This is a genomic window from Actinoplanes sp. NPDC089786 (assembly GCF_040684855.1).
In the GTDB taxonomy this organism is placed as follows: Bacteria; Actinomycetota; Actinomycetes; order Mycobacteriales; family Micromonosporaceae; genus Actinoplanes.
In genome coordinates, this window is the sequence record NZ_JBFBGU010000019.1 from 97,887 (window position 1) to 198,563 (window position 100,677).

General features: G+C 71.9%; 84 protein-coding genes and 1 pseudogene. 34 read left to right on the forward strand and 51 right to left on the reverse strand.

Features of this window, described 5'->3' with window-relative positions; all coding sequences use genetic code 11:
* The first annotated feature begins 197 nt into the window (after nt 1-197).
* The 9 genes from AB0O15_RS36500 to AB0O15_RS36540 all read left to right on the forward strand — a co-directional run bounded on the left by AB0O15_RS36500 (nt 198) and on the right by AB0O15_RS36540 (nt 9,592).
* Nucleotides 198-1,376, forward strand: coding sequence for an HlyD family efflux transporter periplasmic adaptor subunit (locus tag AB0O15_RS36500; protein WP_364328668.1), 1,179 nt, complete (start codon nt 198-200; stop codon nt 1,374-1,376).
* A 60-nt stretch (nt 1,377-1,436) separates the two neighbouring features.
* Nucleotides 1,437-2,210, forward strand: coding sequence for a response regulator transcription factor (locus AB0O15_RS36505; protein WP_364328670.1), 774 nt, complete (start codon nt 1,437-1,439; stop codon nt 2,208-2,210).
* 23 nt (nt 2,211-2,233) lie between these two features.
* Complete coding sequence (locus AB0O15_RS36510; protein ID WP_364328673.1) at nt 2,234-3,475, forward strand: efflux RND transporter periplasmic adaptor subunit; 1,242 nt, start codon at nt 2,234-2,236, stop codon at nt 3,473-3,475.
* Nucleotides 3,472-4,188, forward strand: coding sequence for an ABC transporter ATP-binding protein (locus AB0O15_RS36515; RefSeq protein WP_364328676.1), 717 nt, complete (start codon nt 3,472-3,474; stop codon nt 4,186-4,188). The genes AB0O15_RS36510 and AB0O15_RS36515 overlap by 4 nt, the downstream gene beginning before the upstream one ends.
* Complete coding sequence (locus AB0O15_RS36520) at nt 4,185-5,369, forward strand: ABC transporter permease (RefSeq protein WP_364328678.1); 1,185 nt, start codon at nt 4,185-4,187, stop codon at nt 5,367-5,369. Before AB0O15_RS36515 ends, AB0O15_RS36520 begins: the two co-directional genes overlap by 4 nt.
* A gap of 10 nt (nt 5,370-5,379) precedes the next feature.
* Nucleotides 5,380-5,970, forward strand: coding sequence for a hypothetical protein (locus AB0O15_RS36525; protein ID WP_364328681.1), 591 nt, complete (start codon nt 5,380-5,382; stop codon nt 5,968-5,970).
* Nucleotides 5,971-6,092: 122 nt separating this feature from the next.
* Nucleotides 6,093-6,644, forward strand: a complete 552-nt coding sequence (locus AB0O15_RS36530) for a helix-turn-helix domain-containing protein (protein ID WP_364328684.1) — start codon at nt 6,093-6,095, stop codon at nt 6,642-6,644.
* A gap of 1 nt (nt 6,645) precedes the next feature.
* A complete protein-coding gene (locus AB0O15_RS36535; RefSeq protein ID WP_364328687.1) occupies nt 6,646-8,829 on the forward strand; it encodes an MMPL family transporter in 2,184 nt (727 codons plus the stop codon).
* 178 nt (nt 8,830-9,007) lie between these two features.
* Nucleotides 9,008-9,592: a hypothetical protein gene (locus tag AB0O15_RS36540; RefSeq protein WP_364328690.1), complete on the forward strand. Its 585-nt coding sequence runs from the start codon at nt 9,008-9,010 to the stop codon at nt 9,590-9,592.
* On the opposite strand, the gene AB0O15_RS36545 is transcribed toward AB0O15_RS36540, so the two are convergent.
* Complete coding sequence (locus tag AB0O15_RS36545; RefSeq protein WP_364328693.1) at nt 9,581-10,636, reverse strand: serine hydrolase; 1,056 nt, start codon at nt 10,634-10,636, stop codon at nt 9,581-9,583. The genes AB0O15_RS36540 and AB0O15_RS36545 overlap by 12 nt on opposite strands.
* Nucleotides 10,637-10,678: 42 nt before the next feature.
* On the opposite strand from AB0O15_RS36545, the gene AB0O15_RS36550 reads away from it, so the two are divergent.
* Nucleotides 10,679-11,920, forward strand: coding sequence for an MFS transporter (locus AB0O15_RS36550; protein ID WP_364328696.1), 1,242 nt, complete (start codon nt 10,679-10,681; stop codon nt 11,918-11,920).
* On the opposite strand, the gene AB0O15_RS36555 is transcribed toward AB0O15_RS36550, so the two are convergent.
* Entirely contained in the window at nt 11,883-12,374 is a 492-nt protein-coding gene (locus tag AB0O15_RS36555; RefSeq protein ID WP_364328699.1) for a DinB family protein, read from the reverse strand. The genes AB0O15_RS36550 and AB0O15_RS36555 overlap by 38 nt on opposite strands.
* Complete coding sequence (locus AB0O15_RS36560; protein ID WP_364328702.1) at nt 12,371-13,165, reverse strand: SDR family oxidoreductase; 795 nt, start codon at nt 13,163-13,165, stop codon at nt 12,371-12,373. Before AB0O15_RS36560 ends, AB0O15_RS36555 begins: the two co-directional genes overlap by 4 nt.
* 23 nt (nt 13,166-13,188) lie before the next feature.
* Here AB0O15_RS36560 and AB0O15_RS36565 point away from each other — a divergent pair, with 23 nt between their 5' ends.
* Nucleotides 13,189-13,551: a YchJ family metal-binding protein gene (locus tag AB0O15_RS36565; RefSeq protein ID WP_364328705.1), complete on the forward strand. Its 363-nt coding sequence runs from the start codon at nt 13,189-13,191 to the stop codon at nt 13,549-13,551.
* A 261-nt stretch (nt 13,552-13,812) separates the two neighbouring features.
* On the opposite strand, the gene AB0O15_RS36570 is transcribed toward AB0O15_RS36565, so the two are convergent.
* Entirely contained in the window at nt 13,813-14,664 is an 852-nt protein-coding gene (locus tag AB0O15_RS36570) for a TIGR03560 family F420-dependent LLM class oxidoreductase (RefSeq protein ID WP_364328708.1), read from the reverse strand.
* A 58-nt stretch (nt 14,665-14,722) separates the two neighbouring features.
* Between AB0O15_RS36570 and AB0O15_RS36575 the strand changes: the two genes are divergently transcribed.
* The gene (locus AB0O15_RS36575; protein WP_364328711.1) at nt 14,723-15,328 is read left to right on the forward strand and encodes a TetR family transcriptional regulator; all 606 of its coding nucleotides are present in this window, start codon (nt 14,723-14,725) and stop codon (nt 15,326-15,328) included.
* Between the two features lie 4 nt (nt 15,329-15,332).
* Here AB0O15_RS36575 and AB0O15_RS36580 read toward each other — a convergent pair whose 3' ends face one another.
* From AB0O15_RS36580 to AB0O15_RS36620, 9 genes are all read right to left on the reverse strand, one after another.
* The gene (locus tag AB0O15_RS36580) at nt 15,333-16,244 is read right to left on the reverse strand and encodes a hypothetical protein (protein WP_364328714.1); all 912 of its coding nucleotides are present in this window, start codon (nt 16,242-16,244) and stop codon (nt 15,333-15,335) included.
* Nucleotides 16,234-16,605, reverse strand: coding sequence for a sigma factor-like helix-turn-helix DNA-binding protein (locus AB0O15_RS36585; protein WP_364328717.1), 372 nt, complete (start codon nt 16,603-16,605; stop codon nt 16,234-16,236). Before AB0O15_RS36585 ends, AB0O15_RS36580 begins: the two co-directional genes overlap by 11 nt.
* A 15-nt stretch (nt 16,606-16,620) precedes the next feature.
* The gene (locus AB0O15_RS36590; RefSeq protein WP_364328720.1) at nt 16,621-16,752 is read right to left on the reverse strand and encodes a hypothetical protein; all 132 of its coding nucleotides are present in this window, start codon (nt 16,750-16,752) and stop codon (nt 16,621-16,623) included.
* 417 nt (nt 16,753-17,169) lie between these two features.
* Entirely contained in the window at nt 17,170-17,292 is a 123-nt protein-coding gene (locus tag AB0O15_RS36595) for a hypothetical protein (protein WP_364328723.1), read from the reverse strand.
* A gap of 87 nt (nt 17,293-17,379) precedes the next feature.
* The gene (locus AB0O15_RS36600) at nt 17,380-18,678 is read right to left on the reverse strand and encodes a DUF4832 domain-containing protein (protein ID WP_364328726.1); all 1,299 of its coding nucleotides are present in this window, start codon (nt 18,676-18,678) and stop codon (nt 17,380-17,382) included.
* Nucleotides 18,679-18,682: 4 nt separating this feature from the next.
* Nucleotides 18,683-19,492 carry a carbohydrate ABC transporter permease gene (locus AB0O15_RS36605; protein ID WP_364328729.1) on the reverse strand — a complete coding sequence of 270 codons (810 nt, stop codon included), beginning with the start codon at nt 19,490-19,492 and terminating at the stop codon, nt 18,683-18,685.
* On the reverse strand, nt 19,485-20,387 hold the full coding sequence (locus tag AB0O15_RS36610; RefSeq protein WP_364328732.1) for a sugar ABC transporter permease: 903 nt from the start codon (nt 20,385-20,387) through the stop codon (nt 19,485-19,487). Before AB0O15_RS36610 ends, AB0O15_RS36605 begins: the two co-directional genes overlap by 8 nt.
* A gap of 2 nt (nt 20,388-20,389) precedes the next feature.
* Nucleotides 20,390-21,604 (reverse strand): sugar ABC transporter substrate-binding protein, encoded by a 1,215-nt coding sequence (locus AB0O15_RS36615; RefSeq protein ID WP_364328734.1) that lies wholly within the window; start codon nt 21,602-21,604, stop codon nt 20,390-20,392.
* Nucleotides 21,605-21,711: 107 nt separating this feature from the next.
* Nucleotides 21,712-22,818 (reverse strand): ROK family transcriptional regulator, encoded by a 1,107-nt coding sequence (locus AB0O15_RS36620; protein WP_364328737.1) that lies wholly within the window; start codon nt 22,816-22,818, stop codon nt 21,712-21,714.
* A 72-nt stretch (nt 22,819-22,890) separates the two neighbouring features.
* Here AB0O15_RS36620 and AB0O15_RS36625 point away from each other — a divergent pair, with 72 nt between their 5' ends.
* A complete protein-coding gene (locus tag AB0O15_RS36625) occupies nt 22,891-24,138 on the forward strand; it encodes a Gfo/Idh/MocA family oxidoreductase (RefSeq protein WP_364328740.1) in 1,248 nt (415 codons plus the stop codon).
* 69 nt (nt 24,139-24,207) lie between these two features.
* Here AB0O15_RS36625 and AB0O15_RS36630 read toward each other — a convergent pair whose 3' ends face one another.
* Nucleotides 24,208-25,017, reverse strand: a complete 810-nt coding sequence (locus tag AB0O15_RS36630) for an SAM-dependent methyltransferase (protein WP_364328743.1) — start codon at nt 25,015-25,017, stop codon at nt 24,208-24,210.
* A 206-nt stretch (nt 25,018-25,223) separates the two neighbouring features.
* Here AB0O15_RS36630 and AB0O15_RS36635 point away from each other — a divergent pair, with 206 nt between their 5' ends.
* The 13 genes from AB0O15_RS36635 (at nt 25,224) to AB0O15_RS36695 (ending at nt 39,701) form a co-directional block, all read left to right on the forward strand.
* Entirely contained in the window at nt 25,224-26,465 is a 1,242-nt protein-coding gene (locus AB0O15_RS36635) for an aspartate aminotransferase family protein (RefSeq protein WP_364328746.1), read from the forward strand.
* A complete protein-coding gene (locus AB0O15_RS36640; protein WP_364328749.1) occupies nt 26,462-27,388 on the forward strand; it encodes an inositol monophosphatase family protein in 927 nt (308 codons plus the stop codon). Before AB0O15_RS36635 ends, AB0O15_RS36640 begins: the two co-directional genes overlap by 4 nt.
* Before the next feature lie 62 nt (nt 27,389-27,450).
* Nucleotides 27,451-28,455, forward strand: a complete 1,005-nt coding sequence (locus AB0O15_RS36645) for an alcohol dehydrogenase catalytic domain-containing protein (protein WP_364328752.1) — start codon at nt 27,451-27,453, stop codon at nt 28,453-28,455.
* Complete coding sequence (locus tag AB0O15_RS36650) at nt 28,452-30,341, forward strand: beta-galactosidase (RefSeq protein WP_364328755.1); 1,890 nt, start codon at nt 28,452-28,454, stop codon at nt 30,339-30,341. Before AB0O15_RS36645 ends, AB0O15_RS36650 begins: the two co-directional genes overlap by 4 nt.
* Nucleotides 30,338-31,204, forward strand: a complete 867-nt coding sequence (locus AB0O15_RS36655) for a ScbA/BarX family gamma-butyrolactone biosynthesis protein (RefSeq protein WP_364328758.1) — start codon at nt 30,338-30,340, stop codon at nt 31,202-31,204. Before AB0O15_RS36650 ends, AB0O15_RS36655 begins: the two co-directional genes overlap by 4 nt.
* Nucleotides 31,201-32,556: an amidase gene (locus tag AB0O15_RS36660; protein ID WP_364328761.1), complete on the forward strand. Its 1,356-nt coding sequence runs from the start codon at nt 31,201-31,203 to the stop codon at nt 32,554-32,556. Before AB0O15_RS36655 ends, AB0O15_RS36660 begins: the two co-directional genes overlap by 4 nt.
* Nucleotides 32,557-32,651: 95 nt before the next feature.
* Nucleotides 32,652-33,797 carry a cytochrome P450 gene (locus AB0O15_RS36665; protein WP_364328764.1) on the forward strand — a complete coding sequence of 382 codons (1,146 nt, stop codon included), beginning with the start codon at nt 32,652-32,654 and terminating at the stop codon, nt 33,795-33,797.
* Nucleotides 33,798-33,827: 30 nt separating this feature from the next.
* Nucleotides 33,828-34,202 carry a nuclear transport factor 2 family protein gene (locus AB0O15_RS36670; RefSeq protein WP_364328767.1) on the forward strand — a complete coding sequence of 125 codons (375 nt, stop codon included), beginning with the start codon at nt 33,828-33,830 and terminating at the stop codon, nt 34,200-34,202.
* A 163-nt stretch (nt 34,203-34,365) separates the two neighbouring features.
* Nucleotides 34,366-35,139: a helix-turn-helix domain-containing protein gene (locus AB0O15_RS36675; RefSeq protein ID WP_364328770.1), complete on the forward strand. Its 774-nt coding sequence runs from the start codon at nt 34,366-34,368 to the stop codon at nt 35,137-35,139.
* Between the two features lie 11 nt (nt 35,140-35,150).
* Complete coding sequence (locus tag AB0O15_RS36680) at nt 35,151-36,461, forward strand: enterotoxin (protein ID WP_364328773.1); 1,311 nt, start codon at nt 35,151-35,153, stop codon at nt 36,459-36,461.
* Between the two features lie 124 nt (nt 36,462-36,585).
* The gene (locus AB0O15_RS36685) at nt 36,586-37,974 is read left to right on the forward strand and encodes a GGDEF domain-containing protein (protein ID WP_364328776.1); all 1,389 of its coding nucleotides are present in this window, start codon (nt 36,586-36,588) and stop codon (nt 37,972-37,974) included.
* A gap of 105 nt (nt 37,975-38,079) precedes the next feature.
* Nucleotides 38,080-38,889 (forward strand): helix-turn-helix transcriptional regulator, encoded by an 810-nt coding sequence (locus AB0O15_RS36690; RefSeq protein WP_364328779.1) that lies wholly within the window; start codon nt 38,080-38,082, stop codon nt 38,887-38,889.
* 41 nt (nt 38,890-38,930) lie between these two features.
* The gene (locus tag AB0O15_RS36695; protein ID WP_364328782.1) at nt 38,931-39,701 is read left to right on the forward strand and encodes an alpha/beta hydrolase; all 771 of its coding nucleotides are present in this window, start codon (nt 38,931-38,933) and stop codon (nt 39,699-39,701) included.
* On the opposite strand, the gene AB0O15_RS36700 is transcribed toward AB0O15_RS36695, so the two are convergent.
* The 5 genes from AB0O15_RS36700 to AB0O15_RS36720 all read right to left on the reverse strand — a co-directional run bounded on the left by AB0O15_RS36700 (nt 39,661) and on the right by AB0O15_RS36720 (nt 53,877).
* A complete protein-coding gene (locus AB0O15_RS36700) occupies nt 39,661-40,470 on the reverse strand; it encodes a hypothetical protein (RefSeq protein ID WP_364328785.1) in 810 nt (269 codons plus the stop codon). The genes AB0O15_RS36695 and AB0O15_RS36700 overlap by 41 nt on opposite strands.
* An 86-nt stretch (nt 40,471-40,556) precedes the next feature.
* A complete protein-coding gene (locus AB0O15_RS36705; protein ID WP_364328788.1) occupies nt 40,557-46,766 on the reverse strand; it encodes an RHS repeat-associated core domain-containing protein in 6,210 nt (2,069 codons plus the stop codon).
* 47 nt (nt 46,767-46,813) lie between these two features.
* On the reverse strand, nt 46,814-50,344 hold the full coding sequence (locus AB0O15_RS36710) for a LamG-like jellyroll fold domain-containing protein (protein WP_364328791.1): 3,531 nt from the start codon (nt 50,342-50,344) through the stop codon (nt 46,814-46,816).
* A gap of 41 nt (nt 50,345-50,385) precedes the next feature.
* The gene (locus tag AB0O15_RS36715; protein WP_364328793.1) at nt 50,386-53,493 is read right to left on the reverse strand and encodes a DNRLRE domain-containing protein; all 3,108 of its coding nucleotides are present in this window, start codon (nt 53,491-53,493) and stop codon (nt 50,386-50,388) included.
* 213 nt (nt 53,494-53,706) lie between these two features.
* Nucleotides 53,707-53,877: a hypothetical protein gene (locus AB0O15_RS36720; RefSeq protein ID WP_364328796.1), complete on the reverse strand. Its 171-nt coding sequence runs from the start codon at nt 53,875-53,877 to the stop codon at nt 53,707-53,709.
* Nucleotides 53,878-54,144: 267 nt separating this feature from the next.
* Between AB0O15_RS36720 and AB0O15_RS36725 the strand changes: the two genes are divergently transcribed.
* The gene (locus AB0O15_RS36725; RefSeq protein ID WP_364328799.1) at nt 54,145-57,012 is read left to right on the forward strand and encodes a winged helix-turn-helix domain-containing protein; all 2,868 of its coding nucleotides are present in this window, start codon (nt 54,145-54,147) and stop codon (nt 57,010-57,012) included.
* Here AB0O15_RS36725 and AB0O15_RS36730 read toward each other — a convergent pair.
* From AB0O15_RS36730 to AB0O15_RS36815, 18 genes are all read right to left on the reverse strand, one after another.
* Nucleotides 57,009-58,166 (reverse strand): zinc ribbon domain-containing protein, encoded by a 1,158-nt coding sequence (locus tag AB0O15_RS36730; protein ID WP_364328802.1) that lies wholly within the window; start codon nt 58,164-58,166, stop codon nt 57,009-57,011. The two genes, AB0O15_RS36725 and AB0O15_RS36730, sit on opposite strands and share 4 nt — an antisense overlap.
* A 24-nt stretch (nt 58,167-58,190) precedes the next feature.
* A complete protein-coding gene (locus AB0O15_RS36735) occupies nt 58,191-58,730 on the reverse strand; it encodes a phage tail protein (protein WP_364328805.1) in 540 nt (179 codons plus the stop codon).
* A complete protein-coding gene (locus AB0O15_RS36740; protein ID WP_364328808.1) occupies nt 58,730-60,676 on the reverse strand; it encodes a putative baseplate assembly protein in 1,947 nt (648 codons plus the stop codon). Before AB0O15_RS36740 ends, AB0O15_RS36735 begins: the two co-directional genes overlap by 1 nt.
* The gene (locus tag AB0O15_RS36745; protein ID WP_364328811.1) at nt 60,676-61,143 is read right to left on the reverse strand and encodes a GPW/gp25 family protein; all 468 of its coding nucleotides are present in this window, start codon (nt 61,141-61,143) and stop codon (nt 60,676-60,678) included. The genes AB0O15_RS36740 and AB0O15_RS36745 overlap by 1 nt, the downstream gene beginning before the upstream one ends.
* Nucleotides 61,144-61,156: 13 nt before the next feature.
* On the reverse strand, nt 61,157-61,438 hold the full coding sequence (locus tag AB0O15_RS36750; protein WP_364328814.1) for a PAAR domain-containing protein: 282 nt from the start codon (nt 61,436-61,438) through the stop codon (nt 61,157-61,159).
* A 13-nt stretch (nt 61,439-61,451) separates the two neighbouring features.
* Nucleotides 61,452-63,212: a VgrG-related protein gene (locus AB0O15_RS36755; protein WP_364328817.1), complete on the reverse strand. Its 1,761-nt coding sequence runs from the start codon at nt 63,210-63,212 to the stop codon at nt 61,452-61,454.
* Entirely contained in the window at nt 63,202-63,999 is a 798-nt protein-coding gene (locus AB0O15_RS36760; RefSeq protein ID WP_364328820.1) for a LysM peptidoglycan-binding domain-containing protein, read from the reverse strand. Before AB0O15_RS36760 ends, AB0O15_RS36755 begins: the two co-directional genes overlap by 11 nt.
* A complete protein-coding gene (locus AB0O15_RS36765; RefSeq protein ID WP_364328823.1) occupies nt 63,996-64,454 on the reverse strand; it encodes a phage tail protein in 459 nt (152 codons plus the stop codon). Before AB0O15_RS36765 ends, AB0O15_RS36760 begins: the two co-directional genes overlap by 4 nt.
* Nucleotides 64,455-64,487: 33 nt before the next feature.
* Nucleotides 64,488-67,127 carry a hypothetical protein gene (locus tag AB0O15_RS36770; RefSeq protein ID WP_364328826.1) on the reverse strand — a complete coding sequence of 880 codons (2,640 nt, stop codon included), beginning with the start codon at nt 67,125-67,127 and terminating at the stop codon, nt 64,488-64,490.
* 6 nt (nt 67,128-67,133) lie between these two features.
* Nucleotides 67,134-67,292 carry a DUF6760 family protein gene (locus tag AB0O15_RS36775; RefSeq protein WP_364328829.1) on the reverse strand — a complete coding sequence of 53 codons (159 nt, stop codon included), beginning with the start codon at nt 67,290-67,292 and terminating at the stop codon, nt 67,134-67,136.
* Nucleotides 67,289-67,732 (reverse strand): hypothetical protein, encoded by a 444-nt coding sequence (locus AB0O15_RS36780; RefSeq protein WP_364328832.1) that lies wholly within the window; start codon nt 67,730-67,732, stop codon nt 67,289-67,291. Before AB0O15_RS36780 ends, AB0O15_RS36775 begins: the two co-directional genes overlap by 4 nt.
* Before the next feature lie 4 nt (nt 67,733-67,736).
* Nucleotides 67,737-68,180: a phage tail protein gene (locus AB0O15_RS36785; RefSeq protein WP_364328835.1), complete on the reverse strand. Its 444-nt coding sequence runs from the start codon at nt 68,178-68,180 to the stop codon at nt 67,737-67,739.
* A 33-nt stretch (nt 68,181-68,213) separates the two neighbouring features.
* Nucleotides 68,214-69,746, reverse strand: coding sequence for a phage tail sheath family protein (locus AB0O15_RS36790; RefSeq protein ID WP_364328838.1), 1,533 nt, complete (start codon nt 69,744-69,746; stop codon nt 68,214-68,216).
* Between the two features lie 227 nt (nt 69,747-69,973).
* Nucleotides 69,974-70,774, reverse strand: coding sequence for a DUF4157 domain-containing protein (locus AB0O15_RS36795; protein ID WP_364328841.1), 801 nt, complete (start codon nt 70,772-70,774; stop codon nt 69,974-69,976).
* An 89-nt stretch (nt 70,775-70,863) separates the two neighbouring features.
* Nucleotides 70,864-72,858, reverse strand: coding sequence for an ATP-binding protein (locus AB0O15_RS36800; protein ID WP_364328844.1), 1,995 nt, complete (start codon nt 72,856-72,858; stop codon nt 70,864-70,866).
* Complete coding sequence (locus AB0O15_RS36805; protein WP_364328847.1) at nt 72,855-73,532, reverse strand: DUF4255 domain-containing protein; 678 nt, start codon at nt 73,530-73,532, stop codon at nt 72,855-72,857. Before AB0O15_RS36805 ends, AB0O15_RS36800 begins: the two co-directional genes overlap by 4 nt.
* A 4-nt stretch (nt 73,533-73,536) precedes the next feature.
* A complete protein-coding gene (locus AB0O15_RS36810) occupies nt 73,537-77,268 on the reverse strand; it encodes a VWA domain-containing protein (protein WP_364328850.1) in 3,732 nt (1,243 codons plus the stop codon).
* A gap of 138 nt (nt 77,269-77,406) precedes the next feature.
* A complete protein-coding gene (locus AB0O15_RS36815; protein WP_364328853.1) occupies nt 77,407-78,036 on the reverse strand; it encodes a response regulator transcription factor in 630 nt (209 codons plus the stop codon).
* 175 nt (nt 78,037-78,211) lie between these two features.
* Between AB0O15_RS36815 and AB0O15_RS36820 the strand changes: the two genes are divergently transcribed.
* The 3 genes from AB0O15_RS36820 to AB0O15_RS36830 all read left to right on the forward strand — a co-directional run bounded on the left by AB0O15_RS36820 (nt 78,212) and on the right by AB0O15_RS36830 (nt 83,614).
* Nucleotides 78,212-79,558, forward strand: a complete 1,347-nt coding sequence (locus tag AB0O15_RS36820; RefSeq protein WP_364328856.1) for a hypothetical protein — start codon at nt 78,212-78,214, stop codon at nt 79,556-79,558.
* A gap of 111 nt (nt 79,559-79,669) precedes the next feature.
* On the forward strand, nt 79,670-80,830 hold the full coding sequence (locus tag AB0O15_RS36825; protein ID WP_364328859.1) for a serine hydrolase domain-containing protein: 1,161 nt from the start codon (nt 79,670-79,672) through the stop codon (nt 80,828-80,830).
* 63 nt (nt 80,831-80,893) lie between these two features.
* Nucleotides 80,894-83,614 (forward strand): M36 family metallopeptidase, encoded by a 2,721-nt coding sequence (locus AB0O15_RS36830; protein ID WP_364328862.1) that lies wholly within the window; start codon nt 80,894-80,896, stop codon nt 83,612-83,614.
* A 1-nt stretch (nt 83,615) separates the two neighbouring features.
* Here AB0O15_RS36830 and AB0O15_RS36835 read toward each other — a convergent pair whose 3' ends face one another.
* The 9 genes from AB0O15_RS36835 to AB0O15_RS36875 form a co-directional block, all read right to left on the reverse strand.
* Nucleotides 83,616-84,356 (reverse strand): hypothetical protein, encoded by a 741-nt coding sequence (locus AB0O15_RS36835; protein WP_364328865.1) that lies wholly within the window; start codon nt 84,354-84,356, stop codon nt 83,616-83,618.
* A 4-nt stretch (nt 84,357-84,360) separates the two neighbouring features.
* Nucleotides 84,361-85,449 carry a VWA domain-containing protein gene (locus tag AB0O15_RS36840; RefSeq protein WP_364328868.1) on the reverse strand — a complete coding sequence of 363 codons (1,089 nt, stop codon included), beginning with the start codon at nt 85,447-85,449 and terminating at the stop codon, nt 84,361-84,363.
* On the reverse strand, nt 85,449-86,402 hold the full coding sequence (locus AB0O15_RS36845) for a VWA domain-containing protein (protein WP_364328870.1): 954 nt from the start codon (nt 86,400-86,402) through the stop codon (nt 85,449-85,451). The genes AB0O15_RS36840 and AB0O15_RS36845 overlap by 1 nt, the downstream gene beginning before the upstream one ends.
* Complete coding sequence (locus tag AB0O15_RS36850; protein ID WP_364328873.1) at nt 86,399-87,283, reverse strand: DUF58 domain-containing protein; 885 nt, start codon at nt 87,281-87,283, stop codon at nt 86,399-86,401. Before AB0O15_RS36850 ends, AB0O15_RS36845 begins: the two co-directional genes overlap by 4 nt.
* Before the next feature lie 91 nt (nt 87,284-87,374).
* Nucleotides 87,375-88,355: an AAA family ATPase gene (locus AB0O15_RS36855; RefSeq protein ID WP_364328911.1), complete on the reverse strand. Its 981-nt coding sequence runs from the start codon at nt 88,353-88,355 to the stop codon at nt 87,375-87,377.
* 16 nt (nt 88,356-88,371) lie between these two features.
* Nucleotides 88,372-89,217 carry a trypsin-like peptidase domain-containing protein gene (locus AB0O15_RS36860; protein WP_364328876.1) on the reverse strand — a complete coding sequence of 282 codons (846 nt, stop codon included), beginning with the start codon at nt 89,215-89,217 and terminating at the stop codon, nt 88,372-88,374.
* Nucleotides 89,218-89,347: 130 nt separating this feature from the next.
* Complete coding sequence (locus AB0O15_RS36865) at nt 89,348-89,974, reverse strand: hypothetical protein (RefSeq protein WP_364328879.1); 627 nt, start codon at nt 89,972-89,974, stop codon at nt 89,348-89,350.
* A gap of 86 nt (nt 89,975-90,060) precedes the next feature.
* Nucleotides 90,061-90,309 (reverse strand): hypothetical protein, encoded by a 249-nt coding sequence (locus AB0O15_RS36870; protein ID WP_364328882.1) that lies wholly within the window; start codon nt 90,307-90,309, stop codon nt 90,061-90,063.
* A gap of 78 nt (nt 90,310-90,387) precedes the next feature.
* A complete protein-coding gene (locus AB0O15_RS36875; protein ID WP_364328914.1) occupies nt 90,388-90,705 on the reverse strand; it encodes a MarR family winged helix-turn-helix transcriptional regulator in 318 nt (105 codons plus the stop codon).
* A 20-nt stretch (nt 90,706-90,725) separates the two neighbouring features.
* On the opposite strand from AB0O15_RS36875, the pseudogene AB0O15_RS36880 reads away from it, so the two are divergent.
* Together AB0O15_RS36880 and AB0O15_RS36885 are read left to right on the forward strand one after the other, a co-directional pair.
* Nucleotides 90,726-90,971 (forward strand): annotated as a pseudogene (locus AB0O15_RS36880) (amino acid permease); the annotation flags it as partial.
* Nucleotides 90,968-91,981 carry an acetamidase/formamidase family protein gene (locus AB0O15_RS36885; protein ID WP_364328884.1) on the forward strand — a complete coding sequence of 338 codons (1,014 nt, stop codon included), beginning with the start codon at nt 90,968-90,970 and terminating at the stop codon, nt 91,979-91,981. The pseudogene AB0O15_RS36880 and the gene AB0O15_RS36885, both read left to right, overlap by 4 nt.
* A 13-nt stretch (nt 91,982-91,994) precedes the next feature.
* Here AB0O15_RS36885 and AB0O15_RS36890 read toward each other — a convergent pair whose 3' ends face one another.
* From AB0O15_RS36890 to AB0O15_RS36905, 4 genes are all read right to left on the reverse strand, one after another.
* Nucleotides 91,995-93,026 (reverse strand): ThiF family adenylyltransferase, encoded by a 1,032-nt coding sequence (locus AB0O15_RS36890; protein ID WP_364328887.1) that lies wholly within the window; start codon nt 93,024-93,026, stop codon nt 91,995-91,997.
* Between the two features lie 83 nt (nt 93,027-93,109).
* Nucleotides 93,110-94,480, reverse strand: coding sequence for an FAD-binding oxidoreductase (locus AB0O15_RS36895; RefSeq protein WP_364328890.1), 1,371 nt, complete (start codon nt 94,478-94,480; stop codon nt 93,110-93,112).
* 49 nt (nt 94,481-94,529) lie between these two features.
* Nucleotides 94,530-95,570, reverse strand: a complete 1,041-nt coding sequence (locus AB0O15_RS36900; RefSeq protein ID WP_364328893.1) for a hypothetical protein — start codon at nt 95,568-95,570, stop codon at nt 94,530-94,532.
* Nucleotides 95,567-96,391, reverse strand: a complete 825-nt coding sequence (locus AB0O15_RS36905) for a type II CAAX endopeptidase family protein (protein ID WP_364328896.1) — start codon at nt 96,389-96,391, stop codon at nt 95,567-95,569. The genes AB0O15_RS36900 and AB0O15_RS36905 overlap by 4 nt, the downstream gene beginning before the upstream one ends.
* Before the next feature lie 62 nt (nt 96,392-96,453).
* Between AB0O15_RS36905 and AB0O15_RS36910 the strand changes: the two genes are divergently transcribed.
* Complete coding sequence (locus AB0O15_RS36910) at nt 96,454-96,972, forward strand: SigE family RNA polymerase sigma factor (protein ID WP_364328899.1); 519 nt, start codon at nt 96,454-96,456, stop codon at nt 96,970-96,972.
* On the forward strand, nt 96,969-98,144 hold the full coding sequence (locus tag AB0O15_RS36915; protein WP_364328902.1) for a hypothetical protein: 1,176 nt from the start codon (nt 96,969-96,971) through the stop codon (nt 98,142-98,144). Before AB0O15_RS36910 ends, AB0O15_RS36915 begins: the two co-directional genes overlap by 4 nt.
* On the opposite strand, the gene AB0O15_RS36920 is transcribed toward AB0O15_RS36915, so the two are convergent.
* The gene (locus AB0O15_RS36920; RefSeq protein WP_364328905.1) at nt 98,125-100,494 is read right to left on the reverse strand and encodes an excinuclease ABC subunit UvrA; all 2,370 of its coding nucleotides are present in this window, start codon (nt 100,492-100,494) and stop codon (nt 98,125-98,127) included. The two genes, AB0O15_RS36915 and AB0O15_RS36920, sit on opposite strands and share 20 nt — an antisense overlap.
* Nucleotides 100,495-100,677: the final 183 nt, after the last annotated feature.

Here is a 100,677-nt window from a genome sequence, read left to right on the forward strand (position 1 = left end):
AGATCGGGGGGTTGGGGTCTTACCCCCACACATCGAAGCTGTTGCCCCTCTTACCGCCACCACGGGGACTGAACCAGCGAAGACGACCGACCTCCGGGGAGCGTCGGATGATGCTGGGAGCCGCCTGAGAGGGCTCCGAGGTAGTTCCGAGGTGAGCACGAGGCGGCGGCGAGGACCGGCGGCCAGACTTGGCTCCCATGCGACTCGGCCGGTGGATCCCCTGGGCGGTGGCCGGCCTGGTGGTGCTGGCCGGCGCTGCTTTCGGCGTACGCGCGCTGCTCGCCGGCGACGCCGAGCCGGCGGCCGCCCCCGCCACCGCGACGGCCGACCGGGGTGCGGTCACGGCCCAGGTCGCCACCACCGGGACGGTCCAGCCCGCGCAGACCCGCAGCCTGTCGTTCACCGCCGCCGGCACCGTGGAGAGCGTCAAGGTCAGCGCCGGCACCGTGGTGACGGCCGGCCAGGTGCTCGCGTCGATCGGCGACGACTCCGCGGCCGAGGCCGTCGACACCGCCCGTGACAACGTCGACTCGGCCGAGGACGCGCTGACCGCGGCCCGTGCGGCGGCCACGAAGAGCGCCGCCACGACCGCTTGCGACGTCGCGGCCGCCGCCCCCGCGCCGACCTCCGCCTCGCCGTCGTCCTCGCCCCGCCCGTCCGCCTCCGCGAGCACGCGCCCCACCAGCGGCGGCGCGACGCAACAACCGCGGCCGTCCGCAACCACACCGGCCCCGACCTGCGGGACGCAGCGGACCAGCCAGGGCGGCGGGACCCAGGGTGGCGACCAGATCTTCAGCGCCCAGCAGCGCCTCCACCAGGCCGAGAAGACCCTGGCCGACGCCGAGGACGCGCTGGACGGGACCACGATCGCCGCCCCGATGGCCGGCCGCGTGCTGAGCGTTGCCGGCCGGGTCGGCAGCGGCGTGCGGGCCGGTTCCCCCTTCATCTCGCTGGCCGGGGCCACGATGGAGATCAGCGCCGACTTCCCCGAGGCCGACGCCGGCCGGCTCGCGGTGAAGCAGCGGGCCACGGTGACCCTGGCCGGGCCGTCCGAGGAGGCGGCGGCCACGGTGGTCCAGGTGGATCCGGTGGGTACGGACGACGGCACGATGGTCCGCTACGGCGTCGTGCTCGCCTTCGAGAAGGCGCCGGCCGACCTGCTCATCGGCCGGCGGGCGGCGCTGCGGGTGACCACCGGCTCGGCCGATGACGCGTTGCGGGTGCCCAGCACCGCGGTGCACGACGTGGCCGGCGACCGGGGGACCGTGCTGCGCGGCGGCGCCCGGGTCGCGGTCGGTGTCGGGCTGCGCGGTGACGCGTACACCGAGATCACCTCGGGTCTCACCGAGGGTGACGTGGTCAGCCGTTCCTGGTAATTCAGCGCGCTCCTACGACATTCATGGCGAATTCAAAGGAAGCGTTGATACTTCTTCCGGGTGCTTCCCGACAGCAGCGCCTCGACCGCCCTTCTCGCCGACCCGCCGCCGCGCGCCGGACGGGTCCTCGTCGTCGACGACGACGCCGCCGCGTCCGGCCTGCTCTCCGCCACGCTGCGGCTGGTCGCCTACGACGTCCGGGTGGTGACGTCCGGACAGGCCGCGCTCACCACCATCGACGAGTTCGAGCCCGACCTGATCGTGCTCGAGGTGGTGCTGCCGGACGGCGACGGGCTGGAGGTCGCGCGGCGGCTGCGGGCCGGCGGCCAGACCGTCCCGGTGCTGGTGCTGACCGCCCGGAACACGGTCGAGGACCGGGTGGCCGGGCTGGCCGCCGGCGCCGACGACTACGTCACCAAGCCGTTCAGCATCGAGGAGGTGGTGCTGCGGATCCGGGCCATCCTGCGACGGAGCCTGCCCGGCCCGGCCGCCCCGCCGACCGGGGCCACGTTGCGCTACGCCGACCTGGAGCTGGACGAGGACGCGCACGAGGTGCGCCGGGCCGGCCGCCTGGTCGACCTCTCCCCCACCGAGTTCAACCTGCTGCACTACCTGCTCTGCAACGCCGGCCGGGTGGTCAGCAAGGCGCAGATCCTGGACCGGGTGTGGAAGTACGACTTCGGTGGCGACGGGCGCATCGTCGAGTCGTACGTCTATTACCTGCGCCGCAAGATCGACACGGTCGGCCCGCCGCTGCTGCACACCGTCCGCGGCGTCGGGTACACGCTGCGCCGCCCGCGAGTCGACTCCGAGGCCACTCCGAGGTTCTCTTGAGCCGCGATCTCCACAGTGGGCGCGTGCCCTTCCTGTCGCGGCTCCGCCACCCCTCCGTGCTCGTCAACATCGCGCTGGTGCTGCTGCTGGCCGGTGGCGGCTACGCGATCTACCGGGTCCTGGCGGGACCGTCGACCGCGCAGGCCGCGGGCTCGTCCGTCCGGGCCGTGGCCGCGCAACAGGGAACCGTCACCAAGACCGTGACCGCCGACGGCTCGGTGGCCGCCGCGAGCACGGCGAACGCCACGTTCACCACCGGTGGCACGGTCACCGCGATCTCGGTGAAGGTCGGTGACCGGGTCACCAAGGGCCAGCGGCTGGCCAAGGTGGACCCGGCCGCCGCGGAACGGACGCTGAACACCGCGCGGGCCGACCTGGACGCGGCCGAGGACGCGCTGGACCGGGCGCAGGACGCCGACTCCGACACGTCCGGCGCCGAGAACGACGTCGAACAGGCCCGGCTCGCGGTCGACGAGGCCGAGGCCGGCGTCGACGGCACCGTGCTGACCGCGCCGATGGCCGGCACCGTGGTCGCGGTCAACGGCACGCTGGGCAGTGCGGCCACCGGCTCGTCGAACAGCCAGGGCGGCGCCCAGCAGCCGGCCTCGACGACCACCACCACCACCACCGACAGCACCGGCTTCATCGACATCGCCGACCTCACCAGGCTGTCGGTGACCGCCCAGTTCGCCGAGGCCGACGCGACCACGCTCAAGGCCAAGCAGGCGGCCACGGTCACCTGGAACGCCCTCGACGGCGTGCAGGAGGGCGCCAAGGTCGCCGCGATCGATCCCCAGGCCACCTCGTCGTCGTCGGGCAACTCGTCCGGCCAGAGTGAGGGCTCCTCGGTCACCTACGGCGTGACGCTCACCCTGGACAAGGTGCCGACCGGCGCCAAGCCCGGCCAGACGGTGTCGGTGGCGGTGGTGACCGGCGAGGTCGACGACGCGGTCTTCGTGGTCTCGCAGGCGGTCACCACGGCCGGGCGGCGACACACGGTGACGGTTCTCAACGGCGCCGCCCAGGAGGTCCGGCCGGTCGAGATCGGCCTGGAGGGCGACTCGGCCACCCAGATCACCTCGGGGCTCGCCGCCGGCGAGCGGGTGGTCCTGCGCGAGACCACCACGACGGGTACGCAGCAGAACGGCGGCCAGTTCCGGGGCGGCGGCGGGCTGGGCGGGCTGACCGGAGGCGGCGGCCCGGCGGGCGGCGCACCGGGCGGCGGCATCCCGGCCGGCGGCGGGCAGAACCGGGGTGGACGATGAGCCGGCCCGTCCTGAGCATCCGTGACCTGCGCAAGACCTACGGCGAGGGCCCGACCGCGGTGCACGCCCTGCGCGGCGTCACGCTGGTCGTGCCCCGGGGCGAATACCTCGCGATCATGGGCTCGTCCGGCTCCGGCAAGTCCACGCTGATGAACATCCTGGGCGCGCTCGACGTGCCCACCTCGGGCAGCTACCGGCTGGACGGGGTGGACGTCAGCCGGCTCGCCGACCGGCAGCTCGCGCTGGCCCGGAACCGGCTGATCGGCTTCGTGTTCCAGGCCTTCAACCTGATCCCGCGGACCACGGCGCTGGCCAATGTGGAGCTGCCGCTGGCGTACGCCGGGATGAAGGCCAGGACCCGCCGGCGCCGCGCCCTCGACGCGCTGGACCTGGTCGGCCTGGCCGACCGGGCCGGGCACGAGCCCAACCAGCTCTCCGGCGGCCAGCAGCAGCGGGTCGCGGTGGCCCGCGCGCTGGTCACCGAGCCGGCGCTGCTGCTCGCCGACGAGCCCACCGGCAACCTCGACAGCCGCTCCACCGAGGACATCCTCGACGTGTTCGACCAGCTCAGCGCGGCCGGGCGAACCATCGTGCTGATCACTCACGAGCGCGAGGTGGGCGACCGGGCGGGCCGCCTGATCCGCCTGGTCGACGGTCAGATCGTTTCCGACGTACGCCAAGAGCCTCATCTCACGGGCCGGCACAGCGCATGAGCGTCGCGGAGGTCATCCGGTTCGCGTTGCGCGGGCTGTCGGCCAACAAGCTGCGCTCGGCGCTCACCATGCTGGGCATCCTGATCGGCGTGGCGGCGGTGATCCTGCTGGTCGCGGTGGGCAACGGCTCGGCCCAGGCGGTCGCCTCCCGGATCGAGGCGCTCGGCACCAACACGGTGACCGTGCTCGGCGCCGGTCGCAGCGCCACGCTCACCCTGCCGGTGGCCGAGGCCCTCGACGACAGGACGCTGGCGCCCGACGTGGCCTCGGTGTCGCCGGTGGTCAGCGCGGCCGCGACGCTCACCTACGACGGCAGCGACCACGACGTGAACAGCTTCGTCGGCACCACGCCCGGCTGGTTCGCGGCGTCCAACACCCCGGTCGGCCGGGGCGCCGCCTTCACCGCCGACGACGAGGCGCAGGGCCGCCGGGTGGTCGTCATCGGGCAGACCGTGGCCGAGGAGCTGTTCCCCGGCGTCGACCCGATCGACCAGCAGGTCACCGTGGGCGGGGCGCTGTTCACCGTGGTCGGGGTGCTCGCCGGGAAGAGCTCGACCGGCTTCCAGGACAGCAACGACACCGCGGTCGCCCCGCTCTCGGCGGTGCGTCAGGTCCTCACCGGGTACGGCGCACTGAACTCGATCCTGGTCGAGGCGTCGTCGCCCGGCCGGGTCAGCGCGGTGCAGTCCCAGGTGTCGTCCATCCTCGACCAGCGCCTCGGTGTCACGGCCGGCGACACGGCCCCCTACCGCATCCAGAACGCCTCCCAGCTGCTCGAGACGCAGACCGAGACGGCCGACACGTTCACCGCGCTGCTCGGGGCGGTGGCCGCGATCAGCCTGCTCGTCGGCGGCATCGGGATCACCAACATCATGCTGGTCACGGTGACCGAGCGGACCCGCGAGATCGGCATCCGCAAGGCGCTCGGCGCGCCCCGGCGGACCGTGCTGACCCAGTTCCTGATCGAGGCCACGCTGTTGAGCGTGATCGGGGGCGCGCTGGGCGTGCTGGCCGCGCTGATCGGCAGCCGGTTCGAGATCGTCGGCGTACGCCCGGTGATCGTACCCAGCTCGGTCGCGCTGGCCCTGGGCGTCTCGATCGCCATCGGCCTGTTCTTCGGCGGCCTGCCCGCGGCCCGCGCCGCCCGCCTCCGCCCCATCGACGCCCTGCGCTACGAATGAGGACCCGCCCGTGACCGCCTCCCCTTCCCCCGAGGACACCGTGACCATCCCGGTGGCCGACGACGAGCCGCCGCAGGACGGGCTGGCCGCCGAGCTGGCCCAGGCCGCCCCGCGGCGCTGGCGCAACCGGGCGACCATCCCGCTGATCGCGCTGGCGCTGGTCGCGGGCGGCTTCCTGGGTGGCGTGCTGACCGAGCAGAAGACCGGATCGGGGCAGCGGGCCACGGCCGGTTTCCCCGGCGGCGGCAGCTTCCCGGCCGGCGGATTCGCGGCCGGTGGCTACGGCCAGCGGGGCGCCGGCGGAACCGGCACCCCACAAGGCGGCACCCCACAAGGCGGCAGCAACCCACAAGGCGCCGCCACCACCGCGCCGGCGGCCGGGAGGGCGACCACGGGCACGGTCAAGCTCGTGCAGGGCGCCACGATCTACGTCGAGACGGCGGACGGCACGGTGATCACCGTGAAGACCGGAACGGACACCTCCGTCCGTACCTCGGCCCCGGCCAAGCTCAGCGACATCAAAGCCGGCGCCAAGGTCTCCGTGCAGGGCACCGCCGCAGGCGAGGACGCCGTCACGGCCACCACCGTCACCACGCAGTAGTGGTCCCTATACGCGCTCAGAGCTGCTCTGAGCGCGTATAGGGACCACCCGGGCTGTTACCTGAGCCACTTTCCTGACCGATCGGTCAGAGACTGTCCGATCGGTCAGGCACCATAGGGCGCATGGTTCGCGTCAGCACGCGCGACGAGATCCTCCGGGTCGCGGGTGACCAGTTCGCCCGCGTCGGGTTCAAGGGGACGTCGCTGCAGGACATCGCCGTCGAGGTGGGCTGCTCCAAGGCCGCGCTGCTCTACCACTTCGCCGGCAAGGAGCAGATCCTGCTCGCCCTGGTCTCGACGGCCGAGACCGCGCTGGCCGACCTGCTCGCCGACCTCGACGACCGGGACGACGAGACCGCCCAGGCGCTGGCCATCGAGCGCTTCGTCGACCTCGTGCTGCACTACCGGCGCGAGGCCGCCCTGGTCTACGAGGTCGTGCCCCAGTTCCACAGTGAGCCGGCCTTCTACGGCGTCCTCCAGCACGCCGACAAGCTGTGCGCCGCGGTCACCGCCCGCTCCGGCGATCCCGCCGAGATCATCGCCGCCCAGACCGTGATGCACGGGATCGTCAACGTCGCCATCGACGACAAATGGGACGCCGCCGAGCTGCGTCCCGCACTCCTGCGCGTCGCACGGCGCGCGCTGATCACCACCCCTCACCACGACAAGGATTGAGATGGCAACCCTTCTCTACCGGCTCGGCCGGGCCTCGTTCCGCCATCGCACCGCGGTGGGCCTGCTGTGGCTCGTCGTTCTGGTCGCCCTGGGCGCCGGGGCGCTGACCCTGCGCGGCGAGACCGGCAACAACTTCACCATGCCGGGCACCGAGTCGCAGCGCGCGATCGACGCCCTCCAGCACGAGTTCCCCGAGGCCAGTGGGGCCACCGGCGTGATCGTGGTGCAGGCCCCGGCGGGCCAGACGCTCCAGCAGCCGACGGTCGCCAACGCGGTCATGGGCCTGGTCAAGGAGGCCAACGGGCTGCCCGGCGTGCTCGCCGCGGTCGACCCCTTCCAGGCCAAGGCGATCACCCCCGACGTCCGCACCGCGATGATCAACGTGCAGTTCAAGGAGCGCGCGGACACGATCACCCAGGAGCAGAAGGACGCGTACCTGGCCAGCGGTAAGGCCGCCGAGCAGGCCGGCCTGCGGGTCGAGCACGGCGGCGAGGTGCTCAGCGCCCCGCCCGAGGTCGGCGGCACCGAGGCCATCGGCGTGGTGATCGCGCTGATCGTCCTGCTGGTGACCCTCGGCTCGCTGGTCGCGGCCGGGATGACCATGCTGAACGCGCTGATCGGCGTGGGCGCGGGCATGGCCGGGCTGTTCGCCCTGAGCGACGTGATCGAGCTGACCAGCACCGCGCCGGTGCTGGCGCTGATGCTCGGCCTGGCCGTCGGCATCGACTACTCGCTGTTCATCACGTCCCGCCATCGGCAGAACCTGGTCGAGGGGCTGGACCCGGAGGAGGCCGCCGGGCGTGCGGTCGGCACCGCCGGGTCGGCCGTGCTGTTCGCCGGGGTCACGGTCATCATCGCGCTGGCCGGGCTGTCCGTGGTCAACATCCCGTTCCTCACGGTGATGGGTCTGGCCGCCGCCGGCACGGTCGCGGTGGCGGTGCTGGTGGCCCTCACCCTGCTGCCCGCCCTGCTCGGCTTCGCGGGGCTGCGCATCCTGCCCCGCAAGCTGCGGAGCGACCCGGCGTCGGCCCCGGTCACCGAGGGTTTCGGCTTCCGCTGGGCGCGGCTGGTCATCAAGCTCCGCGTACCCGTCATCCTGGTCGGCATCCTCGGCCTCGGCGCGCTGACGCTGCCCGCGCCGGACATGCGCCTCGCGCTGCCCGCGCCCGGGTCGAGCGCCGAGGGCTCGCCCGCGCGGCTGGCCGCCGACCTGGTCACCAGCACCTTCGGGCCGGGCTTCAACGGCCGGCTGGCGCTGGTCGTGTCGAGCGACTCGCCGGAGACCACCGCCGCGGCCGCCGGAGAGGTCAATGAGAAGCTCCAGGGCACGCCGAACCTGCTGTTCATCACGCCGCCCAACCCGAGCGGCGACAAGAAGACCATGGTCATCGGACTGATCCCCAAGGACGGCCCGACCTCGGTGAGCACCGAGGATCTGGTTCATGAGGTACGCGACCGCACGCACAACCTCGGCGGCGCGGACGTGTCGGTGACCGGCCAGACCGCGATCGGCATCGACGTGTCCGAGAAGCTGTCCGACGCGATGCCGATCTACCTGCTGCTCGTGGTCGGCCTGTCGGTGCTGCTGCTGATGCTGGTCTTCCGGTCGATCCTGGTGCCGATCAAGGCCGCGCTGGGCTTCCTGCTCACCGTCGGCGCCACCTTCGGCATCACGGTGTTCATCTTCCAGCAGGGCCACCTGGCCGGCCTGGTCGGCCTGGAGACCCCCGGCCCGCTGGTCAGCTTCCTGCCGATCCTGCTCATCGGCATCCTGTTCGGCCTGGCCATGGACTACGAGGTGTTCCTGGTGTCGCGGATGCGCGAGGACTTCGTGCACGGCGAGACCCCGTACCACGCGGTGGTCGGCGGCACCGGCCACGGCGCCCGGGTGGTGACCGCGGCGGCGCTGATCATGACCAGCGTCTTCGCCGGCTTCGTGCTGATCGAGGACCCGGTCATCAAGTCGATGGGCTTCGCCCTGGCCATCGGCGTGGCGATCGACGCCTTCGTCGTCCGCATGACCATCGTGCCGGCCGTGCTGTCCCTGCTGGGCCGCGGCGCCTGGTGGATCCCGGCCTGGCTGAACCGGATCCTGCCCGACGTCGACATCGAGGGCGAGAAGCTGCGCAAGCAGATCGACGCCCCGCCGACCGCCGACACGTCGCCGGAACCGGCCCGGGTCTGATCCACCGGATGGGGTGTGGCTCCCGGGCCGCACCCCATCCTGCTTTAATCTCCGCCGTGCCCCCTCCCGTCCTGTCATCCTCCTCAGTGGACTGCTGACCCTGGTCATCCTCGCCGCCGCCGGCGTCATCTGGTTCCTCCGGCCGGGCCCGGCCGCGACGGAGCCGACCCCGGTCACGGTGGCCGATCAGATCCGGGCGGTGTTCGACGCGCAGGCCGCCGCCTACCGCGACAAGAACGAGGCAGGCTGGCTCGCGCCGGTCGACGAGACGATCCTCATCCGCTACCGGGCGACCTTCCAGAACCTGCAGAAGCTCGGCGTGTCCGAGGTGGAGTTCGTGCCGAACCTGGGGGCGGTGGACGCGACCGCCGCCTCGGTCGCCTTCGACGTCGACCTGGCCTACTGCCCCGCGAAGCGGACCTGCCCGCCGGGCGCCGGCCGGCCCGTCGTCCACTACCGGATGGAGATGGTCCCGGGCGGGAACGGGCTCCGGGTGTCGAAGGTCGCCGAGAAGGACGGCCGCTTCGACACCCAGCCGGTGCCGTGGGACCGCGTACCCCTGGCCTTCGCCACCGGCGACCGGGTCGTGCTGGCCGGATCGCCCGGCGAGGCCGCGCACGTCAAGCAGATCCTGCCCGAGGCGGAGAAGGCCGCGCGGACCGCCGGTCGACCAGGCCGCGCAGGCCACCCTCGGCAGGTCTTTCGCCACCGCGGACAAGGCCTGCGTGACCCGCATCCGGACGATGGTCCGCTAACTCAATGAACGGGCCACCGCCGTCAGGGTGGTGATCGACTCCTGTTCCAGCGCCTCGTCCTCCTCGACCGGCCAGGCGCTCGTCTTCACGATCACCACCTCGGCCGCCGGGTCGACGAAGAGGTACTGGCCGTGCACGCCGATGCCGGTGAAGCGGCCGTCCTCCAGCGTCCACCACTGGTTCGAGTAGCCCGCAGCGGCCGAGGCCGGGGCGAGCAGGCCCGGTTCCTCGATCATCAGCTGCCCGACCCGGGCCAGGTCGCGGGCGGTCGCGTTGAGGCCGCCGGCGCTGATCGCGGTGCGCGGCTTCGAGCGCGAGAGACCGTAGTAGGCGTCCGACTCGGCGCCCATCGGCTGCCACAGCCGTCGTGACGCGTACGCCGCGATCGGCTCCTGTGTCGCCGCCTCCAGCACCCAGCCGAGCACCTGCGCGTCGAACGTCGAGTAGTTGAACCGCGCGCCGGGCACCGACAGCCGGGGCGCCGACCGCACGATCGCGGTCACGTCGCCACCGTTGAGCACGGCCCGTTCGAAGCGGCGGATCGCGGTGTCCGTACCCCAGATCTCCTCGTCACCGACGCCGCTGCGCATGTCGAGCAGGTCGGCGATCGTCACCCCGTCGTAGCCGGAGCCGTGGAAGTCGGGCCGGTAGTCGGTCACCGTGTCGCCGACGCTCCCGATCAGGCCGTCGGCCAGCGCCGCGCCGACCAGGATCGAGGTGATCGACTTCGAGAGCGAGAAGACCTGCATCCGGGTACGCCGCCCGGCGAACACGCCCGGGTAGCTCTCGTGCACGATCCGCCCTCGGTGCAGCACCACGAACGCGGTGGTGTGCGTACGCCGGTGGAAGCCGGCCAGGTCGAGCGGGCGCTTCTCGCAACGCAGCGGCCGGCAGACCGATCCGCGCGCCACGCGGGCGGTCGGCAGCAGCCAGTTCATGTGGGTGAAGGTCCACTCGTTGAGCGGTCGTCGCATGACGCGGTCGGTCTGCCGCTCCCACCACGACGGCGGGCTCTGGACAGTGGTGTACGGCGGAGCACTGGTGATGGTCATGTCGGTCCCCGGTTTCGTTCGGGGGCGCGCCCGATCTCTGCTGTGGAATACGCGTGGTCCCGGCCGTCCGGTTCGCGCAAGATGGTCGGGGTGTGGGAGGCCTTGCGCGTACGCGATTTCCGGCTGCTCTGGCCGGCCCGGCTGATCAGCCAGCTCGGCACGTGGTTGCTGGTGGTCGCCGCGCCGGCCTACGTCTTCGAGCTGACCGGCTCGGTGGCCGCGACCGGGCTCACCCTGGCCGCCGAGTTCCTCCCGCCGCTGCTGCTCGGCCCGATCGCCGGCGTCCTCGCCGACCGCTGGGACCGCCGCCGCGTCATGATCGCCGCCGACCTGCTCCGCGCCGCCGCCGTGGCCATGCTGCTCCTGGTCGACTCCCCCGGAACCGTCTGGCTGGTGTACGCCGCCCTCATCGTCGAGAACGTCGGCGCGGTCCTCTTCAACCCCGCGGCCCAGGCCCACACCCCCGCCGTGGTCGGCACCGGCAGCGCCCTGAGCAGCGCCAACGCCTTGAACGGGGTGACCGACGGCGCGGTCCGCCTGATCGCGGCGCCGCTGGGTGGCGCGCTGTTCGCCGTGGCCGGCTTCGCGCCCCTGGTCATCGTCGACGCGGGCACCTACGTGGTGTCGGCGATCCTGATCCTGTGCACGTCGCGGCGGGCCGCGGTCCCGTCGGCGACCAGGCCGAGGATCCGTGCCGGCCTGGCGTTCATCCGTCGCTCGCCCGTCGTCCGGGCGCTGCTGCTGGTCAGCACGGTGTTCCTGGCCGCCAACGCGTGCTTGTCGGCGCTGCTCATCCCGTACGGCATGACCGTGCTCGGCGGAAGCGCCCAGATCGGCCTGGTGATCTCGGCCCTGGGCGTGGGTTTCCTGATCGGCGCGCCGGTCATGCGGGCGCTGGTCGACCGCCTGCGCCCCGGCCACCTGCTGGGCGCATCGCTCGCCGCGACCGGCCTGGGTTTCGTGGCCCTGTTCTCGTCCCGCTCGCTGCCGCCGGCCCTGGTGGCGGCGGTCGCGATCGGACTGACCGGGTCGATCACGCTGGGCGCGACCCAGACGACCATGCAGCGTGTGACGCCGGCCGAGGTGCTGGGCCGCACCAGCGCCGCGATGTTCACGGCCGAGGCCGCGGCGACGCTGTTCGGCGCCCTGGCCGGTCCCGCCCTGGCCGCGGCGACGTCGATCGCCTGGACGGCCCGGGCGTCCGGCGTGACCGCGGCCCTGTGCGGGGTGCTCGCGGCCGTGCTGCTCAGCGGCCGACCGTACCGTCCGCCTGCTCGCGAATGATGTCGGCGTGCCCCGCGTGCCGCGCCGTCTCCTCGATCATGTGGATCAGCACCCAGCGCATCGTCGGCGGCCGTACGCCCTCCTCCAGCACCCGCGACCCCACCGCGTCGAGGTCGGCCGCCTCGACGATCGCGTTCGTCTCGGCCGTCTTGGCCCGGTAGGCGGCGACCAGCCCTTCGAGGGTGTCCGCGTCCTCGACAGCGTCCGCCTCCGGTCCACGCCACACCTCCGAGCTGGCGTAGTACCAGACGAACCACCGGTGTTCCGCCCGGGCCAGATGCCGGAGCAGCCACAGCAGGCTGGTGCCCGACCCCACGGCCGGCCGCCGCGCCACCTCGTCGGAGACCCCGGCCGTCTTGGCGATCACCGCCTCGCGCACGTAGTCGAGAAACGCGACCAGCGTGGCCTTCTCACCGGTGTCCACCGCGGGCGGCCGCTGATCTCCCCTGGTCATCGCCTGATCCCGTACCGGCGTTGGATCATGCGCTCGGCCGCACGCCGGGTGATCAGTCTTCGCAGCGCGAACACCAGCGGCGCCCCGCTCCCGACCGCGTAGAACGGCCGCGGCCGCTCCGCCTCGACGGCGGCGATGATCGTACGCACGACCCGGCCGACCGGCGTACCCCCGCGCTCGTTGCTGTTGAGGGCGGACAACACGGTCGCGAAGTCCTTGGCGTGCACCGAGTCCTCGGCCACGTAGGTGGTGCGGCGTTCGCTGATGCCGGTCCGGATCGAGCCCGGCTCGACCGTGGTCAGCCACACCCCGAACGGCGTCAGCTCGTACCGCGCGGCCGTGGCGAACCCGCGGATGGCGGCCTTCGACGCGACATAGGACGACCGGTAGGCGATCGGGAACGAGGCCACCATCGACCCGACCATGACGACCCGCCCGTACCCCCGCGCCCGCATCCCCGGCAGCGCGAGCTGGGTGAGCCGCACCGCCCCGAACACGTTCGTCTGGAACAGCCGCCGCACCGCGTCCCCCGGCAGATCCTCCAGCGGCCCCGACTGGCTCTCGCCCGCGTTGTTGATCAGCACGTCGACGCCGGCGAGGGTGGGCCCGAGCCGATCGATCGACGCGTCGTCGTTGAGGTCGAGGGCCACGAACTCGACCCCGTCGACCGCCGGCGCCGCCTCCGGGTCACGGCTGGTGCCGAGCACCCGGTACCCCCGCGCCACCAGCGCCGCCGCGGTCGCCCGCCCGATCCCCGACGATGCTCCGGTCACCAACGCCGTTCGACTCATCCCGGCAGCATAGGGTGATTGCCATGACGTGTCCCTGCGGCCTGGGCCTCCCCTACGCCGAATGCTGCGGCCCTGCCCACAACGGCACCGCCCCGCCCACAGCCGAATCCCTGATGCGCTCCCGCTACACAGCGTTCGCCATGAACCGCCCCGACTACCTGCTCAGCACCTGGCATCCGGACACCCGCCCGGCCACCATCGAGCCCGACCCCGGCACGCAATGGACGGGTTTGACGGTGCTCGCGGCCCGCGGCGGCCTGCTCGACACCGAGGGCGAGGTCGAGTTCGTGGCCCGCTACCTCACCGCCGGCCGCCGCGCCCGCGTCCAGGAACGCAGCCGCTTCCTCCGCCACGACTCCAAGTGGGTCTATTGGGGGGCCCTCTAGATCAAAGTCAACGTCCGGCCAGATCAAAGTCAACTTCATGCTCAGGTACGAGCGACCAACACCCCAACCGCAACACCGATCCGACGTGGCACCCCGCGGCCGGCCGGCCTGGCACGGCCGTGAACGCGCCTTTCGCGTGACCGGTCACTCCAGCCAGCCACCCGCCGCGGCCCCGGCGACCGAGCCGTCGGGCAACGCGCATGGCGCCGCGGTCAGACGACCCGCGTGACGGCGCTGTCGGCGACGCGGGTGGTGGCGAGGTCAGGCGACGCGGGTGGTGGCCTTGATCAAGGTGTTGAGGGTCGTGCGCTGCCAGGGGCCGGAAGTGATGACCACGGCGTGGTCCAGGCCCAGGTCGGTGAGGCGGGTGAGCTGGGCGGTGATGTCGTCGATGGTGGCGGTGGGAAGGACCCGGGTGCTGATGGTCTTGTCGATCTCGGCCGGGTCGCGGTTCTCGGTGTCGCAGTGGCGGGCCAGGACGTCGAGCTTGTGGCGCACCGTGCGGCCGCCGTCGGGGATGTCGAAGATGTTGCAGGCCTGGGCGTAGCGGGCCACCAGGCGCAGGGTCTTCTGTTCGCCGGCGCCGCCGATCAGGATGGGCGGATGGGGGCGGGTCGCCGGCAACGGGCGGCCGATCGGATTCTGGGCGCTGACGTGCGTACCCGTGAAGGGTTGGTCGTTGCCGGACCACATCTGGAGGGCGAGCCGGACGGTCTCCTCGACCTGCTCGAAACGCTCCGCCGTGGCCGGCAACGGCAGGCCCATCATGGTCGCCTCGCCCTGGTGGTAGCCCGCGCCCAGCCCCAGCCAGGCCCGGCCGCCGGAGAGCACGTCGATGGTCGTGACCGCCTTCACCAACAGTGCCGGCGGGCGGAATGACACCGCGGTGACCATCGCGCCCAGGCGGATCCGCTCGGTGATCGCGGTGAGGTGACCGAGCGTCGCATACGCCTCGAGCATCGGGTCGGTCGGCTCGGTGCCGGGTTCGGCCTGCACCAGGTGGTCGGCGACCCAGAGCGTGTCGAGACCGCCCTCGTCCGCCTGCCGCGCGATCGCGTCCAGCTCGTTGACGGCCGGCCAGGTGAAATTGGTGACGCCCAGGCTCACTCGCATGCCCCGCTCCAATCCTAGAGTCACCCTAACTTTAGAGCGACCCTGCTAAGATTGGCCAGTGGGATTGCGGGAGCTGAAGAAGGAGCGCACCCGACAGCTGATCAGCGAGTCGGCGAACCGGCTGTTCGCCGAGCGCGGCTTCGACGCCGTCCGGGTGGCCGAGGTGGCCCGCGCCGCGGAGGTGTCCGAGGCGACGGTGTTCAACTACTTCCCGGCCAAGGAAGACCTGTTCTTCGCCGGGCTCGACGACTTCGGCGACCGTCTGGTGGCGGCCGTCCATGATCGACCGCCCGGCGAGCCGGTCCTCACCGCGTGCCGCCGCGAGCTGCTCCACGGCAACCGCTGGCTCGAGGCGATCGACGCCGGCGACACGACCGCGCGCGACCGGGCCCGGACGATCGGCCGGGTGATCGCCGGCAGCCCCACCCTGCGGGCCCGGGAGCGCCTCGCCCTCGACCGCATCGCCGCCGCGCTGACCGCCGAGCTGGGCGGCACCTTCGAGGCCCAGGTGATGGCCGGCGCGATCGCGGCCCTGCACGCGGCCCAGATCCGGCTGACCCGCGAGCTGGCCGCCGACGGCGAACCGGGCAACCTGGCCGCGACCGCCCACGAGCAGGCCGCCCGAGCCTTCGACCTGCTGTCCACCGGTTTCGGCGCGCGCTGACGCTCTACTTGCGCCAGTTCTCGAGGCGGATGGCGGCGCGGGCGGCCAGGTGTTCGGTGTCGGCGCGGTCGGCCGAGCCCGATTCCCAGCCGGTGTCGCTGACCACGGCGACGGCGTCGCCGACCCGGATGGCGCTGAAGTAGACGCGGTGCAGCGAGCCGTCGCCCGCCGGGACGCCCTCGTCGGTCATGGCCGGGTGGTTCCGTTCGATCAGCAGCGACTCGTCGCCCGCGCCGAGCGGGCCACGCGACACGTTCTTGTCGTTCTTCGGGGACGGGCAGTCGCGGACGGCCGCGCGGAGGTCGTCCATGAACTGCTCGGCGCCGTCCCCGCGGAAGACCATGATGTCCTCGAAGACGGCCGACTTCGGGGTCGAGTCGGGCGGCGCGTCGGCGGATCGGTAGTACATCAGCTGGGTGGCCCGGATGCCGAGGTCGCCTCGCTGCTCGTACCCGTTCCCGCAGAATTCCGGCAGGTCGTGATCGCCGGCGCCCTGGCGCTCGGGGGTGCCGCCCTCGCCGGGAGCGTCCGACGCCTGGAGGAAGGCGCGCGCGGGGATCGACGACGGGATCTCGGGCGTCTCGGGCGTTTCCGGTGGCGGCGATGACTTCGACGTGGTCGACGGGGTCGATCTCGCCGGCGCCACGGCGGACGGGGAGGGCGACGGTGATGGCGACGTCAGGGTCGGGCTGGCCGCGGGCACCGGTGGTGGTTCGTCCCGGTCGGGGCCGGCGAGCACCATCCGGGCGCCGACGGTCACGCCGGTGACCAGCACGATCACGGCGGCCGCGCCGGCCACGGCCCGGGACAGGGTCTGCCGGTCGCCGCGGCGGCGGACGGCCCGCGCCGGCGCGAGCTGGGCCCGGTCGGCGTCCGCGGACAGGGAGGCGAAGGCGCGCTCCAGATCATTCGACATCGTGCGCCTCCAGAAGCGTCTTCTCGTGCGCCGGGCCCGGCGCCAGGATCGCGGCGAGCTCCAGCCGCCCGCGGCGCAGCCACGAGGTGACGGTGCCGACCGCCACCCCGGTCTCGGCGGCGATGTCGTTCACCGGCATGTCGTACAGGTAGAAGAGGACCACGGCCTGCCGCAGGTTCATCGGGAGCTTGCGCAGGGCAGAGCCGAGGAGTACGGACGTTTCGCCCGGTGGGGCCGCGGGTTCAGGCGGTCCGGTACGGATCAGAGCCGCCCGCCACCCACTCAGCCTGCGCCACCGATCGGTGGCCAGCCGGTTGACCGTCAGCCGCACCCAGGCCTCGGGCGCCGGATGATCGGCCACCGTCCGCCAGTGCCGTCAGGCCCGGGTGTACGCCTCCTGCACCACGTCCTGCGCATCGCCGAGATCCCCGACCATCGCGTACCCGTACCGCACCATGCGCGCGGAGGTGTCCCGGTAGAACTCGTCGAAGGCCTCGCTGTCCCGCATCCCCGCTCCCCCCGCTCGCCTCTTCAGCTAACGGGCCACCCCGGCGGTTTGCTGCACCTTTTCACGAACCACCTATTCGGGCGTCCGCGCCTCCGGCGTTCGCCGAGTACGCCCACCCGCCTCACCGCGATCCCGAGTTCCACGGTCACCGGGGCCGCCGAGGACTGCCCTCAATCGCGTTGAACAGCGGAAACGCCGCCACTGAGAGACCCGTCGGCCACGACGAGCCCATCGGCTCGCCGATTTTGGGCTTGCGCGCACGGACCCGGAAGGGCTCGGGCCATCTCCGATGGGCCCCAACCCGTAGCCCGCGGGAGCATACGATCCGTACCCCGACGAACGCGGGAAACAAAGCCCTTTGAACTTGATCTTGGCCTTGAAGGCGCCAATCGCGAAGATCGCGGCCGGAAGCGGCAGCTACGACAGGATCAGGCGCAGCGAGCGCTGGACGTGCACGGTCCAGACGGTCACCAGCTCGCGGGCCACGGACAGGCGGGTCGGCGCCGGGTCCGATGCGCGCCACGTGCTGATCACGGTCATGGCGGAAATTCTGGCCGCGCCGGGGCAGCGAACGGGTCGCGGCCCCGGCGCAGGTGGGTTGCATCACCCGGCGTCACCAGAAGAGTGTTACCGGATGGTGACCGTGGCGTTCAGGTTGTTCAGGCCGGTGCTCGCGTCCCAGGTGCCCTGGTTGGCGAGGCGGATCGAGTACTCCGGCCGGGTGGCCAGCAGCGGGTCGGGCAGTTCCAGGTACAGCTGGTACTGACCGGTCGGCAGGGACGAGGGAACGGCCACCGACTGGTTGATCGACGCCGTGGCGCCGGCCGCCCAGGTTCGCGGGTCCGAGGAGAGGGCCAGCCGCGTCAGCGCCCCACTGGACGCGTTGCGCAGCACCAGTTTCACGTTGCGCGGGTTGTACGGCGCGGCGTAGCCCTCGTTGCGGACGCCGATGGTGACCGGCAAGGCGCCGCCGCGGGTGGCCGAGGCGGGGTAGGTGCCCGAGGTCAGCGCCAGGCGGTAGCCGAGTTTCCGGGTGACATCGGTGATGCAGGAGGTCCAGGTGTTGAGGACGTCCCGGTTGTAGTCGGTGTTCAGGTACGACCAGTGGAAGCCGGCCAGCTCGGCCGTCGCCGTCGGGCACTGGGAGCGCGGCGGGTTGACCACGCAGGTCTCGCCGCCCATCGGCACCCGGAGCGTGTCCTGCTGGAGGTACGGGTATTCGACCGACGGGTTCTCGTACGTGCCGAAGTCGTCGGGGCTGGCCAGGAAGCAGTCGTTGTGGTGGCCGATCCGCGGCACCGTGGTCGAGGTTCCGTACATCGTGCGCTTGAACTTGGGGGTGCGCAGCTGGATGGCCCTCGACGAGGGGACCACGCTCAGCAGCTTGTCGGTGACCGCCTTCCGGTCCCGCCAGTTCTGCTCGTTGATCACGCCCTCGTCGCCGAAGTTCCGGGTGTCCCACCACTCGCCCCAGGTGCCGATCATGCCGGCCTGCACGACCGAGATCACGTCGGCGTTGTTCCGCAGGTAGGGCGCGAGCTGGTCGAGGTGCGACGACACCTGCGCGGGGGTCGCGTCGGCGTCGTCCGAGTCGGTGTACGCGAACCGGAGGACGACCTTCAGGCCGGCCCGGCGAACGGTGTCCAGCTGCGACTGGAGGTGCGCCAGGGCCGCCGGCGCGATCGGTGAGGTGCGGTAGGAACGCAGGTAGAAGATGCACATCACCAGGGAGATGGACTGGGACGTCCGGTAGGACCGCAGCGTCGCCTCGTCGAAGGTGGACGAGTCGCAGTCACCGGTGTGGTGGTAGAAGCCCCGCTCGGGATTGGCGAAGACCTCGGTCGACGGTGGGTAGGAGACGTTGGAGCATAACGACGATCCGGTGAGCAGAGACGCGAGTAGAGCGACAGTGGCGATGATCTTCATTGCCTCACCCCTTTATTCCGGTCTGTGCGATGCCCTGGATGAACTGCCGTTGCAGGAACACGAAAACGACGATGACCGGCAGCGACGCGAGCAGCGAGCCGGCCATCAGCACGGGGTAGTCGGTCTGGTACTGGCCCTGGAGTGACGCGAGCCCGGCCGACAGCGTCATCGTCGACGGATCGCTGTTCACCACCAGCGGCCAGAAAAGGTCGTTCCAGGACCAGAGAAGCGTGAGTACGGCCAGCGCGACCAGCCCCGGCCGCGCCAGCGGGAGGACGATCGACCAGTAGATGCGCAACGGCCCGGCGCCGTCGATGCGGGCCGCCTCCTCCAGCTCGACCGGCAGGCTGAGGAAGAACTGCCGCAGCAGGAACACGCCGAACGCGCTGAACAGGCCGGGCACGATCAGCGCCTGGAGACTGTTGAGCCAGCCGAGATCGGACATGATCTGGTACTGCGGGATGATGAACAGCTGCGGCGGCACCATCAGCACGCTGAGGATGACCGCGAACAGCACGCGCTTGCCGGGGAAACGCAGCCGCGCGAAGGCGTAGGCCGCCATCGAACAGAACAGAACCTGTCCGAGGGTACGCGCCAGCGCCATGATCACCGTGTTGAGGAACTGGGTCCCGAACGGCAACAGGTCGAAGACCCGCCCGTAGTTGGCCCAGTGTCCCTCCGGCAGCAGCGAGGGTGGCACGGCCGTGGCGGCGGACAGCGTCTTGAGCGACGTGATGATCTGCCAGACGAACGGCACGACCATGGCCAGCGACGCCGCGATCAGCACGGTGTGCAGCAGGGCGCGCCTAGGCATAGTGCACCCACCGGCGCTGGAGGCGGAACTGCACCGCGGTCAGGATCACGATGATCAGCAGGAGCAGCATCACGATCGCGGCCGCGTACCCCCGGTCGTTGGTCACGAAGGCCCGGTCGTAGAAGAGCTGGACCACCGTCTGCAGGCGGGGGAAGGCCGGGTTGGCCCGCGCCGACGCGCCCGAGCCGGCGATGACGAAGACCAGGTCGAAGAGCTGCAGCGACCCGATCACCGAGATCACCGAGACGAAGAACGCGGTCGGCGACAGCAGCGGCAGGGTGATCCGGAAGAACTGCCGGACCGGGCCGGCGCCGTCCAGCGAGGCGGCCTCGTAGTAGTCGGCCGGGATGGACTGCATGCCGGCCAGCAGGATGATCATGTTGTAGCCGATGCTGCTCCAGACCCCGATCACGACCAGCGCGTAGAGGGCGGTGTCAGGGTCGGCGATCCAGTTCGGCCCATCCACGCCGACCAGCGACAACCCGTAGTTGATCAGGCCGTAGTCGCCGTTGTAGAGCCAGCGCCAGACCATCGCCACGGCCACCGGCATGGTCACGTACGGCAGGAAGAACAGGGTGCGGTAGACGCCGACCCCCCACATCTTCCGGTTGAGCAGCGCCGCGAACACCATCGCGAGCGGGATCGAGAGCAGACCCAGGGCGGTGTACGTGAAGGTGTTGACCAGCGCCCGGCCCAGTTCCGGGTCGCCGGCCAGCCGCACGTAGTTGTCGAGCCCGGACCACTCGTGGCCGCCGAACGCGCCCCACTCGGTGAACGAGAAGTAGGCGGTCTGCAGCACCGGCCACAGGTAGAAGACCCCGAGCCCGAGGGCCGTGGGCGCGATCAACGCGTACGCCCACAGCGCCTCGGACACCCGGTCCTTGCGACGTGCCACCCTCACTCCTTGGCGAGCAGGTCGTTCATCGCCTTGGCCAGTTCGACCGACGCCTGGTCGACCGGCTGCTGCCCGTTCCAGGCCTTGGTGAGGTAGGTCAGCTCGGCCTCGTTCCAGGCGGCGGTGTTCTTGGAGACCGGGAACGGCACCGCGTAGCTCACCGAGTCGAGGAAGGTCTGGAGCTTCAGGTTCGGGTACTTGGCCACCCAGGCCTGCTGGGTGCCGTTGTACGCGGGGATCGGCCCGGTCTTGCCGAGGATCTCCGCCGCCTCCTTGGAGCCGAGGTACTTGACGAACTCCCACGCCTGGTCGGGGTGCTCGCTCTTGGCGCCGACCACGTTCGACACGCCGTGGATGATGGTCGCCTGCTTCTCACCCTTGGGCAGCGGCGCCACGTCGACCTTGTCCTTGGCGTAGTCGTTCCCGGTGAACTCGGAGACGTTCCACGACCCGCCCCAGTACATGGCCACCTTGCCCGACTCGAAGAGCTGGAGCGGCACCGTGTCGGTCATCGTCTTGAGGTCGGGCGACTGCTTCTTGTCGAGCAGGTCGGTCCAGAACTTCAGGCCGGCGATGGTCTTCGGGTCGTCGTACCCGGACTTCTTGCCGTCCGGCGAGATCACGTAGCCGCCGGCCTGGGCGATGGTGTTGTACTGGTATTCCTGGAAGCTGGTCAGCTCGGCCGCGGTGCCGTAGACGCCGGCCTTGGCGTCGGTCAGCTTCGCCGCCGCGTCCTGGAAGTCGGCCCAGGTCCAGCCGTCCTTCGGGTACGCCACCTTCTTCGCGTCGAAGAGCTTCTTGTTGTACCAGACGCCGATGGTGTCCATGTCCTTCGGCAGCCCGTACTGCTTGCCGTCGAAGGTGTAGAGGTCGACCAGCGCCTTGGGGTAGACCGACGCGTCGACCTGCTCCGGGTTGGGCGCGATGACCTTGTTGGAGGCGTACAGCTGGAAGTTGGGGCCGTTCATCCAGAACACGTCGGGGGCGGCGCCCCCGGTGACCGCGGCCTTCAGCTTGGTCCAGTAGCCCTCCCAGGGCGTGAGCTGGACATTGACGGTGACGTTGGGGTGCGTCTTGGTGAACGCCGTGGCCAGCTCCTGCATGGCCGGCTGCTGGTTCACGTCCCAGACGCCGTAGGTCAGGGTGACCTTCTCGTTGGGGTCGGCCGCTTTGTCGTCCCCGCCGGAGCAGGCGCCGGCGGTCAAGGTGAGTCCCACGGCCAGCAGGGCCGTGCCACAAAGTTTCAAATTCAGAAATATCCTGGAGCCCATGGAAATTATTTAGTGCACTGCGACGCCGATCACAAGGCACTCGGGGCAAACGGTCATCCTCGAATGAGCGAGAAGCGGTCCTCGGCCGAGTCCAGGGCGAGCTTGGCGGCGCCCAGCGCCACCCCCTCGTCGGCCAGGGTCGAGACCCGGATCTCCGGCGTACGCAGGACCCAGCGGTCCAGTTCCTGACGCAGCGGCCCGATCAGCACGTCGGCCGACCGGGAGAACCCGCCGCCGATCACCACCAGCTCCGGGTCGAGCGTCAGGACCAGCGCGGACACGCCCAGCGCGAGGTCTTTCACGTAGCGCCGGACGGCGGCCAGCGCGGCCCGGTCACCGGCTCGCGCCGCAGCGAAGATGTCGCTCCCGCTCGGCCACGCGGCCAGGTGGTCGGGCGCCCGCTTCCAGCCCACCACGGGCAGCGCGCCGAGCTCGCCGGCGCCCTGGGCGAACCCGCGGTGCAGCCGGCCGCCGATGATCAGGCCGGCCCCGGTGCGCCAGCCGGACAGGATGAAGACCAGGTCGGAGACATACCGGGCGACCCCCCGCCAGGTCTCGGCCAGGGCCGCCAGCTTGCTGTCGTTCTCGACCAGCACCCGGCCCGGCACCAGCCGGGACACGTGCGCGGCGAGGTCGATCCCGGTCCACTCGGGCAGCGCGTCGGACAGCAGCACCCGGCCCGAGCCGTCGACCCAGCCGGTGGTCGCCACCCCGGTCGCCCACAACCGGTCGGCGATCGGCCCGGCCTCGCGCAGCACCCCGGTGACGGCCCGGTCGACCGCGGCCAGCCGTTCCCGCCGGCCCAGGTCGGTGGTCACCTCGACCCGCCGGCTGTGCAGCACCGTGCCGTCCAGGTCGGTGACCAGGGCCAGCACCTTGTGGCCGCCGACGTCGACGCCGAGCAGGTGGCCGGCGCCGGCGTTGAAGCGGTACCGCCGGGCCGGGCGGCCCACCCCGCCCGCCGCCGGTTCGACCTCGGTCACCCAGCCCAGATCGAGCAGCTCACGCACCACGTCCTCGGTCGAGGCGCGGGACAGGCCGATCCGTTTGGACAGTTCCGTCAGGGTCAGGGACGGCTCGTCCCGCAGCGTCCGGATCGCGCTGTGCGCGTTGAGCTGACGGAGGCGGGAGAGATCCCCGCCGGCGAGATGCGCGGTCAACGTGTCCCCTTGGCGTACGGCCGTCTCGGTGCTTTTAATGGAGTCCTTGTTAATTAAACGCGAAGGGACGCCATGTCTGCGGTGACTCTAGCTCTCGTCGGGGCCGGCCTTCGGGGTCAGGCGTACGCACGGCACGCCGTCTCGACCGGTGACGCGCGTGTCGTCGCCGTCGCCGAGCCCGACCCCGGCCGCCGCACGGCCGCCGCCGCCGAATTCGGCATCGCGCCCGAGTTCGTCTTCGACTCCTGGTCCGGCCTGGTCGCCGAGCCCCGGCTGGCCGACGCGGCGATCGTCGCGACCCAGGACCGGATGCACCGCGACCCCGCGGTCCGGCTCGCCGACCTCGGCTACCACCTGCTCATCGAGAAGCCGCTGGCGCCGACCGAGGAGGACGCGGCGGCCATCGTCGAGGCGGCGGTGCGCAACAAGGTGATCGCCGCGGTCTGTCACGTGATGCGCTACACGCCCTACACCCGGCTGGTCAAGGGCCTGCTGGACACCGGGCGGATCGGGAAACTGGTCAGCGTGCAACACCTGGAGCCGGTCGGCTGGTGGCACTTCGCGCACTCGTTCGTGCGCGGCAACTGGCGCAACACCGAGGAGTCCGGTCCGCTGCTGCTGACCAAGTGCTGCCACGACATCGACTGGCTGGTGCACCTGTTCGGGCAGCTGCCCGAGCGGGTGTCGTCGTTCGGCAGCCTCAGCCACTTCCGGCCGTCCGAGCGCCCGGCCGGCGCGGCCGATCGGTGCCTCGACTGCTCGGTCGAGTCGACCTGCCCGTACTCGGCCAAGCGGCGCTACGAGCAGGCCCTGGCCGACCCGGACGACCACTTCTGGCCGCTGGGCGCGGTCACCCCGATCGCCACCGAGGAGTCGCTGCGGACGGCGCTGCGCGAGGGCCCGTACGGCCGCTGCGTCTACGCCTGCGACAACGACGTGGTCGACCACCAGGTGGTGAACCTGGCCTTCCCGGACGGCGCGACCTGCTCGTTCACGGTCAGCGCGTTCACCCCGATGGAACACCGCCGCACCCGGCTGCAGGGCACCCGCGGCTACCTCGACGGCGATGGCCGGCACGTGACGCTGCTCGACTTCGTCACCGGCGAGACCGAGGTGTTCGACTCCGAGGAGGCGGGCGGCTCGTCGGCGGCCGACGGGCACGGTGGCGGCGACGAGGGCCTGACCGAGGCCTTCATCGCGGCCGTGGCCGGCGGCGACCCGGCCCTGCTCCCCTCCGACCCGGTGGAGAGCCTGGCCACCCACCGCGTCGTCTGGGCCGCCGAGCAGGCCCGCCTCCGCGACGAGGTGATCCGCCTCTGAGTCTGGTGGTGGCCCAGGGCGGCATCCGGACCGCGGATACCGTCCTGGGCCACCACTACGGCTTGCGCCCTACGGCTTGCGGCCGACCGCGCCGTACTCGTCGGTCGGGCGCAGGTCTTCCGGCGGGGCGTCGGGCGACGGGCGCCAGGACGCGCACGGGACCAGGCCCGGCTCGAGCACCTCGAGGCCGGTCAGGAAGCGGGTCAGCTCGTCGGGGTGCCGCAGGTGGTACGAGAGCGGCGCGTTCGCGTTCCACACCCCGATGGCCTGCTCGAACGCCGGGCCGTCGATGACGTTGGTGCCGTCCGCGGTGACCAGGTAGCTGCCCGGGGGCAGGGCGGCCATCAGCGTGTGGGCGATCTCGTCGGCCCGGTCGAGGTCGGGGACGTGACCGAGGATGTTCATCAGGATCAGCGCGACCGGCTGGGACAGGTCGAGGGTGGTCTCGCCGGCCTTGGCGATGATGTCGGCCGGGTCGTGCAGGTCGGCGTCGAGGTACTCGGTGGCGCCCTCGTCGGTGCCGGTCAGCAGCGCCCGCGCGTGCACCAGGACCAGCGGGTCGTTGTCGACGTAGACGATCCGCGCGTCGGGCGCGACGGCCTGGGCCACCTGGTGGGTGTTCTCGGCCGTCGGCATGCCGGTGCCGATGTCGAGGAACTGGCGGATGCCCTGCTCGGCGGCGAGATGGGTGACCGCGCGCTTGAGGAACGCGCGCGACGACCGGGCGACCACCGCGATGTCCGGGTACAGCTGGGCGAACTGATCGCCGACCTGGCGGTCGACCTCGAAGTTGTCCTTGCCACCGAGCCAGTAGTTCCAGACCCGGGCGGAGTGCGGGATGGACGTGTCCAGCTTGTCGCTGACGTCGCGGTCGGTCATGACTCATGAGCGTACATGCTCCAAAAGGGATGGTGACGCACCGTGGCGCATTTCCACGACGTGGAACGTGATCCACGATTTTTCGGCGTCACGGGAAGCACTCTTTCCAATCACGACAAACGTTGACCGGCGTTCGGATCTCACCAAACATCAGACGCATCAGACCCACTCGACAAGAGGTGCTGATGAAACCGTCTGTCAGGGACATGATCTATTACGAGGTCAGCGACCACAGAATGGTGAGGGGCGAGGGTGTCTATCTCTACGACGACGCGGGCGAGGCCTATCTGGACTGTGCGTCGGCGACGTTCAACCTGAGCCTCGGCTATTCCCATCCGGCCGTCGTCGGCGCCGTTCAGAAACAGGCCGAGCTGGCCATTCATCTGACCTCGACCTTCCGCAGCGACCCGGTCGACGACCTGGTCGGCAAGCTGGTCGCCTGCTCCCCGGAGAGCCTGACCAGGGTGCATCTCAAGGTGGCGGGCGGCTCGGAGGCCAACGAGGGCGCCATCAAGATGGCCCAGGCGGCCACCGGGCGGCGCGAGGTCATCACGCTGTTCCGCAGTCATCTCGGCCAGACCATGATGATGACGTCGATGTCCGGGAACGCGTTTCGGAAGGCGCCGTTCCCGCTGCTCTATCCGGGCTCGGTGCAGGTTCCCGATCCGTACTGCTATCGCTGTTTCTATGGGCAGGACCGAAACACCTGCGGGCTGATGTGCGTGGACCGGCTCGACGATTTCCTGGAGTACGCGAGCGGTGGCCAGGTCGCCGCGATCGTGCTCGAGCCGATCTCCGGCAACGGCGGGAACATCGTTTCCCCGGACGGCTATCTGCCGGCGTTGCGACAGTTCTGCGACCGGCACGGTATCGCGCTGATCCTGGACGAGATCCAGACCGGGATCGGGCGTACCGGGAAAATGTTCGCAGCTCAGCACTTCGGGGTGGAACCGGACGCGATAACCGTCGGAAAAGGACTCGGCGGCAGCGGCGCCCAGGTGGCCGCGATCCTCACCGGCGAACGGCTGACCGGGCTGCCCGGGCACCACCACTCGTTCACCTACGGCGCGAACCTGCTGGCCGCCGCGGCCGCGAGCGTGACCCTGGACATCGTCGGCAAGCCGGAGTTCCTGGCCAACGTCACCGCCACCGGCGAGCGGATCATGGCCCGGCTGACCGACCTGCAGCGCCGCTTCCCGTGCATCGGGGACGTGCGCGGAGTGGGTCTGATGATCGGCGCCGAGATGATCAAGCCGGACCGGGAACCGGACGTGGCGCTGACCAACGAACTGGCCGCGCGCGCCATGGAACACGGGCTGATCCTGCGGACGTCCCGCTACGGGCACGGCAACGTGATCAAGATCCGGCCGCCGCTGATCCTCACCATGGCCCAGGCGGACGAGATCGGCGACCGCTTCGAGGCGCTGCTGCGTGCGGTGACCCGATGAGCGCTCACCTGCGTACCCTGCTTCTCGGCACCGCCCAGGCCGTGCGGACCGCCGTGCTGGACCACGCCCGGGCCGGCCTGCCCCGGCACGTCCAGGGCGACTCCCCCGGCGGCGACGCCCAGTTCGACATCGACGCCGTGGCCGAGGACGCGGTCTGGAAGCACCTGACCGAGCACGCCCCCGAGCCGGTGGCCGTCTACACCGAGGACAACATCCTGCGGACGACCGGGCCCGACCCGCGGCACGTGCTGCTCATCGACCCGATCGACGGCACCCGGCCGGCGTCCGCGGGCCTGGAGATGGCCACCGTGTCGATCGCCGCGGCGCCCCTGACCGACGATCCGACCCTCGCCGACGTCTGCGCCGCCCACCTGCTCGAACTGAAGAGCGGGAAGCGGCTCTACGCCGACGACACGCTGGCGGCGCCGCTGGAGTGGCACGGCTACGACTGGACGCTGCCCCGGCTCAGCCGGACCACCTCGATCGACCGGATGTTCTGGTCGCTGGAGTTCAACGGCCACCCGATGCGGCTGATGACCGACGCGTACGCGCACCTGGTCGACGCCAGCGCCAACACCGGCGGCATCTTCCTGTTCAACAGCGCCACGTTCTCGATCAGCCGGATCATCACCGGCCAGCTCGACGCGTACGTCGACATCGGCAACCGGGTCCTGCGCGACCACCCGGCGACCGAGAGCGACTTCCGGCGGGTCGGGCGCGGCAACATCCTGCACCTCTTCCCCTACGACATCGCGGCCGCGGTCTACCTGGCCCGCCGCGCCGGGGTGGTGGTCACCGACGCGTACGGCGAGTCGCTCGGCCCCACGCCCCTGCTGGCCGTCGACCCGGAGGCGCAGCGCTCCTGCGTGGCCGCGTCGACACCGGAACTGCACCAGGCTCTGCTCGACACGATCCGCTGGTAATGGCACGCCTCGATCCGCTGGTAATGGCACGCCTTGATCCGCTGGTAATGGGAGGTCACACGATGAAAGCCCTGGTACTGGGCGTCGATCGGACGCTGGAGCTGGTCGACCGGCCGCGACCGGTCTGCGCGGCGCCGGACGACGTGGTGCTGCGCGTGGTGCAGGTCGGGATCTGCGGTACGGACCGCGGTGTGCTGCTCGGCAAGTTCCCGGCCGAGCCGGGCGTGGTGATGGGACACGAGGCGGTCGGCGAGGTCGTCGAGACGGGCAGTGGCGTCACCACGCTCAAGCCGGGCGACCGGGTGATCGTCAACCCGACGCTCTACTGCGGGCTGTGCGACCGGTGCCGCGACGGCGTGCTCAACTTCTGCGAGAACAAGACCGGCAACGAGATCGGGATCGACCGGGACGGAGCGTTCGCCGAGTTCATGCGGCTCGAGGAACGTTTCCTGCACCTGATCCCGGACGGCATGTCCTACGACCGGGCGGTGCTGGTCGAACCCCTGGCCTGCGTGCTCAACAACCTGCTCGCCGCGTCCGTCGGCGCCGGGGACCGGGTCGCGGTGCTCGGCGCCGGGCCGATCGGCACGGTCACCGCGCTGGCCGCGTCCGAGTTCGGCGCGTCCGTGCAGCTGGTCGAGAAGGACCCGTTCCGGCGCGACGCCGCGGTCACGTTCTTCGAGGACACGACCGTGACGGTGACCGAGACGCCCAGCCGGGCCGACGTGGTCGTGGACACCGTCGGGTCGCTGCTGCCGGAGGCCTGCGCGCTGGCCGCCGACCTGGGCCGGGTCGTGGTGATGGGCTTCGACGAGCGGGCCACGGCCGAGGTGCGCCCGCTCGAGCTGCTCCAGCGTGGTCTGCGGATCATCGGCGCCGGCGACTACAACAGCCAGGTCTTCGGGCGGGCCGTGCGGATGGCCCGGCACCTGCCGCTGGAACGGATCGTGTCGCACCATTTCGGGCTCGACCGGGTGGACGCGGCGCTGACCGCGCTGGGCATCGGCGGCGGGGCCGCATACGCGGGCCTGAAAGTGGTCATCGAGCCGGGCGGTGGTGCCGCGTGACCCGGCCGCTGCTCTACGGCGAATACCCCTACTACCGCGCGCTGCCGGAACGCTGGGACGCCAACCTCGGCGCCCTGGCCACGGCCGGGATCGACGTGGTGACCTGCTACCTCCCGTGGCGGTTCCACGAGATCGACGGCGACGGGTACGACTTCAGCGGCGCCACCGACGCCCAGCGCGACGTGCTCCGGCTGCTCCGGCTGATCGCCGCGCACGGCATGAGAGCCGTTCTCAAGCCCGGCCCGTTCGTGCACGGCGAGGTGCAACTGGGCGGGCTGCCCGACCGGGTCAGCCCGACCGTCGACCCGGCCCTGCCGGCCGTGCTGGACGCCGACGGCAAGCCGGTGACCTCCCAGGCCCTGGCCCTGCCGAGCACGTTCGGCCCGGCGTACGCGGCGCAGGTCCGCCGGTGGTTGTCGGCCGTGGACGAGCAGGTGCTGACGCCACATCTGGCCCCGGCCGGCCCGGTGGTCGCGGTCCAGCTCGGCAACGAGGGCGTCTACAGCGACGCCAACCGGGCGGTCACCGCGCACGACTTCGCGGCGCCGGCGATCGCGGCGTTCATCAGCGCGCTGGCCCGGACCGACCCGGCGCTGGCCGAGGCGGCCCGCACGTCACCGCGGAACTGGCCGATGGCGGTGCGCGCGGCGTGGGCCCGGCACGGCGGCACGGTGCTGAGGGCGCAGTACGAGGAGCTCGCGGCCGCCCTGAAGCCGGCCACCCGGGAGATCGCCACGGTCAACCTGCCGCTGCCCGACCTGACCGTGGCCGGCAGCGCCGCCGGCTGGCTCCTGCGCACCGCCGACCTGGACGACATCGGCTTCCACGAGGGCTACACGAGTTGGGTGGGCAACGCGTCCCGGTCGGCCGACGCGTTCGCCGCGCACTGGTTCGGGGTCCGCGCCCGCCGGTCCAGCAACGTCGAGGACAACTGGGGCTTCACCTGGACCGACGAATCATTCGCCCGGCCCGGCACGGTGCTGTTCCACGCGCTGCTCGCCCTCGGGCTCGGGTCGTCCACGTGCAGCGTCTACACGTCCACGGCCACCACGCACTGGGGTCCGGAGATCGACCTGGACCCGGCCGGGCTGCGGTCGGAGGGGCTGGACCCGGCCGACTACGGGCCGCCGTACTGCCCCGGCGCCCCGTTGCACGAGAACGGGCGTACCGGAGCGAACCTGCACGCCCTGCACGCTCTGCGCGACCTGCTCCGGGCGCCGGAGGTCCCGCACGGCGCGCGGTTCTCGGCCGATCTCGCCCTGCTGGTGCCCGACGTGCTGGCCCGGGCGGCGGCGTGGACCGAGGCGGACGGCCCGGCCGACGCGGTGCTGCGGGCCGCGATCGACGCCTCGATCGCGCTGATGACCGACCACCAGTACCGGGTGGACGTGCTCACCGAACGCAGCGCCGCGCACGAGCGGGTCGGCGAGGTCTGGCTGGTGCCGCTGGGCGCCCAGGATCCGGACGACGCGCTGCTCGCGCTGCTGCGCCGGCACCGGGACGGCGGTGGCTCGGTGATCCTGCTGGCCGAGCGGGCCCGCCCCGGCTGGTCCGAGATCGGCGACGTGCTGGTGCCGATCACCGTGGCCGCCGAGACGCTGCCCCGGCTGCTGCCGGCACCGCGCTACGCCCACCCGGCCAGCGACCCGGGCGTGGCGTTCGTCCACGAGGACCCGGCCGGCCATCCGGTGGGCCTGTTCGCCTTCAACCCCACCGAGAACGCCGTTCTGGTACGCCGGAAGCTCGGCGACCGCGTCGTCACCGCCGACCTCCCGGCCTTCGGCGCCGCCTACCTGCACGCCCCTTCGTTCGACGTGGCGGTCGCGACGTCCGACGTGGATCTGCCGTCCTTCCCGCCCGCCGGCCTCTCCCTGGAGCTCTCATGATCACCTTCGACACGCTGGTGCCGCGCGCCCTGGTCGACCGCGGCGACACGACGACCGTGCTGATCACCTCGTACGCCAAGGAGGGCAGCACGCTGACCGCCGGGGCCGCCTGGTCGCGGCTGGGCGGCTACTACACGCTGCTCGACCACGAGACGCACGACCCGATCCTGGTGCTGGAGACCTTCCGCCAGGCCGCGCTGCTGATCGCCCACGTCGTCGACGACGTGCCGCTGGCCACCATGCAGATCATGCGGTCGGTGGAGTTCACCGTGGACCCGGCCGGCCTGAAGGTCACCGCCGACCCGACCGAGCTGATCGTCGAGCTCACCACGGCCCGCCCCGCCTCCACGGCGTCGCACAGCATCATGCAGACGACGATCGGCATGTCCCTGTTCCGCGGCGGCGACCGCATCGCCACCGGCACCGGCCAGGCCATCGTGCCGCCCAACGAGACCTACCTGAAGGTACGCGGCCGCGACCCCGCCACGGTCGCCCTGTCCCGGGCCACGATGCCGCCCCCGGTCGACCCGCACACGGCCGGCCGCGCCCTCGCCCGCGACGTGGTGATCTCGCCGCACGGCGCCGGCTTCCGGCTGCGGGTGGACCCCGAGCACCCGAACTTCTTCGACAACCCGACCGACCACGCCCCCGGCATGCTGCTCACCGAGGCGATGCGCCAGGCCGTGATCGCCACGTCGGGCGACCCGTTCTACGCCCCGCTGTCGGTGTCCCTCCAGTTCTTCCGCTTCGTCGAGCTGGACTCGCCGGCCTCCGTCACGGTCGCCCGCCGCTCCGACGGCTTCCACACCGAGGTGCGCCAGTTCGAGAAGCTGGCCGCCCGCGCCCACTGGCCGTCGGCATGAGCCCGCCCGCCCCCCACGCCCAGCCCGCCCCGCACACCCAGCCCGCCCAGGCCCTCCCGAATGCCCTGCTCGCCCTGTCGGCCCGCGAGGTGCTCGCCCGGCTCCGATCGGGCCGGCTCGACGGCGAGGAGGTCCGCGACGCCGCTCTCGCGCAGCTGGCGTCGGTGGACCCGGTGATCAACGCGGTGCCGCTGCGCGTGGCGTCGCCGCGGCCCGGCCTTCCCATCACGGTCAAGGACGTGCTCGACGTCGCCGGTTTGCCCACCACCCTCGGCTCGCTACTTTGCTCTGCGCACTCATACTCACTTCCTGGTCGTACGCCTAGGGTCGCGAGCACCTCGGACCCGTTGGTGCGACGACTGGAAGCACAGGGCATGGCGGTGATCGGCAAGACCAACGTGCCCGAGCTCCTGTCCGGCCCGGAGACCACGAACGACCTTTTCGGACCGACCCGTAACCCCTGGAACACGGCCCTGAGCTGCGGCGCGTCCAGCGGCGGAGCAGCAGCCTCGGTCGCGTCCGGCACGTCCTGGCTGGCCCACGGCGAGGACACGGCCGGCTCGATCCGCATCCCGGCGGCGTTCTGCGGGGTGGTCGGGCTGCGGACCACGCCCGGCCTGGTGCCGGCGGCGGCCTTCCCGGAAGATCCGGTGCCGGGGTTCACCGTGCACGGACCGATCGCCCGGGACGTCGACGACGCCCTGCTCATGCTGCGGGCGATGGCGCCGTCGCAGCCGGCCGCGCCGCCGGTGAGCAGGATCGGTTACAGCGCCGACCTCGGCGGTCGCGTGCCGGTCGATCCGGCCATCGCGGACATCTGCGCCCACGTGGTGGCGGCGGCGCTCGGCGACCGGGTCGAGGCGGCTTCGCCCCAGGTCGACGGGTGGCACGAGGCCTGTGTGGACCTGCTCGCGCATCGGGCCGCGGTGCTGCACGGGCCGGCGGTCGACCGGTTCTCCGACCGGCTCGGGGCGAGCATCCGGGCCGAGGTGGAGGCGGGACGATCGCTGTCGCCGGCCCGGCTGGCCGCCGCGCGGGCCGTGCACGCCAAGGCCCAGCGCACGGATCTCGGCGTGCTGGTGACCCCGGCGTTCGGGGTGCTGCCCTGGCGGATGCCGCTCGACGACCTGGGCGCGGTCGCCGCCTCGTGGCCGCTCACCACCGTCGCCACCATGGCCGGTTGCCCGGCGCTGGTCGTGCCCTGCGGTGTCACGGCCGAGGGGCTGCCGGTCGGGCTCCAGCTGATCGGCCCGCCGGGCGGCGACGTCGCCCTGCTGGAGCTCGGGCGGGAGATCGAGCGGGTCCGCACCATGCCCGGCCTGCCCCGATCGCCGAACTGGGGGGTGTCATGAGACCAGGAGGTGAGTATGAGTGCGCAGAGCAAAGGGGGGGTGAGGGGGATGCTTCGGGCGCCGCTTTGCGGGTGGATGCGCCGGTTCGATACCCGATGAGTCGCGAGGAGCCGTTGCATCCGCCGGCGGTTTACGCCGCGTGGCGGGAGGCCGGGCCGGCCACCCGGATCGTGCTGCCCAGCGGGGCCGAGGCGTGGCTGGTCACACGGTACGACGACGTGCGGCGGCTGCTGAAGGAGCCGGGGCTCAGCTCGGACGCCACCCGGCCGGGTTATCCGCGGTTCGGGGCGGCCGTGGAGACGCCGCCGCTGAACCGGACGTTCATCGGGGTGGACGAGCCGGAGCACGGGCGGCTACGGCGGATGGTGGCGGCCGAGTTCACGGTGGCCGCGACCCGTCTCGCCGGGCCGATGCTGGAGGAGGTGGCCGCGGAATGCGCGGAGCGGTTCGCCGACGGGGCGGGACCCAAAGATCTTGTTTCCGGGTACGCCCTTCCGGTCGCGTCCGGCGTGATCTGCCGGGTGCTCGGGGTGCCCTACGAGTGCCACGACGAGTTCGAGCATCTGACCGAGGTGCTCACCGACGGCGAGCGGTCCGACGAGGACAAGCTGGCCGCCGGGCGCGGTATCACCGAGCTGCTCCGCGGCCTGGTCCGGCAGCGGGCCGCGGAGCCCCGGGACGATCTGATCAGCCGGCTGATGACCGGGCCGGTGGCGGCCGGCGAGCTGACCGAGCCGGAGGCCATCCACAACCTGGTGCTGCTGCTCGGCGCGGGGCACGACACCTCGGCCAGCATGCTCGCGCTGGGGGCGTACTCGCTGCTGACCGATCCTGGTCTCAGCCGCGACCCGGTGGCCTCCGACGAGCTGCTGCGCTTCCACACGATCGTCCAGCTCGGCATCGCCCGGGTCGCCACCCGGGATCTGCGGGCGGGCGATCAGCTGATCCGGGCCGGCGAGGGCGTGGTCCTCAGCCTGCAGACGGCCAACCGGGACCCGGACCGGTTCCCGGACCCGGACCGGATCGACCCGGACCGGCCGAATGCCCGGCAGCATCTGGCGTTCGGGTTCGGGCCGCATCAGTGCATCGGGCATCTGCTGGCCCGGGCCACGCTCGACGTCGCGCTTCCCCGGCTCTTCCATCGGCTGCCGGGATTGCGTCTCAGCGAGCATTCTCAGCGACTCCCCGTCACCGAATCCATGGACTTCCACGGCATTCGGCAACTGCACGTCACCTGGTGAGCACCACCGATTCGAAGCGGAGGAAACACAATGTCGGCGGACCGCAACAAGCAGATTATCCGCGAGTGCTACGAACAGTTCTTCACGCATCGTGACCTGAGCCGGCTGACCGAGGTCATCGGGGAGGGCTTCGTGCAGCACAGCCCGGACGCGCCGTCCGGGCGACAGGCCTACCTGGACCATCTGGCCGAGGCCGCGTTCTACGGCGGCAGCTCGGACATCAAGCTGATCCTGGCCGACGGTGACCACGTGGCCGTGCACCACAACATGAAGTTGCCGGGCGAATCGGGCGAGGGGCTCGCCGTGGTCGACCTGTGGCGGCTGGAGAACGGCCGAATCGTTGAGCACTGGGATGTCGAGCAACCCGTTCCAGAAGGGTCCAGAGTACCCAATGGAATGTTCTGAAAATCCTGTTTCGAGGTGATGATCACTACATTACCGAAGGCTACACATTAGACACGGAATGGAGTTACGCTCACCGGCAACTTTCTGACAGACCTCGGGTTTGGAGATTTATCGGTTTCATCGTTCAGTCGACGGTTCGATTCTCTTCAACGGGGAGAAAAGCGTGACGATCGTGACTCCAGCCGCTGCCCGCACCGCCAATGATCGTGCCTTCCTCCTGCTCGACGCGCTGGCCGCGCTCGGACCGGGTCCGCACCGGTTGCGCGACGTCGCCACCCAGGCGGGATTGGAGCCGTCCACGGCACACCGGATCCTCCAGTCGGCCATCCGCGTCGGCACCGTGTCGAAAGCGGACCGCGGCCGGTACTCGCTCGTCGACCGCGCCGGTGACTCCTACACCGGCGCGGTCGAGCCGGCCCCACCGTCCGTGATGGCCCAGACCGGCACCGGGTCGATGCTGGCCCTGTCCCGCCGGACCCGGCTGCTGCTCGCCGCGCTGCAGCGGACCACCGGCCAGACCGTGCTGCTCTACGTGCCGCTGATGCTGGACACGCCGATGCGGTACTGCCTGGCGTACTTCGCGCCGAAGCACGACGAGTTGCTCGGCGACGCCGAACGCCAGCTCACCTCCGACATCCTGTTCTGCGCGCCGCTCTCGGTCGACGCGCCCGGCCGGGTCATGCTGGCCGGCCTGGTCGGCGACCGGATGGTGGCCGACCCGGAGATCGCGGCGATCCGCGCACACGGCTACGCGTTCGGCCCGTCCCCGGTGGCCGGCTGGCAGTCGGTGACCGTGCCGCTGCGCCGGTACGGCCACCTGGCCGGCGCCGTCTGCATCACCGCGCCCACCCGGTGGATCGACGCCCACCGCGACGAGACCCTGCGTGAGCTGCTGCGGATCAACGCCGAACTGGCCGAGAAGATCGACCCCACCTGAGGAGCATCGACATGCATGCCATCGTCCTCGGCGCCGGGCTGGCCGGACTGCTCGCCACGGCCGCGCTCACCCCTCGCTACGACGTCACGCTCATCGAACGTGACACCCTCCCCTCGGAACCCGACCATCGCCGCGGCCTGCCCCAGGGCCACCACGCCCACGTGCTGATGTCCAGCGGCGCCCGCATCGTCGACGACCTGCTCCCCGGCACGGTCGACGCGTGGATCGCGGCCGGGGCACATCGGCTCGGGCTGCCGCACGGCTATGTGATGCTGCTGCCGCAGGGCTGGCTGCCCCGGCGCCCGACCGGCGAGTACGTGATCTCGTGCAGCCGGGCCCTCCTCGACCACGTGCTCCGGCAGCGGGTCCTCGCCCGGCCGAACGTGCGGATCATGGACGGCACCACGGTCGACGGCCTGACCGGCGACGCGCGGCGGGTGTCGGGCGCACGTACCCAAGAAACGATCTTGAACGGCGATCTTGTCGTGGACGCGACCGGACGGGGGTCGCGGCTGACCCACTGGCTGGGCGAACTCGGCGTCCCGGAGGTGCCGCAGCAGGTGGTCGACTCGGGGCTGAGGTACGCGACGCGGCTGTTCCGGGCCCCGGCCGGCGACTTCCCGATCGTGAACATCCAGGCCGACCCCACGCTGGGCCGGCCCGGGCAGACCGCGGCGCTGATGCCGATCGAGGACGGGCGCTGGCTGGTCACGCTCTCCGGCACCCGAGGGGGCGAGCCACCGGCCGGCGAGGACGAGTTCGTGGCGTTCGCGCGGGCGATGCGGCACCCGATCGTCGGCGACCTGATCGCCGGCGCCGAGCCGCTCGGCCCGGTCCGGGTCACCAACACCACGGCCAACCGGCGGCGGCGCTACGACCGGGTGCGGGAGTGGCCGGCGGGGCTGGTCGCGCTGGGTGACGCGGTCGCCGCCTACAACCCGGTGTACGGCCACGGCATGTCGATCGCCGCCAAGCAGGCGTTGATCCTGCGCGACCGGGTGGACCAGGCCGCGATCACCGCCGCCGCGGCCGAGGGGTGGGGGCACGCCGCGGGGTCCGACGTGCGGTTTCCCGGCGTACGCGGGGCCGCGCCGGCCCGCACCGACCGCCTGGTCTGGCGTTACCAGCACCGCTTGTTCCGCACCGCGCTGGACCGGCCGGACGTGGCCGAGGAACTGGTCCGGGTGTTCAGCCTGAACGCCCCGGCGACCCGGCTGTTCCGCCCGCGCACGGTGCTGGCCACCGCCCGCGGGCCACGCTCGGCCCCGCCGGCCGAGCCGCCGTTCACCGACGCCGAACGCGCCGTGGCGGCCCTGCGATGATTCTTGCGAGGCAGGGCAGTTCTCGCACCCCCGATCGGCCGCCCGGTTCGGTCTTCCCGGCGCCGGCCGGACCTATCGGGGCTGACCGGCTCAGGGCCGGGCGGGAACTGCCGATACGGGTGATGTGAACATCGCCCTCCTGCGCCGCGCCGCGGCTGGATGCATAGTGATGCTGGCCGTCGCCATGGTCGGGCTGGTCGGCTTCTACCTGGCCCGGACGCAGGCCGAGGCGCGCGACCGGATCGTCGGCGAGTTCGACGCCCGGGCCCGGCTGGCCGCGTCGGTCACCGGGGACACCATCACCGCCAGTGACACCAAGACGCGCGGCTGGGCGACCACGACGTTCGCCGGGCCGGTCAGCGACCTCGGCCCCGTGCTCGACGTCCAGCGGGTGGGCGTCGCCTGGCTGGCCGTGCTGCGAGCGGACGGCGCGGTGCTGGGCGCCTCGCCGGCCTCGGCCGCGCCGACGGCGGCGACGTTGCCCGCCTCGCCCGGGTTCCGGCTGGCCATGACGACCGGGAAACTGGCGTACGGCGACGTCGCGATGGAGAACGGCACCCCGATGCTCTACGCGTTCCAGCCCTTCGCCACGCAGGGCGGGACGCGGGTGCTCGTGGTGCCGGCCGGCGCCGTCGAGGTCGCCGACGTGCTGCGCAGCGCGCTCAACGTGACGGCGACCCGGACCTACATCGTCGACAGCACCGGCCACGTGCTGGTCGCCTCGGACGGCACACCGGCGGGCCGGCCGGTCCCGGACGCCCGGCTGGCGACCGCCGCGGCACGGGTCGGCAGCGGCGTGACCGGCGGCGACTACTTCCAGACGCTGCCCGTCGCCGGAACGGCCTGGCGGTTGGTGATCGCGACGTCCCGGTCGGGCCTGCTGGCGCCGCTGCGGGCGACCAACCGGGCGGCCTGGCTGATCTTCGCCGGATTCGCCGGCGCGGTCACGCTGATCCTGCTGATCGGCGCGGCCACCCTGATCAGCTCGGCCCGGCTGGCCCACGCCCGGTTGCACGACACGCTGACCGGGTTGCCCAACCGGGCGCTGTTCCTGGAACAGGCCGAGGCCGCGATCGCGCAGAAGCGGCCGGTGGCGGCGCTGTTCCTCGACCTGGACGGGTTCAAGCCGGTCAACGACACGTACGGGCACGCGACCGGCGACCGCCTGCTGGCCGAGGTGGGCGGGCGCCTGATCGCGGCGACCCGGCCCGAGGACTTCGTCAGCCGCTTCGGCGGTGACGAGTTCCTGGTGCTGTGCCGCGGGCTGCACGACGACGCCGGGGCGTACGCGGTGGCCGACCGGATCCGCGACGACCTGACCCGGCCGTACGAGATCGACGGCCGCAGCGTGACCATCGGCGTCTCGATCGGCATCGCCGTCATGGACGCCGAGACGGACACCGCCGAAGGCCTCGTCGACCACGCCGATATCGCTCTCTACCAGGCCAAACGCTCGGGCCGCGGCCGCACCGAGCGCTACACGCCGGAGCTGGCGGGTACAAACAGCACGTGACCGGGGCGCATCGCGTGGTGGCGATCGGACCGGCCTGAGCCCGACCGACTACCAGCGACGGTTCGGCCCGCCCGGCCGGTGACGACCGGCATCTATGCTCGGCCGGTGCGGACACGCGATCAACTGGGTGATTTCCTGCGCCGGCGGCGGGAGCGGCTCAGCCCCGGCGACGTCGGCCTGCCCGACGGGGCCCGGCGCCGCACGCCCGGCCTGCGCCGGGACGAGGTGGCCGGGCTGGCGCACATGTCGACGGTCTACTACGAGCGGCTCGAGCAGGGCCGGGGGCCGCAGCCGTCGGTGACCGTGCTGGCCGGCATGGCCGAGGCGTTGCGCCTGACCGATGACGAGCGCGACCACCTCTACCTGCTGGCCGGGCAGGCGCCGCCCGCGCGCCCGGCCCCCGGGAAGCCCGACCCGGAGCTGGCCTACGTGCTGCACGAGATGGCCGGCACCACACCCGGGTTCATGTCCGGCGAGCTGGGCGGGCTGATCGCCCAGAACCGGCTGAACGTGCTGCTGTTCGGGGACATGGTGGGCGTCAACCTGGTCCGGCTGTGGTTCACCGACCCGGGGTGGCGGGACCGGCTCGACCCGCCGGAGCAGCAGGCCGACACCTCGCTGGCCTACGTCGCCGACTTGCGCTCGGCCGTGCAGCGGCGCGGCGCCGACCCGGAGGCGGCGGCGCTGGTCGAGGAGCTCCGGGCGGCGAGTACGGAGTTCGCCGAGCTGTGGGACCGGCACCCGGTGTCGGCGCTGCACTGCTCGGCCAAGGTGGTGCACGACCCGCGGGTCGGCCGGCTCGACCTGGAGTGCTCGGTGCTGACCAGCGCCTCCTCCCGGCAGCGGCTGCTGATGATGAAGGCGGCGGGCCAGGTCACCGAAGGGCGATTGGCGGCGCTGTCCACGTACAGCTGATGTGTGGTTGACCGTCCCGGCCGGCCCTACGGTCGGACCACATGCGAACAGTGATTCTGGTCCATGGCTTCTGGCACGGCACCTGGTGCTGGAGCCCCGTCACCGCCCGGCTGGCCGCCCGCGGCGTACCCTCCGTAGCGGTTGATCTCGAAGGGCACGGCCTGCGGGCGAAGCGGGCCGGGAACCCCGTCGACACGCTGATCGAGGACATCCGGCTGATCGGTGGCGGCGAGCCGTGCGTCGTGGTGGCGCACAGCATGGCCGGCGCGGTGGCCACGATCGCGGCCGAGCGGGAGCCGTCGCTCTTCGAGCACCTGATGTTCGTGGCCGCGTTCGCGCCGGTGACCGGGCCGGTGATCGACTACTTCATGAGCCCGGAGAACGCCGGCGAGATGGTGAACCGGCTGCTGAGCGGCGACCCGGCCGAGACCGGCGTGATGCGCGTGGCGGCCGATCCCGAGCAGATCCGGGAGACCTTCTACCACGACGTCGACCCGGACACCTCGGACGCGGCGATGGGGCTGCTCACCGCCGACGCCCCGGCCGCCATCACGGTGGCCGACCCGGGAGTGACCCGCGAGCGGTTCGGCGCGGTGCCGCACTCCTACGTGGTCTGTGCCAAGGACAACGCGGTGCCGGCGGCGTTGCAGCGCCGGTTCGTGCGGGACCTCGACGAGGTGTCGGCCGCGCCGACCACGGTGGTCGAGCTGGACGCGGCGCACTCGCCGTTCCTGTCCCACCCGGACGAGCTGACCGCCGCGATCGCGGGTGTCAGCTACCCGGATGGGCGTCGGTCATCACCACATTGGTGATGGTCTCGAACTCGAGGGGGCGCGGCCGGCCCGGCGGCAGCACCGGGCGCACCGCGTCGAACACGCGGCGTGCCGCCTCCTCGGTCCAGCCGGCCGGGTCGTCGGTGGCCCGGAGCAGCAGGCCGCCCGTACCCAGCTCGGTGATCTCGGCGAACGCGCCGGTCGCCCGCAGCGCGCCGGCGCCGCCCAGGGCCTTGGCCAGGTCGGACGGGCACACCGTGACCCACTCGTAGCCGCGCAGGAACCGGCGGCCCGCCTCGAGCGAGTCCTCCCCGATGCGGCGCAGCACCCGGTCCAGCGCGGTCTGCGGGCTCTGCGGCTCGCGGTCGACCAGGATCTCGCCGTAGATCGGGTCGGCCTGCGCGCCGGTCGCCTGCAGCACCCCGATCATCGCGGTGCAGACCGCGGGCAGCGCCGCCGGACCGGTCAGGCCGGCGAGCAGGTCGAGCCAGAGGAAACCGCCACCGGTACGGAAGACCCGGACGTCGACGTGTTCGACCGGGCCGTGCGGCCGGGCGTCGCCGTAACTCCAGATCGTCTGCAGCTGATCGAGATCGGGCACCAGGTGGTCGGCCCAGACCGCGCCACCGATCGGGCCGCCGCTGCCGTCCGCGGCCCGGACGAAGCCGGTCACCTCACGCCTGACCGCGGGGGCGGCCGGCGGCTGGACCATCGGCAGCAGCGCCGCCTCGGCCGCGTCGTGCCAGGGGCTCAGAGCCGGCAGGTCGGCCGCCTCCAGATAGAGCACGGCCCGCACGAAGGGCTCCATCCGATCCTCCCGGTGATCGTGTCCGACCCGCAAACGGTACCGGCCGCGGGCCGGGCGGGATGCCCGGCCCACGGCCGTCGCGGGTGTTACGCCGGAGCGCCGGTGATGCCGCTCCAGAGGATGCCGATCACGATCGCGACCCCGGTGGCGACGGCCACCGCCCCATGGCCGACGTCACTCGCCGACGGCGGATCGAAGTGGAACGGCAGATCGCCGCTCTCCGAGTAGGCCGGGGACACCGACCCGCCGTTCGGGCCGGGCACCAGCCTCGGGATCCCCTCGGTGCCGGGCGCCGGGCCGGGTGACACGTTCGGCACCCGGTTGGTGTTCGGGCTCTCCTTGGGCTGGGTCGCCGGGACCGGGATCGGGTACGGGCGGTACGGCTGCTTCGGATCCGACTTGTCCTTGCTCGGCCCGTAGAAGATCAGCCCCGGGAACTTGCCCGGCTCCATCCAGATGTCCAGCCGCTTGCCGTCCGGGGTCGGGATGCCCTTCATGCTGGGAATCGCCGGACCGGCCTTGACCGTGATGCCCTTGCCCTTCAGCTCGGCCTGGAGCTCCCGGATGTATCGCTCGATCTGAGGCTTGCCCTCCGCCTTGCCGGCCGCGTTGCCCGGCTTCACCTCCCAGATGTAGACGGTGTCCTCGCCCCACATGATGATGTCGGCCTTGCCGGAACGGCCGTCGCCGCTCTTGTGCGCCCGCGGGATGGTGTTCCGCTTGGCGCCGCCCGGCCCGAGGTCGGCGGTGACGTCCCGGTGCAGCCCGAACCGGAACAGGATGGCCCACCAGGAGATCAGCACCGTGAGGTTGTGCCAGCTGGACTGGTTGCCGCCACGGTTGCCGCCGCCGTCCGGGTCGCGCGCCGGCATCCGGCCGTCCGGGTCGGCCAGCGTGACCGGGTTGTGGTCGGAGTAGCCGTACCCCTGCATCTGTTGCGGCTGGGACGGGCTGGTGACCGGGTCGACCGAGAGGAACCGGCCGAGCCCGGGATCGTACGGCCGGGCGCCCAGCTGGGTCAGGCCGGTGGTCGGATCCTGGATGCCGCCGACGAACCCGCGCTGGTTCGGCCACACCGACGGCGCCGAGCGCTCTTCACCGAACGCGGTGGTCCGCCGGCGTGTGATCGCGCCGGTGACCGCGTCGATCGCGACCATCGCGGTGTTCTGGTGGTCGCCGCCGAGGAACTGCACGCCGGTCTTCGTCCGCATGGCGACCTGCTTGTCGCCGAACGTGTAGTACCGGGTGGCGTCGACGGCCTTGGTGGTCGTGTTCAGCCGCAGCTCGGTGCCGGGCAGGTAGAGCGTGACCGCCCCGGGCTCGCGCCGGAGCCAGCGGTTGCCGTCCGGCCCGTACACGTAGCTGGTGCTCTGCGTGCCCTCGCGGACCACGCTGATCCGGTTCTCCTCGTCCCAGTCCAGCGTCTGCGCCTTGCCGGGCAGGTTCCGGGCGGTCGTGTTGCCGGCCTCGTCGTAGCCGAACGCCGAGGTCTTCGTGCCGGACGCCGTGGTCTCGACGACCGAGCTGACCGCGTGCGGCTGCGGCTTCTCGTACTTGTACTCCTTGCTGACGTCCGTCCCGCCGTTGACGCCGTGGCGCACCTCGGTCTTGCGGTTGCCGGCCAGGTCATAGGTGTACGAGTGGTGGTACGGCGCCGCGCCGCCCACCCCGGTCGTGTCCGCCCCACCGGCGCACGGGTCGGCCGCCGTGCTGGCGCTGGTCCACGCCTCGGTCAGCCGGCGCAGCCCGTCGTTGGTGAAGCACTGCACGTCCCGGGTGCCACCGGCCGGGGTGTCGGCGATCCGCTTGACGTTGCCGGCCGCGTCGTAGGTGTAGTTGGCGTCCAGGTCGACGACCGGCGCCATCTCCCGGTCGACCCGGGCCTTGGTCAGCCGGTCGGTGCCCTCCTCGTAGTTCCAGGTGAACCAGGCCTGCTTGCCGCCGGTGTTCAGCTCGATCTGCATGAGCGAGCCGGTGTGCGTGTACCGGGTCTCGGTCCCGGTCACGTACGGCGTGTCGCCGGTCATCCCGATCGGCCGGTCGAACGCGTCGTACGTCCAGGTGACGCCCTCGGCCTCGAGCCCGCCGGCCTTCGGGTAACCGACCGCCTGCGGGGTGCCGTCCCGGTTGAACGTGGTGCCGTACTCGTAGGTGCCGTTCAGCTCGGGGTTCGGGTCGTTCTTGACGATGTACCGGGTCTTCGCGGGGCGGTAGAACGCGTCCCGCTCGAAGTAGGCGACGCCGTACTCGGCCGTCCCCTCGAACCGCCGGGTGAAGTCGATCTGGTTCTTCAGGGCCCGGTCGAACACCCACTCGCTGATCTTGGTGCGGGTGGCGCCCTCACCCCGGTAGGTGGCCGTCTTCCGGCCGATGTCGTCCCAGTCGTGGCTGAGCACGGCGCCGTCGGCGGTGGTCTGGGTGAGCACCTGGTCGAGGTCGTCGTACGTGGTCTTCACGGTGCCCGCGTCCGGTGACGTGGCCTCCTTGAGCCGGCCGCGCTGGTCGTACACGTTGCGCCAGACGTTCTGCGCCGCGTCGGTGTAGGTGGCCACCTGACCACCCGGCGTGTACGTGTACTTCACCGTCTCGTGGTCGCCGGTCGGCCCGGCGCCCTTGTACTGCCACAGCTCGGCGACCGTGTTCCGGGCGTTCATGATCGTCGTGGTCGGCGTGCCGCCCTCCGGCGGGTCGACGTGCACCCGGTCGCCGCCGTAGGTGGTGACCGTCCGCCACTTGTCGTTGCCCGAGACGGCCTGGATCTCCACCTTGGGCCGGTCGGCGCCGTCGTACTCGGTGCGCTTCTGCCCGGACACCGAGCCGTCGTTCACCTCGATGATCCGGTCGCCCGGGGCGCCGGCGGCCAGGTACTCGTCGTTGACCTTGGCGACCTTGCCGGTGGCCGTGTAGAACGTGTCGGCGACCAGGCGGCCGCCCGGTCCCGGCCGCTGGCTCTGCCGGATCCGGCCGAACCCGTCGTACAGCTCGAAGGTGGCCACATAACTGCCGTCCACATCGATCTTCTCGGTGCGGGTGACCAGTGGCAGATCCTTGCGCTGGTAATAGGTGTGCTTGACGCTGGGCGTCTGCTTGGCCGCCTTGGAGCGGTCGGCCAGCCACACGTCGGTGACCCGGCCCAGCGGGTCGTAGTCGGCCTCGTCCCGCCGGCCGTTGGCGTCGACGTGTGCGGTCTCGGCGCCCCAGGCCGGCGCGTACTCGACGGTCTTGTCCCAGAGCAGCGGGTTGGTCTCGACCATCTTGACGAGCAGGCCGTCGGCGTTGTGCGTGTAGGCCTTCTTGGTCAGCCGGCCGAGCCCGTTCTTGGACCACTCCTCGCGGCCCCAGGCGTCCGGGTCACTCTCGGAGACCGTCTTGTACGTCGCCGTGGTGCCGTTGTGCGACGCGAGCCGGTCGACCTTGGTGACGTAGCCCTGCTCCGGGGCCACGCCGAAGCCCTTGGTGTCGTAGTAGGTGCGCTTGTCGTCGATGACCTGCTTGCTGCGGTCGACCGGCTGGCCGCACTTCACGGCCACCGTCTCGACCCGGGCCACCCGGGCCAGCACGCCGGTGGTGGTGTTGGTGACGTACGACGTGGTGGTGCACTGGTCGTCGGCCGCGGTGCCGATGTCGCCCAGGTCGTCCACCTCGGTGGCCACGCCGTACTTCTTGTCGTACGTGGTGATCTGCTTGGTCTCGCGCCACCCGCCGCTGTCCAGCGCGACCTGCTTGCGCACCGTCTCCGGCCGGACGATGGTCGACCGCCGCGAACCCCACGTCTCGGTCTGGGTGTGGGTGATCTGCCGCCACGGCGTGGTGGCCGAGCGTTCCACCACCTTCGACCCGTCGTACGTGACCGAGCTGGCCTCCAGGCCCATGAATTCCCGGACGTCGGTGGTCTTCTGGCCGAGCTCGTCGGTCAGCGTGCCGTCCATGCCACGGAAGAACTTCTTGTCCTCCCGGGTGGTCATCCGCTGGCCGTCACCCTTGCGGACGCGCACGTCCTCGTAGCCGCGCCAGTCGCTCCAGGTGACGTACTTGGCGTCGGTGATGCCGTCCGGCTCGGGCTTGCGCCAGCCGGCGTCGCCGATGTACTCGTAGCTGGTCACCATGTCGAACGACTTGGCGGTGCGGTCGGTCTCGATGGTGCGTTCCACCACGTACTTGTGGAACCAGTCGGTGATCGGCTCCTTGACCGAGTCCGACGGCGACCACTTCACCGGGAAGCAGCGCTTGGTGCTCTCCCCCGGCTTGGGCAGGCTGCCCGACGCGCAGTTGACCGGCGCGTAGTTGATGTCGAGCTGGCCGCCGGTGTCGGTGTAGACGGCCGCCAGCCGGAAGCGGATCAGCGGCGAGATGTGGTCGCCGGGCTTGTCCACCCGGTTGGGCAGCTGAATGCCGTAGAGATCGACCGACGGCAGCGAGGCGCTGCCACCGACCAGGCCCTTGTGGGTGATGCCGTTGAGCCAGAGGGTACGGCTGCCGTCCGCGTTGTCGACGAACAGATGCTTGAGCGCCCACGAGTCGACCGGCGTCCAGTCGCCGCCGGACCGGATCTCGGTGCGGATCTCGGTCAGCCGCTTACGCGTCCAGAAGGTCGGCGCGCTCTGCTGGATCGTGCACTTCTTGTCGGCCGCGCAGTTGCGGTCGTACGGGACGTCCGGCCAGTTCCGCGCGGTCGACTTCTTCAGGTCGCCCTCGCCGCACTTCACGGTCGCGGTGGGCAGGCAGCGCTCGGCCGTGCCGAAGACCACCCGGGCCGGCGCGTCGGTGCTGTAGACCTGGCCGTCCCGCTGGCCGTAGTCGATGTGCTGGAGGTAGCCGCCGCGGTCGTACTTCGTACCCTTGACCTTGCTCTTGCCCCGCAGCGCGTAGTGGTTCTCCTCCGGCTTGTAGAAGAACGAGACCACGTTGCCGAAGGTGTCCTTGACGTAGTCGAGGTTCCACCGCCAGCCCTGCTGGCACCAGCCCTTCTCGAAGGTCGAGGCGTGGCACGGCTCCTTGTCGTCGTCGCCGAAGACCGGAACGGTCCACACCGACTTCGTCTCGGTCCTGCCGGCCGACCAGCCGGGCAGCTTGTTCAGGCCGAAGAAGTACTGCTTGCCGTCCGGCGTGGTGACCTTCCAGTGCTCACCGTTGTCGTCGTCGTTCTTCCCGTCCTCGGCCAGCCGCTTGATCGTGGTGCCGTCGTCGCTGGCCAGCTTCCAGTTGTTCTCGTCGACCATGACCAGCTCGCTGGACGAGCCGCCGAGCATCATCGTCGCGTTGTACCGGGCCCAGCACTGGTCGGCGACCTTCTTGTGGCCGTCGTCCCGGCACGGCCGGTACCGCCGCTCGATGAAGCCCGGCTCGTAGGTGAAGCCCTCACCGATCCAGGAGCCCTGGTTGTTGGTGGCCGAGGTCTCCCCGTCCACCGTCTGCGACGAGTAGGAGAGGGTGACCTCCGGGGCGAGACCGCCCGGCACCGGCGGCACCCGCGTCGGGTACGACCAGTTCAGCCCGCCCGCCGACTCGTTCACCGACCAGGTCGACGACGGCGGCAGCTTGGTCGCGGCGAAGCTGCCCTGGGCCGACTCGGCCCCACCGGCCAGCCCGAACACCGCACCGCCGGAGGCGGCCGCGGCCGAGGCGGACCGGCGCGCGGCGGCCGGCGGCGCGGCCGGCACCTCGAAGGTCGCGGTGGCGGTGCGATCGGTGGCGTCGACGTCGGTCTCGACGTCCTCCGGCTCCACGCAGGCCTCGTCGTCCGGGGTGTCCGCGACACACGAGGGCAGCTCGACCACGCGCAGCCGGGAGCCGAAGTCGGCGCCGTACGCGTTGCCGAAGTCGGCGAAGCCGACCTTGAGCCGCGCCGAGACCGCGCCGGTCCCGCCGTCGGACCGGCTCAGCCGCAGCAACGGGCCGTCCACGCCGGCCCGCTCGGAGAGATCCGGGTCGAGCACCTCGACCCGGACCTTCGCGTCGGCCGCGGCGGCCTTCTTCAAGCCCGCCGGCGGAGGCTCGGGCGCGACGACCAGACCGCCGATCGTCACCCCGTCGGAGTCGGACAGATCGACCTCACCGGTCGCCGCGTCCGGCCAGGTGGCCGTCGGCGGCTCGGTGACCTCGGCCTCCGCCGCCGGGTCCTCCTCCCGGTCCTTCACCGGCACGACCGTGCCCTCGGCCGGCGGCTTCAGCTCGGGCAGGCCGGGGCCGGAATCCTCCGCCGCGAAGGCCGCCCTCGGCACCAACAGGATGGTGGCGACCAGCGCCAGGACAAGCACGAACGGCCATAGCCGAGCGCGCACCACTACCGAGACCATGACGACTCCCCAGGTCGACGCGTTGGACAGAATGTGGAGCGGTCCGGTCAGATCCCGGTGAGCTCGGTGGGCAGGGCGAGGCGTTGCACCAGCGTCGGGTCGGCGGCGCCCTCGTACACACGGACGTCGTCGATCACCCCGGCGAAGAACTGGCCCCAGGCGCCGTTCTGCTTGGCCCGGGCCACCTGGAAGCCGCCCGTGGCCTGCCACACCTTGTCGTGCCGGCCCTGGGCCGCGTCGGCCAGCTGACCGTTCACGTACAGGCGGACCTCGTTGGTGAAGGCGTTGTAGACCACCGCGAGGTGGGTGCCGGAGTTGCCGGCGCCGGGCAGCACCTGGTCGTCGAGGATGTCGTCGCTGACCGGGTTGGCCTTGTCCTCGGTCGGCAGGTTCAGCTCCCAGCGGTTGCCCGCCGAGCAGCGCACGACGAAGCCGCTGCTCTGGGTGCCGGCCTGGGACAGCACGGCCATGTTCTTGCCGCAGCCGTTACCGGCGAGCCGGACCCGGGCGCTGACCGTGAAACTCCGGTCGGTCGCCGCGATCGGCGCCGTCGTGGCGGCGTAGTCGTCCACCCCGTCGAACCTCAGGTGCCCGGCGCCGACCAGGGCCGGCTCGGCGAACGGGTCGTCGTTCAGGTTCGGCGCGTAGAGCACCGGGTTGCCGCCGGTGGTCAGAGCCGGCCCGCCGGTCGCCTCCGGGGTGCTGTTCTGGGCCAGCGTGTTCATCGTCCAGTAGGCCGAGCGGAACGGCACCAGGTCGAACAGCTCGCGGACCTCCTTGGGCACGATCAGCCGCCGGTAGACGGCCACGTCGGCCAGGTCGCCGGTCCAGGCGCCGCGGTACCCGGACGGGCCGGTCGCCCGGCCGATCTGCACCGGGCCCCGGGCGGTCCAGGCCGAGCGCCGGGGCGCCGACGCGGTCACCGAGCCGTCGTTCACGTGCAGCGTGATCGAGCCGATCTCGCTGTCGTAGGTGGCGACCAGGTGGGTCCACTCGTTGAGCAGCGCCGGGCCGGCCAGCACCGACCAGTCACCCAGCGACAGCACGTCGCCGACCGGGACGCGGAACGCCCACTTCCGGCTGGCCGCGTCGTAGCCGAGGGTGAAGCCGGCCTCGCCGGATCCGTCCTGGCTGACCGCGGTGGCGTTGCGTGAGCTGTCGGTGAGGCGCACCCAGGCGCTGACCGAGAACGACTTGCCGGTGTCCACCACGGTCCGCGCCGAGGTGGCCAGGTTGGCGTCGGCCGTGCCGTCGAAGCGGGCCGCGAAGTCGCTGCGGCCGCCCGGTCCGGGCACCCCGAAGCCGACGCCCCGGCCGGCCGTGGCCGGGTGGAGGTCGCCCTCGCCGTTGCTGTCGGCCGCGGCCGACGATCCGGCCGGGTCGTTCAGCGCCCACTGCCCGGCCGCGCCGACCGTGGCCACCCGGAAGTGGCAGATCGCGATCGGCGACTTCTTGTTGGCCTGGTCGATCGCCTGCACGGTGACGAAGTTCGGTCCGTCGCTGGTCGGCATCCACCGCCGGGACACCGGCCCGCCGAGCGAGGTCGGCGTCAGCTTGTTGTCCGGCAACGGGTTTCCGTTGAACCCGTAGATGTACTCCTTCACGTCGGTGGCCGCCGAGTCGAAGGTGAAGCCGCCGTACGTGCCGATGCTGCCACGCCACTCGGCGTCGTCACCGGCGCAGTTCGACGTGGTGTCGGAGACGTCGCCGGGCAGATATTCCGGCGAGTCGATGTCGGGCGCGGTCGGCTGCGTCTTGTCGAAGACGAACTCGCACCGGCCGCTCCACCCGCCCCATTCCCTGGTGTCGTAGGCCCGGGCCTCCCAGCCGATCACCACGTTCTGCGGCAGGTCGGACGGCAGCGTGACGTTGAACTGGCTGCCGCTGGCCTTGTACGAGGAGATCGGGATCGTCCGGCTGGTGGTCGGCGCGCCGGCCGGCCAGTACACCTTGATCTCGCCCTTGACCTGCTCGGTGTGCTTGCTGGAGTGGTCCGGGTCGCGGAACACGGCGAACGCGCGCGGCGGCACGTCGCTGAACGGCCGGTTGGCGCCGGTGACGCAGGCGCCACCCGGCGACATGGTCATCTCCGAGGTCTTCGGCGCGGCCGGCGGGCGGTTGTAGTTCACCGAGAGCACCGCGTTGTTGCAGAACCGCTTGACGAAGTGGATGTCGCTCTCGTTGTCGGCGCGGATGCCGAACGTGGTGGTGGAGTCCTTGTCCTTGACCGCGTTCCGCACCGCGGTGGTGGCGTTGAAGCCGACGTTCTGGTTCGTCGTCGTGCACGAGGACTGCTTGCCGGTCGGCGACCTGGTGTCGACCTTGTCGCTCCAGCTGCCCTTGCCGCCCGGCTGGTTGTTCCAGTTCGTCTTGGACGAGATGCCCGAGGGCATGCGGTAGAGCGAGACGTCGCGGGCCGACGAGTCGTACGTGTGCACCATCGTCACCCGGAACTCGGCGCTGATGATGTGCTTACCGACGTACGGGGTGGACAGCGCGTAGAACAGCCGCTTGACCACCGACCGGTTGCAGCCGCTGGGGCAGCGCCCGATCCGCTCGTGCGACTCGTTGTCGAACTTCCAGTACTCCTCGGTCGGGTAACCGCTGTCGACCATGGCCCAGCCGCTGCGGGTGGTCGACGACCACACCGGGTCGATCGCCACCGGGTACTGGGTGTCCGGCCCGGTCAGCAGGTCGATGTCCGGGGTCAGCGTGAGCTTGCCGTCGCCGACGGCCACGTCGACCGTGGACACCTGCGCCGACTCGGACGGGCCGTTCAGCACCGGCGGCAGGTTGGGGTCGTCGGCGGCGACCGCGAGCCGGCTGTCGGTCTGCGGGTCGGCCGGCGGGGTCGAGTCCCACATGGTCGGCGCGCCGCCCTCGAAGACCGGCTGGCCGGTGGCCTCGTCGGTGGCGACCAGGCCGCCCTCCTCGTCCGGGGCCACCGTCACGCCCTCGGTCTGCAGGCCGAACTCCAGGTCGTGCAGCTTCTCGTTCTTCGCCGCCTCGGCGTTCTTCACCACCAGCACGTGCGAGAAGCCGGACGGCGTCACGGTGATGACCAGGTCGACGCCCTCGAGCACCTCGGCGTAGGTCGCGTGGCTGCCCTCGATGACCGGCGTGGGCAGGTCGCCCAGCAACCAGTTCAGGTTCAGCTCCCGGCCGGCCTTGTCCGCCTGGATCAGCGGCTCCGCGCCCTCGCCGTCGGTGATCCGCAGGGACGTGGCGGCGGCCTTCGGGCCGATCGTCCCGTCCGGGCGCTCGACCAGATCGGTGTCGACGTCCACCCACCGGCCGTCGCGCATCATGCGCACCGGCTCGGCGTGTTCCTCGGCGGTCAGCGTGCCGTCCGGGTTGGCGTACACCTCACGCTGCTCGTCGCGGAAGGCCAGGACCTCCACGCGTTCGCCCGAGGCCTCGGCCAGCCCGACCGCCGCCTCCTCGGTCTCGGCCACCGGTCCGGTCTCCGCGGCGGCCGCCGCCGGCCGGGGTGTCTCCGGCGCCGCGTGCGCCGGGACCGGCGCGGCGATCAGCAATCCGACCGTGGCGATCAGCGCGAGCGTTCTCCGTGCGGCCATGCCGCCCTCCTCCTTCATGAAAAGTCTCATCGCTGCCGCCCTCAGCCGATCGCCGAGCCGGGGTTCTGGTACGTCACGGCCGGGGTCTTCTTCCCCGCCGCCAGATCGGCCCAGAGGACACCGTGGAGCTGGTTCTGCCGCGGGCTGGCGACCCAGAGCCGCCCACCGGACGACCCGAGGTACGCCCCGAGCAGCTCACCGTCGGCCGGCGAGCCGGGCAGCGACGTCGAGCTCCGCTGCACCATCAGGCCGGACGGGGTGACCGGGTCGGTGGCCGCGCCGAAGACGTTGATCAGGCCCGCGTCGGCGACCCCGCTCAGGTCCTCGCCGGGCACGCCGACCGCCGCCTGCAGGGTGGCCGCGGTGGCCTCGTCGGCCGGCTTGGTGCTGACCAGCGTGACCTTCTCGCCGAAGTAGTCGCCCGCCTCGGCCGGCTCGCCGTTGGCGAAGGTGTTCTGGGTGATGCCGCCGAGCGAGGTGAGAGCCGTGGCGGTCAGCTTGTAGCGCTGCACCCGCCCCGCGTCACCCACCGCGTCGACGTCCTCGCCGGGCACGCCGACGAACAGCATCGACACCGGGGTGCCGGCCGCGGTGCCCACCGGGCGGTACGCGGCCAGGGCCACCGACTTGCCGAAGTTGTCGTTCGCCTCGGCCGTCTCCACGGTGCTCTGGTCGATCGTGACCAGCGCCTTGGGCAGCCCGGACACCAGCTCGTGGGTGTTCACCTGCACGGCGCCGGCGAAGGCGGCCGAGCCGATGGTGCGGCCCGGCAGGCCGAACGCCAGGTGGTGCGGCGAGCCGGCCACCGAGTAGCCGAGCCGGTCGTCGGTCTTGGCCGGGGCGGGCAGGCCGGATCCGGCGTAGAGGGTGGCGTTGACCGCGCCGCGTACGTAATGGACCAGGCCCGCGTCGATCACCGTGCCCACGTCCTCGCCGGGCACGCCGACCACCAGATAGCCCTCGCCGGCCGCGGTCCGGCCGGCGGTGACCGACCAGCCGAACCAGTCGGCGGCCTCGGCGTCGTCACCCCAGCCGGTGGAGTTCTGCGTGTACCAGAGCGTCCCCGGGCCCCGGCCGAGACCGGCCGGCGAGCCCAGGATCAGCGCCACCGCACCGGCGTCGGCGACCGAGCCGGCCTCCTTGAACGGCACACCCACGGCGAGGTCGGCGCAGCCGTCGTTGTTCGCGTCGTACGCGGCCACCGAACGACCGAACTGGTCGCCGGCCGCGCTCGAGCCACCGACGTTCTCCTGGGTGACCGTCTCGGCCGGCCGGGTGCCGCCGTAGATCACCGAGACCTGCCCGGCGCCGTCCTTGCCGCCGGCGTCGGCGTCCGGGTCACCCGCGGCGACGTCGGAGACGCCGTCGCCGTTGAAGTCGGACTCGGCGCCGGGCGTGCAACCGCCGGCCGGCGGCGCGGTCAGGTAGGTGTTGAACTCGCAGGACTTGTCCCAGTCGGAGCTGCCGGTCACGCCGTCGGAGACCTTGACCCGCCAGGAGTAGTTGCCGCCCTCGACGAACTGCCCGGCCGGGACGGTGGTGAAGACCGTGCCCGTCCTCGCGGCCAGGTTGATCGTGGTGCCGCCGAGCTTGGTCGTCTCGCCGACCCGGTACCACTCGAAGTCGATGGTCAGCGCGTTGGCGTCGGCGTCGCTCACGCTGACCTGGAGCTTGGGCGTCAGCGTGTTGATCGCCGGGCGGCTGGTGCCGGTCTTGCAGGAGGTGGCCGGGTCGGTGCTGCGCGCGGTGATCAGCGGCGGCGCCTGGTAGTTGACCACCGCCACCGGCACCTCGGCGGCCGCACCCTGGCTGCTGCGGAACTGCTTGAAGCCGGCCGTCTTGGTCTCGTCCTGGGCGCGCAGGCCCATGTGCGCCAGGGCGCTGTTGGCCTTGGCGAAGTGCTGGAAGAACGCCTTGCCGTCGATCTCCACGGTGCCGTCGGCGCAGTTGGTGCTGCCCTTGGTCTGGGTCGAGGTGGCCGACGCGGCCGAGGCCCAGGTGGGCTGGCTCGCGTACGTGTGGGTGGTGTTGGCCGCGGTGGTCGTCCAGATCTGCCAGCCGGTCGCCGTGCAGGTGTGCGACCAGAAGTTCAGGAACTTCACCGACGCGCTGGTGATGTGCTTGCCCGAGAGCACCGCGGAGTCCCAGGTGATGAACGATCGGGCGATCGTCGGCGGGTCGGTGGCGTAGAGGCCGAGCCAGAGGTCGTTCGCGGTGTGCGCGTTCGTGCTGGTCGACTGCCGGACGTAGGTGTCGAAGGTGACCCGCGCCGGGTTCAGCGCCGGGTCGATGGTGATCGGGTACGCCCGGGCCGGGTCACGCAGCCAGCGGGCGTCCGGGCGCAGCACCAGGGCCAGGCCCCGGCGGTCGCGCTCCACAGTGGTGCGCACCGCCGTCGTGGTGGCGGGCACGCCCGCCGGGGTGAGCTTCGCGTCCCACATCTCCGGCTGGGGGATCTGCATGGTGGCGCCGCCGGCCGCCGATTTCAGCGTGACCGAACCATTCGCGCCGCGGACGTGCTGAGCCGCGCCCGGACCGCTGAGCCGGAACCGGACCGCCCCGATCCGCGCCGCGGCGGCCTTGTCCCGCACCACCAGCAGCTGCTCGAAACCGGTGCGCGAGGCCCGGACGACGAGGTCGACGCCGGGCAGGGCCTCCGGATAGGTGGCCTCCGAACCGGACAGCCGCGGCGCCGGAAGCTTGCCGGTCCAGTGCATCGCCACGCGCTCGGCGCCGGCGCCGACCGCCGCCAGCTCGTGGTCGCCGGCCGGACGCTCGCCGGCCAGGACCAGGTCGCCCGGGTGCGCCTTGGGGACCACGACGTCGCCGCGGGCCTCCAGCGTCGGGTCGATCGTGATCCACCGGCCGTCCCGGCGCATCCGCACCGTGCCGGCCGAGATGTGTGCCTGGAGGTCGCCGTCGGGCTTGGCCCAGACCTCGGTGGTCGGCGAGGTCAGACTTTCGACCTTGACCGGCTTCCCGTCGGTGCGTGCGGCAAGCAGCGCACGTCCCTCGGCGGTCAGCGGCGCCAGCGCCTCGGTTGTCGTCTTCTCATTGCGGGTGACGGCAACAGCAGCCACCGCGATCGACACGGCCAAAGAGGCCGTGGCCGCAATCCGGACACGCCGGATCCACGGACGTCTGTTCATCTGGTCATCCCCCGTCAGGACTCAGAGTCACGTCTGTGGATGAAGCTAGCCGTCCGGTGATCTCCGCGTTGTCCCGTGTCGATGGGTGCCAGATACAGGAATTTTCTTCGTGTTCCTCAGCGTCCGCAGGTCAGAGGCCCTTTGAGGCAGCCGGGACAACTAAGGAGACGTAAAGGTTGTGTCCGAAGGGATGAGTGCGGATCGGCCGAACCGTCAGGCGTCCGGGGTCGCGGCCCGGGCCATGTGGGCGGCGTACCAGGCCGGCCAGTTCTCGTCGAAGACGCCGCCCAGCTCCTTCTTCTCATACTCGCCGTGCGCCGCCGCGGCGTCGCGCAGCGCCTGCTCGAGCTCGGCCACCGAGCGATAGACCAGTGTGAAATCCATGGCGACATCCTTTCCCAGACAACCGTCGATGCGTCGTGACTTAAAGCACAAGAAAGGTTGTGTCCGAACGGCTGACGGAATACGGACCGAACGGCGAAACGATCTCCTTCGATGCCGTCGTGATCGGACTGACCTGGGAAAAGGGGCCCACTGTCGGGTTTGGACATAACCCCGGAAAGCTCAATTCGGATCAATACGGATCGGTAGCATGTCGAGCACGTGCTGCAACCGCCGCATGATCATTCCGTGTCGTCACCGGGAGGACGAGTGTCGACAGGGCCGCTGCAGCGCCACCCCACACGGGTCGGCCTCCTGCGTCCCCGGCTGATCGACGCGCTGGGCGGGCTGCGGACCGCCCGGCTGGCGATCGTCGCCGCCCCGGCCGGCACCGGCAAGACCACCCTCCTGGCCCAGTACGCGCACGGCTGGCCCGGCGCGGTCGGCTGGTGGCAGGTCGAGCCGGGCAACGCGACGGTCGACGCGGTGGTCAGCGGCGTGTGGCGGGCGGTGGGCGGTCAGGGCGCCGACGAGCGACCGCGGAGCCTCGACGAGCTGGCCGGCCGGTTGGCCGCCGCCCCACCCGACGAGCACCTCCTGATCATCGACGACCTGCACTACCTGAACGGCACCGACGCCGAGGCGGCCCTCGAAGCGCTGATCCTCCGGGCGCCCGGCGCGCTGCGCGTCCTGATCGGGACCCGGCGCATGCCCGGCTTCAACCTCGCCCGGCACGAGTTCTCCTCCACCACCGTGGTCAGCGCCGAAGACCTGCGGTTCCGGTCGTGGGAGGTGGAATACCTGCTGTCCGACGTCTATCGCGAGCCACTGCCGCCGGACGACGTCGCCGCGCTGACCCGCCGGTTGAACGGCTGGGCGGCCGGCGTGCACATGTTCCACCTGTCGACCGGCGCGCGGTCGCTGGCCGAGCGGCGCCGGGCCATCGCCGCGCTGGACGGCCGGTCCGCGCTGACCCGCGGCTACCTGGCCCGCACGGTGCTGGCCGAGCTGCCGGCCGACCTGCGCGAGTTCATGGTCCGTACCTGCGTCTTCGAGACCTTGACCGCGGCCCGCTGCGAGCGGCTGCTCGACCACCCGGGCCACAGCGCCCGGCTGCTGGCCGAGCTCGACCGGCGGCAGGCCTTCACGTCCACCAGCGACGGCGGCCAGACCTACCGCTACCACGACGTGCTGCGCGCCCACCTGGGCGGAACGCTGGCCGAGGAGCTGGGCGAGGCGGGCGCCCGCGCGTGGCACGCCCGCGCGGCCGAACAGCTCGTGGCCGAAGGGGCCCGGGTCGAGGGCGCCCGCGCGTACGCCCGGGCCGAGGAGTGGGCCAAGGTCCGCGGCCTGCTCGACGAGCTGGGCGGCCAGGTCGCCGAGGAAGACATCGAGCCGTGGCGTGAGCTGCTGCCCGGCTGGCTGGTGGCCGGCGACCCGTGGCTGATCTACGCCGAGGCCCGCCAGCTGCTGGGCCGGGGCCGGCTGACCGGCGCGGTCGAGCGGCTGCGGCAGGCCGAGGAACACATGGGCGACGAGCGCAGCCGGTCGCCGGTCCGCGCCCTGCGCCACGCGATCGCGGTCTGGCTGCCGGGCGGCCACGCGCCGGCCGGCCCGGGCCTCGGCCGGTTACGGTCGGCGGTCCGCGGCCACCCGGCGCTGACCGCGAGCACCTCGGCCGACCAGCCGCTGGTGGCCGCGCTCGCCCACCTGATCGCCGGTAACGTGGCCGAGGTCCGCCGCACCCTGCCCGAGCGTTCGCCCGAGGCGGCCGACCTGCCCGAGCTGGGCGCCCGGCTGCTCGACGCGGTGCTGGCCACCTCCGGCCGGCACCCCGAGGCCAAGGCCTGGCTGGCCGCGGTGCTGGCCGACGCCGAACGCGCCCGGCTGCCGTGGCTGGTCCGGCTGACCCGGGCCGGCGCGGCGCTCAGCGGCGACGCCGACGCGCTGGCCGACGCGCGTGCGGTGATCCGCGAGTGCGACCGGGACGCCGACGAGTGGGGCGCGGTGCTCGCCCTGGGGATGATCTGCCTGGCCCGGTCGCTGGCGGCGGAGCCCGACGCGGCCGATGTGGACGACGCCGCGGCCTGGCTGGAGCGCTGCCGCGAGGTGGACGCCGCCGCCCTGGCCGCGTGGGCCCAGTCGCTGCTGGCCCTGGCCGCGGCGCGGAACTCGCTGGCCGACGCCGAGCTCGAGGCGCAACGGGCCGACGCGCTGGCCCGGTCGGCCGGCGTGCCCGGGGCCCGGGTGGCCGCGCTGGCCGCCGCGGCCCGGTGCGGCGCCACCCGCGCCGACGTCCCGGCGCTGGCCGTCGAGTGTGGCCTGCCGGCCGCGGTCGCCGCCGCCTGGGCCGGGAACGCCGCCGGCCGGGCCACGGCCGACGAGCCGCCCGAGATCGAGGTGTGGTGCCTGGGCGGTTTCCGGATCCGCCGGCGCGGCGTCGAACTCGACCTGTCGCTGATCAAGCCACGCACCCGGGCGGCGTTGCGGCTGCTGGCCACCTACGCCGGCCGGCCGGTGCACCGCGAGAACCTGATCGAGGCGCTCTGGCCCGACATGCCGATCGCCCAGGCCACCCGCAGCCTCCAGGTGGCGCTGTCCAGCCTCCGCACGTTCCTCGAGCCGGGCCTCGGGCGCGGCCAGTCCGAGCTGATCGTGCGCCACGGCGAGGCGTACGAGCTGGCCCTGCCCCGCGGCGGCGTCAGCGACGTGGCCCGGTTCCGCGCCGCCCTCGGCGAGGCGCAGCGCTGTGAGCTGGCCGAAGACACCCCGGGCCGGAGGTACGCGCTGCGGGTCGCCCTGCACGCGTACGGCGGCGAACTGCTCCCCGAGGACGGCCCGGCGGAATGGGTCGTGCCGGAACGCGCCCTGCTCCAGCGCCACGCCGCCGAGGCCGCGGCCGACCTGGCCCGGCTCCAGCTCGACGCCGGGGCGGTGTCCGACGCCATGCTGACCGCCCGGCGCTGCGTCGAGATCGACCGGTACAGCGACCCGGGCTGGCGGCTGCTGATCGAGGCCTGCGAGCTGGTGCCAAGCCCGGCCGCCGCGGCCCGGGCGAAACGCGGCTACGCCGACATGCTGGCCTCGCTCGGCATCACCGCCGGGCCGAGCGAGACCCTGGTCCGCAACGCTTCCTAACCTCGCTTGAGGAACTCCAGCTCGCCGATCCCGCAGAAGGTCTTCTTGTCGTCGTAGCACGAGATGATCGTCAGCCGGACCCGCTTGACGTTGCTCACCTTGACCTCGAAGCTCTGCGGGCCCGGCTTGTCCTGGAGCACCAGCGGGAACGCCTTCTGCTCGTTGTCCTCGTTCGTCGTGGTGACGATGATGTCGTGCGGCCGGCCCTCGGAGATGAACTTCTTCTGCTCCTTCGAGACACCCGCGTTCACGATCACGTTGAGCAGGCGCACCGGCTGGTCGAAGGTGCCCTCGATCCAGGCACCGGCGAATGGTTTCTGCGGCGACCAGAACCGGTTGGTCGCGGTGTCGGCGACCAGGGTCGGGTCGGCGCCGTAGATCGAGGTGGACGCGTGCAACTCCTTCGCCCGCACCGGCGCCGGGTCACCGGTGCGGTCCCGCACGGCGGTGATGGCGCGCTGGAGGTAGACCTTGGTCGGCAGCACGGTGAACGCGGCCACCACCAGACCGATCACCGCCAGCACCGCGATCAGCCGCGGCAGCATGCTCCGGCCGCGTTGCACCCGCCGGGTGCCCGCGTCGTACCGCCGGCCCTTGCCCCGGATCTTGTCCCGGAGCCGCCGCCACCACGACTTCTTCTTCTCGTCGGCCGGCCGGGCCAGCAGGTGGCCGCAGGACCGGCAGAACTTGCGGGTGGCCAGGTTGCCGACGCCGCAGTTCGCGCACTCGATGTCGCCGGGGGTCTCGGTCGCCGGCTCGTCGGTGACCACCGGGGTGTACCGGCGCTGCTTCGCGTCCGGCTGGACCAGCCGGATGCCGGTGTCGGGGGCGGCGGCCTCCTCGACCGGCTTCGGCGCGGGCTCGGGCGGGCGCGGGGCCAGCGGCTCCGGCCTGGGCTGCGGCGGGCGCGGCGCCTCGTCGACGACCGGCTTGGCCGGTTCCGGCGGCTTCGGCGGTTTCGGCGGCAGCGCGGTGTCGGGCGCCGGAGGCGTCACCGGCTCGGCGGTGGTGGTGCCGCCGCCGCGCGCGGTCTGCGTGGTGGCGGCGGACGTCTTCGCCGGCTCGTCACCGGCCCATTCGAGGAACGTGCCGCACTCGCCGCAGAACTGTGTGCCGGGCGGGTTCCGGGTCCCGCACTCCGGACAGACGATCATTTATCTCTCCTCGTACCCGATATCTCAGGACTGCTCGATCTCGAGGGTCACCCGCACGTGCGCGGGCACCGCGTCGACCACGGCCGAACGCAGCCGGGCGGCGTCGACCGTGGCGGGATCGGCCACCCGGACCTTGACGGTCACCCACGGCGGCTCGTCGCCGGGCACGTCCTCGCCGGGCTGCTCGCTCGATCGGCAGACCCCGCTGTCGGTGATCTCGACCTCGCCCCCGGTGAGCAGCCGCACCTGCCACTCCAGCGCGTTCGTGGTGCCGCGCCGGCCGTGCAGGTAGACCGCGTTGGCGACCAGCTCGCGCTTCTTGGCCATCGGCCAGGCGTCGTCCAGCGGGAAGGCCACCCACTGCGACAGCCAGGCCAGGAAGTCGGGCGGGGCGAGGCGCGGATCGAGGTACGACGGGAACGAGTCCAGGGTCAGGAACAGCGGCGCCAGCACGTCGTCGAGCCCACTGGTGAACCGCTGGGTGAACTCGTCCTCGTGGTACACTGCGGGCAGGCGCTCGCCGATCGGATGCGGTGTCGGGACGCCGGGGGTGCCGAGGCGCATCAGTGGCTCCCCGTCACCCGGACCTGGTGCCCGAACGAGAACGGCAGCGCGTTGCCGGGCAGGTCGAGCCGCTGCACCGGGTTGCCGCGCTGGCCGGTGATCGGGTCGGCGCCGAACAGCCGCACGTCCTCGACCAGGTCGACGCCGGGCAGCCGCTGCAGCACCGCGTAGATGTCACCGGCCTGCACCGGGCGCCCGAACGGCCACCCGTCGCCCTCGGGCCCGCCGAAGATCGGGTCGAGGTACGCGTACAGCGCGTCGCGGGACTGTTCGCGGACGTCCTCCGGGGTGCTGCGCCGGCGCGCCACGACCGACGCCACCACCGTGACGCCCTGGTAGTACGGCGGCTCGACCGAGATCCGGGCGCCCAGGCAGCGCCGCTCGTCGAGGTAGCGGGCGATCCGGGCGAGCATGTCCGGCTTGGGCTTGAGGTCGGCGAAGTCGGTGGTGCCGTCGTCGCTGGGCGCGACCGCGGGCACCACCAGCACGCGGACCGCCGCCGAGTCGGGACCCACCGGCACGCACCGCACCCGGGCCGCCTCGGGCGCGGCCTCCCGGGCCAGCAGCTCGTAGTCCTCGGCGGTCACCGCGCGATACCGCGTACGCAGGCTGAGCGGCCCGCGCACCGCGGCGTCCTTCACCGTCTCGCCGTCCACGCCACCGGAGGCCGGGCGGCGGTTGGTCACCGTGCTGACGAACGGCACCGGGTTCCGCTGCACGGTCAGCGAGTCGCGGGCCACGTTGCCCCGCCGGCCGCCGCCGGTCAGATAGCGCCGCACGCGGATCGGCGCGCCCTTCGGCGGCACGTCGCCGTAGTAGCGAAGATCGCCGGACGCCTCCCGGACGACCGGCCCGAAGACCACCTCGCCGCTGTTCCGGTCGACCATGAAGTGCAGGTCCTCCGGGCCGGACTCGGAGAACGACGACACCTCGCGCCACTCCTGCCAGCCGTCGCCGCCGGCCACCTCGAGGACCATCGGCTCGTCGGAGGCGACCACCGGGCGGCGGGCCAGCGGGAACCGCTGGGCCGGCACGCCCTCGGAGAGGCTGAGCGTCTCGTCCCGCACCACCTCGGCGTGCACCGCGCGGGTGGTACCGCCGACCGTGCTGGCCACGGCCGAGGTCAGCTTGGGCGACAGCCGGTACGGCGGCTGGCCGACGTCCGGCTCCACCACCTTGCACCGCAGCCACCCGGCCCGCTGCCGGCCCAGTACCGACGCGGCGTGCGAGGCCGGCAGGTGCAGGATCACGTCGCCGGTCCGGTTGAAGCCACCGGTCGAGTCCTTGCCCACCTCGCACGGCACCCAGCCGTCGCCGTCCCACGCGGTCCACTCCCACGGTGGGTAGCGCGGGTCGACGCCGACGCCTTCCGCCTCGCACTCGACCCGGAGCAGCACGGCGCCGCCGGGCACCGGGTTGGACAGGCCGAAGTAGACCGCGTCGCCGGCCTGCGGCTCGGTGGTGTAGACCGGGATCGGCACCCCGGACTTCAGGTCCTCGGTGCGTTCGACCGGGTTGCCGTCGGACGTCGCGGTCATCATCCGCTCCAGCCGGGACGGCTCGATCCGCAGCTCCTTGAGCGTGGTGAAGACGATCGGGTCGGCGGTCTCGGTCGGCGCCGTGGCGACCTGCGAGTTGCCCGGCACGGTGACCACCTCGTCCTGCACCGCGGACAGCCAGAAGGTCACGTCGGCCGAAGCCATCGTGGGCGGGAGCAGGGACACCCCGATCAGGTCGAGGAAGCGCAGCAGGTGCAGGTCGGGCATCCGGTTCATGCGGTAGATCAGCTGATCGGTCATGAACGCGAACGTCTCGATGAGCGTGACACCGGGGTCCGACACGTTGTGGTCGGTCCACTCCGGGTTCCGCTCCTGCACCATCCGCTTCGCCTCGTCGACCAGATCCTGGAACCGGCGGTCGTCGAGGTTGGGCACCGGCAGCGGCATCAGTTTCCTCCGGTAATACGGGCCATGGCGGACGGGCCGGCCTCGATCTCGTCCTGGGCGTCGCCGCCGCGCGAGGGGATGACATAGAAGGGGAAGACCAGGTTGCGGGGGTCGTTGGTGCCGCGGATGGCGTAGTCGATGTCGATCAGCAGCGTCTCGGAGCGGCCCGGCGCGAAGCCGACGCGTACGTCGAGCAGCTCGATGCGCGGCTCCCAGCGCTCCAGGGAGACGCGCACCTCGTACGCGATCCGCCCGGCCGTGGACGCGTCGGCCGGCGCGAAGACCAGCTCGTGGATGTTGCACCCGAACTCCGGCCGCATCGGGCGCTCGCCCGGGGCGGTGCCGAGGATCAGCCGGATGCTCTCGACGATCTCGCGGTCGCCACGCACCAGCGCGATCGAGCCGGTGGCGTCGGTGCGCAGCGGGAACGCCCACCCCGCGCCGACGAACCGTTGCGGATCCTGCATCGTGTCAGCCCCCTCAGCCGATCAGCACGGTCGGGCAGCCGGGCGGCAGGATCGGCGCGCCACAGCCGGACTTGTCGCCCACCCGCGCGGCCGGCTTCCCGCCGATCAGCACGGTCAGCGACCCGGGCGGGATGATCGGGGTCGGCGGGTGCGGCGGCTGCGGGAACGAGCAGGTGTGCAGGTCGCCGACCACGGCCGCGGGCATGCCACCGATCAGCACGGTCGGCACCCCGGGACCGGTGATCACCCCGGGGTGCGGGGTCATGTCGGTGACCCGGGCGGCGGGCATGCCCATGACTGCTCCTCTTCTAGTTCAGCTTGATCGGGGTGCCGGAGACGGTCACCGGGCCGGAGGCCTTGACGTCGGTCTTGGACTGGCCGGCCAGCGAGGCGGTCATGCCCTTCATGTCCAGGGCGCCGGAGCCGGCGTCGATCTTCACGCCGTTCGGGCCCTTGATCTCGACGGTCTTGGTCGCGGTCAGCTTGATCTGGTCGCCCTTGGCCTCGACCGTGCCCGACTTGACGTCCAGCCGCACCGAGAGCTTCCCGTCGCCGGTGGCGATCAGCACCCCGCCGTCCTCGATGAACTGGATGCTGTGGCCCTTGCGGGAGACGAAACCGCGGACGGCGACCGCGCCGCTGCCGCCGTCGACCGGCTCGGTCTCCAGCTTGGGCGGCTTGTCGGTGCCGTTGTGCATGCCACCCAGCACGTACGCGTTGTCCGGGTCGCCGTGCGCGAAGCCGACCAGCACCTCGTCCTTGACCTCGGGCAGCACCAGCGCGCCCCGGCTGGCCCCGGCCCCGGGCTGCACCACGCGGGCCCAGCCGGTCACGTACTCCTTGTCCAGCCACGGGAACGTCACCTTGACCCGGCCCAGCTTGCGCGGGTCCTTGATGTCGCTGACCAGCCCCGGCACCAGGCCGCTCATCACCTCGGCCGGGAGGCCGCCGCCGGCGCCGCCGCCGGACAGGTCGTAGAGCGAGCGCTCGGCCCGCCCGGCCACCGTGAACATGGTCCGGTAGCCGTCGGTCGGGCTGAACGTGTGCCGGGTCTGGGTGAGCACGTACTTGCCGGTGAACGGCTCGCCGACGTTGGTCAGCGCGACCGCGGCGCCGGCCCGCAGCGACGGGTTGCCCTTCGCCACGCCGTCCAGCTCCACGGCCGATCCCCCGAGCTGGTCGGCCAGCGAGGTGGCCACCGCCTTCACGGTCTCGGTGGTCTGCCAGGCCGGGTCGGCGGCCCGCAGCGGAGGCGCGCCGACCTTGGCCGCGATCTCCGTCGGCTTGGCGCCGGGCACCTCCATGCCGGGGGTACGCGGCGTCGCCGTCGCGGTCACCGCCTGCTTGTGCTCCATGTCCCAGCCGTACGCCTCGACGGTGGGAACCTGGTTCGAGGCGCGGACCGTGGCCCGCAACGACACCAGGTTGCGGTGCGCCTCCAGCACCAGCGGGCTGGTGGTGGCCTTGGCGTCGGTGGTGGGCGCCTTGGCCGGCGGTTCGGGCAGCTGGAAGCAGAGCTTGCCCTCCTCGACGGCCAGGTGCGCGCCGACCAGGTCGGCCAGCTGCGACAGGAACTCCCAGTCGCTCACGTTGTTCTGCGAGAGCTGGCCGTCCTTGCCCGCGCCCACGCCCGGCACGTTGTCGACCTTGCCGATGTCGACCTTCGCGCGCTGCGCGACCTTGCGGACCACATCACCCAGACTCATTCCCGGGTACGCGGCCACCCGGCGACCGCGGAACAGCCGGTGGGCGACGTCCTGGCCGCGGACCTCGGTGATCGTCCCGGTCGGGTCGAGGTCGAGCTCGAGCGCGGTGACCTCGCCCTCGATCAGGTCCTTCGGGCCGCCCGGCTCGGCGGTCTGCACGGACACCTTGACCTTGACGCCGATGGCGAAGCCGGCCTTCTTCAGCACGATCGAGCCCGGGTCGCGGAACCGCAGCACGAAGACGTCCGGCAGGTTGCGGCTGTCGTCCACATAGGCCAGTGACAGCATGGCCGCCAGGTCGGCCGGGAGCGCGTTGCCGTTCACGGTGACGACCGGCGTGTTGGAGAAGCTCTCATTCGCCATGACGCGCCTCCACCTCCTCGGCCGCCGGGATCAGCAGCCGCGAGCCGGGTTCCAGGCGCATCGGGTCGTCGATGTCGTTGAGCTCGGCGATGGCCCGCCACGCGTTCGGGTCGCCGAACGACCGGTAGGCCACCGAGGGCAGGGTGTCGCCGGCGATGACGGTGTGGGTGTCCCGGGCGGCGAGCGCGCCCGAGGTCGGGTTCTGGCCGCCCTGCTCGCCCGAGATCTCCTCCAGCGCCACCGTGACGACGGCCCGGACCGGCAGGCCGCTCGGCGTGAACAGCGTGTACTTGCAGCTCACCGAGGTGACGAAGGACGGGAATCCGGTCAGCCCGCCCCACGAGAAGATCACCCAGGGCGGCGAGCCCTTCTTGTTGTTGCGGCTCGTCGTGGTCGGCACGCAGCAGGAGAAGAGCATCTCCACCTTCTTCACGACACCGTCGTCCATCTTGTCGGTGGCGTCGAGGAAGATCTCCAGCGTCAGCTTGCTCGGGTCCGACCCGGTGAACTCCGGCGGCGCGCTCTTCGCCGCGTTGCGGTTGGAGTCCCGCTTCCACTTGGCGTTCTTGGCGACCGTCAGTTCCTTGGGGTTGTACTGGAACTTGATCACCCCGATGACGCCGCCGCTGGCCGTGGCCGTGCTGCCGTCGGACGGCGGGTCCCGCAGCTCGAGCTGGGCCTTCTGCAGGTTGGACGGGGCCGGCGCCGGGGCCTGGCCACCGGCCCCGGTGGCGGCGCCACCGGCGCTGACCGAGCCGGGCGAGGTGAACGCGACGGGCGACTTCATCGTCCCTGACCTCCGCTCTTGGCCGCCGCCCCGCCGCCCATGAAGCCGTGGTGGGCGAGTTCGAGGGTCTCGGTGGCCAGCTTGGGGCTGTCGACGCTCATCTGCGGACCGGTCCAGCGCACCGGGATCACCCCCATCAGGCCCCACCGGGCGATCACGTCGTTCTTGGCGTTGCGCGCCTCGATGGTGGCGGTCTTCCGCTGGACGCCCGAAGCCATCCGCATGAACCACGCGGCGATCTTCTCGGTGTCCTTGGTGACCGGCCGGGACAGCTTGATGTTGGTGAACTTGATCCGGGTCGGCAGCTGCCAGATCCAGCCGTTGTTGCCGCCCTCCTCGCGCTGCTCGACGACGAACTCGCAGCCCAGGCCGTCGCAGCTGATGAACGCGCCGAGGTCCTCGCCGTCGATGGAGACGGAGAAGAAGACGGCGACCGACTCTTCCAGGTCCGGCATCGAACTCTCCCTTCGTACTTCGGCTCGGCCGGGTCAGTGCCGCAGGTCGGTGAGCGACCCGCGGCGTTCCCGGTCCAGGCGCAGCTCGGCCTTGAGCCGGCGCAACAACGGATCGAACAGCTTCTTGACCAGCTCGTCGGGCTGGGTGGCGGCCCCGACCGCACCGGCCGCGCCCGCCGCGCCGGCCGGGGCGCCCGGGGCCGCGGTGGCCTCGGTGGCGGGCGCCGGGGTGGCGCCGCCGTCGGAGGCCCGGGACACGGTCGGCACCGGGTTCTCGGCCGACGCGCTCACCGTGACCTGCCGCGACACGGTGATCGGCGGGGCGTCGAAATAGTTCGGGTCGGCGTACGGGCTCGCGCTCGACATCGAGGTCATGCTCTCGGCCGGTCGGGCGGTGGCCAGGCGCATCGGCGACGCCGCCGCGGCCGCGGTCGCCGTCGTCGCGGACCGCTGCACGCCGGCCGGCCCGGCCCCGGACGTCGAGTAGGTCGGCAGCGGCACCGCGGCCCGCATCGGCGCGCCGGCCGGGGGCTCGGCCAGCAGCTGGGCCACCGGCACGGCCGGCAGGTCGGCCGGGCTCGGGCCGGGAGCGATCGAGGCGCCGGTCGCCGTCGGCTGCGCGGTGGGCAGGCCGGACAGCGCGGGGCGCAACGGACGGTCCCCCACCAGCCGGGACACCACCGGGAGCACCGGCGCGGCCGAGACCGATGCGGTCGGCGCGGCGGGCATGGGCACCGGCACCGCCGGACCGTTCGACCCCGGGCCGGCCATCGGGCCGCCGTGGCTCACCGCGACCGGGAGATCCGGTTCGGCCGACCGCTGGACCGACGACGCGGCCGGCGCCGTGGCGCCGCCCGCCGACGGGGCGGGCACGCCGGGGACCGAGAACATCGGGACCATCGGGCCCGACGCCAGCAACGGCGAGCCCTCGTCCAGCGGACCACCGAGTCCCAGTCGCTGCACCGAGGGTGGTGTGCTTGCCGACGGCAAGGGCATCGCCGGGCGGTCCGGCCCGGCGGACGGCTCGGAGCCGGTCGGAACGTCGATCGGCAGCGCGGGCGCCTCGGCCGGCACCGGCCGGAAGTCGTCGAAGCCACCGTCCGACCCGTGGGCGCTCTCGGTTCCGTGAACCGCGGCGGGCTCGTCGAGCCGCTGGACGAAGGGCAGGGCCACACCGCCGTCGTCGAACCGCTGCACGGCGGCCGGGTCGATGGGCTCGCCCAGGCCGAGCCGGCGCGGCGACCCGGCCGTGGCACTGCGCTGCACGGGCGTGGTCTCGCTGAACCGCGCGGGCGTCGTACCGCTCGGCGGCGCGGCCGACGTCCCGCCGAACTGCGCGGGCGCCGCCGTCGTCTCGCTGCGCTGCACGGGCGCGGTCTCACGGCCCGGCAGCGGCAGGTGGAAGTGGTCGCCGTGGGCCACCGCGCCCGGGGCGTCGGCGGCGACCCGCTGCACGCCCGGCTCGTCGTCGTGGCGGTGCGACTCGTCGGCCAGGGCCCGCTGAAGGGGCGCGTTGAGCAGCGGGGCGTCCGAATCGGCGGCGCGCTGCACGGGCATCTCGGTGGCACCCTCGGCCGGCGTCCCGGAGCCGCCCTCGGGGCCGGCCTCGGCCAGCGTCTCGGCCAGGCCTTCCATCGGCGACCCGGTCTGCTCGGCCGAGCGCTGCACCGGCGAGCCGGTCTGCTCGGTCGAGCGCTGCACCGGCACCGCGGGCGAGGCCACCGGCATCGGGGTGGTGTCTGCCTGCGACCCGGGAGCGATGGCCCGCTGCACGGCATCGGGCGACCCGGTTCGCTGCACCGGAGGCGGTGTCGACCCGGAGGCGACGGCCCGCTGGACCGGAGAGTCGGACGAGGCCGTCCGCTGGACGGGCGGCAGGGTCAGGTCGGCCGACGGGATTCGCTGCACCGCGTCGCCCTCGTCGGACGTACCCTCCGGCTCCGCGACCGGCGGCGCCTGCGCGCCCAGGGTCGGCGCGGCCGGCTGGGTCAGCTCCGGCACCTCGGCCGGCTGGGTGGGCGCCGCGAGCGGCATGGCCGGGTCGGCGGCGGCCGGGGGCGTGGGTGAAGGGCCGGACGGCGCCGCGGCGGCCTCCGATCCGGCCGCGATCGGCGGCGCCTCGGCGCTCAGTGGCGCTTCCGAGGTGAGTGGCGCGGCGTCCATCCCCGGCTGCGGCGCAGCCTCCACGGGGGACGGCTCATCGGCCGTCTGCGGCTCGGCCAGACGGGAGACCACGGCGGGTTCGGCCGGCTGGAAGACCGGGCCGGCCGGGCGGGAAGCCGGCTCGGCGAGGCGCGCGACCGTGAAGTGGGCGGTGCCACCGAGGCTCCGCCCCGTCTCGGGCGCCGGCTGGGGTGTGGCCACCGGCATCGCCGGGAGCGAACCGGCCGGATAGTCGGGCACGGCCGTGGCCGGCCGGGCGAACTCGCCGATCGTCCCGGACGGCTCCCCCGCGCCCACGCCGTGCCCGAGCGAGCCGACGAACCGCGGGTCCTGCCAGGACGCCAGCGAGCCACTGAACCGCTGCACCGGGTTGGCCAGGATGTCGTTGCCGACCACCCGCTGGATCGGCGCCACGAGCCGCCACTGATCGGCCGGCGGACGCGGCGACACGACCGGCGCCGGCGCGGGTGCGGGCGCCGGTTCGTCACGCTTACGCCGCCACGGCCACATGAGACCTCACCGACCTTGACTGATGCGGGTATTGATATTGGCGATCTCCGCCACGTAGCGACGGCGATCCGGGTGTTCCAGGTCGAGGATCTCGTCCAGCGACCAGTGGAAGTGATAGGCGACGTACGCGACCTCCTCGTGGAGGCGGTCGGCCGCGTACGTCACGATTCCCCCGGGCGCCCACCCGCGAGGTCGATCGCGAACGAGTGCCCGCAGGACGGGCAGCCGACGCTCGCCAGCGTGTGTCCCTCGGTGTTGATCCGGCGGTACATGTCCTGAAGGAACGCGAGGTCGGTGGCGAACAGGTTCTCGATGACCCCGGCGTGCACGTCGGTCACGTCGCCGATGTTCGTGACGACCCGGGCCAGAAGGACCACCGTCAGGTAGGCGGGGTTCTCCCGGACCCGGTCGTCACGCAGCGGGACAAGCTCGTCCCGGCCGGTCGCCAGCCGCATCGTGCCGCTGCGGTGCACCCTGCCCTCGTCGTCCACATAGCCCCGGGGCAGCTCGAAGTCGAACGTCGTCTGCAGGGTCGGTTGCGGTGACGGACTCGCCGGACCGGAGACGGGCGGCGCGTCCGCGACGGCGGCCATGGTGCGTCGCATGGTCTTACTCGACCTCCATCATCTCGTACGTGAGGACGATCTTCTCGGTGAGCACGCTGGTGTCGCCGGCCTTGAGCGAGCCGATCTCGAGGCTCTTGGGCCAGGCGTTGGTCAGCTTGTAGCGCTTGATCGGCATGCCCTCGTAGTCGAAGACGATGATCGCGCCGCCCTTGCGGGCCGCGCCCATCTTGCCGAAGTGGGCGTCCTTGACCCACTTCTCGAAGCTGTTGTCACCGGAGAGGCCACGGGTCAGCGTGACCTCGCCCGCCTTGGGGCGGCCGGGCAGCTTCTTGATGATGTACTTGCCGTCGTTCGTGTTCTGCTTGAGTTCGATGACGTCCTGTTCCATCTTGAGCCCGCTGACCTCCTGGATCTGCGAGATCATGATCCCGTCGACCTCGAGGCCGAACGAGTGGCCGACGGATTTGTCCAAATCAGGCAGTGCCATGACAGGTACCCTTTCGCTGCTGACCGGTGGGGATTACTCGCTGACCAGGCTGGTGCCACCGCTGATCTGGGCCAGGCGGAACACCACGAACTCCGCCGGCTTGACCGGCGCGATACCGATCTCGCAGGTGACCTGCCCGAGATCGATCTGCTCGGCCGGGTTGGTCTCCCGGTCGCAGCGAACGTAGAAGGCCTCGTCCGGGGTGAGCCCGAAGAGCGCGCCCTTGCGCCACTCGGTGACCAGGAACGACGCGACGGTGCGGCGGATCCGCGCCCACAGCGCGTCGTCGTTCGGCTCGAAGACGACCCACTGGGTGCCGACGAGGATCGACTCCTCGAGGTAGTTGAAGAGCCGGCGGACGTTCAGGTAGCGCCAGGCCGGGTCGCTCGAGAGGGTACGGGCGCCCCAGACGCGGATGCCCCGGCCCGGGAAGGCCCGGACGCAGTTCACGCCGATCGGGTTGAGCAGCTCCTGCTCGGCCTTGGTGAGCTGGGTCTGCAGGTCGACGGCGCCGCGGACGACCTCGTTGGCGGGCGCCTTGTGCACGCCGCGGGTGGCGTCGTTGCGGGCCCACACGCCGGACATGTGGCCGCTCGGCGGGACGAAGCCGTTGCTGCCGGTCGCCGGGTCGAAGACCTTGACCCAGGGGTAGTACAGCGCGGCGTACTTCGAGTCGTAGCCGGCCAGGTCCTGGCGCCACTCGCGCACCTGCTGCGGTGACAGCCCGGGCGGCGGGTCGAGGACGGCCATCCGGTTGCCCATCAGCTCGCAGTGGGCGATCAGGCTCAGCTGCACGGCCTTGAGCGTCTCGAGGTCGATCGAGCCGTTCTGGTACGCGCTCATCAGGTCGGGCACCGCGACCATGGTGATCTCGTCGACCGCCTCGAGACCGCCGAAGCCGCTGCGCTCGGCCACATCGCCCACGTAGTCGTCGGCGACGACCGCGTGCGGCACCGGGGCCGGGACGGCGGGCTGCTCGGCGACCAGCGACACCGTGCCCTTGGCCAGCCCGTTGGCGGCGGCGACCTCTTCGACGGTGATCAGCTTGGAGTGCTCACGGAGCTGGGTGACGACGTTCTCGCGGCCGCGCTTGGTGGTGACGTTGAACTTCTCCGACTCCTTGCCGTCCTGCTTGACGATCAGGACGGCGCGGTCGTCGGGAGCACCCTCACCGGCGTCGTGGACCTCGACGGTGATGTTGTTGTTGGCCTGGCCGGCGGGCAGCTCGCGGGCGACGACCCGGTAGCCGCCGAGCTGGGCCTGGGGCTGGGCGATCGGCGCGCTGCCGTTGCTGCCGTCCTGCGTGCCGTTGATGCGCACGATGTAGCAGTTGCCGCCGCCGTTGAGGAAGTAGCCGTACACCGCGTGCGCGAGGTACTGGCCCTCGGCGAACTCGCCGAACGTCTGGCTGTACTGAGTCCAGTTCGACACCAGCGTCGGCGTGTGCACCGGTCCCTGCGGAGCGAAGCCGACGAAAGCCGCCACCGCGGTGCCCACACCTTCAATGGGTCGCGAACCGGCCTCGACCTCCTCCACGTACACACCCGGGGAGAGATAGGTGGGCATCGCGTGCCTCCTTTGATTCACAGTGGATCCAGGGCAGCCCGGTGGGTTTGCCTCTGGTGTTCATGCTCAGCCAGCCCGGGAGGGCGAACAATGACCCGGCGTTCGGTCGGGAGGGAACTCGTCGGTGCCCCATCGGGCAGGAGATCGACAAGTTCCTCGGTGGCCTGCGGAAACACGCCGGCCGCGGCCCCCGCCGAGGGTGGTCGCGGCCGGCGTCGCCTATCCGACTAGGAGGTCGCCTCTTCCTCCTCGCCGGCCTCCTCCTCGCGCTGCACGTAACCCTGCACCTCGGCCGGCGCCTCGTCCTCGTCCTCACCCTCACGCTGAACCGAGGGCTGGTCCTCGACGCGTTGCACGGCCGACTCGTCCTCCACGCGCTGCACGCCCGGCGCGGCCGGGGCGGCGTCGTGGTTGTGACCGGCGTGCGCGTCGGCCGACATCAGCCGATCGGCGTTGGACGAGGCCTCCCGCTCGAAGCGGTCGGACGGGTCGCTGACCTTCACGCCGCCGCCCGCGTCCGAGCCGTCGACCGGGCCGCTGCGCTGCTGCACCACGTGGGTCAGCTCGTGCGCGAGCATGTGCTTGCCCGAGTCCGAGCCCGGGTCGTACTTGCCGTCCTGGAACACGATGTTCGGACCGACCGTGTACGCCTGCGCGTTGACCGCCTTGGCCGAGTCGTGCGCGGCGCCGCCGGTGTGCACCTTGACGTCGCCGAAGCTGGTGCCGAACCGGCCCTCCATGTCCGCCTTGGTGTCGTTGTCCAGCGACGAGCCCCCGCCGCCGTTCACCACGTCGAGCACCGGCGAACGCTCCTGCTCCATCATGGAGTTCACACCCGAGTTGCCGATCGCGCGCTGCAGCCCGAGCATGCCGCCCTGGCCGAGCACATCGGTCCGGCCGGCCACCGCGGCCTTCATCGAAAGGTCGGTGTCCTCGCGCTCGACGCGGTCGGCCTTGGGCCGGAACTCGCTCTCCTGGCCTTGGTCGTGACCGTGCATAGCCGCCCCCTTGAGGATCGTCTGCTCCACCGCCCAGAGTCACACCGGACCGCGACGATCGACAGGTTCGTTGGCGCGATCCGGCGGGCAGGCCCGGCCGCCCGAAAGGGCAACCGGCCTCAGGTGACCAGCGCGAGGTACTTGCCGAACTCCCGGTCGAGGCAGAGCCGGCCCAGCTTGCGGTATTCCCGGGCCACCGCGCCGACCAGGTCGAGCATGCCGACCGGCCGACCGGCCGCCGCCGCCAGGTAGGCCGCCGTGACCGCGGCCGCCCGGATGTGGCCGCCGGCCAGGTCGAACTGCTTGGACATGAAGGTCAGGTCGATGTCGTCGGCCCGGGGCACGTCGGGGCCGATGCAGACGTTCCACAACGCCGCCCGGTGTTCCTCGTCCGGCACCGGGAAGTCGATCACCGCGTCGAGCCGGCGGGTGAACGCGTCGTCCAGGTTGGCCCGCAGGTTGGTGGCCAGGATCGCCACCCCGTCGAAGGACTCCATCCGCTGGAGCAGGTACGCGCTCTCGATGTTGGCGTAGCGGTCGTGCGCGTCGCGTACCTCGGAACGCTTGCCGAAGATCGCGTCGGCCTCGTCGAACAGCAGCACGCCGTTCACCCCGGCCGCCTCGGTGAAGATCCGCTCCAGGTTCTTCTCGGTCTCGCCGACGTACTTGTCGACGACCGTGGCCAGGTTGACCGTGTACAGGTCGAGGCCGAGCGACCCGGCCACCACCTCGGCCGACATCGTCTTGCCGGTGCCCGAGTCGCCGGCGAACAGCGCCACCACGCCGATCCCCCGGCCGCCGCCCGGGCGCATCCGCCATTCCTGCAGCACCCGCTCGCGGTGGCGGGCGCGGCCGGCCAGCTCGCCGAGCTGGGCCAGCACGGCCGGCGGCAGCACCAGGTCGTCCCAGCCGACGCCGGGTTCGATGCGGCGGGCCAGGCGTTCCAGTCCGGCCGCGTTCTGGGTACGCGCGCCCTGCCGCAACCGCCGCACGTCGACCAGTTCGCCCTCGGCGTTGGCGGCCAGCACCGCCGCCTCGGCCGCCCGGCGGATCTGCGGCGGCCCGAGGGTGAAGTGTGCGGTGGCCGCGGCCGGGTCGACGCCCGGCGCGAGCTTGCCGTCGAGCGACTCGCGCCAGACGGCGGCCCGGATCGCGGCCGGCACCGCCTCGGCGTCCAGGTGCAGCGGCGGCCGGTGGCCCCAGCGCGGGTCCCAGCCGGTGGTGCCGTGGACGAGCAGCGGGGCGTCCGTACCCGTGAAGACCTCCAGCAGACCGCCGGGCGGCGACGCGCCACTGCCGATCGGGCCGAGCACCACCCCGGCCCCGGTCAGCAGCGCCTCGCGCAGCAGCGGCCGGACCAGCTCGGGCCGGTGGCCGAGCCGTTCCGCGTCGACCACCAGGGCCGGCCGGCCGAGCGCGTGCAGCCCGGTCACGGCCAGCGCCGGGCCGCTGCCGCCGCTGCGCTCGCGCAGGTAGAGCAGGCGGGCGCCGCTGGTCAGGGCGCGGGCGACGACGTCCGCGCCGGGCAGGTCGTCGACCGGGTCGATCGGCGCGGTCAGCACCGGGCCGAGCGCCGGGTCGACCCGCAGGTCGCCGAGCAGGTGGGCGACCACCGGGTCGGGCACCCGGAGGGTGCGCGAGAGCAACGGCCGGTCCGGGTCCTCGACCACGAGCAGCCCGTTGCGGACCAGGGGCGAGTCGGCGCCGAGCCGCGAGCGCCCGGCGGCCGAGCCCTCGGCCAGGCCGCAGAGCCGCAGCGCCAGGCCGGCGGTGGCCCGGCGCCGGGTGACGTCGTCGTTGAGGTAGCCGTAGAACTGCTCGTACCGGCTGTCCACGTCGGGCGCCACCGCGACCATCAGCAGCTCGACGTCGAGCGCCGAGAGGCCGAAGCCGGCCGGCAGCACCGCCGGCTCGGCCGCGGGCTCGTCGGCCCAGGGCACGGTGGCCGGGTCGCGGTTCTGCTCGAGCAGCGCGTCGATGATCTCGTCGGAGAGGTAGAGCCCCCGGAACGGGTCGTCCGGGGCGGGGTCGCGCTTGCGCCGGGTGTTGACCGCGTCGCGGATCCGCTTCTCGAGGTCGGCCAGCCGCCCCAGCAGACCGGGCAGCGCGTTCACGTGGCGCCCGGGTCCCGGCGCATCCGGACCATGGCCACGCGGGCCTCCTCGGCCGGCTTGCTGCCGGCCGGGAGCTCGGGGGCCGGCCGGTGCCGCACCGGGTCGTCGCCGTCCATCGACAGCAGGACACCCTCGGACGCGATGGTCGCGGCCTCGGCGCGGCGGCCGGAGTCGACCGGCGCGCTGACGACCACGTCGAGCGACGGCTTGAGCTCGCCGCCGAGCGCGGACCACACGTCGGCGAACGCCCGGTCCTCCGGCGGCGGCAGAGCCACCGTGATCGGCACCGGCATGCCCATCTCGAGCAGCGAGCCGGTCAGCATGTCGACCGGCAGCGCGTCGTAGGCCAGCATCGACGTCAGCAGCGCGGACAGCAGCCGGTGCTCGTCCTCGGGCCGCTGGGTCCAGGCGGTGACCAGGTAGGACAGCTTGAAGTAGCGGGGTGGCAGGTGCCGGGCGGTGATCTTGCCCTGGTCGTCGTACTCGTTGATCCGGCCCCGCGACTTGCGCCGCATGTCCTCCCGGATGTCGTAGAGGTACAGGTTGACCGTGGGCGCGTTGCGCCGGGCGGCCCAGTCCTTGGTCGGCGCCTCCAGCACGATGTCCACGTCGCCGCTGCGCAACACCTCGTGCCGCAACAGCTGTCGCAGAGCGTCGTCCACCTCGTGAATCATGCGATCACCTCCGCACTGCCCAGTCCGCCGGGTCCTGCCCGCCGGGAACCACCAGGAACTCCGCCGCGATCTCGGCCTCCGGGTCGGTCAGGTCCATGCCGGTTCCCTCGGCGACGAGCTTGCGCGGGCCCAGCTGGTCGCGGTGGAAGATCAGCACCTGGGCCCGGAACCGCCCGTCCCGGCCGACCTTCACCCGCTGTGGCGCCTTGATCCCGGGCTTCCAGGTCAGGGTCACCGTGGTGCCCGGCTTGAAGCCGCGGCCGACCGCGATCGTGACGAAGCCGGGCGTGCCGATGCCGGGTTCGGCGGTCAGGGTCGGCGTGAACGTCTTCGGCTTGACCGGATCCTCCGGCTCGACGACACCCTTGGGCCCGATCTCGATGGTCGTCGTCGCCACCGCGAAGCTGGGCAGGCCGCCCGGGAACTGGCCGGTGACCATGGCCTGCACCACGCCGGCGAGCGGCGTCGCGGTGTCCACGTCGAGGTCGACCGTGGCCGAGGCGCCCGGCGCGAGGTCACCGATCGACCGCACCTCGGGCTGTCTCGTCGGCACCAGCACGGACAGCCAGACCCGGCTGGCCGGCGCCGAGGTCGTATTGGTCGCGACCAGGGTCAGCCGGATCGGGTCGTCGCCCTGCGTCACCTTCGGCGGCGTCGCGGTCAGCGACAGGGTCAGACCCGCGGCCAGCGGCCGGAACGCGACGTCGAAGGCTTCGCCCGGAGTGTCGATGAGCACGCTGGGGTTGCCGCCGGCCGCCGGGAGGGTGCGCAGGGTGCGGCGGGCCTGTTCCCCGGAGGTCACGATCGACGTGTACGCCAGCACGGCCCCGTCCGGCGAGAAGGCCGGGTCTTCCGCCCGGGGCCCGTCCGAGCTGGTGAACTGCCGGGGCAGCAGCCCGGCCGGGTCGGTCACGCAGACCTTGCCGTCGGCGGTGAAGGCCACCGAGTTGCCGTCCGGCGAGAACGCCGGCGCGTCGTCGTTCACCGCGGCCGGGCAGCCGGCCGCGGCGTTGAGGCTGATGTCGATCTCGTCGAGGAAGGTGACCGGGCCGTCCAGGGCGGCCGCCAGCGACGACATGTAGACGCGGTTCTTGTTGTCGGCGTTGGGGTCGATCACCGCGATCAGCGCGGTGTCCTGCCCGACGTTGCCGTCCGCGTCCTCGGCCGTGCAGGTCACCGTGGTCTGCCCGACCGGGAAGGGTTCGGTCTCATCGGGCGGCGGCGTGCAGGTCGGGGTCAGCGAGGTGCCGTCGGCGGCCACCGCGCCCGACGGGTAGTCGACCGGCGCGCCGTACTCGTCCCGGGCCAGGACCGTCACGTCGTCGACGGTGACCAGGGGCAGCTCCGGGTCGTTGACGGTGACCGTGACCGGCGCCTGGTACACCTCCTGGTCGCCGTCCGGGTTCGGGTCGATCGGGTACGAGACGGCACAGTGCAGCACGGTGCCCGGGTCGTGGTCGTCGGTGATCGTGACGGTCTGCTTGTAGTGCACGTCGGCGCCGCTGCGGACCCGGGTCGGCGCGGCCGGGTCGAACGAGACCCGCAGCCCGGTGTCGCACTGGCCGATCGTCGGCGTGACCTGGATGACGAGGTTGCGCAGGCCGGTGAGGATCGCCTTGGACACGTCGTCGTCGTTGACCGTCTTGATCAGCTGGCCGGCGGTCTCCTTGGTGACGTAGGTGCCCTGCTTGGAGCAGAGGCCCTGGCAGCCCGGGAACGGCGCGGCCAGGTCGAGGCCGCCCAGGTCGACGCCGACCACCCGGGTGGCGCTCTGCTTCAGCTTGGTGACCGTGGTCACCAGCTCGGTCTTGTTGCTCGGGTTGTGGGTGGGCGCGTCGCTGATCAGCACGATGATCCGGTTGCTGTCGCTCCGCCAGCCGGTGGTCGAGACGTTGTTCAGCTTGTCCAGCGCGAAGCCCCAGTCCTCGGTGTCGTCGCCGCCGGGGTCCTTCGGGTCGATGGCGAGCTGGTTCACCCCGGCCTGAACGGCGTCCGCGTCCGACGTGAGTCGCTGGTGCATCTTGAAGAGAGTCGCCTGGTTCGCCTGGTCACGGAAGCTGGCCACCGCGAACTGCGCCTTGGGCTGAGCCTCCCGTACCTGGTCGACGACCGTCCTGAGGTTGGCCTTCACGTTCTCGATCGCCGCGCCCATGCTGCCGGTGGTGTCCACGAGCAGCACGATGTCGGGCGTCGGCAGGATCGCCGGGGTCTTCACGAGCTGGTCGATCGTGTACGAGCCACCGGGGTTGAGCCGCCGGTCGGTCGGGCCCGGGATGACCATGTGGGGCGGCTTCCGCACCTGCCGCCGGACGAAGGCGATCCGGGTGCCGTCGGGCGACCAGGCCGGCTTGGTGTCGGCCGCGCGCAGCCGCCACGGCACCGGGATGGTGCCGACCACGACGCCGTCGGCGACCCGGACCACGACCACCGACCTGCTCTCGTCGGGCCGGGTCCGGCCGAACGCGACCAGCGTGCCGTCCGGCGACCAGACCGGGTCGTCGTCGACCTGGTTGTCGGCGAAGTTGGTCAGCGGCTGCGGGTTGCCGCCCTCGGCGTCGGCCAGCACGATCCGCGAGCTGCCCGGCGACTCCTGGTCGGGCTGCGGCCGCTTCTCGGAGTAGGCCAGCCGGAAGCCGTCCTTGGAGTAGGCCGGCGCGGTCTCGTCGGCGCCCGCGCGCTGGGTGTGGTCCTCGCGGTCGAGCCCGGCGGCGTCGGACGACCAGATGTCCGCGCTGCCGTCCTCGGCCACGGCGACGTCCGAGTAGACGACGGTGGCGCCGTTCCAGGTCGGGTGGGTCTCGGCCCGGCCGGGGTTGCGGGCCACCTGGGCCAGGCCGCCGGTGAGCACGTTCAGCACCGCTATGTCGCCGGACGGGTCGGAGGTGCGGGAGGTGAAGGCCAGCCGCTGACCGTCCGGGGACCAGGCGGCTTCCTCGCCGGTGACGATCCGGGTCACCTGGGTGCTGCCGTCGGGGATGGTGGCGACCACCGCGCCCGGCTGCTCGGCGGTCGAGAAGCGCGACGTGGTGAACGCGATGACGCCCAGCGGCGACCAGGCGGGCTGGGAGTCGGCGGCCTTGTCGGCGGCGATCCGGGTGATCACCTTGTCGGCCCGGCGCACGGTGTAGATGTCGCCGGCCGGGTCGTCCCGGACGCTGCCGAAGGCGATCCGGTCACCGTTGGGCGACCAGCTCGGCGTGGTGTCGTCGGCCGGGTGGTCGGTGATCCGGGTCAGGCCCTGGCCGTTGACGCCGATCGTCCAGATGTCGGGCTGGCCGCCCCGGTCGGACTCGAACGCGACGGTCAGCCCGTCCGGGGAGAGCTGCGGGTCGCGGTCGTCGAAGTCGTCGGCCAGCAGGGACACCGACTGGACCGCGCCGGGGGCACGGTAGCGCAGGTCGCCGTCGCGGTGCCCGTCGCGCCGGGTGATGAAGACCAGCCCGCCCAGGCGCGAGCCCGGGTCCTGGGCCGGCGTGGTCGTGTCGGGCCGGGGCAGCGCGTCGCCGCCGGTCGGCCCACCGGGCACGGCCGCGGCGAGCACCGGCACGTCGGCGCTGGCATAACCCACGCGGTACGGCACCGGGTCGCCGGGCGCGGCCTGTGCGGGCCGGCCCGCCACCCAGACCACCGCGGTGGCCAGGGCCAGCAACGGCACCGTCAGCAGGGCGACGCGACGCCGTGCCCTCGGCGTCCGGGCAGCCGTCGTCGCGCCCCCGATTTGCGCCCGAGCGTCCATAGTGCTCAACCGTGGCCTACTCGTCCCGTTGTCACATCAGCGGACCGGACAGCCCTTAGGGCATCTGCGGATGCCCCACCGGGCAACGTCACGACCTCGTTTCGCTCGGCCGTGACGTTAAGGTCTTGTCCTTGCCTCTTAGATGAGGCCGTGTCGCAGGGCGTAGGCCACCGCGTGGGCCCGGTTGCGCAGATGCAGGCGGCTGGTGATGTCGTGCAGCACGTTCTTGACCGTCCGCTGCGAGTAGGAGAGCTTGCCGGCGATCTCGGCGGTGTCGAAGCCGTCGGCGACCAGGCGCAGCACCAGGATCTCGCGCTCGGCCAGCCCGGTGAAGGTCAGCCCGCGCGGCGCCAGCACCTGTCGCTGCACCCGGCTCACCTGGGTGAGCAGCCGGCCCAGGAGGTCGGGCGGCACCGCGCCGTCGCCGGAGGCGGCGCTCGTCACGACCGCGACCAGCCGGTCTGCGGTAGCCTCGGACCGGCGGACCAGCCCGGCCACGCCGATCTCCACCACGGCGAGCAGGTCGGCGTCGTTGAGCTGGGTGGAGACCACCACCAGGTTCTGCAGTCCCTCGGCGCGAAGGCTGCGCAACATCCGCACGGTCTCGTCGGTGACCGCGTCGGTGACCACAATGGCCACCTCGGCCTCGGCGAGCTCATCGGCGGCGACGACCCTGACCTCGGGCCGGGGCCGCAGCTGACCGGCGATGCCGGCGTGCGAGATCGGGTCGTCGGCGTAGAGGTAGACCGGAATTCTGGTGGTGACCACTTATCTGCTCCCCGCTGGTTTGAAGCCCGGAACGCCTGGGTAGAACAACAGAGCCGATTTTGGGCTTCGTGATTCATCGTCCACTCAACGTGGACTCAACGGCCCTCACGTTCTGCCCGATGGGGTAGCCGAGCGTCCGGTCCCCTCCGCCCGGAAACCCTCTACGGTCTGGCGCATGACCACGTACGCGGTGCTGGAGCAGACTCCGCTCGAAATTCTGCCAGGCAACGAGCTGACCTGCGCGTTGACGGTGCGCAACAACTCCGATGTGGTGGAGGCGTACCGCTTCGAAGTGGTCGGCGAGGTCGCACAGTGGACGGTCCTCGACCCTCCGGAGCTGAGCGTCTACCCGGGCACCGAGCAGAACGTGACTGTCAGATTTCAGCCACCTCGCTCGTTCCGGGTCCGCCCCGGGGAGATCCCGTTCGCGGTGCGGGTGCTGCCGGCCGAGCGTCCCGGCGACTCGGTCGCGCCCGAGGGCTTCATCACCGTCGGCGGGTTCACCGAGACCTCGGCCGAGATCACCCCGCGTACGTCGAGCGCCCGGCGCAACGGCAAGCACGAGGTCGCCGTCGACAACCGGGGCAACGTGCCGATCCTGGCCACGATCACCGGGATCGACCCGGACGACCAGCTGAAGCTGCGGTCCCGGCCCGAGCGGATCACCATCCAGCCCGGCTCGACCGAGTTCGTCAAGGTGATCGCCCGGCACCGGCGCCGGCTCTGGCAGGGCGAGCCGGTCACCCACCCGTTCCAGGTCGAGGTGGCGGCGAGCGCGCTGACCGAGCCGCCGCTCCCGGCCGAGCCGCCGATCATGCTCGATGCCGGCGCGGTGCAGACCGCCCTGATCCCGCGGGGCGCGCGCATGCTGGCGTTCGGGCTGCTCGCCCTGGCCGTGCTGGCCGCCGGCGCCTGGTTCCTGCTGCTGCGCCCGGCCGTGAAGTCGGCGGCCGAGGAGGCCGTGGCCCAGCCGCTGAAGGAGGTCGCGGCCAAGGCCGACAGCGCCGGCAAGAAGGCGGACGACGCCAAGACCAAGGCCGACACCACCGAGCAGGTGGTGGCGAACGGCGGCGCCAACGGCGGCGCCGTGAAGAAGCCGGGCGACGGTGAGGCGGTCACCACCCGGCTCGCGCCGACCACGATCAACCTGCAGACCACCCAGGCCGCGAGCAACACCGCCCGGACCGACTCGCACACCGTCGGCAAGCGCACCACGCTGGTCCTCACCGACCTGGTGCTGCAGAACCCGCAGGGCGACGAGGGCCGGGTCGACGTCCTGGTCAACGGCCGCGCCATCCTGACCTTGTCGCTGGCCAACTTCCGCGACCTCGACTACCACTTCGTCACCCCGTTCGAGGTGCCGGCCGAGAAGAACCTCACGCTGCGGACGGTCTGCCAGAAGCCGGGCACGCCGATCGTCGGCGCGACCGCCGGTCAGTGCCGGACGCTGATGTTCGCGACGGGCACCAACAAGGTCCGCTCCGGTGGTGGCACGGCCGCGGCGGCGACCACGCCGAACTGAGCCGGGGTGGGGCCAGCACCACCACCGGCCGGGATGCTGACCGGATTCTTCGAGACCCCTCGTCTTCGTACGGTTTGAAGGACTGAACCGTCGGAGCACGAGGGGATTCTCATGTTCGAGAACAAGCGCTGGATGGTCCGGGGCGTCGCCGCCACCGTGGCGACGGGTCTGGCCGTGGCCGCGCCGGCCGCCGCCTGGGCCGGCACTGACGATCGCGATCGGGCCGAGCTGCGCGACGCGGTGGGCGATCTGCGGGCGCTGGGCGTGACGGGCGTTCAGGCTCAGGTCCGCGACGGGCGCCGGGATGTGGTCGTCAGCGGGGGCGTGGCTGACGTGCGTACCCGGAAGGCCATGATGGACGACGGGCGCTTCCGGATCGGCAGCGACACCAAGACCTTCGTCGCCGTGGTCGTGCTCCAGCTGGTCGGCGAGGGCAAGCTCGCGCTCGACGACCAGGTCGACCGGCTGCTGCCCGGCGTGCTGCGCGGGAGCGGCAACGAGGGCCGCGGCGTGACCGTGCGCCAGCTCCTCCAGCACACCAGCGGCATCTACAACTACACCGACGACCTGCCCCAGCTCGCGTCGGCCGAGGGGTTCCGGGCCGGCCGCTTCCAGCACTACGAGCCGCGCGAGCTGGTCTCGATCGCCACCCGGCACGAGCCGTTGTTCGAGCCGGGCGCCCACTGGTCGTACTCGAACACCAACTACGTCCTGGCCGGGATGATCATCGAGCGGGTCACCGGGAGGTCCTGGGACGACCAGGTCGCCGCCCGCGTCCTGCGCCCGCTCGGGCTGCGTGACACGTCCTACCCCGGCGACGACCCGGGCATCCCGCGACCGTCGGCCCACACCTACCACCAGTTCGCGCCGCGAGGACCGCTGGTCGACACGACCCGGCTCAACACCACCGCCGCCGGTCCGGCCGGCGGGATGGTCAGCACCACGGCCGACATCGCCCGGTTCTGGCAGGCGCTCCAGCGCGGCGACCTGCTGCGGCCGCGGGAGATGACGGCCATGCATCACACCGTGCTGGCCGAGACGTTCCAGAACGAGATGCCCGGCTTGCGGTACGGCCTGGGCATCTTCCACGTCCCCACCGACTGCGGCGGCTACTGGGGGCACCCCGGCGACGTGCCGGGCACCAGCATGGTCAACGGCGTCACCCCCGACGGCCACAAGGTCGTCGTCCTCTACCGCACCACCGGCCTGGCCGACTCCGGCGCCGTGGACGCCCGCTCGTTCGGCCTGATCGACGAGGTCCTCTGCCACTGATCGATCATTTCCATAGATGCATGTATATTTGCACCTTCAAGTTTCGCGGAGGGTGGAGGGTCCATGCGCAGACGAACTCGGGTGTACGGAGCGGGGCTGCTGGCCGCGACGATGGTTCTCGGCGGTGCGCCGGCCGTCGTCGCGGCGCCGGCCGGGGTGACCGGCGACGCCTACGCGTATGTCGACAACCGGCCGCCGGCCGCCGGGAAACGCGCGCCGGTGGCCCTGTTCCGCCCGGACGGTCCGCTGGCGACCGGGCTGTCCAAGGACCCCGACCAGGCGGCCCGGCAGTACCTGACCGGGAACGCGGCGCTGTTCGGCGGCGTCGGCGAGCTCGACACGATCGCCCGGTCCCCGATCGGCGGCGGCACGGTGGTCCTGCTCCGGCAGCGCTTCGGGTCGTTGCCGGCGGCGCACGAGGGGCTCGCCGCGGTCGCGGTGCGCGACGGTGACGTGCTCCGGGTGACGTCCTCGCTGAGCCCGCGGGCCGAGGCGCCGGCGCCCGCCCGGCTGACCGCCGACCAGGCCCTGACGGCCGCGCTGGCCGACGCCGGCATCCCGCGCGATCGGCTCGCGAGCCACCGGGTCCGGCTGGTGGCCATGCCGATGCCGGGCGCGGCGGCCCGGGCCGCCTACCAGACGGTGATCATCTCCGCCGATGACGAGCGGCCGCTGGCGTACACCACGTATGTGGACGCGATCGACGGCCGCGTGCTGGTGCGCGAGAACCTGGTCGACTTCGCCGACGACGATCCGCACTGGAAGGTGTTCCCGGTCGGCTCACCGGCCCGGTCAGAACTCTGGTGCACGGTCGCCGCGGCGGGCTGCGACCGGGTCGTCCAGGACCCGGCGACCGGCTCGCACTGGGACGCCGACCCGGCGACCGGGCAGCCCACCCTGACCTCCCGGGGCAACAGCGCGGAGACCGTACGGGCCTGGGGCAACGGCACCCCCGAGACGTACGCGCCGGAACGCGCCGACCGCGAGTACGACTACCCGTTCACCAACCAGTGGGCGGAGTCCCGGTGTGACCCGGCCGCCCTGACCTCCCCCGAGCGGATCGACGCCGACGCGGCCACCGCCAACCTGTTCGCGATGCACAACCGCCTGCACGACTGGGCCTACCACCTGGGCTTCACCGAGGCCACCTGGAACCTGCAGCGGGTCAACACCCGGCCCGGCGGCCTGGGCGGCGACCCCGAACGCGGCAACGCCCAGCAGGGCGCGGCCACGGTGACCACCCGCAACAACGCCAACCAGACCTCCCCGCCGGACGGCGTGCAGCCGGTCACCAACCTCTTCCTCTTCCAGCCGACCGCGGGCGCCATCTACGCGCCGTGCGTGGACTCGGCCTTCGACATGACGTTCATCGCCCACGAGTACGCGCACACGATCTCGAACCGCATGATCGCCGGCCCGGACACCCGCCTCAACTCCAGCCAGGGCAACGCGATGGGCGAGAGCTGGTCCGACCTGATCGCGATGGAGTTCCTGTACGAGCACGGCCTCACCCCGCCCGGCAACTCCCCGTTCGTGATCGGCGGCTACCTGAGCGACGAGCCGGTCAGCGGGGTCCGCAACTACGACATGAGCGACAGCCCGCTGAACTTCTCCCAGATCGGCTACGACCCCAGCACCAACCCGCACCCGGTCGGCGAGATCTGGAGCGCCACCAACGCCGCCATCCGCCAGGCCATGATCGACCGGTACGGCGCCGGCGACCGCGCGTCGCAGGAGAGCTGCGCGGCCGGGACCACCCCGGTCGAGGAGTGCCCCGGCAACCGCCGCTGGATCCAGCTGGTGCTCGACTCGTTCCTGCTCCAGGCCAACGGCGACCCAAGCATGGTGGACATGCGGGACAACCTGATCGCCGCCGACCGGCTCCGCTTCGGCGGCGCCGACGAGGATCTGCTCTGGACGGTGTTCGCCTCGCGCGGCCTCGGCGCCGACGCGGTCAGCGGCCCGAACGACGTCGACCCGGCCCCGAGCTTCCGGTCCCCGCTGGGCGGCAACGCGCGGGTGACGTTCCGCCCCGCGACCGACCGCCCGGCCAAGCTCTACGTCGGCGACTACGAGTACGGCGCGGTGCCGGTCGCCGACACCGACCCGGCCACCGCCCTGCCCGACACGGTCAGCATGGTTCCCGGCGAGTACCGCTTCCTGGCCGCGGGCCCGGGCCTGGGGCACGCCCGCTTCACGAGCACGGTCGGCGGCGACGTCACCCTCGACCCGGCGCTGGGCCCGAACCTGGCCTCGACCGCCGCCGGCGCCACGGTCACGTCGCCCCACGGCAGCCAGCCCCAGCTGCTCACCGACGACAACGAGCGAACCGTCTGGACCGCGACCGGGGGCGCCGCCGGCCGGATCGCGACCGTCGACCTGCCCGGGACGGAGTCCCACCTGATCGCACGCCTCCAGCTCAGCGCGGTCGGCGCGACGTTCACCGCGGTGCGATCGTTCGAGATCCTGGCCTGCGACGCGACAACGGGCGCCGACTGCGCGACCGACAACGGCTTCCAGCCGATCTACCGGAGCCCCGACGACGCCTTCCCCGCCGCGCGGTTCCGCCCGAAGGCGCCCCAGCTCACCCTGAAGTCCTTCGCCATTCCCCCGACCCCGGCCACCCACCTGCGCTTGCGCACCCTGACCAGCCAATGCACCGGCACGCCGTTCTACGCCGGCGAACAGGACAACGACCCGCGCGCCGCCACCGACTGCGCCACCACCAGCGCCCAGCGCGGCACCATCACCCTGGCCGAGTTCGAGGCGTTCACCGCGCCCTGACTCACCCCAGCGCGTAGAGCAGCGACGTCGAGCCGGCGGCCAGAAGCAGGCCGATCGCGGCGGCGCCGATGACCAGCTTGCCGCCCAGCGCGACGTCCTCGCGCCGGGCGGCGAGCACGTCGGCGTGGCGGGTGGTGGTGAAGACGCTCAGGCCGATGCGGTTCGGCGCGAGGCCGTCCGGGGTCAGCCGGCCCAGGGCGAAGACCTCGCGGCCTCGCGGGAGGCGGATCTCGGTGAGGCGCAGGACCTCGTTCCGGCCCAGACCGTCGATCACTTCCCGGGGTACGACCGGAGGCAACGTCACCGCGGCCGACCGCCGGTGGGCCACCGTCGTCTCGATCGTCGGAGCCGCCTCGGCGCGGTCCGGCCGATACACCAGCCGCGGGTCGACCGGCAGCCGCCCGGTCCCGTCGGCCAGCGCGGGCCGGCCCGGCGACATGGTGTCGAGCAGCAGGTCGTGGCCGCTGTCGTCGGCCCGGCTGGGCTCGCGCTCGAGCCGGACCCGATACCAGACGCACTCCTCGCCGGAGAGCGGGCCGACGACCGGGCCGGCCGGGCCGTGCTCGGTGACGCCCTCGACCGCCACCCGGCCGGGGCCGGCCAGCTCGCCGATGGCCGTCGGGCGCACCCGGCTCAAGGTGCGCGCCTCCCGGCGGTCACCCAGGTTGATCAGCAGGAAGATGCCGGCGCCGGCCGACAGGAGGGCGCCCAGACAGAAAATCAGCGTCGCCGCGGTGACCACACGGTCACGGTAGCGGGGCCGGGCGAGGCCGGGCCGGCGCGCGGTTCCACCACAGGGACAGGCCGACGCCGGTGAAGGCCAGCAGGACGGCGGCCAGGACGAAGAACACGGTGAGCTCGGTCTTCTGCTTGTGCAGGCCGATCTCCTGCGGCAGGTCGCCGAGCACGTCGGTGAGCTGGCCCGCGTCCTGAGCCCGGAAGTAGCGCCCGCCGGTCAGGTCGGCCACCTTGGTCAGCGCGTCCTCGTCGATGTCGAGGGCCCGCCGGCCGCCGCGGAAGCCGCCGCCGCCGAAGGCGCTGCCGGGGCGGCCGAACTGCGGGCCGGGTCCGATCTGGTCGGCGGTGCAGACCATCGGGGCCGGCTCGGTGGTGCCGAAGCCGATCGTGAACACCCGCAGCCGGCGGGCGGCCGCCTGCTCGGCCGCGGTGACCGGGTCGACCCCGGTGGTGTTGGAGCCGTCGGTGAGCACCACGATGGTGTCCGGCTGGAACGCCGTCGGGTCCTGGTTCGGGTCGGGCTCGCCGAGGTCGACACCGGTCCGCGCGACCTGGGGGTTCGACTCGGCAATGGCGTCGATCGAGGTGAGGATGGCCTGGCCGATGGCCGTACCCCGGGCCGTCTTGAGGGTGTCGATGGCTTCGAGCAGCTTGTCCTTGTCGGTGGTCGGCGGCACCATCAGCCCGGAGATGCCCGAGAAGGTGACCAGCCCGATCCGGGTGTTGCGGTCGGAGTTCTCGACGAAGTCGTGTGCCGCCTTGCTGGCCGCGGTCAGCCGGTTGGGCTGCACGTCGGAGCTGCACATCGACGACGAGACGTCGATGGCGAGCAGGATCGAGGTGTCGTTGGACGGCACCGCGATGGTGGCCTCGGGGCGGGCCACGGCCCCGGACAGCGCGACCAGGCCAGCCACGAACAGCGCGACCGGGATGCGTCGTTTCCAGGAGCTGCGGCCGGGCAGGGCGGCGCGGATCAGCGCGACGCTGGAGACGGTGATCGCGGTGCGCTTGCGGCGCCGGTTGAACCACCAGCGGGCCAGGAACAGCAGCGGCACGGCCAGCACCGCCAGGAGGGCCGGCGGCCAGGCGAAGGACATCAGACGATCCTCCCGTGCCAGCGGAGCCCGAGCAGGGCCCCGGCCATCAGCAGGAGCAGGGCCCCCGCCGCGGCCCAGGCGGTCAGCTCGACCGGCTCCTTCTTGGTGGTGAGGCGCAGGTCGATGGAGTCGGCCGCGCCGGCCAGCGCGGCCGGGTCGCCGGCCCGGTGGTACGCGCCGCCGGTGGTCTGGGCGACCGCGGTCAGCACCGACTCGTCCAGCGCGGTACCGAGCTGGTAGCCGTCCACCTCGACGGTGGTGCCCCGGTCGGTGCCGATGCCGACGGTCTGCACCCGCACCCCGGCCGCCGCGGCCAGCTCGGCCGCCGCCTCGACGTCGGGTCCGCCGGTCTGCTGCCCGTCGGAGAACATCACGATCGTCGCCGAGGGCCAGTAGCCGAGCGATCCGGCGGTGGCGTCGGCCGAGATCGGCCGGCCGGTGATGGTGCCCAGCGCGACCAGGATGGCCTGGCCGAGCGAGGTGCCGCCGCCGGTGCTGACCCGGTTGATGGCGGCGATGGCGGCGGTGTGGTCGTCGGTCGGCGCCTGGGTGACCAGGGCCTGGTCGCCGAAGGCGAGCACGCCGATGTCCACGGTGTCCGGTTGGTCCTCGACGAACCGGGCCGCCGCCTGCTGCGCGGCCGCGAGCCGGGTCGGTGTCACGTCGTCGGCCTTCATGCTGTTCGAGGCGTCGAAGGCGAGCATCACGGTGCCGGCCACCCGCGGCACGCTGAGCTCGGCCTCGGGGCGGGCCAGGCCGACGAGCAGCACCGGCAGGGCGGCCAGCAGCAGGGCGTACGGAAGATGGCGCCGCAGCCGGCCCCCGGCGAGCGACCCGAACCCGGCCGCGGCCAGCGCGGCCGCCCGCCGACGTTGGAGGGCGACGTAGCCGGCCACCGCGGCCACCGTGACGACCACCGCGACGGCGAGCAGCAGCGGGTAGACGACCGTCATCGCCGCCTCCGCCCGGAGTGCCGCACCATGCCGACCAGCGCGGTCAGCAGATCCTGATCGGTGGTGATCCGGTGTGGTTCGACGCCGGCCCGGCGCATCGCGTCGCCCAGCTCGCCCTCGCGCGCGTCCACCTGCGCGGTCAGCCGGGCGCGCAGCAGCGGGTCGCTCGTGTCGACCATCAGCTGCTCGCCGGTCTCGGCGTCTTCGACCAGGATCACGCCGAGGTCGGGCAGGTCGAGCTCGGCCGGGTCGACCAGCCGCACCACGACCACCTCGTGCTTGTGCGTCAGCATGGTCATCGGCCGTTCCCAGCCCGGCTCGGCCAGGAAGTCGGACAGCACGAAGACCAGGCTGCGGCGGGAGGCGGTGGCGGCGGCCAGCCGCAACATGGCGCCCAGGTCGGTGGTCTTCCCGAAATCCGACTTCGCGGGGGTACGGAGGAGCTCGCCCGCGATCCGCAGGATCTGGTTCCGGCCGGTGCGGGGCGGGATGACCTGGTGCGAGTGGTTGTCGAAGAGCACCGCGCCGACCCGGTTGCCGCCCTGGGCGACCAGCCGGGCCAGGCTCACGGCCAGGTCCGTGGCCACCGGCTCCTTGCCCTTGGCGCCGCCGGCCCGCATCGACGCCGACCGGTCGACGACCAGCCACGCGGTCAGCTCGCGGTCCTCGGTGTACTGCCGGACGAACGGTTCGTCGAGGCGCGCGGTCACGTTCCAGTCGATGTGCCGGACGTCGTCCTCGAGGGCGTAGAGGCGCAGGTCGGTGAAGTCGATCCCGGTGCCGTGCCACACCGTCCGGTAGGCGCCCTGGAGACGCCCGTCGAGGCGCCGCCCGAGTTTCCACTCGAGCCGCCTCAGCAACCGGTCGGGGGCTGACGTCATGACCGCCTGCACCGAGCGGCAGAGCCCGGCGGCTGCGGACGGCGCCGCAGGCGAGGGCCAGAAGGGCATGACAGAAGCAACTCAGCCATGGTCAGCGGCCCCGGCCCGCGGGCTCCGGCACGGGTGTGCCGGCCAGGATCTTGGACAGGATGTCGTCGGGCGTCACGTCGTCCGAGAGCGCCTCGTAGGACAGGACCAGGCGGTGGCGCATGACGTCGAGGGCCAGGTCGGAGAGGTCGTCGGGCACCACGTACTCGCGGCCGCGGAGGAAGGCCAGGGCCCGGCCGGCCAGCACCAGGTTGATCGACGAGCGCGGGCTGGCGCCGTACTCGATGTAGCGGCCCAGGTCGGTGAGGCCGACCCGGGCGGGTTCGCGGCTGGCGTGGGCGAGGTTCACCGCGTACTCGATCAGCGACGGGTCGACGTACACCTGATCGGCCTGAAGCTGGAGCCCGGCCAGGGTCTCCGGGTCGATGATCCGCTGGATCACCGCGGCCGGCGCCAGCGAGCGCTCGACCACGACGAACTCCTCGGTCACGCTCGGGTAGCCGACCAGCACCTTCATCATGAAGCGGTCGACCTGCGCCTCGGGCAGCGGATAGGTGCCCTCCGACTCGATCGGGTTCTCGGTGGCCATGACCAGGAACGGGTTGGGCACCTTGTGGGTCTCGCGGCCGATGGTGACCTGCCGCTCCTGCATCACCTCGAGCAGCGCGCTCTGCACCTTGGCCGGCGCGCGGTTGATCTCGTCGGCGAGCAGCAGGTTGGTGAAGACCGGGCCGAGCGACACCTGGAACTCGCCGGTCGGCTGGTGGTAGACCCGGGTGCCGAGGATGTCGGCGGGCACCAGGTCGGGGGTGAACTGCACCCGGTGGAAGTCGCCGCCGATCGCGGCGGCCAGCGACTTCACGGCCAGCGTCTTGGCCAGGCCGGGCACCCCCTCGACCAGGATGTGGCCGCGGGACAGCAGCGCGACGAGCAGCCGCTCGAGCAGCACATCTTGCCCCACGATGGTCTTCTTGACCTCGTAGAGGACCTTCTCGACGGGACCGGCCGCCTCGTTCGGTGTCATCCGCACGTCCTTCTTGCTATAGAGGTGGTCCACGGCCGTCTCCGTTCCCGTCGCCCCCGCCGAGCGCCGCGCCGATCGGCACGGCGAACCCGATGCCGATGAAGGTGCCGGCGTCGGTCGGGTTGGCCAGCGACACGACGATCCCGACGACCTGGGCCTGGTCGTTGATCAGCGGCCCGCCGGAGCTGCCCGGGTTGACCGCCGCGTCGAACTGGATGAGCCCGGTCATGGCGCCGGCTTCGCCCTTGGCCGCCCGGTCGAGCCCGGACACCACGCCGTCGGTGGTGCTGGCGGTCAGGCCGAGCGGGTTGCCGATCGCCACCACGTCGTCGCCGACCTGGACGCCGCCGCCGAGCGCGGCCGGCACCACGGTCTCGGGCAGCTTCTGGGGCCGCAGGGTGGCGATGTCCTGCTTGGGGTCCTCGCTCGCGATGGCCGCGGCGGCGCTGCCGCCGTCGGCGTACCGCACGGTGATCGCGTCGGCGCCGGCCACCACGTGTCGCGCGGTGAGGATGGTGCCGTCGGCGTTGACGATCACGCCGGTGCCGATCGCCGACTCGTCGTTGGCCCGGCCCTCGCCGCTCGCCTCGATGCGCACCACCGAGGGCAGCAGGGTCTGGTAGACGTCGGCCACGCCGAGCGGCGCGTCCGAGGCCGAGGGCGAAGGAGCGGGAGCGGGGGGTACGGCCTGAGGATCGTCGCCGTCGCCACGGAACAGGACCACGGCGGTGATGGCCACGGCCCACACCACGACGGCGCCGATCAGGATCCGGCGCCGGAGCCCGGAACGCCGGGGACGCGGCTCGGGCGGGGACGCGGGCGCCGCCGGGTCTTCACCGACGACACCCAGGTCGGTGATCACGACGCGCCCGCCGAAGCCCGCATACCAACGACTGTAGGAGCGTTTCCTCAAAGTTGACCCGGAGGCGGTCCGGCTTCTGCCAGGTTGTCAGCCTTTACCCAGGAAAGTTGACGCTTCCACCATCGCCCGGTCACCCAGCGTTCGCGTTCCACACCACCGTGTCGGCCTCGTAGCCGTCAAACTTGATCACCTGGGTGATGGTGAGGCGGGCGATGTTGCCCTTGTCGGTCAGCACACACAGCACGGTGCCCTTGCGGACGTCCTTGACCTCTTTCCCGCCACCGGCCAGCGCCCGCTCCTTGCAGTCGGCGAAGTCGGGCCGGCGGTTCCCGGTCCACTCGGCGATCCGGCCGCTCTGGTCGTAGTCGGAGACCGGCCCCTTGGCCGTCTCGATCCCGCTGAGGCCGCCGGCCGCGATGTCGCCCTCCTCGTCGACCGTGGTCGTGCGCGGTGGCGCCTGGTCCAGGTCGGTCTGGGTGTCGAACTCCTCGCGGAAGGAGATCGAGTTCTGCCAGCGGACCGAACCCTCGGCCGCGGCCGGCGCGCTGACGGCCGGAACGGAGGACGTCGCCGCGGGAGCCGGGGTGGCCGGCGCGGGGGTGGTGGGCACCGGCTGAGGAGCGGCGGCGGAGGGCGGTTTGTCGTCCGGCGTGGACAGCAGTTGGAGCACCGCCACCAGGAGGGCGGCCGCGGCGACCAGCACGCCGACGAACTGCCACCAGGGCCGGCCGTGCCATTTGGTCGGCGAATCGGTCATGCACGCAGTATCGGGCACAACCATGATCGAATGCGGCCCCGCTCCTTCTGCTGGAGAGCGGGGCCGCAGTCACGCGGAGGCGTTGATCAGGACTTGTTGCTGCAGCCGCCGTTGCCCTCGCCGTAGCCGAAGACACCGAGGCCGACGCCGCACAGCACGTTGAGCTGGTTGGTGATCGGGACGGCGATGTTGTTGCCGGTCAGGAAGCCGTAGCTGTCGTCGCTGCCCTGGTAGATGTTGTCGTCGTCACCACCGGCCATCGCGGGCGACGCGAAGGCGAAGACGGCGGCGGTGGTGACGCCGGCGATGGCCAGGACGGACTTGAGGCTCTTCATCAGGTTCCCCTCGTGAGTTACCGGTTCGGTGAACTCAACGTATGCCCCATTTGTGGCTTATGTGGGGGAATGGGGAAATTAGTCCCGGTTCTTACAAGCAGCGGCCAGCGCCTCGAGCTCACGCATCAGGTTGTCGGTCCGCTCGGCCCCGAACGCGGCGGCCACCTCGGCGTGATGGCCGGCCGCGCGGCGGTCGAGCCGGGCGACCAGGTCGCGGCCCAGGTCGGAGAGGTAGACGGCGACCCGGCGGCGATCGGTGGTGTCCTGGCGACGATAGACCACGGCGTCGTCGACGAGGCGGCCAACGGCCTTGGTCAGGGTCGGATGAGCCATCAGGACGGCCTCGGCCAGATCGGTCATCGAGTGGCCGTGGCCGTCGGAGAGGGCACGCAGGATGCCCGGCGCTGGACCACCTCCTGGCCCTGCACGTGGCGGTGGTGGTGCACTACGTGGTGCGGCGGGGCAGCCGGGACTGGCTGAAGCATCTCGTCGTACCCGTGATCGGGTTCTTGATCCTGCTGTACGTGGTGATCAACGCCAAGGTGGCCGCGCAGGTCCTCGGATTCGCGTGGCTGGGCGTCGGTGTCATCGTGCTGATCGTGTTCTACCTGACCGGGCGCCGACCGGCGCTGTCCGGACTCGCGGCCCAGGAGGTCGAATGACCGACGTCGTCAGCTACCGCCCCGATCCCGCCGACCTGGCCTACACCTTCGGCGGCCGGGAACCGGTGCGGCGCGTCCGGCCGGGCACGATCCTCGAGCTGTACACCGAGGACTGCTTCGGCGGCCGGGTCCGGACGGTCGACGATCTGCCGTCGCGGGTGTGCGAGTTCCCCTACCTGAACCCGGTCACCGGCCCGTTCTTCGTCGAAGGCGCGGAGCCCGGCGACACCCTCGCCGTGCACTTCGTGTCGATCACGCCGGCCCGCGACTGGGCCGTGTCGTCGACCTTCCCGCACTTCGGGGCCCTGACCGGCACGCACACGACGGCCACGCTGCACCCACCGCTCGACGAGCTGGTCTGGCGTTACGACGTCGACGTCAGCGCGGGCACGGTGCGTTATCAGGCCCGGCGGGGCGACTTCAGCGTCGATCTCCCCCTCGACCCCATGCACGGTACGGCCGGAGTCGCGCCCGGCGCCTTCGAGAGCCGGATGACGATCGTGCCGGACGTGCACGGCGGCAACATGGACACGCCGGAGCTTCGGGCCGGGGTCACCGCGTACTTCGGGGTGAACGTGCCCGGCGCCCTCTTCGCCCTCGGCGACGGCCACTGCCGCCAGGGCGACGGCGAGGTGTGCGGCACGGGCGTGGAGGCGGCCATGCACACGGTCGTCATCCTCGACCTGGTCAAGGGGGCCGGCACGCCGACGCCCCGGCTCGAGACGGACGCCGCGCTGATGTCGGTCGGGTCGGCGCGGCCGCTGGAGGACGCCTACCGGATGAGCCAGCACGACCTGGTCACCTGGTCGGCCGGTCTGCTCGGCCTGGACCAGCTGGACGCCTACCAGCTGATCAGCCAGGCCGGCCAGGCGCCGGTCGGCAACGTCTGCGACCCGAACTACACGATGCTGGCCCGCGTGGACAAGCGCTACCTGGGCCCGGCGCTCGCCTACGAGGGCGTGCACGGCCGCCTCCGCGCCACCGCGGCCGGCTACCTGGCGGCCCGGTAGGGCGGCGCTCTTCTCAGGGCGCGCCCCGGCCGTCGGCCACGAGGGAAGCGAGGTCGACGTAGTAGCGGCCCGACTCGGTGTGCTCGCCCAGCAGGATGCGCCGGGCCGTGTCGGTGACGAGCGCCGCGCCCAGCGCCACCCCGGAGGCCAGCTGCGGCCAGCCGCTCAGGGTCACGCCGACCTCGGTCAGTGACGCGGCCATCCGGGCGCTGATCCGCTTCTCGTCCACGATGGACAGGATGAACGGCACCTTCTCCTGGGCGGTCAGGCCGGCCAGATCCTCGGCCCGGGTCGCGCCGATCAGGCCGTGCAGGATCGGGCGGTCCGGTTCGAGGTCGAAGCGTTCCACGTCGAGCAGGCCGCGGTCGTTGGTCTCCATGATCACCGGAATGCCCAGGGCCCGGGCCCGTTCCCGGACGAGGACCTTCGCGGCCAGGTCGTCACACTCCTCGACGACCAGGTCGAGCCCCGACAGGAACTCGTCGACCCGGCCCGCCCGGAGCCCGTCCCGGTGCAGGTCGAGCTCGAGCCACGGGTCGATCCCGGCCAGTTCCCGGGCGGCCAGCACGGTCTTCTCGACACCCAGGTCGGCGACCCCGCCGCGCAGGCGGTTCAGGTTGGACAGGCTCAGCCGATCATGGTCGGCCAGCCGGAACGAGCCGCCTACGCCCTCGAGCGCCAGCGTGACCGCGGCCATGTTGCCCACCGACAGGCCGACCACGCCGATCCGGGCGCCGGCCAGCCGTCGCTGCTCGTCGGGCGTGATCTTGCCGCGGTTGCGGTCGGCCCGCACCTCGCGGAACTCGTCCCGCGGCAGCAGATGCACCAGACGCCGGCTCCACGGGTAGTACACCCACGTGCCGTACCGCGCCGGGTTCCGGCCGTCGAGGTGCTCGGCGACCCGGCGGTCCGACTCGGCCTCGGTGAGCCGCTCGCCCGGGTGGCGGATCGCGATCAGCTCACGAAGTTGATCGAGCAGCGTGTCGTGGACGTCGCCGGGCAGGTCCGGTCGCCGCCCCTCGTAGCGGATCGGCCGCCAGGTCATCCGTGCTCCTCCCCCGTGCCGGTCACACGGGGGAAGAGGCTAGAGCCCTTCACGACGGACGACTGTCCGACGAGCGACAGGCGCTAATTCCGGACGATGTTGTGGTTGATCCGGAACAGGTTGTCCGGGTCGTGCTTCTCCTTGACCGCGACGATCCGGTCGTACAGCTCGGCGCCGTAGACGTCGCGCAACTCCCCCGGGGTGAGCGCCTCCTCGGGCGAGACGAAGTTGACCATCCGGCGGGGGTGGGCCCACGGCGTCATCCCGGTGATCACGCCGGCCAGGTGACCGTGCATCGGGGCGGCCGCGTCCGGTCCGGCGATCCCGAGCGCGAAGAGCTGGAACGGCAGGCCGCGGGAGGGCACCGCGTCCGGGGTCTCGGGCGCCCGGTCGAGGGCGCCGCCCAAGGCTCGGATCTCGATGCTGGTGAGCGGGCAGTCCGAGCGGGGGCCGGCGATCCCGGTCAGCACCGCCAGCGCGGCGTCGGGCAGCTCGCGCAGGCCCAGGCTGCGGTCGAAGTACGGCAGCGGCAGCGGCGGGTCGTGGTGGATCATGGCCGAGCCGGTGTACGGAACCTCGGCGACCGTGTCGAGGACGGTGGCGCCGAGCGCCCGCATCGGGGCCAGCAGCCGCTCGCCCTCCCCGGCCGGCCCCACATAGGAGTAGCGGACGTGGACCACGAACGCGCCGCGCAACGGCTCCGGCAGGTCCGGCAGGTCGGGGAGCCGCTGGACGGCGACCGAGGTGGTCGCGGCGTCCGGCAGCGTCGCCGCGAAGTCCCGCCAGGCCGGCAGCACCTCGGCCACCCGCTCGCCGGCGAACCACAGACCGCCGGCGTAGACCGTGCGGACCGGCAGCAGCCGGAACTCGACCGCGGTGACCACACCGAGGTTGCCACGCGAGCCGCGCAGCGCGAAGAACAGGTCGGTCTCGTCGGTGGGCGTCGCGGTGCGGAGCCGCCCGTCCGCGGTGACCACGTCGATCGAGGTGATCTGGTCGGACGCGTACCCGTGGGGCCGGGAGAGCACCGGGCTCACGCCGCCACCGAGCAGGTAGCCGACCACGCCGACGGTCGGCGACGAGCCGTTCATCGGGGCGAGGCCGTGCGGGCCGGCCGCGGCGAGCACCTCCTGCCAGCGCGGCGAGCCGGTGACGCGGGCAACGGCCCGTTCCGCGTCGACATGGACCGACGTCATCCGGTCGAGCGTCAGCAGCAGCTGGCCCTCGCCGGCGCGCGGCTGGAGATGTCCGCCGCCCCGGACCGCCACGGCCAGGCCGTTCGCCGCCGCGAAGCGCACCGCGAGCTGGACGTCGCCCGGCGACGCGGCGGCGGCCACGACGGCCGGGGTGAGCGGGGTGTTCAGGTTGAACGTGGCGCGTTCCTCGTCGTAGCCGGGATCGCCGGGCACGAAGACCGGGCCGGTGAGCTGACTTCTCAGGTCGTTGATCTGCACGCCCGGACAGACGCGGGCCCGGGCGCCGCGTTCAAGTCCGGAATCCGACTCAGGGCACGGTGACCTCGTGGAAGCGCGGCTTGTAGAGGTCGGCGTCGCCCGCGATGTCGTTCAGCGTCTTACCGTTCCAGGCGATGCTGACCAGCAGTTTCCCCGAGCTCAGCGGGTATTCGGGGTGGAGCTGCGGCGCGTACGTCTGATAGTTGGACCCGGCCGGCGAGCTGATCGTGGTCGTGCCGGTGGGGGCAGCCCAGGGTGTCGGCCGGGACTCGACGAAGACCGTGTCGCCCCAGCCGTTCCAGGGCTTGTAGGTGAGCACCCACCGGCCGTTGATCAGGCGGACGCTGGAGATCTGCGCGGACAGGATCGGCGCCGCCTGGGCCCGGTCGGTCACCCAGGCGCCGGACGCGTCCCGGAACCGCCAGGCGCCCGGCGTCTCGACCGAGCCGGTGGGCACCCGGGCCAGATAACTGCGATGCGGGGCGTACGGGTCACCGGGCGCGTTCGCGTACCCGAAGACGTACACGTAGCCCCCGGTCACGATCCCGTCCGCGCCGTACTGGGCGGTGGCCGCCGAGTCGCCGTCGATCAGGCCGGTCGACGGCGTGTTCCGCATGCCCTGGAAGGCCAGCGAGCCGTCGGCGTTGAACGCGAACTTGGCCAGCTCGACGCCGCGCAGCTGGAAGAAGTCGCTGGTGTTGCGGACCCGCTGGCAGAGCACGTAGAGCGAGCCGCCGACCTGGAACATGCCCTGCGTCCAGTACCGGTCGCCGTCGGCCGCGTCCGGCACGGCGGCCTCCCAGGTGGTCGCGCCGAACGAGCCGTTCCGGTCGACCAGGATCGTGTTCGAGATCATCCGCCAGCCCGGCTTGTAGGCGCCGGTCGCCGGGTCTTCCTCACCGATCACGGTGTCGCCGAACGACCAGTAGGTCAGCCCGTTGCCCGCCCTGAAGCTGGTGACCTGGTCACCGCCGCTCCAGGTCCAGTCGTTCCGGGCCTCGAAGAGGCTGGTGAAGCCGCCGGCCCCGGTCGGCGGCGCGAGCGGCGCCGGAACAGCGAGCAGAAGCGCGAGGAGTCCATGAAGGATCACCCCTTATTTATCGCCATTCGTCGATGAATGCGCAAGGGCCCGGCCATGGTCAGCACGGCGGCCGCGGCGATCAGGATCAGCCAGCCCTGCCAGCCGCTCAGGGCGGCCACCCACGGGTTGATCTCGACGCCCGGGCTCACCAGGACGTCGAGGTAGCCGAAGACGATCGTGTTGTTGACCGCGTGCGCGACCACGGCCGGCCAGATCGAGCCGGAGGCCAGGCGCAGCAGGCCGAGCACCACACCGAAGAGCACCACGAAGATCACGAAGGGTACGAACGAAGCGCGCGCGTCGGGACTCATCGCGAACCACGGCCGCACGTAGAACGGCAGGTGCCAGAGTCCGCCGATGACGCCGATGACGATCAGGGCCGGCCAGGTGCCCAGCCCCTCGCGGAGGCGGTTGAGCAGGTAGCCGCGCCAGCCCCACTCCTCGCAGAAGGCCAGGGGCAGGATCAGGACGAACTGGACGAGCGCCGGGCCGAGTCCCCTGGTCCAGTCGAGGTGGCCGAGGTCGGCCGGGTAGACGCCGGTGACGTGGTTCAGTGCGAGGGCCAGGGCGCCCATGACCAGGAAGAGGCCGGCGGCGAGCGCGCACCAGCGGAGCGTACGCGGAAGGGGACGGACCGGGACCAACGACGTGGCCCGCGGAAGGTCGGAGGGCCGCCACACCCATCGCGCCGCGACGAAGGTCGCGACCGCGACCGACATCATCGCGGCGAAGAACAGGATCTGCACGCCGGTGACCTGCTCGACCACCCAGAGCAACCAGGTCAGCCCGAAGGCGATCCCCAGGAAGACTCCAACGTCCCGATATCGCATGTGCAACCTTCCCGATCGCGGCCCCGACATACAGGATGACGGAGTTCACCGGAGGGAGTGGGATGCGCCCTGAGCTGGAGAGCGAATATGTGGAATTCGTACGGGGGCGGCTGGCGCGGCTGCACCGCACGGCCTATCTGCTGTGCGGGGACGGGCACCGGGCCGACGACATCGTGCAGGCCACGCTGACCGCGCTCTATGTGAACTGGAAGAAGGCGGCGCGCGCCGACAACCTCGACGGGTACACGCACCGGATCCTGGTGCGGCGCTACCTCGACGACCGGCGGCTGCGCTGGTCACGGGTCCGGCTCGGCGACCTGCCGGCCGAGACGGTGACCGTGGTCGCCGCCGACCACAAGCTCGGCGAGCGGGACGAGCTGATGGCCGCGCTGCGGACGCTGCCGAAGGGGCAGCGGGCGGTGATCGTGCTGCGCTACTTCGACGATCTGTCGGTCGAGGCCACCGCGGCCGCCCTCGACTGCTCGGTGGGCAACGTGAAGAGCCAGTGCTCGCGGGGCCTCGCCTCGCTGCGCTCGGTCCTGAACGACAAGCAACAGCTGGAGACGGGAGGACGGGCGTGACGCTGGAGCAGCAGTTGCGGGATCGGCTGGGCACGGTGGACGTGCCACCGTCCCGGCTGGACGTGGGGAACGTGCTGGCCGCGGGACGCCGGGCCGACCGGCGCCGGACCGTCCAGGTCGCGGCCGGGACGGTGCTGGTGATGGGTGCGCTGGTCGCTCTCCCGTCGGTGGTTTTCGGATCGAGGGGTACGCAGCACGCGACACCGACCCCGAACCAGTCGGCGACGGCCGGCCCGCCGCCGTCCGGCGACTGCACGCTGACCAAGCTGCCCGTCCCCCGGGCCATGAAGAACCTGAGCGCGAGGGGGGTGGACCCGACCGGGCGGTACATCATCGGCGTCAACGTGAGCGGGAAGCCCGGCCCGAAGTCGGATCCGGACTCCGCCGACCGGTCCCAGGACGCCCAGCCGGTGCTGTGGACCGACGGGAAGGTCAAGACCCTGCCGGCGCCGCACCGCTCGATCCGGCTGACCGGCGTCAACGCCGGCGGGGTGGTGGTCGGCCTGGCCGGTGACACCGTGAACGACACCGTGTGGCGGTGGGTCGGCGGGCAGCCCCAGAAGCTCCGGAACCCGGCCGGGAGCTGGGATTTCTCGTACGCCTTCGTCAACGCCCCGGGCGACGTCGTGGCCACCGGCGACACCGGCGTCCTGGTCTGGCGGGCGGGCTCGACCACCGCGACGAAGCTGCCGCTGGAGACCGGGGCCGAGGTCCGGGCGTTCACCGACGACGGCACGCTGATCGGCCAGGTGGTGTCGCTGGACCGGACCAAGGTCACCGCCTACACCTGGACCCTGAGCGGCGCCGCGACGAAGCTGACCGCCCCGGACGGCCGGAACGTGGAGATCTTCACCGCCCGCGGCGACTGGGTGACCGCCCGCATCGCACCGGCCGGCGCGGCCGTCCGGTGGAACCGGAAGACCGGTCACCTGGAGGACCTGAGGCTGCCGTTCCCGGCGAACGGCATCAACGGGCACGGCTGGGTGGTGTCCCAGGACGTGCTGGTGAAGGACACCGGTCCGGTCGGGCTCACCGACCCGACCGGCGACTTCACCGCGCCCTCGGACATCGCCGACAACGGTCTGATCGTCGGGATCCTGAACGACTACCAGACCCAGAACCCGGACACCGGCGAGCCCGACAACCAGCCGGTCACCTGGACCTGCCGCTGACGTACTCGGCCAGGTGCTGACCGGTCAGGGTCGACCGGTCAGCCACCAGGTCGGCGGGCGTGCCCTCGAAGACGACCCGCCCGCCGTCGTGGCCGGCGCCCGGGCCCAGGTCGATGATCCAGTCGGCGTGGGCCATCACGGCCTGGTGGTGCTCGATGACGATGACCGACTTGCCCGACTCGACCAGGCGGTCGAGCAGGGCCAGCAGGTTGGCCACGTCGGCCAGGTGCAGGCCGGTGGTCGGCTCGTCGAGCACGTACACCCCGCCCTTGTCCCCCATGTGCGTGGCCAGCTTGAGGCGCTGACGCTCGCCGCCGGACAGGGTGGTCAGCGGCTGACCGATGCGCAGATAGCCGAGCCCGACCTCGTCCAGGTGGGTGAGGATCTTGTGCGCGGCGGGCGTGGCCGCGTCACCGGCGGCGAAGAACTCCTTCGCCTCGGTGACCGGCATGGTCAGCACCTCGTTGATGTCCTTGCCGCCGAACGTGTACTCGAGCACCTCGGCCTGGAACCGCTTGCCCTCGCACTCCTCGCAGGTGGTGGCCACCCCGGCCATCATCGCCAGGTCGGTGTAGATGACGCCGGCGCCGTTGCAGGCCGGGCAGGCGCCCTCGGAGTTGGCGCTGAACAGGGCCGGCTTCACGCCGTTGGCCTTGGCGAAGGCCTTGCGGATCGGTTCCAGCAGGCCGGTGTACGTGGCCGGGTTGCTCCGCCGCGACCCGCGGATCGGGGCCTGGTCGACCGAGATGACACCGTCCCGTTTCGACAGCGTGTGGTGGATCAGCGAGCTCTTGCCCGATCCGGCCACGCCGGTGACCACGACGAGCACGCCGGTCGGCACATCCACGTCGACGTTCTGGAGGTTGTGGGTGTTCGCCCCACGGATCTCCATGGCGCCGTCGGGCTTGCGTACCTCATCCTTGAGCGTGGCCCGGTCGTCCAGGTGCCGGCCGGTGACCGTGTCGCTCTTGCGCAGGCCGGCCAGCGTGCCCTCGTAGCAGATCGTGCCGCCCGCCGTACCCGCGCCCGGCCCGAGGTCGACCACCCGGTCGGCGATCGCGATGGTCTCGGGCTTGTGCTCCACCACCAGGACGGTGTTGCCCTTGTCCCGCAGCTGGAGCAGCAACTCGTTCATCCGCTGGATGTCGTGCGGGTGCAGGCCGATGGTGGGCTCGTCGAAGACGTACGTGACGTCGGTGAGCGACGAGCCGAGGTGGCGGATCATCTTCACCCGCTGCGCCTCGCCGCCGGAGAGCGTGCCGGCCGGCCGTTCCAGGCTGAGGTAGCCGAGACCGATGTCGACGAACGAGTCGAGGCTGTGCTGGAGCTTGGCCAGCAGCGGCGCGACCGACTTGTCCTTCACCCCGCGGACCCAGCCGGCCAGGTCGCTGATCTGCATGGCGCAACAGTCCGCGATGCTCTTCCCGTTGATCTTCGACGACCGGGCCAGCTCACTGAGCCGGGTCCCGTGGCACTCCGGGCAGGTGTCGAAGGTGATCACCCGCTCGACGAAGGCGCGGATGTGCGGCTGCATCGCGTCGACGTCCTTGGACAGCATCGACTTCTGGATGGCCGGGATGATGCCGGTGTAGGTCAGGTTGATGCCCTCCACCTTGATCTTGGTCGGTTCCTTGTAGAGCAGGTCGTTGAGCTCGCGCTTGGTGTACTTCTTGATCGGCTTGTCCGGGTCGAAGAAGCCGCTGCCCCGGAAGATCCGGCCGAACCAGCCCTCCATGCTGTAGCCCGGGATGATCAGCGCGCCCTCGTTCAGCGACTTGCTCTCGTCGTACAGCTCGGTGAGGTCGAAGTCGTTGACCGACCCGCGCCCCTCGCAGCGCGCGCACATACCGCCGGTGATGCTGAAGCTGCGCCGCTCCTTGGTCTGCTGGCCACCCTTGTTGATGGTGACCGCGCCGGCGCCGGAGATCGACGCGACGTTGAACGAGAACGCCTGGGCCGAGCCGATGTGCGGCTTACCGAGCCGGCTGAACAGGATGCGGAGCATCGCGTTGGCGTCGGTGGCGGTGCCGACCGTCGAGCGGGGGTCGGAGCCCATCCGCTGCTGGTCGACGAGGATCGCGGTGGTCAGCCCGTCGAGCACGTCCACGTCGGGCCGGGCCAGCGTCGGCATGAAGCCCTGGACGAAGGCGCTGTAGGTCTCGTTGATCTGCCGCTGCGAGTCGGCGGCGATCGTGCCGAACACCAGGGAGCTCTTGCCCGAGCCGGACACGCCGGTGAAGACGGTCAGCCGGCGCTTCGGGATCTCGACGCTGACGTCTCGGAGGTTGTTCACGCGCGCACCGTGAACGCGGATCAGATCATGGCTGTCGGCCGCATGCACCCTGGTCATGGCGGCAATGGTAGAGGCGCTGGGCGGGGAGTGTTTCTCGATTCCTGATCAGTCCGGCCTAGGCCGTGTTTCATGACCCGACCAGGGCTGGGGGGGGGGGGGGGGGTGTAAAACCGGCGCCACGTCGCCGTGGTTGTGTTGTGGGTGGGGGACCCCCGTGTGGTCGAGGTTGTTGTTGTGGGG

Coding starts and splice junctions, on each gene's coding strand:
- AB0O15_RS36500 (WP_364328668.1), top strand. CDS start 198: ATGCGACTCGGCCGGTGGATCCCCTGGGCGGTGGCCGGCCTGGTGGTG.
- AB0O15_RS36515 (WP_364328676.1), top strand. CDS start 3,472: ATGAGCCGGCCCGTCCTGAGCATCCGTGACCTGCGCAAGACCTACGGC.
- AB0O15_RS36520 (WP_364328678.1), top strand. CDS start 4,185: ATGAGCGTCGCGGAGGTCATCCGGTTCGCGTTGCGCGGGCTGTCGGCC.
- AB0O15_RS36530 (WP_364328684.1), top strand. CDS start 6,093: ATGGTTCGCGTCAGCACGCGCGACGAGATCCTCCGGGTCGCGGGTGAC.
- AB0O15_RS36535 (WP_364328687.1), top strand. CDS start 6,646: ATGGCAACCCTTCTCTACCGGCTCGGCCGGGCCTCGTTCCGCCATCGC.
- AB0O15_RS36545 (WP_364328693.1), bottom strand. CDS start 10,636: ATGACCATCACCAGTGCTCCGCCGTACACCACTGTCCAGAGCCCGCCG.
- AB0O15_RS36555 (WP_364328699.1), bottom strand. CDS start 12,374: ATGACCAGGGGAGATCAGCGGCCGCCCGCGGTGGACACCGGTGAGAAG.
- AB0O15_RS36560 (WP_364328702.1), bottom strand. CDS start 13,165: ATGAGTCGAACGGCGTTGGTGACCGGAGCATCGTCGGGGATCGGGCGG.
- AB0O15_RS36565 (WP_364328705.1), top strand. CDS start 13,189: ATGACGTGTCCCTGCGGCCTGGGCCTCCCCTACGCCGAATGCTGCGGC.
- AB0O15_RS36570 (WP_364328708.1), bottom strand. CDS start 14,664: ATGCGAGTGAGCCTGGGCGTCACCAATTTCACCTGGCCGGCCGTCAAC.
- AB0O15_RS36580 (WP_364328714.1), bottom strand. CDS start 16,244: ATGTCGAATGATCTGGAGCGCGCCTTCGCCTCCCTGTCCGCGGACGCC.
- AB0O15_RS36590 (WP_364328720.1), bottom strand. CDS start 16,752: ATGCGGGACAGCGAGGCCTTCGACGAGTTCTACCGGGACACCTCCGCG.
- AB0O15_RS36595 (WP_364328723.1), bottom strand. CDS start 17,292: ATGACCGTGATCAGCACGTGGCGCGCATCGGACCCGGCGCCGACCCGC.
- AB0O15_RS36600 (WP_364328726.1), bottom strand. CDS start 18,678: ATGAAGATCATCGCCACTGTCGCTCTACTCGCGTCTCTGCTCACCGGA.
- AB0O15_RS36605 (WP_364328729.1), bottom strand. CDS start 19,492: ATGCCTAGGCGCGCCCTGCTGCACACCGTGCTGATCGCGGCGTCGCTG.
- AB0O15_RS36625 (WP_364328740.1), top strand. CDS start 22,891: ATGTCTGCGGTGACTCTAGCTCTCGTCGGGGCCGGCCTTCGGGGTCAG.
- AB0O15_RS36630 (WP_364328743.1), bottom strand. CDS start 25,017: ATGACCGACCGCGACGTCAGCGACAAGCTGGACACGTCCATCCCGCAC.
- AB0O15_RS36635 (WP_364328746.1), top strand. CDS start 25,224: ATGATCTATTACGAGGTCAGCGACCACAGAATGGTGAGGGGCGAGGGT.
- AB0O15_RS36640 (WP_364328749.1), top strand. CDS start 26,462: ATGAGCGCTCACCTGCGTACCCTGCTTCTCGGCACCGCCCAGGCCGTG.
- AB0O15_RS36645 (WP_364328752.1), top strand. CDS start 27,451: ATGAAAGCCCTGGTACTGGGCGTCGATCGGACGCTGGAGCTGGTCGAC.
- AB0O15_RS36655 (WP_364328758.1), top strand. CDS start 30,338: ATGATCACCTTCGACACGCTGGTGCCGCGCGCCCTGGTCGACCGCGGC.
- AB0O15_RS36660 (WP_364328761.1), top strand. CDS start 31,201: ATGAGCCCGCCCGCCCCCCACGCCCAGCCCGCCCCGCACACCCAGCCC.
- AB0O15_RS36665 (WP_364328764.1), top strand. CDS start 32,652: ATGAGTCGCGAGGAGCCGTTGCATCCGCCGGCGGTTTACGCCGCGTGG.
- AB0O15_RS36670 (WP_364328767.1), top strand. CDS start 33,828: ATGTCGGCGGACCGCAACAAGCAGATTATCCGCGAGTGCTACGAACAG.
- AB0O15_RS36680 (WP_364328773.1), top strand. CDS start 35,151: ATGCATGCCATCGTCCTCGGCGCCGGGCTGGCCGGACTGCTCGCCACG.
- AB0O15_RS36695 (WP_364328782.1), top strand. CDS start 38,931: ATGCGAACAGTGATTCTGGTCCATGGCTTCTGGCACGGCACCTGGTGC.
- AB0O15_RS36700 (WP_364328785.1), bottom strand. CDS start 40,470: ATGGAGCCCTTCGTGCGGGCCGTGCTCTATCTGGAGGCGGCCGACCTG.
- AB0O15_RS36705 (WP_364328788.1), bottom strand. CDS start 46,766: ATGGTCTCGGTAGTGGTGCGCGCTCGGCTATGGCCGTTCGTGCTTGTC.
- AB0O15_RS36710 (WP_364328791.1), bottom strand. CDS start 50,344: ATGGCCGCACGGAGAACGCTCGCGCTGATCGCCACGGTCGGATTGCTG.
- AB0O15_RS36715 (WP_364328793.1), bottom strand. CDS start 53,493: ATGAACAGACGTCCGTGGATCCGGCGTGTCCGGATTGCGGCCACGGCC.
- AB0O15_RS36720 (WP_364328796.1), bottom strand. CDS start 53,877: ATGGATTTCACACTGGTCTATCGCTCGGTGGCCGAGCTCGAGCAGGCG.
- AB0O15_RS36730 (WP_364328802.1), bottom strand. CDS start 58,166: ATGATCGTCTGTCCGGAGTGCGGGACCCGGAACCCGCCCGGCACACAG.
- AB0O15_RS36735 (WP_364328805.1), bottom strand. CDS start 58,730: ATGCGCCTCGGCACCCCCGGCGTCCCGACACCGCATCCGATCGGCGAG.
- AB0O15_RS36740 (WP_364328808.1), bottom strand. CDS start 60,676: ATGCCGCTGCCGGTGCCCAACCTCGACGACCGCCGGTTCCAGGATCTG.
- AB0O15_RS36745 (WP_364328811.1), bottom strand. CDS start 61,143: ATGCAGGATCCGCAACGGTTCGTCGGCGCGGGGTGGGCGTTCCCGCTG.
- AB0O15_RS36750 (WP_364328814.1), bottom strand. CDS start 61,438: ATGGGCATGCCCGCCGCCCGGGTCACCGACATGACCCCGCACCCCGGG.
- AB0O15_RS36755 (WP_364328817.1), bottom strand. CDS start 63,212: ATGGCGAATGAGAGCTTCTCCAACACGCCGGTCGTCACCGTGAACGGC.
- AB0O15_RS36760 (WP_364328820.1), bottom strand. CDS start 63,999: ATGAAGTCGCCCGTCGCGTTCACCTCGCCCGGCTCGGTCAGCGCCGGT.
- AB0O15_RS36765 (WP_364328823.1), bottom strand. CDS start 64,454: ATGCCGGACCTGGAAGAGTCGGTCGCCGTCTTCTTCTCCGTCTCCATC.
- AB0O15_RS36770 (WP_364328826.1), bottom strand. CDS start 67,127: ATGTGGCCGTGGCGGCGTAAGCGTGACGAACCGGCGCCCGCACCCGCG.
- AB0O15_RS36780 (WP_364328832.1), bottom strand. CDS start 67,732: ATGCGACGCACCATGGCCGCCGTCGCGGACGCGCCGCCCGTCTCCGGT.
- AB0O15_RS36785 (WP_364328835.1), bottom strand. CDS start 68,180: ATGGCACTGCCTGATTTGGACAAATCCGTCGGCCACTCGTTCGGCCTC.
- AB0O15_RS36790 (WP_364328838.1), bottom strand. CDS start 69,746: ATGCCCACCTATCTCTCCCCGGGTGTGTACGTGGAGGAGGTCGAGGCC.
- AB0O15_RS36805 (WP_364328847.1), bottom strand. CDS start 73,532: ATGATTCACGAGGTGGACGACGCTCTGCGACAGCTGTTGCGGCACGAG.
- AB0O15_RS36810 (WP_364328850.1), bottom strand. CDS start 77,268: ATGGACGCTCGGGCGCAAATCGGGGGCGCGACGACGGCTGCCCGGACG.
- AB0O15_RS36820 (WP_364328856.1), top strand. CDS start 78,212: ATGACCACGTACGCGGTGCTGGAGCAGACTCCGCTCGAAATTCTGCCA.
- AB0O15_RS36825 (WP_364328859.1), top strand. CDS start 79,670: ATGTTCGAGAACAAGCGCTGGATGGTCCGGGGCGTCGCCGCCACCGTG.
- AB0O15_RS36830 (WP_364328862.1), top strand. CDS start 80,894: ATGCGCAGACGAACTCGGGTGTACGGAGCGGGGCTGCTGGCCGCGACG.
- AB0O15_RS36840 (WP_364328868.1), bottom strand. CDS start 85,449: ATGTCCTTCGCCTGGCCGCCGGCCCTCCTGGCGGTGCTGGCCGTGCCG.
- AB0O15_RS36845 (WP_364328870.1), bottom strand. CDS start 86,402: ATGACGGTCGTCTACCCGCTGCTGCTCGCCGTCGCGGTGGTCGTCACG.
- AB0O15_RS36850 (WP_364328873.1), bottom strand. CDS start 87,283: ATGACGTCAGCCCCCGACCGGTTGCTGAGGCGGCTCGAGTGGAAACTC.
- AB0O15_RS36855 (WP_364328911.1), bottom strand. CDS start 88,355: ATGACACCGAACGAGGCGGCCGGTCCCGTCGAGAAGGTCCTCTACGAG.
- AB0O15_RS36865 (WP_364328879.1), bottom strand. CDS start 89,974: ATGACCGATTCGCCGACCAAATGGCACGGCCGGCCCTGGTGGCAGTTC.
- AB0O15_RS36870 (WP_364328882.1), bottom strand. CDS start 90,309: ATGAAGAGCCTCAAGTCCGTCCTGGCCATCGCCGGCGTCACCACCGCC.
- AB0O15_RS36885 (WP_364328884.1), top strand. CDS start 90,968: ATGACCGACGTCGTCAGCTACCGCCCCGATCCCGCCGACCTGGCCTAC.
- AB0O15_RS36890 (WP_364328887.1), bottom strand. CDS start 93,026: ATGACCTGGCGGCCGATCCGCTACGAGGGGCGGCGACCGGACCTGCCC.
- AB0O15_RS36905 (WP_364328896.1), bottom strand. CDS start 96,391: ATGCGATATCGGGACGTTGGAGTCTTCCTGGGGATCGCCTTCGGGCTG.
- AB0O15_RS36910 (WP_364328899.1), top strand. CDS start 96,454: ATGCGCCCTGAGCTGGAGAGCGAATATGTGGAATTCGTACGGGGGCGG.
- AB0O15_RS36920 (WP_364328905.1), bottom strand. CDS start 100,494: ATGACCAGGGTGCATGCGGCCGACAGCCATGATCTGATCCGCGTTCAC.